104 protein-coding genes (1 of these 104 only partly in view) are annotated in these 112777 nt (G+C 71.3%); 60 read left to right on the top strand and 44 right to left on the bottom strand.

Annotation, left to right across the window (positions count from 1 at the left end):
• Positions 1-733, top strand: partial view of a RelA/SpoT family protein gene (locus AC3IF1_RS21880; RefSeq protein ID WP_243970519.1) — the 3' end only. 1526 nt of this gene lie to the left of the window's left edge; 733 of the gene's 2259 nt are visible here — the last part of the coding sequence; its start codon lies off the left edge, out of view; it ends in the stop codon at positions 731-733.
• 351 nt (positions 734-1084) lie between these two features.
• The gene (locus AC3IF1_RS21875) at positions 1085-1726 is read left to right on the top strand and encodes a LabA-like NYN domain-containing protein (protein WP_243970385.1); all 642 of its coding nucleotides are present in this window, start codon (positions 1085-1087) and stop codon (positions 1724-1726) included.
• 4 nt (positions 1727-1730) lie between these two features.
• On the opposite strand, the gene AC3IF1_RS21870 is transcribed toward AC3IF1_RS21875, so the two are convergent.
• Positions 1731-2300, bottom strand: a complete 570-nt coding sequence (locus AC3IF1_RS21870) for a peroxiredoxin (protein WP_489219324.1) — start codon at positions 2298-2300, stop codon at positions 1731-1733.
• 172 nt (positions 2301-2472) lie between these two features.
• On the opposite strand from AC3IF1_RS21870, the gene AC3IF1_RS21865 reads away from it, so the two are divergent.
• Positions 2473-2811 carry a type II toxin-antitoxin system PrlF family antitoxin gene (locus AC3IF1_RS21865; RefSeq protein ID WP_243970389.1) on the top strand — a complete coding sequence of 113 codons (339 nt, stop codon included), beginning with the start codon at positions 2473-2475 and terminating at the stop codon, positions 2809-2811.
• The gene (locus AC3IF1_RS21860) at positions 2808-3317 is read left to right on the top strand and encodes a type II toxin-antitoxin system YhaV family toxin (RefSeq protein WP_489219321.1); all 510 of its coding nucleotides are present in this window, start codon (positions 2808-2810) and stop codon (positions 3315-3317) included. The genes AC3IF1_RS21865 and AC3IF1_RS21860 overlap by 4 nt, the downstream gene beginning before the upstream one ends.
• A gap of 16 nt (positions 3318-3333) precedes the next feature.
• On the opposite strand, the gene smpB is transcribed toward AC3IF1_RS21860, so the two are convergent.
• Positions 3334-3807, bottom strand: a complete 474-nt coding sequence (gene smpB, locus AC3IF1_RS21855; protein WP_489219319.1) for an SsrA-binding protein SmpB — start codon at positions 3805-3807, stop codon at positions 3334-3336.
• Between the two features lie 15 nt (positions 3808-3822).
• Positions 3823-4722, bottom strand: coding sequence for a 4-hydroxy-tetrahydrodipicolinate synthase (dapA, locus tag AC3IF1_RS21850; protein WP_243970395.1), 900 nt, complete (start codon positions 4720-4722; stop codon positions 3823-3825).
• A gap of 200 nt (positions 4723-4922) precedes the next feature.
• On the opposite strand from dapA, the gene AC3IF1_RS21845 reads away from it, so the two are divergent.
• Both AC3IF1_RS21845 and AC3IF1_RS21840 read left to right on the top strand, forming a co-directional pair.
• Positions 4923-7274, top strand: a complete 2352-nt coding sequence (locus AC3IF1_RS21845; protein WP_489219317.1) for a lytic transglycosylase domain-containing protein — start codon at positions 4923-4925, stop codon at positions 7272-7274.
• Positions 7275-7432: 158 nt separating this feature from the next.
• The gene (locus AC3IF1_RS21840) at positions 7433-8419 is read left to right on the top strand and encodes a catalase family peroxidase (protein ID WP_489219315.1); all 987 of its coding nucleotides are present in this window, start codon (positions 7433-7435) and stop codon (positions 8417-8419) included.
• 95 nt (positions 8420-8514) lie between these two features.
• On the opposite strand, the gene AC3IF1_RS21835 is transcribed toward AC3IF1_RS21840, so the two are convergent.
• Together AC3IF1_RS21835 and AC3IF1_RS21830 are read right to left on the bottom strand one after the other, a co-directional pair.
• Entirely contained in the window at positions 8515-8763 is a 249-nt protein-coding gene (locus AC3IF1_RS21835) for a hypothetical protein (RefSeq protein WP_489219314.1), read from the bottom strand.
• A 91-nt stretch (positions 8764-8854) separates the two neighbouring features.
• Complete coding sequence (locus AC3IF1_RS21830; RefSeq protein WP_489219312.1) at positions 8855-9448, bottom strand: thermonuclease family protein; 594 nt, start codon at positions 9446-9448, stop codon at positions 8855-8857.
• Between the two features lie 111 nt (positions 9449-9559).
• Between AC3IF1_RS21830 and AC3IF1_RS21825 the strand changes: the two genes are divergently transcribed.
• From AC3IF1_RS21825 to AC3IF1_RS21780, 10 genes are all read left to right on the top strand, one after another.
• Complete coding sequence (locus tag AC3IF1_RS21825) at positions 9560-9877, top strand: PepSY domain-containing protein (protein ID WP_243970404.1); 318 nt, start codon at positions 9560-9562, stop codon at positions 9875-9877.
• A gap of 15 nt (positions 9878-9892) precedes the next feature.
• Positions 9893-10555, top strand: a complete 663-nt coding sequence (locus AC3IF1_RS21820) for a response regulator transcription factor (protein WP_489219310.1) — start codon at positions 9893-9895, stop codon at positions 10553-10555.
• Entirely contained in the window at positions 10552-11895 is a 1344-nt protein-coding gene (locus tag AC3IF1_RS21815; protein ID WP_489219309.1) for an ATP-binding protein, read from the top strand. Before AC3IF1_RS21820 ends, AC3IF1_RS21815 begins: the two co-directional genes overlap by 4 nt.
• A gap of 77 nt (positions 11896-11972) precedes the next feature.
• A complete protein-coding gene (locus tag AC3IF1_RS21810; RefSeq protein WP_489219307.1) occupies positions 11973-12269 on the top strand; it encodes a hypothetical protein in 297 nt (98 codons plus the stop codon).
• Between the two features lie 142 nt (positions 12270-12411).
• The gene (locus AC3IF1_RS21805) at positions 12412-12579 is read left to right on the top strand and encodes a hypothetical protein (protein ID WP_243970412.1); all 168 of its coding nucleotides are present in this window, start codon (positions 12412-12414) and stop codon (positions 12577-12579) included.
• Between the two features lie 83 nt (positions 12580-12662).
• Positions 12663-12842 carry a hypothetical protein gene (locus tag AC3IF1_RS21800; RefSeq protein ID WP_243970415.1) on the top strand — a complete coding sequence of 60 codons (180 nt, stop codon included), beginning with the start codon at positions 12663-12665 and terminating at the stop codon, positions 12840-12842.
• Positions 12843-13008: 166 nt separating this feature from the next.
• On the top strand, positions 13009-14214 hold the full coding sequence (metX, locus tag AC3IF1_RS21795; protein WP_243970417.1) for a homoserine O-acetyltransferase MetX: 1206 nt from the start codon (positions 13009-13011) through the stop codon (positions 14212-14214).
• Positions 14215-14219: 5 nt separating this feature from the next.
• On the top strand, positions 14220-14942 hold the full coding sequence (gene metW, locus AC3IF1_RS21790; protein WP_243970419.1) for a methionine biosynthesis protein MetW: 723 nt from the start codon (positions 14220-14222) through the stop codon (positions 14940-14942).
• Positions 14943-15255: 313 nt separating this feature from the next.
• Complete coding sequence (locus AC3IF1_RS21785; RefSeq protein WP_489219304.1) at positions 15256-16371, top strand: pyridoxal phosphate-dependent aminotransferase; 1116 nt, start codon at positions 15256-15258, stop codon at positions 16369-16371.
• Entirely contained in the window at positions 16364-17305 is a 942-nt protein-coding gene (locus tag AC3IF1_RS21780; protein WP_489219302.1) for a prephenate/arogenate dehydrogenase family protein, read from the top strand. The genes AC3IF1_RS21785 and AC3IF1_RS21780 overlap by 8 nt, the downstream gene beginning before the upstream one ends.
• 7 nt (positions 17306-17312) lie before the next feature.
• Here the strand turns inward: AC3IF1_RS21780 and msrA are convergent, their stop codons facing one another.
• A complete protein-coding gene (gene msrA / locus AC3IF1_RS21775; RefSeq protein ID WP_489219300.1) occupies positions 17313-18029 on the bottom strand; it encodes a peptide-methionine (S)-S-oxide reductase MsrA in 717 nt (238 codons plus the stop codon).
• 162 nt (positions 18030-18191) lie between these two features.
• Here msrA and trpB point away from each other — a divergent pair, with 162 nt between their 5' ends.
• Entirely contained in the window at positions 18192-19433 is a 1242-nt protein-coding gene (gene trpB / locus AC3IF1_RS21770; RefSeq protein ID WP_489219299.1) for a tryptophan synthase subunit beta, read from the top strand.
• Positions 19434-19628: 195 nt separating this feature from the next.
• Here the strand turns inward: trpB and AC3IF1_RS21765 are convergent, their stop codons facing one another.
• A complete protein-coding gene (locus AC3IF1_RS21765) occupies positions 19629-20153 on the bottom strand; it encodes a ComEA family DNA-binding protein (RefSeq protein ID WP_489219298.1) in 525 nt (174 codons plus the stop codon).
• 134 nt (positions 20154-20287) lie between these two features.
• Here AC3IF1_RS21765 and AC3IF1_RS21760 point away from each other — a divergent pair, with 134 nt between their 5' ends.
• Positions 20288-22144: an ABC transporter ATP-binding protein gene (locus tag AC3IF1_RS21760; RefSeq protein WP_489219297.1), complete on the top strand. Its 1857-nt coding sequence runs from the start codon at positions 20288-20290 to the stop codon at positions 22142-22144.
• A gap of 61 nt (positions 22145-22205) precedes the next feature.
• Entirely contained in the window at positions 22206-23117 is a 912-nt protein-coding gene (locus AC3IF1_RS21755; protein ID WP_243970429.1) for a cell envelope integrity EipB family protein, read from the top strand.
• Positions 23118-23274: 157 nt separating this feature from the next.
• On the opposite strand, the gene AC3IF1_RS21750 is transcribed toward AC3IF1_RS21755, so the two are convergent.
• On the bottom strand, positions 23275-23571 hold the full coding sequence (locus AC3IF1_RS21750) for a DUF3572 domain-containing protein (protein ID WP_243970431.1): 297 nt from the start codon (positions 23569-23571) through the stop codon (positions 23275-23277).
• An 80-nt stretch (positions 23572-23651) separates the two neighbouring features.
• On the opposite strand from AC3IF1_RS21750, the gene AC3IF1_RS21745 reads away from it, so the two are divergent.
• The 4 genes from AC3IF1_RS21745 (at position 23652) to AC3IF1_RS21730 (ending at position 27500) form a co-directional block, all read left to right on the top strand.
• A complete protein-coding gene (locus tag AC3IF1_RS21745; RefSeq protein ID WP_012318846.1) occupies positions 23652-24023 on the top strand; it encodes a response regulator in 372 nt (123 codons plus the stop codon).
• A gap of 137 nt (positions 24024-24160) precedes the next feature.
• A complete protein-coding gene (locus AC3IF1_RS21740; protein WP_489219296.1) occupies positions 24161-25534 on the top strand; it encodes a PleD family two-component system response regulator in 1374 nt (457 codons plus the stop codon).
• A 275-nt stretch (positions 25535-25809) separates the two neighbouring features.
• Positions 25810-26772 carry an acetyl-CoA carboxylase carboxyltransferase subunit alpha gene (locus AC3IF1_RS21735; RefSeq protein ID WP_243970435.1) on the top strand — a complete coding sequence of 321 codons (963 nt, stop codon included), beginning with the start codon at positions 25810-25812 and terminating at the stop codon, positions 26770-26772.
• Complete coding sequence (locus AC3IF1_RS21730) at positions 26769-27500, top strand: DUF1796 family putative cysteine peptidase (protein ID WP_489219295.1); 732 nt, start codon at positions 26769-26771, stop codon at positions 27498-27500. The genes AC3IF1_RS21735 and AC3IF1_RS21730 overlap by 4 nt, the downstream gene beginning before the upstream one ends.
• 16 nt (positions 27501-27516) lie before the next feature.
• Here AC3IF1_RS21730 and AC3IF1_RS21725 read toward each other — a convergent pair whose 3' ends face one another.
• Positions 27517-28419 (bottom strand): LysR family transcriptional regulator, encoded by a 903-nt coding sequence (locus AC3IF1_RS21725; protein ID WP_489219293.1) that lies wholly within the window; start codon positions 28417-28419, stop codon positions 27517-27519.
• A gap of 96 nt (positions 28420-28515) precedes the next feature.
• On the opposite strand from AC3IF1_RS21725, the gene AC3IF1_RS21720 reads away from it, so the two are divergent.
• Complete coding sequence (locus AC3IF1_RS21720; protein WP_489219292.1) at positions 28516-29691, top strand: MFS transporter; 1176 nt, start codon at positions 28516-28518, stop codon at positions 29689-29691.
• A 353-nt stretch (positions 29692-30044) separates the two neighbouring features.
• Here the strand turns inward: AC3IF1_RS21720 and AC3IF1_RS21715 are convergent, their stop codons facing one another.
• Positions 30045-30296 carry a CCDC90 family protein gene (locus tag AC3IF1_RS21715; protein WP_243943726.1) on the bottom strand — a complete coding sequence of 84 codons (252 nt, stop codon included), beginning with the start codon at positions 30294-30296 and terminating at the stop codon, positions 30045-30047.
• A 434-nt stretch (positions 30297-30730) separates the two neighbouring features.
• Here AC3IF1_RS21715 and AC3IF1_RS21710 point away from each other — a divergent pair, with 434 nt between their 5' ends.
• On the top strand, positions 30731-32224 hold the full coding sequence (locus AC3IF1_RS21710) for a L,D-transpeptidase family protein (protein WP_489219291.1): 1494 nt from the start codon (positions 30731-30733) through the stop codon (positions 32222-32224).
• A 68-nt stretch (positions 32225-32292) separates the two neighbouring features.
• On the opposite strand, the gene AC3IF1_RS21705 is transcribed toward AC3IF1_RS21710, so the two are convergent.
• From AC3IF1_RS21705 to AC3IF1_RS21660, 10 genes are all read right to left on the bottom strand, one after another.
• Positions 32293-32466, bottom strand: a complete 174-nt coding sequence (locus AC3IF1_RS21705; RefSeq protein WP_243970443.1) for a YqaE/Pmp3 family membrane protein — start codon at positions 32464-32466, stop codon at positions 32293-32295.
• A gap of 130 nt (positions 32467-32596) precedes the next feature.
• Complete coding sequence (locus tag AC3IF1_RS21700) at positions 32597-32866, bottom strand: hypothetical protein (RefSeq protein ID WP_489219290.1); 270 nt, start codon at positions 32864-32866, stop codon at positions 32597-32599.
• 681 nt (positions 32867-33547) lie between these two features.
• Entirely contained in the window at positions 33548-35137 is a 1590-nt protein-coding gene (locus AC3IF1_RS21695; RefSeq protein ID WP_489219289.1) for a c-type cytochrome, read from the bottom strand.
• A gap of 61 nt (positions 35138-35198) precedes the next feature.
• Entirely contained in the window at positions 35199-35504 is a 306-nt protein-coding gene (locus tag AC3IF1_RS21690; RefSeq protein WP_489219288.1) for a hypothetical protein, read from the bottom strand.
• Entirely contained in the window at positions 35504-35998 is a 495-nt protein-coding gene (locus tag AC3IF1_RS21685) for a TspO/MBR family protein (protein ID WP_489219287.1), read from the bottom strand. Before AC3IF1_RS21685 ends, AC3IF1_RS21690 begins: the two co-directional genes overlap by 1 nt.
• Positions 35995-37170: a geranylgeranyl diphosphate reductase gene (locus AC3IF1_RS21680; protein ID WP_489219286.1), complete on the bottom strand. Its 1176-nt coding sequence runs from the start codon at positions 37168-37170 to the stop codon at positions 35995-35997. Before AC3IF1_RS21680 ends, AC3IF1_RS21685 begins: the two co-directional genes overlap by 4 nt.
• Positions 37171-37414: 244 nt before the next feature.
• Positions 37415-38755 carry a BCD family MFS transporter gene (locus tag AC3IF1_RS21675; protein WP_489219285.1) on the bottom strand — a complete coding sequence of 447 codons (1341 nt, stop codon included), beginning with the start codon at positions 38753-38755 and terminating at the stop codon, positions 37415-37417.
• Positions 38755-39639, bottom strand: coding sequence for a chlorophyll synthase ChlG (gene chlG, locus AC3IF1_RS21670; RefSeq protein WP_243970455.1), 885 nt, complete (start codon positions 39637-39639; stop codon positions 38755-38757). Before chlG ends, AC3IF1_RS21675 begins: the two co-directional genes overlap by 1 nt.
• 322 nt (positions 39640-39961) lie before the next feature.
• Positions 39962-41407 (bottom strand): transcriptional regulator PpsR, encoded by a 1446-nt coding sequence (gene ppsR / locus AC3IF1_RS21665; RefSeq protein ID WP_489219284.1) that lies wholly within the window; start codon positions 41405-41407, stop codon positions 39962-39964.
• Between the two features lie 30 nt (positions 41408-41437).
• Positions 41438-42340, bottom strand: a complete 903-nt coding sequence (locus tag AC3IF1_RS21660; RefSeq protein ID WP_489219282.1) for a cobalamin B12-binding domain-containing protein — start codon at positions 42338-42340, stop codon at positions 41438-41440.
• A gap of 315 nt (positions 42341-42655) precedes the next feature.
• On the opposite strand from AC3IF1_RS21660, the gene bchF reads away from it, so the two are divergent.
• The 16 genes from bchF (at position 42656) to AC3IF1_RS21580 (ending at position 61459) form a co-directional block, all read left to right on the top strand.
• The gene (gene bchF / locus AC3IF1_RS21655) at positions 42656-43162 is read left to right on the top strand and encodes a 2-vinyl bacteriochlorophyllide hydratase (protein WP_489219281.1); all 507 of its coding nucleotides are present in this window, start codon (positions 42656-42658) and stop codon (positions 43160-43162) included.
• Positions 43159-44448 (top strand): ferredoxin:protochlorophyllide reductase (ATP-dependent) subunit N, encoded by a 1290-nt coding sequence (locus AC3IF1_RS21650; protein WP_243970463.1) that lies wholly within the window; start codon positions 43159-43161, stop codon positions 44446-44448. Before bchF ends, AC3IF1_RS21650 begins: the two co-directional genes overlap by 4 nt.
• A 4-nt stretch (positions 44449-44452) precedes the next feature.
• On the top strand, positions 44453-46045 hold the full coding sequence (gene bchB / locus AC3IF1_RS21645; RefSeq protein ID WP_489219280.1) for a ferredoxin:protochlorophyllide reductase (ATP-dependent) subunit B: 1593 nt from the start codon (positions 44453-44455) through the stop codon (positions 46043-46045).
• A complete protein-coding gene (locus tag AC3IF1_RS21640; protein ID WP_489219279.1) occupies positions 46035-49763 on the top strand; it encodes a magnesium chelatase subunit H in 3729 nt (1242 codons plus the stop codon). The genes bchB and AC3IF1_RS21640 overlap by 11 nt, the downstream gene beginning before the upstream one ends.
• A complete protein-coding gene (gene bchL, locus AC3IF1_RS21635; protein WP_243970468.1) occupies positions 49760-50653 on the top strand; it encodes a ferredoxin:protochlorophyllide reductase (ATP-dependent) iron-sulfur ATP-binding protein in 894 nt (297 codons plus the stop codon). The genes AC3IF1_RS21640 and bchL overlap by 4 nt, the downstream gene beginning before the upstream one ends.
• 16 nt (positions 50654-50669) lie before the next feature.
• Positions 50670-51563, top strand: a complete 894-nt coding sequence (gene bchM, locus AC3IF1_RS21630) for a magnesium protoporphyrin IX methyltransferase (protein WP_489219278.1) — start codon at positions 50670-50672, stop codon at positions 51561-51563.
• Entirely contained in the window at positions 51560-52990 is a 1431-nt protein-coding gene (locus AC3IF1_RS21625; protein ID WP_489219277.1) for a BCD family MFS transporter, read from the top strand. The genes bchM and AC3IF1_RS21625 overlap by 4 nt, the downstream gene beginning before the upstream one ends.
• Positions 52991-53008: 18 nt before the next feature.
• Complete coding sequence (gene puhA, locus AC3IF1_RS21620) at positions 53009-53788, top strand: photosynthetic reaction center subunit H (RefSeq protein ID WP_243970473.1); 780 nt, start codon at positions 53009-53011, stop codon at positions 53786-53788.
• The gene (gene puhB, locus AC3IF1_RS21615; protein WP_489219276.1) at positions 53785-54435 is read left to right on the top strand and encodes a photosynthetic complex putative assembly protein PuhB; all 651 of its coding nucleotides are present in this window, start codon (positions 53785-53787) and stop codon (positions 54433-54435) included. The genes puhA and puhB overlap by 4 nt, the downstream gene beginning before the upstream one ends.
• Positions 54436-54445: 10 nt before the next feature.
• On the top strand, positions 54446-54961 hold the full coding sequence (gene puhC / locus AC3IF1_RS21610) for a photosynthetic complex assembly protein PuhC (RefSeq protein WP_489219275.1): 516 nt from the start codon (positions 54446-54448) through the stop codon (positions 54959-54961).
• Positions 54961-55257, top strand: a complete 297-nt coding sequence (locus tag AC3IF1_RS21605; protein ID WP_243970479.1) for a hypothetical protein — start codon at positions 54961-54963, stop codon at positions 55255-55257. The genes puhC and AC3IF1_RS21605 overlap by 1 nt, the downstream gene beginning before the upstream one ends.
• Positions 55254-56342 (top strand): magnesium-protoporphyrin IX monomethyl ester (oxidative) cyclase, encoded by a 1089-nt coding sequence (gene acsF, locus AC3IF1_RS21600; RefSeq protein WP_489219273.1) that lies wholly within the window; start codon positions 55254-55256, stop codon positions 56340-56342. The genes AC3IF1_RS21605 and acsF overlap by 4 nt, the downstream gene beginning before the upstream one ends.
• A 1-nt stretch (position 56343) precedes the next feature.
• Positions 56344-57138: a putative photosynthetic complex assembly protein PuhE gene (gene puhE, locus AC3IF1_RS21595; RefSeq protein ID WP_243970483.1), complete on the top strand. Its 795-nt coding sequence runs from the start codon at positions 56344-56346 to the stop codon at positions 57136-57138.
• A gap of 112 nt (positions 57139-57250) precedes the next feature.
• Positions 57251-58468 carry a 5-aminolevulinate synthase gene (hemA, locus tag AC3IF1_RS21590; RefSeq protein ID WP_489219272.1) on the top strand — a complete coding sequence of 406 codons (1218 nt, stop codon included), beginning with the start codon at positions 57251-57253 and terminating at the stop codon, positions 58466-58468.
• Between the two features lie 139 nt (positions 58469-58607).
• Positions 58608-59624, top strand: a complete 1017-nt coding sequence (gene bchI, locus AC3IF1_RS21585; protein WP_489219270.1) for a magnesium chelatase ATPase subunit I — start codon at positions 58608-58610, stop codon at positions 59622-59624.
• 134 nt (positions 59625-59758) lie between these two features.
• Positions 59759-61459, top strand: a complete 1701-nt coding sequence (locus AC3IF1_RS21580) for a magnesium chelatase subunit D (protein ID WP_489219268.1) — start codon at positions 59759-59761, stop codon at positions 61457-61459.
• 42 nt (positions 61460-61501) lie between these two features.
• Here AC3IF1_RS21580 and AC3IF1_RS21575 read toward each other — a convergent pair whose 3' ends face one another.
• Complete coding sequence (locus AC3IF1_RS21575) at positions 61502-61648, bottom strand: hypothetical protein (RefSeq protein WP_243970491.1); 147 nt, start codon at positions 61646-61648, stop codon at positions 61502-61504.
• 207 nt (positions 61649-61855) lie between these two features.
• Between AC3IF1_RS21575 and bchO the strand changes: the two genes are divergently transcribed.
• The 6 genes from bchO (at position 61856) to AC3IF1_RS21545 (ending at position 67888) form a co-directional block, all read left to right on the top strand.
• On the top strand, positions 61856-62755 hold the full coding sequence (gene bchO, locus AC3IF1_RS21570; RefSeq protein ID WP_489219267.1) for an alpha/beta fold hydrolase BchO: 900 nt from the start codon (positions 61856-61858) through the stop codon (positions 62753-62755).
• Between the two features lie 91 nt (positions 62756-62846).
• Positions 62847-63632, top strand: a complete 786-nt coding sequence (locus tag AC3IF1_RS21565) for a gamma-glutamyl-gamma-aminobutyrate hydrolase family protein (protein ID WP_489219265.1) — start codon at positions 62847-62849, stop codon at positions 63630-63632.
• Between the two features lie 296 nt (positions 63633-63928).
• Complete coding sequence (gntA, locus tag AC3IF1_RS21560; RefSeq protein WP_489219264.1) at positions 63929-64687, top strand: guanitoxin biosynthesis heme-dependent pre-guanitoxin N-hydroxylase GntA; 759 nt, start codon at positions 63929-63931, stop codon at positions 64685-64687.
• 63 nt (positions 64688-64750) lie between these two features.
• Positions 64751-65347 (top strand): DUF1989 domain-containing protein, encoded by a 597-nt coding sequence (locus AC3IF1_RS21555; RefSeq protein WP_243970500.1) that lies wholly within the window; start codon positions 64751-64753, stop codon positions 65345-65347.
• 278 nt (positions 65348-65625) lie between these two features.
• On the top strand, positions 65626-67365 hold the full coding sequence (locus tag AC3IF1_RS21550; protein ID WP_489219263.1) for a methyl-accepting chemotaxis protein: 1740 nt from the start codon (positions 65626-65628) through the stop codon (positions 67363-67365).
• Positions 67366-67504: 139 nt separating this feature from the next.
• Positions 67505-67888 carry a VOC family protein gene (locus AC3IF1_RS21545; protein ID WP_489219262.1) on the top strand — a complete coding sequence of 128 codons (384 nt, stop codon included), beginning with the start codon at positions 67505-67507 and terminating at the stop codon, positions 67886-67888.
• Positions 67889-68006: 118 nt separating this feature from the next.
• Here AC3IF1_RS21545 and AC3IF1_RS21540 read toward each other — a convergent pair whose 3' ends face one another.
• From AC3IF1_RS21540 to AC3IF1_RS21530, 3 genes are read right to left on the bottom strand one after another with little or no spacing between them, the layout of a single operon-like run.
• On the bottom strand, positions 68007-69260 hold the full coding sequence (locus tag AC3IF1_RS21540) for a cytochrome P450 (protein WP_489219260.1): 1254 nt from the start codon (positions 69258-69260) through the stop codon (positions 68007-68009).
• Between the two features lie 8 nt (positions 69261-69268).
• Positions 69269-70540 carry an NAD(P)/FAD-dependent oxidoreductase gene (locus AC3IF1_RS21535; RefSeq protein WP_489219259.1) on the bottom strand — a complete coding sequence of 424 codons (1272 nt, stop codon included), beginning with the start codon at positions 70538-70540 and terminating at the stop codon, positions 69269-69271.
• Entirely contained in the window at positions 70540-70785 is a 246-nt protein-coding gene (locus AC3IF1_RS21530) for a ferredoxin (RefSeq protein ID WP_243970509.1), read from the bottom strand. Before AC3IF1_RS21530 ends, AC3IF1_RS21535 begins: the two co-directional genes overlap by 1 nt.
• Before the next feature lie 229 nt (positions 70786-71014).
• On the opposite strand from AC3IF1_RS21530, the gene AC3IF1_RS21525 reads away from it, so the two are divergent.
• Positions 71015-71611: a hypothetical protein gene (locus AC3IF1_RS21525; RefSeq protein ID WP_489219258.1), complete on the top strand. Its 597-nt coding sequence runs from the start codon at positions 71015-71017 to the stop codon at positions 71609-71611.
• On the opposite strand, the gene AC3IF1_RS21520 is transcribed toward AC3IF1_RS21525, so the two are convergent.
• From AC3IF1_RS21520 to AC3IF1_RS21480, 9 genes are all read right to left on the bottom strand, one after another.
• Entirely contained in the window at positions 71578-73350 is a 1773-nt protein-coding gene (locus AC3IF1_RS21520) for a class I adenylate-forming enzyme family protein (RefSeq protein ID WP_489219256.1), read from the bottom strand. The genes AC3IF1_RS21525 and AC3IF1_RS21520 overlap by 34 nt on opposite strands.
• Entirely contained in the window at positions 73347-74117 is a 771-nt protein-coding gene (locus AC3IF1_RS21515) for an SDR family NAD(P)-dependent oxidoreductase (RefSeq protein WP_489219254.1), read from the bottom strand. Before AC3IF1_RS21515 ends, AC3IF1_RS21520 begins: the two co-directional genes overlap by 4 nt.
• Positions 74118-74595: 478 nt before the next feature.
• Complete coding sequence (locus tag AC3IF1_RS21510; protein WP_489219253.1) at positions 74596-75384, bottom strand: SDR family NAD(P)-dependent oxidoreductase; 789 nt, start codon at positions 75382-75384, stop codon at positions 74596-74598.
• Between the two features lie 2 nt (positions 75385-75386).
• On the bottom strand, positions 75387-76445 hold the full coding sequence (locus tag AC3IF1_RS21505; protein WP_489219251.1) for a phosphotransferase family protein: 1059 nt from the start codon (positions 76443-76445) through the stop codon (positions 75387-75389).
• Positions 76442-77683 carry an acyl-CoA dehydrogenase family protein gene (locus tag AC3IF1_RS21500; protein ID WP_489219250.1) on the bottom strand — a complete coding sequence of 414 codons (1242 nt, stop codon included), beginning with the start codon at positions 77681-77683 and terminating at the stop codon, positions 76442-76444. The genes AC3IF1_RS21505 and AC3IF1_RS21500 overlap by 4 nt, the downstream gene beginning before the upstream one ends.
• Before the next feature lie 257 nt (positions 77684-77940).
• Positions 77941-79458 carry an ATP-binding cassette domain-containing protein gene (locus AC3IF1_RS21495; protein ID WP_489219249.1) on the bottom strand — a complete coding sequence of 506 codons (1518 nt, stop codon included), beginning with the start codon at positions 79456-79458 and terminating at the stop codon, positions 77941-77943.
• Positions 79455-80375, bottom strand: coding sequence for a branched-chain amino acid ABC transporter permease (locus AC3IF1_RS21490; protein WP_243970304.1), 921 nt, complete (start codon positions 80373-80375; stop codon positions 79455-79457). The genes AC3IF1_RS21495 and AC3IF1_RS21490 overlap by 4 nt, the downstream gene beginning before the upstream one ends.
• 250 nt (positions 80376-80625) lie before the next feature.
• Complete coding sequence (locus tag AC3IF1_RS21485; protein WP_243970303.1) at positions 80626-81501, bottom strand: branched-chain amino acid ABC transporter permease; 876 nt, start codon at positions 81499-81501, stop codon at positions 80626-80628.
• Positions 81502-81520: 19 nt separating this feature from the next.
• Positions 81521-82780 (bottom strand): ABC transporter substrate-binding protein, encoded by a 1260-nt coding sequence (locus AC3IF1_RS21480; RefSeq protein ID WP_489219248.1) that lies wholly within the window; start codon positions 82778-82780, stop codon positions 81521-81523.
• 359 nt (positions 82781-83139) lie between these two features.
• Here AC3IF1_RS21480 and AC3IF1_RS21475 point away from each other — a divergent pair, with 359 nt between their 5' ends.
• The 7 genes from AC3IF1_RS21475 (at position 83140) to AC3IF1_RS21445 (ending at position 90090) form a co-directional block, all read left to right on the top strand.
• Positions 83140-84165, top strand: a complete 1026-nt coding sequence (locus AC3IF1_RS21475) for a cyclase family protein (protein ID WP_489219247.1) — start codon at positions 83140-83142, stop codon at positions 84163-84165.
• A gap of 364 nt (positions 84166-84529) precedes the next feature.
• Positions 84530-85480, top strand: a complete 951-nt coding sequence (locus AC3IF1_RS21470; RefSeq protein ID WP_489219246.1) for a 3-hydroxyacyl-CoA dehydrogenase family protein — start codon at positions 84530-84532, stop codon at positions 85478-85480.
• The gene (locus AC3IF1_RS21465) at positions 85477-86235 is read left to right on the top strand and encodes an SDR family NAD(P)-dependent oxidoreductase (RefSeq protein ID WP_489219245.1); all 759 of its coding nucleotides are present in this window, start codon (positions 85477-85479) and stop codon (positions 86233-86235) included. Before AC3IF1_RS21470 ends, AC3IF1_RS21465 begins: the two co-directional genes overlap by 4 nt.
• Before the next feature lie 17 nt (positions 86236-86252).
• Positions 86253-87137, top strand: coding sequence for a beta-keto acid cleavage family enzyme (locus AC3IF1_RS21460; RefSeq protein ID WP_489219244.1), 885 nt, complete (start codon positions 86253-86255; stop codon positions 87135-87137).
• A 367-nt stretch (positions 87138-87504) separates the two neighbouring features.
• Positions 87505-87822 carry a hypothetical protein gene (locus tag AC3IF1_RS21455; RefSeq protein WP_489219243.1) on the top strand — a complete coding sequence of 106 codons (318 nt, stop codon included), beginning with the start codon at positions 87505-87507 and terminating at the stop codon, positions 87820-87822.
• Between the two features lie 363 nt (positions 87823-88185).
• Positions 88186-88548 (top strand): hypothetical protein, encoded by a 363-nt coding sequence (locus AC3IF1_RS21450; RefSeq protein ID WP_489219242.1) that lies wholly within the window; start codon positions 88186-88188, stop codon positions 88546-88548.
• Positions 88549-88860: 312 nt separating this feature from the next.
• Positions 88861-90090 carry an ABC transporter substrate-binding protein gene (locus tag AC3IF1_RS21445; RefSeq protein ID WP_243964811.1) on the top strand — a complete coding sequence of 410 codons (1230 nt, stop codon included), beginning with the start codon at positions 88861-88863 and terminating at the stop codon, positions 90088-90090.
• Between the two features lie 290 nt (positions 90091-90380).
• On the opposite strand, the gene AC3IF1_RS21440 is transcribed toward AC3IF1_RS21445, so the two are convergent.
• The gene (locus AC3IF1_RS21440) at positions 90381-91253 is read right to left on the bottom strand and encodes an aldo/keto reductase family oxidoreductase (protein WP_243964812.1); all 873 of its coding nucleotides are present in this window, start codon (positions 91251-91253) and stop codon (positions 90381-90383) included.
• Positions 91254-91345: 92 nt separating this feature from the next.
• On the opposite strand from AC3IF1_RS21440, the gene AC3IF1_RS21435 reads away from it, so the two are divergent.
• Positions 91346-92275 carry a LysR family transcriptional regulator gene (locus AC3IF1_RS21435; protein ID WP_489219240.1) on the top strand — a complete coding sequence of 310 codons (930 nt, stop codon included), beginning with the start codon at positions 91346-91348 and terminating at the stop codon, positions 92273-92275.
• On the opposite strand, the gene AC3IF1_RS21430 is transcribed toward AC3IF1_RS21435, so the two are convergent.
• Together AC3IF1_RS21430 and AC3IF1_RS21425 are read right to left on the bottom strand one after the other, a co-directional pair.
• Positions 92229-94016, bottom strand: coding sequence for a methanol/ethanol family PQQ-dependent dehydrogenase (locus AC3IF1_RS21430; protein ID WP_489219239.1), 1788 nt, complete (start codon positions 94014-94016; stop codon positions 92229-92231). The two genes, AC3IF1_RS21435 and AC3IF1_RS21430, sit on opposite strands and share 47 nt — an antisense overlap.
• Positions 94017-94048: 32 nt before the next feature.
• Positions 94049-94645 carry an LOG family protein gene (locus tag AC3IF1_RS21425; RefSeq protein WP_489219238.1) on the bottom strand — a complete coding sequence of 199 codons (597 nt, stop codon included), beginning with the start codon at positions 94643-94645 and terminating at the stop codon, positions 94049-94051.
• Positions 94646-94855: 210 nt separating this feature from the next.
• Here AC3IF1_RS21425 and AC3IF1_RS21420 point away from each other — a divergent pair, with 210 nt between their 5' ends.
• Positions 94856-96193 carry a LysM peptidoglycan-binding domain-containing protein gene (locus AC3IF1_RS21420; protein ID WP_489219237.1) on the top strand — a complete coding sequence of 446 codons (1338 nt, stop codon included), beginning with the start codon at positions 94856-94858 and terminating at the stop codon, positions 96191-96193.
• 6 nt (positions 96194-96199) lie between these two features.
• On the opposite strand, the gene AC3IF1_RS21415 is transcribed toward AC3IF1_RS21420, so the two are convergent.
• Positions 96200-97534: an aminotransferase-like domain-containing protein gene (locus AC3IF1_RS21415; RefSeq protein WP_489219236.1), complete on the bottom strand. Its 1335-nt coding sequence runs from the start codon at positions 97532-97534 to the stop codon at positions 96200-96202.
• 387 nt (positions 97535-97921) lie between these two features.
• Between AC3IF1_RS21415 and AC3IF1_RS21410 the strand changes: the two genes are divergently transcribed.
• Positions 97922-99856, top strand: a complete 1935-nt coding sequence (locus AC3IF1_RS21410) for an ABCB family ABC transporter ATP-binding protein/permease (RefSeq protein WP_489219235.1) — start codon at positions 97922-97924, stop codon at positions 99854-99856.
• A gap of 710 nt (positions 99857-100566) precedes the next feature.
• A complete protein-coding gene (locus AC3IF1_RS21405) occupies positions 100567-101160 on the top strand; it encodes a helix-turn-helix transcriptional regulator (RefSeq protein ID WP_489219234.1) in 594 nt (197 codons plus the stop codon).
• 34 nt (positions 101161-101194) lie between these two features.
• Here AC3IF1_RS21405 and AC3IF1_RS21400 read toward each other — a convergent pair whose 3' ends face one another.
• Positions 101195-102046 (bottom strand): hypothetical protein, encoded by an 852-nt coding sequence (locus AC3IF1_RS21400; RefSeq protein ID WP_489219233.1) that lies wholly within the window; start codon positions 102044-102046, stop codon positions 101195-101197.
• A gap of 1012 nt (positions 102047-103058) precedes the next feature.
• On the opposite strand from AC3IF1_RS21400, the gene AC3IF1_RS21395 reads away from it, so the two are divergent.
• Positions 103059-103433, top strand: a complete 375-nt coding sequence (locus AC3IF1_RS21395; protein WP_243964824.1) for a hypothetical protein — start codon at positions 103059-103061, stop codon at positions 103431-103433.
• Between the two features lie 47 nt (positions 103434-103480).
• Here AC3IF1_RS21395 and AC3IF1_RS21390 read toward each other — a convergent pair whose 3' ends face one another.
• From AC3IF1_RS21390 to AC3IF1_RS21365, 6 genes are all read right to left on the bottom strand, one after another.
• Positions 103481-103765: a hypothetical protein gene (locus AC3IF1_RS21390; protein ID WP_243964825.1), complete on the bottom strand. Its 285-nt coding sequence runs from the start codon at positions 103763-103765 to the stop codon at positions 103481-103483.
• Between the two features lie 194 nt (positions 103766-103959).
• On the bottom strand, positions 103960-104361 hold the full coding sequence (locus AC3IF1_RS21385) for a hypothetical protein (RefSeq protein ID WP_243964826.1): 402 nt from the start codon (positions 104359-104361) through the stop codon (positions 103960-103962).
• Positions 104362-104427: 66 nt separating this feature from the next.
• A complete protein-coding gene (locus AC3IF1_RS21380; protein ID WP_489219232.1) occupies positions 104428-104790 on the bottom strand; it encodes a hypothetical protein in 363 nt (120 codons plus the stop codon).
• Positions 104791-104996: 206 nt separating this feature from the next.
• Positions 104997-106484 carry an HlyD family type I secretion periplasmic adaptor subunit gene (locus AC3IF1_RS21375; RefSeq protein ID WP_489219231.1) on the bottom strand — a complete coding sequence of 496 codons (1488 nt, stop codon included), beginning with the start codon at positions 106482-106484 and terminating at the stop codon, positions 104997-104999.
• The gene (locus tag AC3IF1_RS21370; RefSeq protein ID WP_489220435.1) at positions 106484-108199 is read right to left on the bottom strand and encodes a type I secretion system permease/ATPase; all 1716 of its coding nucleotides are present in this window, start codon (positions 108197-108199) and stop codon (positions 106484-106486) included. Before AC3IF1_RS21370 ends, AC3IF1_RS21375 begins: the two co-directional genes overlap by 1 nt.
• A gap of 350 nt (positions 108200-108549) precedes the next feature.
• On the bottom strand, positions 108550-111942 hold the full coding sequence (locus tag AC3IF1_RS21365) for a carbohydrate-binding domain-containing protein (RefSeq protein WP_489219230.1): 3393 nt from the start codon (positions 111940-111942) through the stop codon (positions 108550-108552).
• Positions 111943-112777 lie beyond the last annotated feature (835 nt).

Below are 112777 nucleotides of genomic sequence, written 5' to 3'. Positions count from 1 at the left end.
GCGCGCCGCCAAGACCTTCTCGGAGGACAAGCTGCGCGGCGCCCTGCCGCGCCTGGCCCGGGCGAGCACCGAGGACGTGTTCGCCGCGGTCGGACGGGGCGAGATGTTCTCGGGCGACGTGGTCCGCGCCGTTTATCCCGATCACCGCGACGAGCGCCGGCCGCCCACGCCGCAGGGTGCCGTCAACGGCGCCGGCCGGCTCGTGCGCTCGGCCGATCAGACGATGCGGCTGACCTTCCCGGGCGCCGAGGGCAGGGAGGGCGAGGCCGAGGACCGGACCGACGCGATCCCGATCCGCGGCCTCGCGGGCGACCTGCCGGTGACCTTCGCGCCGAACGGCGGCGCGGTCCCGGGGGATCGGATCGTCGGAATCCTGACCCCCGGAATCGGCGTCACCGTCTATCCGATCCAGTCCGCGGCGCTCGCGGCCTTCGACAACGAACCGGAGCGCTGGCTCGACGTCCGGTGGGACACCGAGGCCCTCGGCGGCGAGCGCTTCCCCGCCCGGCTGGCACTCAAGTCGATCAACGAGCCGGGGGTGTTCGCGCAGATCGCCCAGGTCATCGCCGATCACGACGGCAACATCGACAACATCTCGATGAAACGGCGGACGCAGGACTTCACCGACATCACCATCGACCTCTCGGTCTGGGACCTCCAGCACCTCAACGCGATCATCGCTGAGTTGCGCGGCAAGCGTCCGGTCAACAGTGTCGAGCGCGTGAACGGCTGAGCCGGCCGGGTCGGGCGGATCTCAGGTTTATGGGATCAACTTCGGCAAATCGTCCCAAAACTTTCGGAAGATCCGTAACGATGGCCTGTTCCGGCCATTCTGCCCCCAACCGGCCATCTTCCCAGCGAAGATCTTTTCGCTCTGCTTGACAAGGACGCGCTTGCGACGGAATGGTCGTTGGCCTGGGCGACGGTCACCGGACAAGGGCCGCGCTTTTCGCCCCGGATTGCAGACTATCTCGACGATCGATCGCGCCGTCCCGACCCCGGCCCCTGGCCGCGGGCGAAGTCTGGCCGTTTCATCAGGCGATTTTCTATCCTCCCGTATTTTTCCTCAGGACTCGACCTGTTCATGACAGCATCCCAACGCAGCGCGATCTTCATTGATGGCGCCAATCTCTACGCGACCACTAAGGCCCTCGGCTTTGATATCGATTACAAGAAGCTGCTCAAGGAATTTCAGTCCCGGGACAACCTTCTCCGGGCATTCTACTATACTGCGATGATCGAGGATCAGGAGTATTCCTCTATCCGGCCGCTGATCGATTGGCTCGACTACAACGGCTACCGCGTGGTGACCAAGCCGGTGAAGGAATTCACGGATTCCATGGGGCGGCGGAAGTATAAGGGTAACATGGATATCGAGCTGGCGATCGACGCCCTCGAACTCAGCGCGCATATCGATCACATGATCCTGTTCTCCGGGGACGGCGATTTCCGCTCGCTGGTCGAGGCGATGCAGCGGCGCGGCGTCAAGGTGACGGTGATCTCCACCATCCAGACCCAGCCGTCGATGATCTCGGACGAGCTGCGCCGCCAGGCGGACGAATTCGTCGATCTGGCGAGCCTCGCCGGTCGGATCGGACGCGAACCGGGCGAGCGCCCGGCCCGGGCCGCCGGCGACGCGCCGAGCCGCTACCGCGGCGAGGGCCGTCCGAGCCCGAGCCTCGAGAACCGCTACGGCATCCGCCAGCCCGAGGCCGAGGAGGAGTGACGCTTCAGGCGCCCGCGCCGTCGAGCCAGTCGATCACCTGCCGGGCGCTTCGGTCCGGCGGGAAGACCGGGTAGAACAGCTGGCTGACCACGCCGTCGTCGATCACCAGGGTGAGACGGCGCAGCAGCACCTGCCCTCCGGCCTCGAAGACCGGCAGGCGCGCCGCCATCGCGAAGGCGCGGTGGGGATCGGCGAGCATCGGGAACGGCAGGTGCAGCCGTTCGGCCGCCTCCCTTTGATAGGCACTCGTCTGGGTCGAGAGGCCGTAGACCTGGGCGACGCCGCGGGCCTTCAGGTCGGCGTGATGGTCGCGGAAGTCGCAGGCCTGCGGCGTGCAGCCCCGGGCGCCCGGGATCGCGTCCCAGTCGGGCGTGAGACCCGGCTTCCCCGGCTCGCCGGTGCGCGGATAGGCGTAGGCCACGGTGCGGCCCGGCAGCCGCGCCAGCGAGACCGTGCGCCCGTCCGTGGCGGTGAGCGCCACGTCGGGCAAACGCATCCCGCGCAGGTGATCGGCCGCGCCATCATCGACGGGCGCGGGGAGGTCGGTCGGCAGGATGTCGTGCATGGCTGACATGGGGCGCTCCTCGCGTTCGCAGGCCCAGAACGCCGCACGGGCGAGACCACCAATGTGGGACATCGCGGGACCACAGCCAAGGCGACACACCCGGCGGCCTCCGGCGGAGGCCCGCTGGCTTGATCGGCAATGCAGATGCATTACCATTTCGGGCGTCAGATCGGAGCGTGCAATGGGCAAGGCGGCTGAGGTTCTGGAGATCCCCGCCACGGTCACGGCGCGCGGTCAGACCACCGTGCCGGTGGCAGTGAGACGGATGCTTGGACTGGGCAAATCCGGGCATATCGTGTTCCGCCGCCTGGCAGACGGCACGATCACCGTCGCGAAGGCGGATCCGCCGGCCGAGGAGGATCCTGCCCTCGGGCCATTCCTGACCTTGATTGCGCGGGATCTCGAAACACGTCCGCACGCCATCCAGCCGGTCTCCGAGGAGATCTACCGGCGCGCCGCCGCCCTAGTCGAAGGCATCGCGGTCGACTTGGATGAGGCCCTTCCAAGCGACGCGGGTTGAGCGACCGGCCCTTGCAGCTCAACGGGTGGGACATCTATGCCCACCCGTTGTTTCTCGACCAGCTCGAAAGTCTCGTCTCCGAAGTGGTGGCATCCCGGGAGCGGGATCCACTGGGCTATGCCAGCAGGCGACCCGCGAAGCTGCTCGCCGCCGTCTTGAAGGTCGCGTTCGAGGTCGTACCCGAGGACCCGACCCGGGCCGAATACCGCCAGGGCGACACCCTCGGGAGCCAGTATCGTCACTGGTTCCGCGCGAAGTTCCTCCAGCAATACCGGCTGTTCTTCCGCTACCGGGAGGATGCCGGACGTCGCGTGATCGTGCTGGCCTGGGTGAACGATGACCGATCACTCCGCGCCTATGGCAGCCGATCCGACGCTTACGCGGTGTTTCGCAAGATGCTGCACCGGGGCAATCCGCCGGACGATTGGGACACGCTCCTGAAGGCTGCGCAAGGGGAAACCGCCCGCCTCAAGCGATCCCGACCTGCGAGCCGACCTCGGCCGTGAGGCGGATCGCCTGAGCTCACCCCCGGTCCCGCAGCAGCCGCGCCCGATCGCGCTGCCAGTCGCGCTCCTTGGCGGCCTCGCGCTTGTCATGGGCCTGCTTGCCCCTGCCCAGCCCCAGCTCGATCTTCGCCCGGCCCTTGTCGTTGAAGTAGATCTTGAGCGGCACCACCGTGTAGCCCTGACGCTGGGTCGCGCCGATCAGCTTGTTGATCTGGCGGCGGTGCAGCAGCAGCCGGCGCGGGCGCTTGGGTTCGTGGTTGAAGCGGTTCGCCTCCAGATATTCCGGGATATAGGCGTTGAACAGCATCAAGTCGCCGCCGGAGGGGCCGGCATAGGCCTCGCCGATCGTCGCCTTGCCGCCGCGCAGGGACTTCACCTCGGTGCCGGTCAACGCGATGCCGGCCTCGAGGGTGTCCTCGATCGTGTAATGGTAACGCGCCGCGCGGTTGTCGGCGACGACGCGCCGACTGGGCTCCGGTTTCGGGGCCATTGTTCGTGACTCTCCTCAGCCTTCGAGAAGGCCGGCATGCCGCAGGGCGTGGTCCACGATGCGGCGCGTCGCCTCGGAGACCGGCACCATGGGCAGGCGCAACTCCTCGGCGATGTGGCCGAGGCGGGCGAGGGCGTACTTCACCGGCGCCGGGTTGGCCTCGGCGAACAGGCCGGCCTGGAGCGGGAACAGGCGGTCCTGGATCGTGAGCGCCCGGGCGTAGTCGCCCGACAGCGTCGCCTCCTGGAGATCGGCGCACAGCCGGGGCGCGACGTTCGCCACCACCGAGATGCAGCCGTGGCCGCCCTGGGCATTGTAGCCGAGCGCCGTCGCATCTTCGCCCGAAAGCTGGATGAAGCTCTCCCCCATGGCCTGACGCTGCTGGCTGACGCGGTCGATCTTGGCGGTCGCGTCCTTCACGCCGGCGATGTTCTTCAGTTCGAACAGGCGGGCCATCGTCTCGACGCTCATGTCGACGACGGAGCGCGGCGGGATGTTGTAGATGATGATCGGAATGCCGACCGCATCGTTGACGGCCTTGAAGTGGGCGTAGAGACCCTCTTGCGTCGGCTTGTTGTAGTAGGGCGTCACCACCAGGACGGCGTCGGCCCCGGCGCGCTCGGCGTGTTGCGCCCGCTCGACCGCCTCCGCGGTGGAATTGGAGCCTGCGCCCGCCACCACGGGCACGCGCCCGCCCGCCTCGTCGATGCAGGCCTCGACCACCCGGTCATGCTCGGCATGGGTCAGGGTCGGGCTCTCGCCGGTGGTGCCGGTGGGCACCAGGCCGTGGCTGCCCTGCGCGATCTGCCAGCGCACGAACGTGCGGAAGGCGGCCTCGTCGAAGGCCCCGTCGCGGAACGGCGTCACAAGCGCGGTGAGCGAGCCCCGCAGGCGTCTCCCGGTCATCTCGGTCATCTCAGGCGTCCCAACGGGTCTGGACGGGGATTTCGGCGGTCTCGGCGCCGCACGGGGTCCGCACCTTACGGTCACGGGCCGGCAGACATAGGCAATCGCGCCACGGGGCGCAAACAGATCGTGGCGACGGTTAACGCGATCTTAATGGTCTCGGCGCCATCCTCGGCCTTTCCCGCTCCGGTGATCAGCAGGGGGGACCCGTGATCCGATCCGCGGCCTCGAATCCGGTCTCGAAGCGCACGTCCCTCGGCGCCGCCGCGCTCGTCGCCACGGCGCTCACCGTCGGCGTCGCGCTGGCGGGCCAGATCGACGCGGAGGCGCCGGCGACGCAGCCCGCACCGCCCGCGAGCGACGCCGCCCTCTCGAGCGCCCAGGTCCGCGGCGCGGAGGCCGCGAAGGCCGCCGATCCGGTGGCCGCCGACGCCCTCAAGCTCGATCCGATCCCGGCTGTCCGGGCCGACGAGACCAGCGACACGAAATTGGGCGACCGGGGCGAGGAGCCCGCCCGGACGCTGCCCGCGGCGGCCTCGGCCTACGCCTCCGCCGACCCGGAGGCGCCGGTGGCCTTCCCGCTGCCCGACGCCGCCGTGACCCCGGCCGCGCCGGTGCCGGAGGTGCCGGACCCGGCGCGGCCGAAGATTTCGGGCGAGACCGACCCGACGCTGCTGCGCGGAGCGATCGACCTCTATCGCAAGGGCCGGGTCGCCGATGGCGACCGAATCCGCGACGGCTTCACCGACCCCGCCGCCCGGGCGCTGCTCGAATGGGTGGCGATCCGCGCCGGCGCCGGGATCGGCTTCGCCCGCACCGTCGCCTTCGCCCGGGCCAACCCGGACTGGCCGGCCGGTCCGCTGCTGCGCCGCCGGGCCGAGGAGGCGCTGCTCTCCGAGAAGAAGCCCCCGGCCACGGTGCGCGCCTACTTCGCCACGGCGAAGCCGGTGAGCGCGCCGGGCAAGTTCGCCCTGGCGCTGGCTTTGCGCGCCGAGGGCTACGAGGCCGACGCCGCCGACATGGTCCGCGACCTCTGGCGCGGCGAGAGCTTCGGGCGGTCCCTGGAGGGCAAGGTGCTCGACGCCTTCCCGGACGTGCTCACCCGGGTCGATCACCGCTACCGGATGGAGCGGGCGCTCCTGAAGGACGATTGGGACAGCGCCGGTCGGGCGGCCGGCTACGCGGGGGGCGCCTATGCCAGCCTCGTGCGCGCCCGCCGGGCCGTGGAGGACAAGTCGTCCGGGGCCCCTTCGGCGCTCGCCGCGGTGCCGCCGTCGCTCCGGGGCGACGCCTCCTACACCTTCTCCAAGGCGCAGTATTTCCGCCGGGCCGACAAGCCCGAGGCAGCCGCCGCCGTGCTCGCCGGAGCGCCGAGCAACCCGGACGTGCTGGTCGATGGCGACGAGTGGTGGGTCGAGCGCCGGATCGTGGCGCGCAAGCTCCTCGACCTCGGTGATGCCAAGACCGCCTACACGGTCGCCAGCGCCCAGGCGGCGCGCACGCCGGAGAAGCGGATCGAGGCCGAGTTCCACGCCGGCTGGATCGCCCTGCGCTTCGCCGGCGATCCGGCGCGCGCCGCCGAGCACTTCGCGCGGGTGACGGCCATCGCGGAGAGCCCGGTCTCGGTGGCGCGGGCCGCCTACTGGCAGGGCCGGGCGGCCGAGGCGCTCGGCCGGACGGACGCGGCGAAGCGCTTCTACGAGAAGGCGGCCCTCCAGCCGATCGCCTATTACGGACAGGTGGCCCGCGCACGGCTCGGCCAGACCAGCCTGCCCCTGCGGGCGCCCGCGGATCTGGAGGGGGCCGAGCGCCAGGCCTTCGAGGGCCGGCTCTACATCCGGGCCCTGCGCCTGCTCGGCGAGGCCGGGATCCGGGAGCTGGCCCTGCCGCTCTACATCGACGCCGCCCGGGAACTCACCGACCCGCGCGAGCTCCAGGCGCTGGGTGACCTCGCCACCGACATGAAGGACGCCCGCGCCCTGGTGGCGATCGGCAAGCTGGCCGTCCAGCGCGGCCTGCCCCTCGACGCCCACGCCTACCCGACCATCGGCATCCCCGACTACGAGACCTTCACGGCGGTCCCGCAGGTGGAGCGGGCCATGGTCTACGCCATCGCCCGGCAGGAGAGCCAGTTCGATCCCCGCGCCCAGTCGGGCGTCGGCGCCCGGGGCCTGATGCAGATGATGCCGGCCACCGCCCAGCGCACCGCCCGCCGGGTCGCCGCCGCGTTCGACGTCGACCGCCTGACCAGCGACCCCGCCTACTGCGCCAAGCTCGGCCAGGCCCATCTCGGCGAGCTCCTGGAGGATTGGCGCGGCTCCTACGTGCTGGCCTTCGCCTCGTACAATGCCGGCGGCGGCAACGTGAAGAAGTGGATCGACGCCTACGGCGACCCGCGCAGGGGCGACGTCGACGTGATCGACTGGGTCGAGCGCATCCCCTTCACGGAGACGCGCAACTACGTGCAGCGGGTGATGGAGAATCTCCAGGTCTACCGTTCGCGGCTCGACAGCCGCAGCGCCCTGCTGATCGACGGCGACCTCCATCGCGGGGCGCGGTAGCAGGCTCCGGCGCCGCACGAGCGGACGTAGCCGGCCGAAACGTAACCCGCGCGGCTCAACGGCGAAGCGTCCGGTTGTGCCTTCGGCCATTCTCTCCCTAGAAGATGGTCCGGTCCGTTGGCCGGCCCGGGCGGGCCGTGGCTGTCGAGAGGATCCTCATGCTGCGTTCGAGATTGGGTTACGCCGTCCTCTTGAGCACCGCGCTCGCGGCGGCCGCGCCGGCCCTGGCCCAGGACGCCTCCACCGCCGAGCAGACGGTCGACGCGATGAACACGCTGTTCGGCACGCATCCGGGCGCGCGCGCCAACCACGCCAAGGGTGTGGTCGCCGAAGGCAGCTTCACCCCGTCGGCCGGGGCGGCCGGGCTCAGCAAGGCGTCCCTGTTCGCGGGCCCGCCGGTGCCGGTGACGATCCGCTTCTCGGACGCCACCGGCGTCCCGACCATCCCGGACGGCGCGGCCAACGCCAACCCGCACGGGATGGCGTTGAAGTTCAAGCTGAGCGACGGCGCCGAGATGGATGTCGTCACCAACGCGCTGAAATACTTCCCGGTCGCCACCGGCGAGGAGTTCCGCGACCTCCTGAGGGCCGCGGCCGAGAGCGGCCCGAAGGCGGAGCATCCGACCGCTCTGGAGCGCTTCGCCGCCGCCCACCCGGCCGCCGCGACGGCGGGGGCGACCGCCAAGACCCCGTCGAGCCTCGCCCGGGAGACCTACAACGGCGTCAACGCCTTCATCTTCGTCGACAAGGACGGCAAGCGTCGGCCGTTCCGGTTCCGGATCGAGCCGGTTCAGGGCGAGGAGATCCTGCCCCCCGAGGAGGCGGCCAAGCGCGACCCGAATTTTTTGATGGGGGAGATCGGGCCCCGCATCGCCAAGGGGCCGGCGACGTTCCGCGTCCTGGCCCAGCTCGCTGAGCCGGGCGACCCGACCAACGATGCGACCAAGCCATGGCCCGACGATCGCAAGACCGTCGACCTCGGCACGCTGACCGTGTCGAAGGCAGTGCCCGACAGCGCCGAAGCCGAGAAGGCGCTGCTGTTCATGCCGAACAACCTCACCGACGGCATCGAGGTCTCGGACGATCCGCTGATCGACGCCCGGGTCCAGGCCTATGCCGTCTCGTTCGGGCGCCGCTCGCAGTAGCGGGCACGCGAAAGGCTCCGGGACCGCCAGACCCGCGCCCCCTCCGGAGCGCAGCCGACGATCGCTTCGTCACCCCCGGCGCCCCGAGCGGCCGATCAGCGGGTCGTGCCGGGTACCGGGGCGGATGGGGCCTTCGGGCCGCCGGTCTGCCCCTTGCCGGTGCCGGTGCGGGCACCGTCCTTCGTGGCCCCGGTACCGGTCAAACCGCCGGCGCCCATGCTGGTCGTGGCGGCGGCGCCGTCGCCCCGTCCGCCGGACGCGGGTTCCGCATCCTTGCCCTCCGCGGCCGCCGCGGCAGTGACGAGGATTCCAGCGAGCAGGACGGTGCGAGACACGCGGTTCACGGGACCTCCGAGATTCAGGCGACCCGGTCGGGCGGGCTCTCCCGACCAACCGGACCTGCCCGGGAGCGTTCCCGCTGGCTCGCGGGAACCGTCACCCGGCCTGGCCGAGCCCCGCCGCGGCGGCGTGCCGGCCGCGACGCTCGGACGGGTCCTGGAACACCCCCGACCACAGGCCGAGGCGGCGGCCCCAGGCCCGGTCGGCAGCCTCCGCATAGTCCGGCGCGGCGCGGTCGGGCACGGCGAGCCCCCGCGCCACCATCCAGGCTCCGAGATCCTCGCCGCCGACCCGGCAGAGGGCCACGACCGCGCCGTCCTGCGCCCCCGCGCCCCGCGTCTCGCAGGTGAGGGCGGCCCCGCCGATATGATCGGCCAGCGCCCGGGCCGCGTCGTGGCCGCAGGCGTAGGTCTGATCCTGGGCGTCCGAGCAGGTCTGGTCGGCATCCGGGGCGACCACGCCGAACAGGCTGACCGGGCGCGCGCCCACCCGGAGGGTCCCGCCGTCGATCACCTGGGCGGCGCCGTGCAGCGTCTCGCCGGCCTGTACGGGGCCGTGCCAGGCGAGGCCGCCCGCCAGGAGGGCGGCGAGGAGGGGCAGGCGCGTGCGCCCGGCCTTGTCGTCCGGGCAGAGGAGGGTGCCGGCGAGGCCGGCCGCGCAGGCGAGGAGGGCACCGAGGATCAACGACATGGTCTCACGTCTCCGGGAGGGGTATGGCCCCCTTGTGCCGAAGTCCCGCCCCGCCAGCCTGACGGCGCCTGTCAGCCTCCCGTCAGGCGCCGCGCCCTATCGCGTCCCCGCATGAACGCCTTGCACCCGCGCCGCGCCGCCCTGGTCTGCCTGCTCGCTGGCCTCGCCTGCGCCGGGTTGCCGGCCCGCGCCTCCGAGGATGCCGACCGCGCCCGCCGTGCCCTGGAGAAGGGCGAGATCCGCCCCCTCGACGAGGTGCTGCGCGCCGCCCGGGCGGCCGTGCCGGGCGACGTGGTGTCGGTCGATCTGAAGCACGACGACGGCCATTGGCTGTACAAGCTGCGCATCCTCGGCGCCGACGGGAAGCGCCGGACCGTGAAGGTCGATGCCGGTTCCCTGAAGATCCTGGACACGGACGACGATGATTGAGGGGAGGGGCCGGCCATGCGCGTCCTGATCGTCGAGGACGAGCCGCGCATCGCCGCCGACATCCGCCAGGGGCTGGAGCGTGCCGGCTACGTCGCCGACGTGGTGGGCGACGGCGAGGCGGCGTGGTTCCGCGCCGAGACCGAGCCCTACGACGCCGTGGTGCTCGATCTCGGCCTGCCGCGCCTCGACGGGCTGGGGGTGCTCCGCCGGCTGCGCGCCGCCGATGTGGCCCTGCCGGTGCTGATCCTCACCGCCCGGGATGGCTGGCGCGAGCGCGTCGAGGGCATCGACGCCGGCGCCGACGATTACCTCGCCAAGCCGTTCCGCATGGAGGAGCTGGTCGCGCGCCTGCGGGCGATCCTGCGGCGCACCGCCGGCCACGCCTCGCCGGTGCTCCGGACCGGGGCGGTGGAGCTCGACACCCGCACCCGCGCGGTCAGCGTCGACGGCCGCCCCGCCGAATTGACCGCCCTCGAATACCGGCTCCTGGCCTTCCTGCTGCACCGGCAGGGGCAGGTCGTGCCGGCGGGCGAAGTGCTGGACCATCTCCACGGGGTCGGCACGGAACGCGAGGCGAACGCCCTGGAGGCGCTCCTGACGCGCCTGCGCCGCAAGCTCGGACCGGGGGTGATCGAGACCCGCCGCGGCCAGGGCTACCGCGTCCCGGACGCGCCGTGAGGCGCAACGCGCTCCGCCTCCGGCTCGGCCTCGCGGCGGCGGGGCTGATCGCGCTGGCGCTGCTGCTCGCCGGGATCGGGCTCACCTTCATCCTCGACCGGGTGCTCGACGCGCGCACCGCCGACGAGCTGGACCGGACTGCCAAGCTCATCGCCGGGCGGGTCGGCCTCGCGGCGGACGGGCGCCCGACGCTCTCGCGCGAGCCGCCGGACCCACGCTTCGCCACGCCCTATGGCGGCCTGTATTGGCAGGTGGAGGCGGGCGCACAGGTCCTGCGGTCGCGCTCCCTATGGGACCGGAGCCTCGACCTCGGCCGGATCGAGGCGCGGGCTTCCGCCGCCACCGTCGACGCCACCGGGCCGGACGGGGGCCGGCTCATCGCGGTGGTGCGGCCCCTGGAGATCGGGCCGCCGGGCGCCGAGACCGGGCTGCGAGTCGTGGTGGCGGAGGACCGGCGCAGCCTCGCGGCCAGCCGGACGACCTTCCTGCGCTTGCTCGTCCCGGCGCTGGCGGCGCTGTTCGTGGTGCTGACGCTGGCGATGTGGCTGTTCGTGCACCGGGCGCTCGCCCCGTTCCGGGTGCTGCAGACGGATCTCCTGGCGATCCATACCGGGGCGCGGACGCGGCTGCCGGAGCACTTCCCCGACGAGGTCCGGCCGCTGGTCGCCGACCTCAACCGGCTGCTCGACGCGCAGGAGCGCGCCCTGGTCCGCGCCCGGGACGCGGCCGCCGACATGGCCCACGGCCTGAAGACGCCGCTCGCGGTGCTCGACGCCCTGGCGCGCCGGACCGGGCCGGCCGAGCCGGGGCTCTCGGCCGAGATCGCCGAGCAGGCCCGGGCGATGGGCGGTCAGGTGGAGCGGGCGCTGGCCCGGGCGCGGATCGCCGCGAGCGGGGACCTGCGGCGGCGGACCTGCCGGGTCGCCCCGGTGACCGAGCGCCTCGTGGCCACCATGCGCCGGCTGCCGGAGGGCGGTTCCCTCGACTGGGCGGTGGCCGTGCCGGAGGCGCTCGCCTATCCGGGGGAGGAGGGGGAACTGATGGAGCTGCTGGGCAACCTCCTCGACAACGCCCGCAAATGGGCACACCGGCGGGTCCGGATCACCGGCGAGGCCGGCCCCGGATGGCGGCGCCTCGCCGTGGCGGATGACGGCCCCGGCATGAGCGCGGCGGCGATCGCCGGGATCGGCCGCGGCCAGCGCTGGGACGAGAGCCGGCCGGGCACCGGCTTCGGCATCGCTATCGCCCGGGATGTGGCCGAGGCCGCGGGGGCGCAGCTCGATTTCGGGCGCTCGGAGCTTGGCGGCCTACGGGCGGAGCTGCGCTGGCCGGAGGGTTAGGGCCGTCGAGACTACGCGCCCGCCCGCCTCGCCCTACCTGTTGACGGTCACGCATCGTCGCACTCGAAAGCCAGCCCATGCCCCTCGAACGCTACCTGGATGGCGGCGCCCATATCCTGCCCGCCGATGACACGCTGATCCGCTTCGCCATGACCAACGGCGAGCGGGTGATCGGCATCGACGTGCCGATCCCCGTGCTCCGCCAACACTTCGGGGGCGGGGCCGAACGCGCGCCCCTCGACCTGTTCGCCGGAAACCAGGCGGCGATCGAGGCCGCCGCCAGCCGGGCCTACGACCGGACCGAGACGCCGAACGACCTCCTGGATATGGGGCCGGAGGATTTCGACCAGCCGCCAGCCCCGGCCAAGCTCTGACGGCGACGATCCATCCGCGGCCGCCGCGGCAAAACGGCGACGCGCAAATGCCGCGGGGCACTCGCCACGTTTCGGCCTGTTGAACCCGCAGATAGGACGCGTCGGGCGTGCCGCGCCCCGCGTATTCCTGGATGGATCGACAATGCCCGGTGACCTGATCCCCTGCAGCCTGTTCTTGATCGGGATCCTCACCTCCGTCGCCGCGGATTGCCGCCTCCGCCGCGTGGAGGCCGCGCCCTGGGCCAATGGCTGCATCACCGCGGCCGGCGCAGCCCTGGTCTTCGTCGCCTGCGCGGCGGCGATCCGCTGAGGAACCGTCCGGCCTCGGATGGGATTGCCCAGCGGGAATCAGGTCGCCGGGCGTTGCCCGACAGCAGGTCGGGTGAGAATGTCATGGTGTCGATACAGGCCCTTGTCGGCTGCACCCTCGTGTTGGCCGGGATCGTGATCGAGAGCGCGGCGAGCCGGCACTGGTGGGCCGGGGTCGGCGCCGACCAGCTGGACGTCCGTGCCCTCCTGGCACTCGGCCTGCCGGCGCTCGGGCTGGCGCTGATGGCGGCGCCGCTGGCGTGAACCGTCGTCTCACGCGCTGACACGGCGGCCCGCCGCGCGTTGACGCTCGGCGCCGGGCGCATTACCTCCCGGCATCGCTGGCCGCATCGGGCGAGTGCGGCGCGTCAGGCGGCCCCGCGCTCACCCGGTTCGGATCGGCCCGGATACACGGTCGTCAAGACCCGCCATGGACACCCAGCCGGACACGGCCCTGCGGCCGGACCCGATCGACGAGCCGTCGCGGCGCGCATCCGAGCGCTCGCAGGCGCTCGACCCGAAGAGCCCGGTGGCGTGCTTCGCCGCCGACAGGCCGCTGCTGACCGATGCCGGCGTCGAGCTCGCGCCGTTCCGGATCGCCTACCAGACCGCCGGCACCCTCAACGCCGCGCGCTCGAACGCGGTGCTGATCTGCCACGCGCTCACCGGCGACCAGTATTTCGCCCACACCCATCCGGTCACCGGGAAGGGGGGCTGGTGGGAGACGCTGGTCGGCCCCGGCAAGCCGATCGACACGGACCGCTACTTCGTCGTCTGCTCGAACGTCATCGGCTCCTGCATGGGCTCCACCGGGCCGGCCTCGACCGATCCCGCGACGGGACGGCCCTACGGGCTGAACTTCCCGCTGGTGACGATCCGCGACATGGTCCGCGCCCAGGCCATGCTGCTGGAGCATCTGGGCGTCCAGGATCTGTTCCTGTGCATCGGCGGCTCGATGGGTGGGATGCAGGTGCTGCAATGGGCGGCGCTCTATCCCGAGCGCGTCTTCGCCGCGATGCCGATCGCCACCGGCGCCCGCCACTCCGCGCAGAACATCGCCTTCCACGAGGTCGGGCGGCAGGCGATCATGGCCGATCCCGCCTGGGCGGACGGGCGCTACCTGGAGGCGGGGACCCGGCCGGCCAAGGGCCTGGGCGTCGCCCGGATGGGCGCGCACATCACCTATCTCTCCGAGCCGGCGCTGCACCGGAAGTTCGGCCGCCGCTTCCAGGGCGGCTCGGCGCCGACCTTCTCGTTCAACGCCGACTTCCAGATCGAGAGCTACCTGCGCCACCAGGGCCTGAGCTTCGTCGAGCGGTTCGACGCCAACGCCTATCTCTATCTCACCCGGGCGATGGATTATTTCGACCTCGCCGAGGACCATGGCGGCGTGCTCGCCAACGCCTTCCGGGGCACGAAGACCCGGTTCTGCGTGATCTCGTTCACCTCCGACTGGCTGTTCCCGACCCGCGATTCCCGGGCGATCGTGCACGCGCTCAACGCCGCCGCGGCGCCGGTGGCCTTCGTGGAGGTCGAGAGCGACAAGGGTCACGACGCCTTCCTGCTCGACGAGCCGGCGATGTTCTCCGCCGCCCGCGGCTTCATCGACGCCGCCGCCCGGGCGCGCGGCCTGTGAGCGGCGTGCCCGGCAGGACGGCGTCGGGGCAGGCGGCCCTGGGCAAGATCGTCCCCGGTACCCCGTGGGAGAGTGCCGACATCCTCCCACATACCGGCGAGGGCAACGGCGCCCGGGTCGATCACCTCGTGGTGCTCGGCCTCGTCCCGGCGGGGGCCCGGGTCCTCGACATCGGCTGCGGCGACGGTTCGCTGCTGGCGCTCCTGCGCGACCGCCGCGGCATCGACGGGCGCGGGATCGAATTGTCGCGGGAGGGGGTGAACGCCTGCCTCGCCCGGGGCCTGCCGGTGATCCAGGGCGATGCCGACACCGACCTCGCCAATTATCCGGACGACGCCTTCGACGTGGTGGTCCTGTCCCAGACCATCCAGGCGACCCGCAATCCCCGGGTGGTGCTGGAGCATCTGCTGCGGATCGGCCGGCAGGTGATCATCTCGTTCCCGAATTTCGGGCACTGGCGGGTCCGGTCCGAACTCGCCCTGCGCGGCCGCATGCCGGTCACCGAGATCATGCCGGATGCGTGGTGGGAGACGCCCAACATCCACCATTGCACGATCCGCGACTTCGTCGGGCTGTGCCGCCTGATCGGCACCCGGATCGAGCACGCCACGGCGCTCGACGCCCGCGGCCGGCCGATGCGGTTCTCGATGCCCTGGTGGGTCTGGAACCTGTTCGGCGCGCAGGGGGTGTTCCTGCTCCGGCGCGACGGCGCGGAGGCGGGGCGGTAGGGGCGTCAGCAGCGATCCGCGCGGCGGGGCGACCCGCGTCCAGCAACGGCTGCCCCCCGGGCACCCTCCCTCCACTACGGGGGAGGCCGCGTGGCGGCTTTGGACCGCCACACCCGTCGACCGGGCGATGATCCCAACATCGGACGTGCGCATCCGGCAACCCATCGAGGGGGGAGCCGGCCGGAGACCCGACGATCGCCACGGCGGGCCGGACCAGGCAGGGCCTGCGGGCGCGGAGCCGGGTTCACCGGCAAAGGAAATGCTGTAGACGGGCGCGAGACCCCGCACGCCCGCGCATCCGAGTCGCATCGCCATGTCCGCCCCCCGACCCGCCCGCCCGGAACCGCGCCCCGGAATCCTGGCGATCGACACCTACGTGCCCGGCAAGAGCGGGCGGCCCGGCGGCGGCACGGTCCACAAGCTCTCGTCCAACGAGACCCCGCTCGGACCGAGCCCCGCGGCGCTCGCCGCACTGCACGCCGCCACCGCCAAGCTGGAGACCTACCCGGACGGGCGCGCCACGGTGCTGCGCACCGCCATCGCCAGGCGCTACGGGCTCGACCCGGAGCGGATCGTCTGCGGCGCGGGCTCGGACGAGCTGCTGTCCCTCCTCGCCTACGCGTTCTGCGGGCCGGGGACCGAGGGAATCTACTCCGAGCACGGATTCCTGGTCTACCGGATCGCCATTCTGGCCTCGGGCGGCGAGCCCGTGGTGGCGCCCGAGCGGGACCTCACCGTCGACGTCGACGCGATCCTGGCCCGGGTCACGGACCGCACCCGGATCGTCTATGTCACCAACCCCAACAACCCGACCGGCACCTACCTGCCCTTCGACGAGATCCGCCGCCTGCATGCCGGCCTGCCGCCGCACGTCCTGCTGGTGATCGACGGCGCCTATGCCGAGTATGTGCGGGCGAACGACTACTCGGCCGGGCTCGAACTCGCGCTGGAATCCGAGAACGTGGTGATGACCCGGACCTTCTCGAAGATCCACGGGCTCGCCGCCGTCCGGATCGGCTGGATGGTGGCGCCGGCCCACGTGGCGGACGCGGTCAACCGCATCCGCGGCCCGTTCAACGTCTCCGGCCCGGCGATCGCCGCGGGCTCGGCCGCCATCGCCGACGAGGCGCATATGGCGGCGGCGGCCGCCCACAACGCCGAGTGGCTGCCGAAGCTCACCGAGGGCGCCCGGGCGCTCGGGCTGACCGTGACGCCGAGCGTCGCCAACTTCGTGCTGATCCACTTCCCCGACGCGCCCGGCCGCTCGGCGGCCGATGCCGACGCGTTCCTCACGGAGCGCGGGCTGATCACCCGGCGCGTGACCGCCTACGGCCTGCCCGACGCCCTGCGGGTGACGGTGGCGGGCGCCGAAGCCAACACGGCCTTCCTCGCGGCGCTCGGCGACTTCGTGCGGGGCGCCCGTGCCTGAGACATCCGTGGGCGAGCCCCCGGTCGACCGCCTCGCCATCGTCGGGCTCGGCCTGATCGGATCCTCGATCGCCCGGGCGGCGCGGCGCTACGGCCTCGCCCGCACGATCGTGGCCGTCGACCGCGACGCGGCCGTGCGCGCGCGGGTGGCCGAGCTCGGCATTGCCGACCTGGTGACGGGCGACCCGCAGGAGGGCGCGGCCGGCACCGATCTCGTGATCCTGTGCGTGCCGGTGGGCGCCATCGGGGCGGCGGCGGCCGAGATGGCGCCGTACCTGAAGCCCGGCGCGATCGTGTCGGATGTCGGCTCGGTCAAGGGCGCCGTGGTGGCGGCCATCCGGCCACACCTGCCCGAGGGCGTCGCCCTGGTCCCCGGCCACCCGATCGCCGGGACCGAGTTCTCGGGGCCGGATGCCGGCTTCGCGACCCTGTTCCAGAACCGCTGGTGCATCCTCACGCCCCCCGAGGGCACGGATCCGGCCGCGGTGGAGCGGGTCCGGGCCCTGTGGGCGGGCATGGGCGCCAATGTCGAGACCATGAGCGCCGAGCACCACGACCACGTGCTGGCGATCACCAGCCACTTGCCGCACCTGATCGCCTACAACATCGTCGGCACCGCCGCGGACCTGGAAGAGGCGACGCAATCCGAGGTGATCAAGTTCTCGGCGAGCGGATTCCGCGATTTCACCCGCATCGCCGCCTCGGACCCGACCATGTGGCGCGACATCTTCCTCAACAACCGCGAGGCGGTGCTGGAGATGCTCGGCCGGTTCAACGAGGACCTGTCGGCGCTCGCCAAGGCGGTGCGCTGGGGCGACGGCGACGCGCTGCACGCGATGTTCACCCGCACCCGGGCGATCCGGCGCAGCATCGTGGCCCAGGGCCAGGAAACGGCCGCCCCGGATTTCGGCCGGCCCCGGCCGCCGGAGGCGTAGGTCCGGATTACGCCGGCGGCCGGTTCACCAGCACCGGCTCCGGCGTCGTCCGCTCCGGAAACAGCTGCTTCAGCGCGTCGAGCTTCGGCGCGTCGTTGACGGCGATGTAGGGGTGGCCCGGATGCTGGGCCATGAAGTCCTGGTGGTAGCCTTCCGCCGGGTAGAAGGCCGCCCCCGGCTCGATCCGGGTGGCGATCGGCTTTGCATAGGCCTTGGCCGCGTCGAGCTGGGCGATATAGGCCCGCGCCACCCGCGCCTGCCCGGGATCCTGCGGGAACAGCGCCGAGCGATATTGCCGCCCGCTATCGGGGCCCTGGCGGTCGACCTGGGTCGGGTCGAGGGCCACCGAGAAGAAGATCCGCAACAGCTCGTCGTAGCGGATCAAAGCCGGATCGTAGGTGACCGCCACCGCCTCGGCATGGCCGGTGCCGCCGCCGCTCACCGTCCGGTAATCGGCGTCCGCGCGGGTGCCCCCGGCATAGCCCGAGACCGCCTGGTTGACCCCGCGCACGTGCTGGAACACCCCCTGCACGCCCCAGAAGCAGCCGCCCGCGAACACCGCGACCCGCTGGCCGGGCGCCTCGCTCGAAACGGTCGCGGCCTCGGGCAGGCGCCGCGGCGCCTCCTCGGCGAAGGCGGCCAGGCGCGGCAGCAGCAGCGCCCCGGCGAGGCCGAGCCCGAGGGCCGCCCCGACGAGCGGGCGGATCGTGTCGCGAAGAGCCATGACTGTCCTCGTGGGCTATCCTCAAGACCTGAACGCCCATTCGTCCTCCGGGGCGCGAGGTTACAGGTCGCAAGTGACGGGGCTTGGGGACGCATTGCGGCGACGCCCACATGGGTCTACGCACCCGGCAACAGATCGACCCTCGCGCGCAGGATCCGTCCCGTGACCATCGCCCCCGAGCCCAACTCCTTCCGCACCGGCCCCGACGAGCGCGGCCGCTTCGGCATCTTCGGCGGCCGGTTCGTTGCCGAGACGCTGATGCCGCTGATCCTCGAGCTGGAGGCGGCCTACGAGGCGGCGAAGATCGACCCGGCCTTCGCCGCCGACATGGCGAGCTACGGCACCCACTATATTGGCCGGCCGAGCCCGCTCTACTACGCCGAGCGCCTGACCGAGCACCTGCGCGCCAAGGCGCCGGCGGGGCAGGGCGCCAAGGTCTATTTCAAGCGCGAGGAGCTGAACCATACCGGCTCCCACAAGGTGAACAACGTGCTGGGCCAGATCCTGCTGGCCCGCCGCATGGGCAAGCCGCGGATCATCGCCGAGACCGGGGCCGGCCAGCACGGCGTCGCCACCGCGACGCTCTGCGCGCGCTTCGGCCTCAAGTGCGTGGTCTACATGGGCGCGGTCGACGTCGCCCGGCAGGCGCCCAACGTCTTCCGGATGAAGATGCTCGGCGCCGAGGTGATCCCGGTGGAATCCGGCACCAAGACCCTCAAGGACGCGATGAACGAGGCCCTGCGCGACTGGGTCACCAACGTCGCCGATACGTTCTACTGCATCGGCACGGTCGCCGGCCCGCACCCGTACCCGGCGATGGTCCGCGACTTCCAGTCGGTGATCGGTCGCGAGACCCGGGAGCAGATGCTCGCTCAGGAGGGCCGCCTCCCGGATTCGCTGATCGCCTGCATCGGCGGCGGCTCCAACGCCATGGGGCTGTTCCACCCGTTCCTGGACGATCGCGAGGTCGAGATCTTCGGGGTCGAGGCGGCCGGCCACGGGGTCGAGTCCGGCCTGCACGCCGCCTCGCTCACCGGCGGCAAGCCGGGGGTGCTGCACGGCAACCGCACCTACCTGCTGATGGACGCGGACGGGCAGATCTCCGACGCGCACTCGATCTCGGCCGGCCTCGACTATCCCGGCATCGGCCCCGAGCACGCTTGGCTGCACGAGATGGGCCGCGTCCAATACCTCTCGGCCACCGACACCGAGACCCTGGAGGCGTTCAAGCTCTGCTCGATGCTGGAGGGCATCATCCCGGCCCTGGAGCCGGCCCATGCCCTCGCCCGGGTGCTGGACATCGCGCCCCAGCGCCCGGCCGAGCACCTGATGGTGCTCAACATGTCGGGCCGGGGCGACAAGGACATCCCGCAGGTCGCGGAGATTTTCGGGACGAAGCTCTGAGGGCGGACCGGCTCGGCCCTCGGCTCGGATCGCGGCCGCCGAATCGGCGGCGTTCTGCCGGCTCGGCCGCGTCTCATCCGTCGAGGACCGTGCGGTCGATCTCGATCCCTTATCCCGCGGCCTTCGAAACGAAGCGCAGGTAATGGCCGCCCGACCCTCGGGCCTGCGCATTCGATGGCGCGGGCGGCCCCCGCCTCACCGCACCGTCACCTGATCCTTGATCCGGTCGTAGACCGCCCGGCTGAGCACCCGCTTCGACAGAAGCTGATCCACCGCCGTATAGGGGCGCTTGGCGGCGATCGCCCGGCCGATGGCCCCGCCGCCGCGCAAACGGTTCAGGTCCGCCACCGGGGCGGTGTTCAGGTCGACCACCGCCAGGGCCCGGGGGCCGGCGCTGTCCTCCGCCCGGTCGACCTCGGCCTGGCCCGCCGTCTCCTGCGCCTGCGCCTGGGCTTGCACGCCCGGCGGCGTGGCTGGATCCCCCGGGGGGAAGGCGAGGGCGTCGGACGGTAACCCGCTCGGACCGGCGGGGATCGGGACGGTCCGGGGCGCGGCGGGCGGCTCCCGGGCGGGCTCGGCCGCCGCGGGCGGGGCCGGGGGTGGCGTCGGCACGGCCGGCGACTCGGCCATCGGCGCGGGCGCGGTCATCGGAGCGGGCTCCGGGCTCGGCAGCAGGAACTGCACCACCGCCGCGAGCACACCGGCAATGATGAGTAACACCGAAATTCTGAGAATCGCAGGACCGCTGAGCACGCACCACTCGACAAGGATTAAAACTATATGACGCTATCATTTACGCTGTCCTTACCGGTCATCCAACCGGGCTCCGCTGTCCGGCGCGAAATCAGCCGGGGATGACGGAGCGGACTCCGCCCCCGGGTGAGCGCCTCGGCGAGCGCCTTGGTGCCCTGCGCTACCTGCCCACCCTGTTCCGGGAGATCGCCGCGGCGAGCCCGCGCCTGCTCGCGGCGAGCCTGTCCCTGCGCCTCGTGGCGGCCTGCCTGCCGGTGGTGAGCCTGTACCTCGCCAAGCTGATCCTCGACGGGATCGTGGCCGAACACGCGCGCCCGGCGCCGGAGGGCGGCCTCGCCGCATGGCTGGCCGATCCCGGACGGGTGCGGCTCGCCGGGCTGGTGGCGGCCGAGTTCGGCCTCGCCCTGGCCTCGGACCTCACCGGACGCCTCGCCAACCTCACCGAGACCCTGATCGGCGACCTCTACGCCAACGCGGCCTCCCTGCGGCTGATGACGCATGCCGCCGCCCTCGACCTCGCGCAGTTCGAGGACAGCGCCCAGCAGGACCGGCTGGAGCGGGCGCGCCGACAGGTCAGCGGCCGCACGGGCCTGGTCGGCACGCTGTTCGGCCAGTTGCAGGCGCTCGTCACCCTCGCCACCCTGGCGGCCGGGGTGGCGGCCTTCACGCCCTGGCTGGTGGTTCTGATCGCCGCCGCCCTGGTGCCGGCGGTCCTCAACGAGTGGCACTTCACCAAGGCCGGCTACCGCCTCGCCTGGATCCGCAGCCCGGAGCGGCGCCGGATCGACTACCTGCGCTACCTCGGTGCCAGCGTCGAGACCGCCAAGGAGATCAAGCTCTTCGGCCTCTCGGACTACATCACCGGCCTCTACGCGGTGCTGGCGCGCCGGCTGCTCGCCGACAACCGCGGCCTCGCCGCCGCCCGGGCCGGCTGGGGCTTCGCCTTCGCGAGCCTGGGGACGCTGGCCTACTACGCCGCCTACGCGGTGATCGTCTGGCGGACGGTGGCGGGCGCGTTCTCGGTGGGCGATCTCGCCTTCCTGGCCGGCGCCTTCCAGCGCCTGCGCGGCGGCCTGGAGGGACTGCTCCTCGGCTTCACCCAGATCACCGGACAGGCACAGTACCTCGACGATTTCTTCTCCTTCTTCGCGATCCGGCCGCAGATCCGCTCGCCCGCGCAGCCCGTGCCGGTGCCGAGCCCGATCCGGGAGGGACTGGTCTTCGAGGATGTCGGCTATCGCTATCCCGGCACCGAGACCTGGGCCCTGCGCGGCCTGTCCTTCGCGGTGCGGGCCGGCGAGACCGTGGCGCTGGTCGGCGGCAACGGCGCCGGCAAGACCACAATCGTCAAGCTGATGACTCGTCTCTACGATCCGCACGAGGGCCGCGTGCTCCTCGATGGGCTGCCCCTCGCCGCCTACGACCTCGACGCCCTGCGGGGGCGGATCGGGGCGATCTTCCAGGACTTCGTCCGCTTCGACCTCACCGCCGGCGAGAACGTCGCGGTCGGCCGGATCGAGGCCGCCGCAGAGGCGGACCGGATCGCCGCGGCGGCCGCGCGGGGGCTCGCGGCCCCGGTGATCGAGCGCCTGCCCGAGGGCTACGCCCAGCCGCTGGGCAAGCGCTTCGCCGGGGGCCTCGACCTCTCCGGGGGCGAGTGGCAGAAGATCGCCCTGTCCCGGGCCTACATGCGCGAGGCGGAGATCCTGATCCTCGACGAACCGACCGCCGCCCTCGACGCCCGGGCCGAGTACGATGTCTTCGCCCGGTTCCGCGACCTCTCGGCCGGCCGCACGACGGTGCTGATCTCGCACCGCTTCTCCACCGTGCGCATGGCCGACCGCATCCTGGTGCTGGAGGGCGGCCGGATGCTGGAGGAGGGCAGCCACGCGGCTTTGATGGCGCGGGGCGGCCGCTACGCCGAGTTGTTCACCCTGCAGGCGGAGGGCTACCGGTGATCGCGAGGATTGCCCGATCCCGCAAGCCTGCTATCTGCGGCGGACTGAACCGAGGTCATCCATGCGCCTGCGCCTCTCCCGTCTCCTGACGGCCGGCCTTCTCGTCTCCGCCTGGGGCGCGCAGGCGGCCCCGCCCGCCGCGCCGGATCCGGAGGCCAAGCCGGCGACCCCGTCACCCGCGCCCGGGATCGTGCTCGCCAACCACCGGGCGGTCTACGACCTGTCGCTCGCCGAGGGCGGCGGCAGCCGCGCGGTCGAGAGCGCCCGCGGCCGCATCGTCATCGACTTCCGCGGCGATGCCTGCCGCGGCTACACGATGCTGACCCGGCAGGTCACGGAACTGTCCTCCGGCGAGACCGGGGCGCGCCTGTCCGACATGCGCAGCACCACCTTCGAGGGCGGGCAGGGCCGCGAGTTCCGGTTCAAGACGACGACGCTCACCAACAACCAGCCCGCCGCCCCGGTGGACGGGACCGCCTCCGAGCAGGGCGATTCGGTCACGGTGAAGCTGAAGGGCGCCCCGAAGCCGTTCACCGTGGACGGGCCGGTGCTGTTCCCGAGCGAGCACATGCGCCGCCTGATCGAGGCCGCGCGGGCGGGCCAGGCGACCCTGTCGGTCAAGGTCTTCGACGGCTCCGACGACGGCAGGAAGATCTATGACACCTTCGCGGTGATCGGCCACACGGAGACGGGTCCGGCGCCGGCCGCCGGCACCGCCCGGGACAAGCCCCTGCGCGCGGGCGCCCTCGCGGCCATGCCGCACTGGCCGGTGCGCCTGAGCTACTACACCGAGGGCGCCGGGGAGCGCACGCCGATCTACACCCTCGGCTTCGACCTCTACGAGAACGGCGTCAGCGGCGCCCTCAAGCTCGATTACGGCGACTTCGCCATTCTGGGCGACATGACCGCCCTGGACATCGATGCCGCAGCGGGGCGGGGCGACAAGGAGACGGGGAAGGGCTGCACGCCCTGAGGGCCCACCCGCGCCAATGAGGCGCGCGCGATCCCGGACAGGTGCGGCGGAGCGGAACCTGATCCGGGACCGCGCGGCGACAGTAGCGCCGTCCGAGCGGACGCCGCGCGTCTCCCTGCGCCCGGGAGAGAGCGGCCTCCGGACGAGCAAACGCGCCTCACGCCCATTCGTCGTCGGGCCGCGGCGACAGCCGGTGCCAGGCCGCGGCGATCCGCTCCGGCTTGACGCCCAGCGCCCCCGCGCAGGCGAGGAGGACGTTCTCGTCGCCCATCACGTGGTCGAGGACGCCCACCAGGAAGCTCGGCTCCCGGACGCTTGCCCGCACGGTGTCGAGGTCGAGCCCGGTCGCCGCCAGGAACGGCAGGAGGCGGTCTTCCTCCCCCGTGATCCACAGCAGAACGTCGAGGGCGAGCCGCTCGGCGGCCTCATCCCCTTGAAGAGGTTTGCCATTCATCAACATGTGAACGCTACAAAGGTGATGGAGGGGCTTCACCGCCCGCTAATCATGATCGGCGCGCACCGGGACAACGGATCATGAAGAAGACGGTGCTGATCGTCGAGGACAACGAGTTGAACATGAAGCTGTTCAACGACCTCCTTGAGGCGAACGGCTACGCGACCCTGAAGACCGCCCACGGCATCGAGGCGATCGAGCTGGCGCGCGCCCACCATCCCGATCTGATCCTGATGGACATCCAGCTCCCGGAGGTCTCGGGACTCGAAGTGACCAAGTGGCTCAAGGAGGACGACGACCTCAAGGGGATCCCGGTCATCGCCATCACGGCCTTCGCCATGAAGGGCGACGAGGAGCGGATCCGCGAGGGCGGCTGCGAAGCCTACCTGTCGAAGCCGATCTCGGTCGCGAAGTTTTTGGCAACGGTTCGCGCGTATCTTGAGCCCCGGTGACCCCGGAGGGGCGCGCCGTTGAGGTCGTCACCCGGCCGCGCCGAGCCGGATGACGGCTTCGCCCGTCTGTCTCGATGCGCGGCCTCGCGCCGATCCGCCCGGCTCCGGGCCGCACCGCCGCGTGTCAGCGAGGAACCATGTCGGCCCGCGTCCTGATCGTCGACGACCTGTTCCCCAACGTGAAGCTTCTGGAGACGAAGCTCGGGCTGGAATATTTCGACACGCTCGCCGCCATGAACGGCCGCGACGCCATCGCGATCTGCGAGAAGGGCCTGTGCGACCTCGTCCTGCTCGACGCGATGATGCCGGGCCTGGACGGGTTCGAGGTCTGCCGCCACCTCAAGAGCAACCCGGTCACCGCCCATATCCCGGTGGTGATGGTGACGGCCCTCGACCAGCCCTCGGACCGCCTGCGCGGCCTCGACGCGGGCGCCGACGATTTCCTGACCAAGCCGGTGGACGACACCGCCCTGTTCACCCGGGTGCGCAGCCTGATCCGGCTGAAGGCGGTCACCGACGAGTTGCGCCAGCGGGCCCTGGCCTCCCGCGAGTTCGGGATCGGCGATCCCCTGGCGCTGGCCGCCGCCGAGACCGGCCTCGACGCCCGCATCCTGCTGATCGAGGACCGCCCCGGCTCGGCCGAGCGCCTGGCCGGGGCCCTGCGCCAGCACCACGCCGTCACGGTCGAGCCCGATCCGCAGGCGGCCCTGTGGATCGCGGCCGAGGGGCAGTTCGACCTCGCCCTGGTGAGCCTCGACCTCGACGGGTTCGATGGCCTGCGCCTGTGCAGCCAGCTCCGGTCGCTGGACCGGACCCGGGCCATGCCGCTGATCATGCTGGCGGAGGCGCATGACCGCGCCCGGGTGGTGCGCGGGCTCGATTTCGGCGTGCACGATTTCCTGATGCGCCCGGTCGACCGCAACGAGCTGATGGCCCGGGCCCGCACCCAGGTGAAGCGCAAGCGCTTCACGGACGCGCTCCGGGGGGCCATGCAGGCCTCCCTGCAGATGGCCGTGACCGATGCGCTCACGGGCCTGCACAACCGGCGCTATCTCGACAACCACCTCGGCGCCCTGTTCGCCGACGCGTCCGCCCGGCGGCCGGCGCTGGCGGCGCTGATCCTCGACATCGACCATTTCAAGGTCATCAACGACAGCTACGGCCACGAGGCCGGGGACGAGGTGCTGCGCGGCTTCGCCGAGCGGGTCCGCCAGCACACGCGGCCCGTCGACGTCGTGGCCCGCTACGGCGGCGAGGAGGTGGTGGTGATCCTGCCGGAGGCGGGCCTCGCCGAGGCGCAGATCATCGCCGAGCGCATCCGCGAGCGGGTCGAGGCCGTGCCGTTCCCGGTGCAGCGGGCGACCCGGTCGATCGCCGTGACGGTCTCGATCGGCGTCGCCGTGCGGCACGCCGAGGACACGGATCCCGGCGATATGCTGCGGCGCGCCGACCTCGCCCTCTACCGGGCCAAGGCGGCGGGACGGAACCGGGTGGAGCCGCAGGCGGCCTGAGCGGACTCACCGGCGTAAGGTGAGGTTGCCCCGCGCAGGTCCGGGCGAAGACCCTTAGGTCGCCCGCGCGATTCGGCTGATCAGGCGCAGGTCGGCCGGGAAGATGAGCCGCACCGTCGGCCTGCGCCACAGGACGCCGTGCCGAGCCATCCAGGGGCGGCGGAGGACCGGCGGTCCGGACGCGGCCAACACGCCGGTTGACACCACCCCCGCCATCGCCAACACCTCGCGCCCGCCGCCCCCTGCGCGGCGGACCCGGGAAGACCTGTGACACGATGGCGGTGACGCGCACCTACCTGGACTTCGAGAAGCCGGTGGCCGAGCTGGAGGCCAAGCTCGAGGAATTGCGGGCGGTCGGCGCGCGCGACGGCGCGGTCGCGATCTCCGAGGAGGTCGGACGGCTGGAGGCCAAGGCCGGCCACGCGCTCGCCGAGATCTACGCGAACCTCACGCCCTGGCAGAAGACCCAGGTGGCCCGCCACCCGCAGCGGCCGCACTTCGTGGATTACTGCGCCGGGCTGATCACCGACTTCACCCCGCTGGCCGGCGACCGCAGCTTCGGCGAGGACGCGGCGATCCTGGGCGGTTTCGGCCGCTTCCGCGGGCGTCCGGTCCTGGTGCTCGGCCAGGAGAAGGGCGCCACCACGGAGGCGCGGCTGCGCCACAATTTCGGGATGGCCCGGCCCGAGGGCTACCGCAAGGCGGTCCGGCTGATGGAGACCGCCGACCGGTTCGGCCTGCCGGTGATCGCCTTTGTCGACACCGCCGGCGCCTATCCGGGGATCGAGGCGGAGGAGCGCGGCCAGGCCGAGGCCATCGCCCGGTCCACCGAGGCGTGCCTGGCGCTCGGCGTACCCAACGTCGCCGTGGTGATCGGGGAGGGCGGCTCGGGCGGCGCCATCGCGCTCGCCACCGCCAACCGGGTGCTGATGCTGGAGCACGCCATCTACGGGGTGATCTCCCCGGAGGGCGCCGCCTCGATCCTGTGGCGCGACCAGGGCCGGGCCGCCGACGCCGCCACCGCCATGAAGATCACCGCCCAGGACCTGCTGCGGCTCGGTGTCATCGACGGGATCATCCCGGAGGCCACCGGCGGGGCCCATCGCGACCGCGAGGCGGCGATCGGCGCCGCGGGCGACGCCGTCGCCGACGCGCTCGCCCCGTTCGACGGCCTGAGCCCGGCCGAGATCCGCGACAAGCGCGCGGAGAAATTCCTCGCCATCGGCCGGAGCCTGTGAGCACCCCGGGCGCGACGGGGGGCCTGCTCGGCGCCCTCGGGCGGCTGCTCGGCCGGCGCGACGCCCGGGAGCCGGGGCGCTACAACCACGTGTCGCTCGGCTGCAATTGCCAGATGGCGCACGTGCTCAAGACGCTCGACCTGCGCCTCTGGTCGGGGCCCCTCGACTGGGTGTTCTCGATGCCCGGCATGGCCCTCGATTGCCTCGCGGACGATTTCGCCGCGCTCACCGACCGGAGCCAGCTGGAGAGCATCCCGGAACCGGAGCGGCGCGGACCGGGCATCTGGCGCGGCCGGCACCGGCTCTACCGGGAGCGCCACGGCCTCGAATGCGTGTTCAACCACCACGACCCAGCGGCGAGCGAGGCGGATTACGCCTTCCTGACCGAGGGGGTGCGCCGGCTGCGCACGGCGCTCGACACCCCCGGAACCGACAACCGCCTGTGGATGATGACCCACCTGCACACGCCCCGGGCGACGGTTGAGGCGATCGACGATCTGCTCGCGCGGCGCGCGAGCCGCAACCACCTCACCTTCCTGCAACTCGAGCCGGGACATCCGGAGGTGGCGGTGGTCGAGGCCGCGGACCTGCGGCCCTCCTTGCGCTGGCTCACGGTCCAGACCGCCTCGGAGCCGGTCGGCCTGCGGCTCGCCGACCCGGCCGAGGACGCCCGGCTCGTGGAGATCATCCGCACCGAGGCGGCAAGGCGGCCGGTGGTGTTCGGCTGAGCAGTCGCCGCACCGCTCAACCCCCGCGCATCCGCTCCGCCAGAAAATCCACCAGCACCCGCACCCGGGCCGGCAGGCCTGCGCCTCCCACGAACACCGCGTGGATCGCCTCGCGGTCCTGCGGGTTGAACGGCTCCAGCAGGGGCACCAGCCGGCCGGCGGCGAGGTCGTCGGCGATGTGGAAATTTCCGACCCGGGTGATGCCGACGCCGCCGAGCGCGAGCTGCACCAGGGTCTCGCCGTTATTGGCCGCGAGGGTGCCGCGCACCGGCAGGATGACGTCGCGTCCGTCATCGCGGAACGGCCAGCCGGGCTCGCTCCGGCGGAAGGTGAAGTCAAGGCAATTGTGCTCGGCGAGGTCGGCGGGCCGGTGCGGAATCCCGGCCCGGTCGAGATAGGCCGGCGCGGCGACCACGGTCCGGCCGGTCTCGCCCAGCCGCCGGGCGGTGAGCGGGCTGTCGGCCAGGGGCCCGAACCGGATGCCGATATCGGCCCGGCCGCCGAGCACGTCGACGATTTCGTCGCTGAGGTCGATCTCGACCACGATCCCGGGATGGCGCACCACGAAGTCCCCGAGCAGCGGCACGATCACCAGGCGCCCATGGGCGGTGGCGGCGCTGACCCGGACCCGACCGCGCGGGCAGCCCTGATCGGAGAGCGCGGTCTCGGTCTCGTCGAGATCGGCCAGGATGCGCCTCGCCGCGCGCGCGTAGGTCTCGCCCTCGGCGGTGAGGCGCAGCGTCCGAGTCGTCCGGACCAGGAGCTGCACGCCGAGCCGAGCCTCGATCCGGGCGACGACCCGGCTCACCGCCGAGGGCGTCAGCCCGAGCCGGCGCGCCGCCGCCGACAGGCTGCCGGCCTGCGCCACCGCCACGAATACAGCCATGTCCCCGGCGCGGTCGGCCTTGTCGCGCTGCATTCGTGCCTCCACCACACAGATCTTGGTCCCGCCAACGGACTACTCCCCGCACGCCGAATCCGCCACCTGCGGTCCCGGAACACCCGGAGACCCCCCATGGCGATCAATCCTCCCCTGCTGGCCCTGGCGGTCGGCGCCTTCGGCATCGGCGTTACGGAATTCACCCCGATGGGCATGCTGCCGCTCATCGCCGGGGATCTCGGCATCTCGATCCCCGCCGCCGGCCTCGTGGTCAGCGCCTACGCGCTGGGGGTGCTGGTCGGCGCGCCGCTGATGACCCTGGCCTCGGCGCGCATACCCCGCCGCCGGCTGCTGGTCGGGCTGATGGCGATCTTCACCCTCGGCAACCTTCTGGCTGCCGTCTCGGACAGCTACGCCATGCTTGTCGTGGCCCGCCTCGTCACGGCGCTGAACCACGGGGCGTTCTTCGGGATCGGCTCGGTGGTGGCCGCCGGGATCGTGCCGCCGGAGCGCCGGGCCGCCGCGGTGGCGTCGATGTTCTCCGGGCTCGCGATCGCGACGATCGGCGGCGTGCCGCTCGCCGCCTGGATCGGCGAGGTTCTGGGCTGGCGCACGGCGTTCTGGGGCATCGCAGGCGTCGGCGCGGTCGCCATGGTAGCGCTGCGCCTCGCGTTGCCCGAGTTGAAGGTCGAGGCCCGGGACGACCTGCGGGCGGAGTTGCACGCGCTCGTCCGCGGCCCGGTGCTCGCCGCGCTGGCGCTCACCATGGTTGGCTTCAGCGCGATGTTCACGCTGTTCACCTACATCGTGCCGATCCTGCGGATCGAGACCGGCGCGACGAGCCTGTTCGTCACAGCGATGCTGGTGCTCTTCGGGATCGGCCTCACGGCCGGCAATTGGCTGGGCGGTCGCCTCGCCGACCGCTCGGTTGACGGCACCATCCTCGGATCCCTGGCGGCCCAGATCGTCATCCTCGCGCTGTTCGCCTGGGGCATGCACGGGGAAGCGTCGGCGTCGCTGCTGATTGCCCTCTGGGGCACCGCGAGCTTCGCCATCGTGCCCCCGCTCCAGATGCGGGTCATGGATGAGGCCAGCGCGGCGCCGAACCTGGCCTCGGCGATGAATATCGGCGCGTTCAACCTCGGCAACGCCATCGGGGCGGCGGTCGGCGGCGGCGTGATCGATGCCGGGCTCGGCTACGAGGCCGTGCCGCTCGCGGGCGCCGCCATGGCGGCGTTGGGGCTCGCTTTCCTGCTGTGGCTGCGCCGGGACGGACGGGCGCGGGCCGCCGCAGTGGCGAGCTGCGGATAATATCGCCCGCTCAAGGACTTAGAACCATCTGCGAAGGTCTTGGATTCAAAAGGTCCGGGACCTAGCCCTTTCAAGGTGTTTGGATGGGGCCGCGTTCGGGACGTTTCGCCGACGGGTTCACACGTCTCCACTTGACGGCAACGCTCTGGAAAAGTGGCGCTTTCCCCGCCCCCTTGCGGGGCAGAGAGCGCGTCGCGTCTCGCTTGAATGGCTGCGCCAAACACCTTGAAAGGGCTGGGTCCGGGACCTTTTGAGGGCCCAGGGCAAAGCCCTGGGTCGAGCGAAGCTCGATGCATCTGGTCTCCGCCCCGATACCCCGCCAAAGGGCTGGGCCCTCTGGAAACCCGGTTCCGTCAGTGCGTGGCGCGCGACAAGGCGACAATGGCGCCGACGATGACGATCGTCTGGAAGCCGATCGAGCCGATCACCCACTTCATGATGTCGAACTTGGCCTCGGCCAGATCGGTCTTGGTGACCAGGTTCGCGAGATCGGCATCGCGACTCTCGCGGATCGCACTAGTGATCGCCTCGGCCTGATCCTCGGACAGACCGGATGCCTTGAGCCGACGGACCAGGGCATAGGTGTCGAGTGAGAGCGCCGTCATGGGCCACGCCTCCCTCTTCGCGAGCCGGTTCCGGCCGCTGTGATGCCTGGATCGATCCGGATACCGATGCCCATCGCTCGCTGATTCCGGCAGAAGCTCGCGCGTCAGGGAAAGCTGGCGATTTTGCCGAATGGGCGCAAGCTGGTCCTTGCAGCGTGCGTCTCCTCACCAACACAGCGGCTGGATGCCTCGGGGTCGCGGCAAGCCCGAAGCCGTTCAGAACAGGAATGATTCGTCGCTGGTGGCCCGACCCGGATCGCCTTCCCTGCAGGCTCGGCGGCGCCGCCATTCACCGAAGAGTCCCGTGCCCTGTTGCAGACAGGATCTTGCGGTAACAAAGGCGCAAGCTTAACGAGCCTATTGGGTTGGGGAGTGGCGCCCGATGTCGGCTATGAAAAGGCCGCCGGGCGCAGGCTAGGACGACGAGGTTCCCCATGACGGCGCGTCTCGCGACTGCGCGACTGCTGGCGGCCGCTTCCCTGCTGGCCCTCGCGCTGGCCGGCTGCCAGGACGGTTCCGGGATCAACGGCCCGAGCGCGCGCAGCCTCGCGCCGATCGACCCTCAGACGCTCGCCCTGATGCAGACCAAGGGCCTGCAGCCATCCGACCCGATCCTGATCCGCACCTACAAGAAGGAGGCGGAGATGGAGGTCTGGAAGCGGGGCGGCGACGGCCGCTACGCCCTGCTCAAGACCTACCCGATCTGCCGCTGGTCCGGCCAGCTCGGACCGAAGGTCCGCGAGGGCGACCGGCAGGCGCCGGAGGGCTTTTACACGATCACCCCGGGCCTGATGAACCCGAATTCCGCGTATTACCTCTCGTTCGATACCGGCTTCCCGAATGCGGTCGACCGGGCCAACGGCCGCTCCGGCCGGTATCTGATGGTGCACGGCACCTGCTCGTCGGCGGGCTGCTTCGCCATGACCGACGCCACCATCGCGGAGATCTACGCCATCGCCCGCGACGCGTTCATCGGCGGCCAGCGCAGCTTCCAGTTCCAGTCCTACCCGTTCCGGATGACGGCCGAGAACATGGCCAAGTTCCGCAACGACCCGAATATCGGGTTCTGGCGCAACCTCAAGGAGGGGTCGGATTATTTCGAGGCCCTGCGCGAGGAGCCGAAGATCGGCCAGTGCGGGACCAAATACGTGTTCGGCGGCGCGGATGCCGTGGCCGGTTCGTGCAAGCCGAAGGTCGAACCCCAGGTTGCCGAGAAGAGCGAGCGCGACGAGCGCACGGTCGCCGAATTGGTCGCCAAGGGCACGCCGGCGGTGCGGGTGGTCTACCAGGACGGTGGACAGAACCCGGTCTTCCGCCCGCCGGCCAACACCAGCGCCTTCGCGAGTCTCGGCGGCACCGAGACGGTGCTGCCCTACGACGCCAAGGAATACGGCCGGCACAATCTCGGCGATGTCAGCCGCCCGGAGACCCTGGCGGCGGGCCCCCAGGAGATCGAGTTCGAACCCAAGGGGCAGCCGACCCTGGTGGCGGCCGCCGAACCGGCCAAGGCGGCCAAAGCAGGCCGGGCGGTCGGCAGGGGGCCGGCGAAGCCGGTTGCCGCGACCCTTATGGCGAACCGAGCCGAGCCTGAGATCAAGGTCGACACCACCGCGGCCCTGCCCGAGAAGCCCGCGCGGATCGCCGTGGCGGACGCGGACGGCGATGCGAGCAGCTACCAGAAACTGTTCGGCACGCTCTTCGCCAAGAACAGCGCGGCCCCGACCACCCCGCCGACCCCGGCGGTCGACGCCACGCTCGTCCCCGAGCCGGTCAGGCTGGCGAAGGTGGCCGACGCGGTGTCGCCCAAGCACGTCGTGAAGGCGCACGCGACGCCCGCCAAGGGTCAGGGGAAGATCGCCCTCGCCAAGACTCAGCCGGAGGGCAAGCCGAAGGACGACAAGGCGAAGGTGGAGAAGACCAAGCCCTGATCCGCGCGAACCGGCGCGATGGCCGCCCCGCTGCGGGCGGCCAGGTCGGGCCGGGCTCCGCTGGCAATTCAGAGCAGCGGCCGGTCGCGGTTCATCAGCCAGAGGGCGTGGACGGTGCCGGGCAGCCAGCCGAGGATCCAGAGCAGGATGTTCAGCAGGAACTGGATGCCGAAGCCGGTGGTGACGAGGACCGCGATCGGCGGAATGAAGATCGCGAGCAGGATGCGGACGAGGCTGGACACGGGCGCTCCGGATCGGACGTCTCGGGGGATCCACGCTCAAACGACGCGCGGCGATGTCCGTTCCCGCGGGACCCGCAGACCGCGCGGCCGGCCTCGAACTGCGCATCGAGCGTCACGCCGGGGCGCATGATCATGGACCCGTGTCGCCGCCCCTTCGCTGCGCGCGTGCCGCCATCGCCTCGATCATCCGGAGTGCCCGCAGCCGGTTCTCTATGCCGGGCAGGGCGAAATAGGCCCTGAACAAGCGCGGCAGCATCGCAGCGCGCCGATATCCCCGCCGCAACGGAGAACCGCCCGCCGATTCGGTCATGTGCGGCGGCAACACGAAGAAATCGATGTCGGTCCCACTCGCCTCGGCGATCGTTCGCAGAAGCGCAAGGGTAATCTTGCGTTCAGGCACAACCAATCTCCGTATCTCAAATCGCATCCTGATATAAATACGTCATTACAGGTCTTAGATAAGTAACCTGTACAGTTGTAAATCTTTTTCTTATAAATTATCCGAATCTTGAACCACAGAGGCATGATTAAGTGCGCAGATATCCTTCCGTCGTCAAGCGGCTCCCACCCTTGTCGTCACCGTCAGGGACCTGAATTCAGATCGTAGTCTTGCAATAAGACAATCGATCTGGACAGATTTCTGGCTGCACTCTGCTGTTTCGACGCGGCGTGCATCACACAAGACAATGCACCCTAAATCATCCCAGAAATATCTCAGGTTGGGATGGACCAGGGTTGCGTCGGGGGGCACATCCGTGCCTGTCATGCACTGGGCAGAGCACGCGCTTCCCTGAGGGCCGCCGGAACCCGGACCGGCCATGATCGAGCATCGTTGCGGTCCCAACAGATGCGCTGGACTGCCCCCCGGAGAATCTCCGAGGTTCGACGCAGGCGCTGTTCCAACGGGCGGCGGTCCGAGAGGAAAACGGCCAGGGCTCCGTCCCGGTCGCACCACGCCGATCACAACAAGCGGCCCGTTGATCCGGGCCTCCGCATCGGCCTCGCGCTTGGAGCGCCGCACCGAGGCCCCCCGCCCTTTGCCGACAAGTGCCGCCGGGCAGGCCGGGCGTGAGCCCCGGCCTCAATCCTTCCGGGTCGGCGGCGTCGTCGCGGACGGGACGTTCACCGCCTGCTTCTCCGGGTGCTTCACCTGGCTGTAGGCGACGTTGGAGAAGGTACCGATCACGGCCGGCCAGCTGGGCTTGCCGTATTGCGGGTCGTCGTGGGCGACCTTGCAGAAGGCCGTGGTCAGCGCGTTGACCACGTCGTCGTCCGTGGCACCGGCGGCGGCCGCCTTGATCTGCGGCACCAGCCGGACCAGGGTCGGCACGAAGTCCTGCTGCTTCACGCCCATGAGGGTGTCCTGGACGCCCACTTGATTGAAGGCGGTCTTGAGCGTGTCCTGCTCGATCTCCGCGCAGGGGGCGGTGCCGGCCAGCATGGTCTTGGTGGCGGCCCGCGCTTCGGAGGCCTTGTCCCCGGTCACCGGCGGTGCCTTGTTGCCCCAGGAATTGCGGATGTAGTCGGTGACGTTTTTCACCTCGACATCGGTCATCTGCTGGCCAATCGCCACCATCGGCGCGAGCCCGCTCTGGGCGGCGAGGCCGCCATAGATCACCCGCAGGACCGTCTCGGGCCCCTCGGACATCACCGAGGTATTGCCGGCGAGCGCCGGAACCGCGCCCTCGATGCCCTTGCCGTCCGGCTGGTGGCAGGAGGAGCAGTAGGTCAGGTAGGTCGAAGCGCCCGGAGCGCCGGCGGTATCGAACGCCGCGAGATCCTTCGGCTTGTAGGTCTGCTTGGCGGGAACCGTGCGCAGGTAGGCCACCATGGCCTTCAGGTCCTCCTCCTTCACCTTGGAGAGGGATTCCATGATGGTCTGGCGCATCGGACCGGCGGCGACCCCGGGCCGGTCGCCCGGGGCGGTGCCGGTCTTCAGGTAGGTCACGACCTGCTCGTCGGTCCAAGCGCCGATGCCCTGATGGCCGTCCGGGGTGATGTTGGGGGCGTACCACCCATCGATGACGCCGCCGCCGAAGCGGCCCGCGAAGCTTGTATTGCCCACGAGCTTGTTCTCGTTGTGGCACATGGCGCAGTGGCCGAGGCCCTCGACCAGGTAGGCGCCGCGGTTCACCTCGGCGCTGGCATTGGGATCGGGCTTGAAGCGCTCCTCGGTGAAGAAGGCGGTCCGCCACGTCACCAGCGCGGTGCGCACGCTGAACGGGAACGGGATCTGGCTCTCCTGCCGCTTCTCGTTCACCGCCGGGACCGATTGCAGATAGGCCCAGATCGCCTTGGTATCCTCGTCGGTGACCTTGGTGAACCAGCCGAACGGGAAGGCCGGGTACAGGTAGCCGACGTTCTTGCTGTAGCCGTGCCGGAACGCCTTATCGAAATCCTCGTAGCTCCAGTTGCCGAGACCGGTCTCCTTATCGGGGGTGAGGTTGGGGGTCATGATCACGCCGAAGGGCATGTTCAGGGCGTAATTGCCGGCGAGGAACTTGCCGCCCGGCGCCGTGTGGCAGGCGGCGCAATCGCCCATGGTGACGAGGTATTTTCCCAGCTCGACCGGGTCGGACCCGTCCTGCGCCAGGGCCGGAGCAGCCAGGAGCAGGCTCGCCAGGATCGGGGCCGAGACCCGGCCGGAGGAGAGGGCTTTCGTGCGCTGCATGCCGCGTCTCCGTCCCTAGCGTGGAAGAATTTCAAAGTGTGCCGCGCGTGAACGCGGCCCTTCAAGCGGGAGTTCCGGACGACGGAGCCCTGCGGCGTTGTGCCGTGGCCGCCCGGAACCGCAGACCGAGGTCGGCAAGATGCGCGACGAGCCCGGCGAGCAGCCAGCCGGCGACGCTGATCCAGCCCGCCGCCACCAGGGCGGACCGCAGGGCCAGCATCAGCGCGGCCCCGGAGGCGAGGTTGGCGAGCAGCGCCGGCAGCGGCGGCCCGCCCCGGCGGCGCAGCCACGCGAGGAGGATCGCCTCCCCGGCGACGAGCAGCAGGATCCCGTCGATTATTCGGCCGGAGGCGAACAGGGCCTCCATCAGGCCCCCCGGAACGGCGCATTCAGGCGCACGATCCGCAGGTTCAGGCAGGCGGCGACGCTGACCCAGGCGAGGTAGGGCAGGTTCATGAGGCCCGCTGCGACGCTCACGTGGCCGGTGACCAGCACCAGCACGGCGATCGACAGCCACAGGGCCGCGACCTCGGCGAGCGCCCAGTCCGGGCGGCGGAACCGGAAGAACAGCACGCTCCAGGCGATGTTGAGCGCCCCGTTCACCGCGTAGGCGGCGAGCAGCAGGAGCCGGTCCGTCGGGTCGGGATCGCCGTTCCAGGCGATCACCCCGGCCGTGGCGGTGAGCAGAAAGATCACGGTCCAGACCGGCCCGAACGCCCAGTCCGGCGGCTTCCAGGCCGGGAACCGCAGGTGCCGGTACCAGCCGTCCGTGGTGGTCGCGAGGGCACCGGCCAGCGCCACCAGCACAGCCGCGAGCGCCGCCACGACGGGCGGGCCCCAACCGGTCCCGATGAGGCTCACGGGGAGACCCAACGGAACAGGTGGGCGAGGTCCTTGAAGAAGATCCGCGCATGCGCGGCGGGTTTCGCCCGGACCAGCTCCTTGTTCATGTAGCTGTCCCAGGTGAGCTGCTGCACGTCCTTGTCCCGGCAGATCGAGACGAAGCGCTCGCGCAGGCCGTCGCTACGGTACCAGACCCACTGCATCATCCCGAGGATCCAGAACACGCGCCCGTGCAGCTTCATGAAGCTTTTCCGCGCCCGCGCGAGGGCCTTGACGTCACCGGTCTTCAGGAAGACGGCGGCGGCCTCGGCGGAGAGGCGGCCGCCCAGCATCGCGTAGTAGATGCCCTCGCCGGAGGCCGGCGCCACGACGCCGGCGGCATCGCCCGCCAGCAGCACGTCGCGGCCGTTGTCCCAGCGCTTCAGGGGCTTGAGGGGCAGCGGCGCACCCTCGCGGCGCAGGGTTTCGGCATGCTCGAGTCCGGTCGCGGCGCGCAGGGCCCGGATCGAGGAGCGCAGCGAGAAGCCCTTCTTCGCGCTGCCGGTGCCGATGCTCAGCGTCTCCCCGTGCGGAAAGATCCAGCTGTAGAAGTCGGGCGAGTGCCGGCCCTGGTAATAGACGTCGCAGCGGGTCGCCTCGACCGATTCGGCCCCGGGGGCGCCGGCCTCCGGCACCCGCAGGATCTCGTGATAGGCGAAGACCTGCCGCATCTTGGCGTGGCCCGGCACCTCGGCCCGGCCGACGGGGGAACAGGCGCCGTCAGCGCCGATGACCAGGCGCGCCCGGACGGCGTGGCGGACGAGGGCTTCTCCGGCGCCGGTGCTGAAATGGACCAGCGCCGGTCCGTCATCCGGCCGGCTGATCTTTTCGTAGGCGGCCGCACGCAGGTCGGCGCCGGCCTCCTCGGCGCGGGTGCGCAACCAGGGGTCGAATTGCTCGCGGTCGACCATGCCGACAAAACCCTCGCCCACCGGCATGTCGACGGCCTTGCCGCTCGGCGCCACCATCCGGGCGGACCGGATCTTCGCCACGAGGAGCGAATCGGGGATCGCGAAGTCGCGGATCAGCCGGGGCGGGATCGCGCCGCCGCAGGGCTTGATCCGGCCGGGCTTGTCGAGGAGCAGGACCGCGTGGCCGGCCCGGGCGAGGTCGGTGGCCGCGGTGGCGCCTGCGGGACCGCCGCCGACCACGACGACGTCGTAGGACGCATCGGCACGACGCGCTTTCCCTCCCCCCTCTGCGGGGGAGGGTGGGCCGGCCGTCAGGCCGGATCGGGGGAGGGGAGCGACGGTGCCGGAAACGGCGAGCCGGGAACCGAAACCCGCTCCGTCGTGCTCCCCTTCTCCCCCCCTGCTTCGCAGGGTACCCTCGCCCGCAGGGGGGGGAGGGAGGGCGTCGCGGCCTTCACCGCCATCATCCAACCGTGCCATCGCGTCACCTCACGCCGAGGAGGGGATTGAGTGGAATCGTGCGCCGGCCCGGGGTCCGGGCGGGCGCGAGCCGCAGGGCCAGCAGCACCGCGACGAGGAACAGCGCCCCCTCCGCGGCGAAGACGGTGGCGTAGGCCTGGACCGGCTCGGCCGTGACCAGCCGCACCAGATCCACCGCGGCCGCCCCCAGAAAACCGCCGGCCCCGAAGGCGACGCCCTGCGCCGCGCCCCAGACACCCATTCGGGTCCCGCGCTCGCGCTCGCCGCCGCGCCCGGCCAGAGCCATCATCGAGCCGATGGCGGCGACCGCGTAGGCGCCGTTGGCGACCCCCAACGCGAACACCGAAGGCCGCAGCGGCAGCACATCGCCACCCGCCGCCAGCGCGAACAGGGCGGCGGCCGAGCCGGCGCAGCCGAGGGCGATCCAGAGCCGCAGGGAGGCGAGGGGGGTGCCCCGGGCCGCGAGGGTCACGCCGGCCACCAGCAGCATCCCGGCCAGCACCCCGCCGTGCTGGAGCCCGGCGAGCTTGGTGGTGGCGCCGGGGCTCATGGCGAAGACGAGGCCGGCATAGGGCTCCAGGATCAGTTCCTGGCCGCTGTAGGCCAGCATCGAGACGAAGACGAAGATCGTGAAGGTCCGGGCCAGGGGATCGGCGAGCACCTGGGCCAGGACCGCGCGAAACGGCGGCCGCGCCGTCTCGGACTCGGCCGCCCGGGTGGGCAAGCGACGCTCGATGCCCGCCACCGCCAGGAGGGCGACCGTGAAGGCGATGAGCGAGACCGCGCCGGAGACCGCGACCAGGCGCAGGCCGGAGAACGGATCCAGGAAATGGCCCGCCAGCGGGGCCGTGACGGCGAAGCCGACGATCATCATCACCCAGACGATGGTGGCGGCCGCGCCGCGCCGCGCCGGCGCGACGCCACCCGCGAGCAGCACGAGCAGCGAGGTCCCCGCCGCCCCGACCCCGATCCCGACCGCCAGGAAGGACAGGGCGGCGAGCGCCAGCCCGAGGGCGAGGTTTTCAGCGGCGAGGGCGGTACCGCAGGCCGCGCCGAACCCGCCGAGGCAGAGCGCCGCCATGCCGCCGACGATCCACGGGGTGCGCCGGCCGCTCCGGTCGGAGCCATAGCCCCAGCGCGGGCGCAGCACCTGCACGGCGTAGTGCAGGGCGACCAGCAGGCCCGGGACGAAGGCGGGCAGCGCGAGTTCCACCACCATCACCCGGTTGAGGGTGGCGGTCATCAGCACGACGACGCTGCCCAGAGCAGTCTGGACGAGACCGAGGCGGACGATCTGGGGCCAGCCCAGCGTCCGCTGGCCCGCGCTCGAACCGGGCTCACCCATCACGCCCCTCCCACCAGCGGCCGCAGCGCGAAGGCCGCGACCAGCATGCCGAGGACGTAGAGGGTCGTGCCGGTGCCGTTGTACCAGGCCGCCCGCTCCCGGGGGGCCTTCAGGAACCGGACCATCAGGGCGAGCTGGCCGACGAGCAGCGCCGCCACGAGCCCGGCATGCCCATACCGCGCCCAGCCGACGAGCAGCGCGATCACCACGACCTGCGGCACGGCCATCACCAGGCAGGCGAAGCGCGCGGCGCGCTCCGAACCCATCTGAACCGGCAGCGAGAGCAGGCCCATGCGCCGGTCGCCCTCCACCGACTTGAAGTCGTTGAGCGTCATGATGCCGTGGGCGCCTGCCGAATAGAGCAGGGCGATGACGAGCACCCGCCGGTCAGGCAGGGCGGCGGCCATCACGGCGGCGCCGGTGAACCAGGGCAGCCCCTCGTAGCAGAGCCCGACCGCGGCGTTGCCCCACCAGCCGTTCTTCTTCAGGCGCAGGGGCGGCGCGGAGTAGATCCAGGCGAGGACCAGCCCGAACAGGGCCGCCCCGAGGATCCAGGGGCCCAGGGCGGCCGCCACCGCCATGGACAGCAGCGTCCAACCGAGGGCGAGGTAGAGACCCCAGCGCCCCGGGATCCGCCCGGAGGGAATCGGCCGCCCGGGCTCGTTGATCGCGTCGACGTGCCGGTCGAACCAGTCGTTAGCGGCCTGGCTGGTGGCGCAGACCAGCGGCCCGGCGAGCAGGACCCCGGCGGCGATCACCGGCCATTGCCCATGGGTGGATTGCCCCGACGAGATAACCCCGCAGGCGAACGCCCACATCGGCGCGAACCACGTGATCGGCTTCAGCAGCTCGATGACTGCGCTCGGGGCGGGCGTAGCGGCCATGGCGTCAGGCTAGCGACCCTCCACCATGTGTCAAGTTGGATTTACACAGACCGCGGGATCGCCGGATTGGTTTGTCTGTCGAATACATCGCCGGGCTAAAATACAATATGCAGAGCCCGCGCGGTTCCGGTGTACCGAGCACCCGCGACGCGCCGAGATCCCCGCCCGTGGGGGGCCGCTGCCGGCGCGTCCGGATCGATCCCGGGGCCACGGCCGAATGCGGTCCGCGTGGTGTCACGGGCGGCGAATCGGGACAATCCGTCCCCGCACGACCGGATGCCCGTCTTCGGGATCGGCCGATCGAGAGGGCCTTATCCGGCGATCAGTCCGCTTCGACCGGACCATCGAGATCGCCGACGCCGTAGCGGCGCATCTTGGCGTAGAGACCCTGCCGGCTCAGCCCGAGCATCTCCGCCGCCGAGGCCCGGTTGTCCCGGGTGATGCGCAGAGCCGCCTCGATGCACAGCTTCTCGATCAGGTCGGTGGTCTCGCGGACCAGGGTCTTCATCGAGACCCGGCCGACCAGTTCGGTCATCTGCTCCACCGAGCGCGGCACGTCCCGCCCGCCGGAGAATCGCCCCTCGGGGATCCGGCGGGGGGTCGTCCGAATCGCGAAGCCCATGCAGGGGCGGGCGCCCGCCACGGAGACGGCCGCGACCTCCACGTCCTCGACGCCGCCGTAGGCGCCGCGGATCACGGTCGCGAAGCGCCGCACGGAGCCGTGATCGACCAGGGTCGCGAACAGGGCCTGTGCCTCCGTCTCCTCGCGGCCGAGCCATTGGTCGAGGGTGCGCCCACGAACCTGCCCCTCGCTGGCGAGCTGGATCAGCTCCAGGAAGGCGGCGTTCGCGGTGAGGATCCGGCGGGCCGAGTCGGTGACCACGAAGCCCTCGGGCATCGCCTCGATCACCGCCCGGGTGGGCGCCTCCTGGCCGGGGCCGGCCTCGACGGTGGCCGGATCGGCCACGAGCCGCATCAGGGCGCTGGCGCCGCCCTCACCCCGGAACAGCGAGACCGAGACCGAGACCTCGCCGCGCCCGTGCGGCAGGGCGGCCCGGACCTCCCCGGCCTGCCCGGTCGCCCGCAGGGCGGCGAACTGCGCCTCCAGCGCCCGCGTGCTGACGGCGTCGAACAGGTCGATCACGTCCTGGCCGGCGACGCGCTTGGCGGGTCGACCCAGCAGGCGCGCGGCCGCCGGGTTGGCCTCCGCCACCCGTCGGTTGCCGGCATCGACCACCAGCACCGGCTCGCCGGAGATCTGGAACAGGAGCCGGTAGCGGGTCTCGACGGACCGCAGGCGCTCGTAATCCCGCTCCAGAGCCTGCTGGCTCTCCATCAGGCGGCGCTGGAGCGCGGCCACCGCCCGCATGTCGCGCCCGAGCACCAGGATCGGGCCGCCCTCCGACGCGCGGATCGAGGCGTAGCGGATCGGCAGATCGATGCCGCTGGGGGAGGGGTGGTTGATCTGGCGCCAGCGGGTGATGCCCTCGGGCCGGGCATCGCGCAGCAGGGCGTCGACCTTCGGCCGGCTCTCGGCGGTCACGATATCGACCCAGCGCCGGCCCAGCCAGCCGGGGATGTTCTCCGCTTCGAGATCGGCGCCGATCGAGGCATCGCGGATCACGCCCTCGGCGTCGATCACAAGCGACAGATCTGAAGACGCCGCGACGATGCGCCCGACCGCCTCGCCGCCGAGGTGGCCGGCCACCTGGTCCAGTGCCGCGAGCGGCCCTGGGGGGGTGGGGTGGGGCTGGAGCGTCACGATCACCGTGATGTGATGAGGTGGATTGGGGCCCTTTCAGCAGGCCAGGGCCTGTCTGTCCAGCAAAGCTTCCGCCGCGGCGGGTGCGAGGCACGCGTCCAGTGCGCAGGCATCGGCGCCGACAATACTCGCATCGCCGCCGTGGCGCACGAAATAGGGACCGCCGACCAGCACGCGAACCGCCGGGTTGCGGGAGGCGCGTCGCACATCCGCCACCGTCGCGACCAGGACCGGCAGGAGCACGTCGCTCGAGAGCGACAGGCCGACCACGTCGAACCAATCGGTGGCGAGCAGGTCGAGGGGATCGAGTCCGGGCTCCGGCACCGCCGTGGTCACGTCCCAGCCGGCCTCCCGGAAGAAGCTCGCGACGATCGAGAGGCCGAACCGATGGGTCTCGCTGGGACAGGGCAGCAGCAGCACGCTGCGCCCGCAGACGGAGACCGCCTCGTCCTCCAGTTCCAAACAGAGATGCCGGCACATCGCCTGGAGCCGGCCGAGCGCCTCGGTTACGGCCAGGAAATCGCAGGCATCCTCCTCCCACAGGGCCCCGAGATGCCGGGCCGCCGGGGCGAGCAGATCGAGGAGCAGCCGCGCCAGCGGCAGGCCGGCATCCAGCAGGGCGTCGACTTCGGCGTCGAGATCCACCGGTCCGGGGGCCAGGAGGAGGGCGCTGAACGCGGCGATCTCCTGCGGTGTCAGCGTCCGCTCGACCGGGGACCGGCGCCCGGCGCCCGGGCGGTGGGCCAGCATCAGCCGCGGCAGGATCTCGGCTTCCACGACCCGGGCGAGGGAGTCCGGCAGGGGGCTGAGGGTTCGCTTGGGGGCGGACCAGGCGCGGGAAACGCCGCGGAATGCCGGGACGACATCGCCAACGGACCCGCACCCCGGCCCGGATGTCGCGTGTTCTAGGCGCGCTCCGAAATGCCTCCAGTCCCCCATCGGCATCCCTCCTTGAAACGGCCGCGGCTCGAAAAACCGGCAGCTGCGCTCACACATCGGATGCGGGACTGCGAGCCCGTCTAGTCTTCGACTTCCTCAGTCCCGGATCTGATGTGCCAAGTCACCGGACTGTCTGCTCTCGAGCCAGACGATACGCTTCCTGGCGATCTTGGCAATCATCTTAGACCAAGAAAAATTTTCGCCCCACTGTCATACATCCCGAGCGTCAAGCGCACTTGACACTTCCGGACCCGACGCCCTAGCCTCTGCCAGGGACGGGGCCTCAGGCACCGCCGAGAAACAGGGGGCGGATGCATGGGTCCCGAGGACCGGCCGGCACGACCGCTCTACACGCCTGCCGAACGGCGCCGGCGCGACGCCACGCCCTGGACCCTGGTTCAGGGCGTGCTGGCCCCGCTGCAATTCGCGGTCTTCCTGGTGAGCCTCGTCCTGGTGCTGCGCACCCTGGCCACCGGCGAGAGCCCGCTCGCCGCCGAGATCTCCGTCGTGGTCAAGACCCTGGCGCTCTACGCGATCATGATCACCGGCTCGATCTGGGAGAAGGCGGTGTTCGACCGCTGGCTGTTCGCACCGGCCTTCTTCTGGGAGGACGTGGTCAGCATGCTGGTGCTGGCGCTCCACACGGCCTACCTCGCGGCGCTGGCCACCGGCGCCCTCGGTGAGCGGGCCCTGCTCATGCTCGCGCTCACGGCCTACGCCACCTACGTGGTGAATGCCGGCCAGTTCGTGCTGAAGCTGCGGGCCGCCCGCCTGCAGGGCACGGGCATCGGGGCGCCGCGCCTCGCGGAGGCGCTGTCATGAACGCGCCCCTGCCGCGCCAGACCGCCCGGGACGCCGAGGCCTGCGGTGGCATCGACCTGCACCAGGAGCACGGGCAGCGCGCGGTGTTCTGCGGGCTCACCGGCATCGTCTGGCTGCACCGGAAGATCCAGGACGCGTTCTTCCTGGTGGTCGGCTCACGGACCTGCGCGCACCTGATCCAGTCGGCCGCCGGCGTGATGATCTTCGCCGAGCCGCGATTCGCCACCGCGATCATCGACGAGCGCGACCTCGCGGGAATCGCCGACGCCAACGAGGAGCTCGACCGGGTCGTGACCCGTCTGATCGAGCGCCGGCCGGACATCAAGCTCCTGTTCCTGGTGGGCTCCTGCCCGTCCGAGGTGATCAAGCTCGACCTGTCCCGGGCGGCGCAGCGGCTCTCGGGGCGACTCGCGCCGGTGCGGGTGCTGAACTACTCGGGCTCCGGCATCGAGACGACGTTCACGCAGGGCGAGGATGCCTGCCTCGCCGCCCTGGTGCCGGAACTGCCCCGGGCGCCGGCCGAGGCCGCGCCGTCGCTGCTGATCGTGGGCGCGCTCGCCGACGTGGTCGAGGACCAGTTCCTCCGCATCTTCTCCGCGATGGGGATCGCGGATGTCCGCTTCCTCCCGGCCCGTCGTGCCGGTGCGATGCCGGCGGTGGGGCGCGGCACCCGCTACCTGCTGGCCCAGCCGTTCCTCGCCGACACCGCCCGTGCCCTCGACGAGCGCGGCGCGCACCGGCTGGCCGCCCCGTTCCCGCTCGGCGCCGAGGGCACCACCGGCTGGCTGCGGGCGGCAGCCGACGCGTTCGGAGTCGCCGACGAGACATTCGCGGCGGCGACCGCCGCCGGCCGTGCCCGGGCCGAGACCGCGCTCGCGCCCCATCGCGAAAAACTCGCCGGCAAGCGGGTGTTCTTCTTCCCCGATTCGCAGCTCGAAGTGCCGCTCGCCCGGTTCCTCGCCCGGGAACTCGGCGCCGCGCTCGTGGAGGTCGGGACCCCCTACCTGCACCAAGGCCATCTCGCCGCCGAGATCGCGTGGCTCCCCGCCGGCACCCGGGTGACCGAGGGCCAGAGCCTCGACGACCAGATGGACCGCTGCCGGGCGGCCCGTCCCGACCTCACGGTCTGCGGCCTCGGCCTCGCCAACCCGCTGGAGGCCGAGGGCCTCTCGACGAAGTGGTCGATCGAGCTGCTGTTCACGCCCGTGCAGGGCTACGAGCAGGCCGGCGACCTCGCCGAATTGTTCGCGCGCCCGCTCCGGCGCCGCGCGCTGCTGGAGGTGTAGGGCCATGCAGCTCACCCTCTGGACCTACGAGGGTCCGCCCCATATCGGCGCCATGCGGGTCGCCACCGCGATGACCGGGCTGCACTACGTGCTGCATGCGCCGCAGGGCGACACCTACGCGGACCTGCTGTTCACGATGATCGAGCGGCGCGATGCCCGCCCGCCCGTCACCTACACGACCTTCCGCGCCCAGGATCTCGGCCGCGACACGGCCGAGCTGTTCAAGACCTCGGTGGCGGCCGCCTACGCGCGCTTCCGGCCCCAGGCGATGATCGTCGGCGCTTCCTGCACCGCCGAATTGATCCAGGACGATCCGGGCGGCCTGGCCAAGGCCCTCGACCTGCCGATCCCGGTGATCCCGCTGGAGCTGCCCGCCTACCAGAAGAAGGAGAACTGGGGCGCCTCCGAGACCTTCTACCGCCTGGTGCGGGCGCTCGCCGGGGCACCCGCCCCGCGCCAGCCGCGGGAGCCGGGCCGGCGCCCGCTCTGCAACCTCCTCGGGCCGACAGCCCTCGGCTTCCGCCACCGGGACGACCTGATCGAGATCCGCCGGCTGCTCGACGCGCTGGGCATCGACGTCAACGTCGTGGCCCCGCTCGGCGCATCCCCCGCCGATCTCGGACGGCTCAAGGACGCCGACTTCAACGTCGTGCTCTACCCGGAGACCGCCCGGGCCGCCGCCGAATACCTCAAGAAGGCCTTCGGGCAGCCGTTCACGCAGGCGATCCCGCTGGGCGTCGGCGGAACGCGCTGCTTCGTCACCGAGGTGGCGGGCCTCGCCGGCGTCGATCCGGCGCCTGTCCTCGACGGCCCCGGCTCACGCCTGCCCTGGTACAGCCGCTCGGTCGACTCGACCTACCTCACGGCCAAGCGCGTCTTCGTGTTCGGGGATGCGACCCACGCCCTCGGCATCGCCCGGGTGGCGGCCCAGGAACTCGGCTTCACGGTGGTCGGCCTCGGCACCTACAGCCGCGAATTCGCCCGGGAGATCCGCGCCGAGGCGGCCGAGCACGGGATCGAGGCGCTGATCACCGACGACTACCTCGACGTCGAGGCCGCGATCCGCGCGGCCGCCCCGGAACTCGTCCTCGGCACCCAGATGGAGCGCCACGTCGCCAAGCGGCTGGGCATCCCCTGCGCGGTGATCTCCGCACCGGTCCACGTCCAGGATTTCCCGGCCCGCTACGCCCCGCAAATGGGTTTCGAGGGCGCCAACGTCCTGTTCGACACCCTGGTCCATCCGCTGATGATGGGCCTGGAGGAGCACCTGCTCGGCATGTTCCGGGAGGACCCGGAATTCCACGACGGCGTCGGGCCCTCGCATCTCGGCGGAACCGCGCGGGCGGCCTCCACCGAGGCGGCCGCCGAGGTCGCGGAACCGGCCGCTCCGTCGGCACCCGCCCCGATCCTCCTGGACGAGCCTGTCGTGATCACGACCGCTCCCTGGGCGCCCGAGGCCGAGAAAGAGCTGAGGAAAATCCCGTTCTTCGTGCGCGGCAAAGCGCGCAGCAACACGGAGAAGTTCGCCCGTGAGCGGCGGCTGCCGCTCATCACCCTCGAAACCCTCTACGACGCCAAGGCGCATTATGGCCGCTAGAGCGCTCCCCCCCGGACGCGAGGCCGGCGCGACGCGTCGACCGCCGATCCGCGTCGTCATCGTCACCCTCGACAACCACCTGGCCAGCGCGGTCGAGCGGGCGCGCCTGCGCCTGCGCGCCGAGATGCCGGGGCTGGTGCTCGATTTCCACGCCGCGGCCGAGTGGGACACCGATCCCGCGTCCCTCGACGCCTGCCGCAGCGACATCGCGCAGGCCGACATCGTGCTCTCGGCCATGCTGTTCATGGACGAGCATGTCCGGGCGATCCTGCCGGCGCTCGCCGCCCGGCGCGACGCCTGCGACGCGATGGTCGGCTGCATGTCGGCGAGCGAGGTGGTGAAGACGACCAAGCTCGGCCGCTTCGACATGAGCGGCACCAAGCGCAGCGCCCTCGACTTCCTCAAGAAGCTGCGCGGCAAGCCCGGCCAGCAGGGCAATGCCGGCCGCCAGATGGCGCTCGTGCGCAAGCTGCCGAAAATCCTGCGCTTCATCCCGGGCTCGGCCCAGGACGTGCGCGCCTATTTCCTGACCCTGCAATACTGGCTGGCCGGCTCCGACGAGAACGTCGCCGCCCTGGTGTGCTTCCTGGTGCACCGCTACGCGGCCGGCGAGCGGGCCGCCTGGCGCGAGGGGCCGGCCGCGCCAGCACCCCTCGACTACCCCGAGACCGGCCTCTACCACCCGCGCCTGCCCGGCCGGATCGGCCAGAATCCGTCCCGCCTGCCGCGCTCGGCGGCCGCGCGGGGCCGCGTCGGGCTGCTGGTGATGCGCAGCTACGTGCTCGCCGGCAACACCGCCCATTACGACGGCGTCATCGCGGCCCTGGAGGCGCAGGGCCTCGACGTGGTGCCGGCCTTCGCCAGCGGCCTCGACAACCGCCCGGCGGTGGAGTCCTTCTTCATGAAGGACGAGCGCGCCTGCATCGACGCCCTGGTGTCGCTCACCGGGTTCTCGCTGGTCGGCGGCCCCGCCTACAACGATGCCGCCGCCGCCGAGGCGATGCTGGCCCGGCTCGACGTACCCTACATCGCCGCCCAGGCGCTGGAGTTCCAGACCCTCGAACAGTGGGAGACGGGCGAGCGCGGCCTGTCGCCGGTCGAGGCGACCATGATGGTGGCGATCCCCGAACTCGACGGCGCCACCGCGCCGATGGTGTTCGGCGGCCGCTCCTCCGCCTCCGGCAGCGACAATGCCCGGGACATGCGGGTCCACCCGGAGCGGGCCGCGCGGCTGGCCGAGCGCGTGGAGCGGCTGGTGTCCCTGCGCCGGACCCCGAAGGCCGAACGCCGGGTCGCCGTGGTGCTGTTCAACTTCCCGCCCAATGCCGGCGCGACCGGCACGGCGGCATTCCTCTCGGTCTACGCCTCGCTGCTCAACACCCTGAAGGGCCTGGCGGCGGACGGCTACGCCGTGGATGTCCCGGAGAGCGTCGACGCCCTGCGCGAAGCGATCCTGGAGGGCAACGCCAAGCGCTACGGGACCCAGGCCAACGTCCACGCCCGCATCCGGGCCGAGGACCATGTCCGCCGCGAGACATATCTCGCCGAGATCGAGGCCCAGTGGGGCCCCGCCCCGGGCCGCCACCAGACCAACGGCGCCGACCTGTTCGTGCTCGGCGCCCAGTTCGGCAACGTCTTCGTCGGAGTGCAGCCGGCCTTCGGCTACGAGGGCGACCCGATGCGGCTGCTGTTCGAGCGCGGCTTCGCGCCGACCCACGCGTTCTCGGTCTTCTACCGCTACCTGCGCGAGGATTTCTCCGCGGACGCCGTGCTGCATTTCGGCACCCACGGGGCGCTCGAATTCATGCCCGGCAAGCAGACCGGCCTGTCCGAGGCCTGCTGGCCGGAGCGGATGATCGGGGCCCTGCCCAACGTCTATCTCTACGCCGCCAACAACCCGTCCGAGGGGACGCTGGCTAAGCGCCGCTCAGCCGCGACGCTGGTGAGCTACCTGACCCCGAGCCTGGCCACCGCCGGACTCTATCGCGGGCTCCTCGACCTGAAGAGCTCCATGGAGCGCTGGCGCGGGCTCGACCTCGAGGCAGCCGTCGAGCGCGAGGGCCTCGCCCGGCTGATCCAGGAGCAGGGCGCGGCCGTCGATCTCGTAGCGGCAGAGCCGGCCTGGACCGGCGATCTCGGCGCCCGGGTCGCGGATCTCTGGTCCGCCGTGCAGGAGCTGGAGCAGACCCTGATCCCGCACGGCCTGCACGTGGTCGGGCAAGGCGTACCGGCGGAGGAGCGGGGCGACCTGCTGCTCGCCCTCGCCGAGGCCTCGCACGGGCTGAAGCCGGACCCGGCCGGCATCGCCGCGCTGGTCGCGGGCGAGGGCGTCGAGGCGGCCTTCGCGGCCTCCGGGCTGCCCGGCGACCCCGAGACCCGCGCGGCCTTCACGGCGCTGGCCGAGACCGACCGCCGCCTCGCGCAGGACCACGAACTTCCGGCGCTGATCCGGGCGCTCGACGGCCGCTTCATCCCACCCGTGGCCGGCGGCGACCTGCTGCGCAACCCCGCGATCCTGCCGACCGGGCGCAACATCCACGGTTTCGATCCCTACCGCCTGCCCTCCGCCTATGCAGTGGCGGACGGCGCCCGGCAGGTGGCCCGCATCCTCGAACGCTTCGCGGCGGACGGGAAACCCTGCCCGGAGAGCGTCGCCCTGGTCCTGTGGGGCACCGACAACCTCAAGAGCGAGGGTGGCCCGATCGCCCAGGCCCTCGCGCTGATCGGCGCCGCCCCGCGCTTCGACGGCTACGGCCGGCTCAGCGGCGCCGAGCTGATCCCGCTCGAAATCCTCGGTCGCCCGCGAATCGACGCCGTGGTCACCCTCTCGGGCATTTTTCGCGATCTGCTGCCGCTCCAGACGAAGCTTCTCGCGGAGGCATCCTTCCTCGCGGCGAGCGCGGATGAGCCCCTCGAGAAAAACTTCGTCCGGAAGCACGCCCTGGCGATCCAGGCCGAGCAGGGCTGCGACCTGGAGACGGCGGCCCTGCGGGTCTTCTCCAACGCCGAGGGCGCCTACGGGGCCAACGTCAACCACCTGGTCGATTCGGGCAGCTGGGACGACGATGCCGAGCTGTGCGAGACCTTCTCGCGCCGCAAGAGCTTCGCCTATGGCCGCTCGGGCAAGCCGGCGCCGCAGCGGGCCCTGATGCAGGCGGTGCTGGCCTCCGTCGACATGGCCTACCAGAACCTCGATTCGGTCGAGGTCGGCGTCACCTCGGTCGACCATTACTTCGACGGGCTCGGCGGCATGGGCCGGGCGGTGGCGAAGGCCCGCGGCGAAGCGGTGCCGATCTACATCAGCGACCAGACCCGCGGGGAGGGGCGCGTCCGCTCCCTGGAGGAGCAGGTGGCGCTGGAGACGCGCACCCGCATGCTCAACCCGAAATGGTACGAGGGCCTGCTCGGCCACGGCTACGAGGGCGTGCGCCAGATCGAGACCCACCTGACCAACACGGTCGGCTGGTCGGCCACCGCCAACGCGGTCCAGCCCTGGATCTACGAGCGGATCACCGAGACCTACGTGCTCGACCCCGCCATGCGCGAACGCATGGCGGCCCTCAACCCCACCGCCTCCGCCAAGGTCGCCCAACGGCTGATCGAGGCACACAAGCGCGGCTTCTGGACTCCCGACGCGGCGACGCGTGACGCCCTCGACCGGGCCGAAGAGGAGCTGGAAGACCGTCTCGAAGGCGTCACCATAGGAGTCGCCGCATGAACATCGCCATTCGCAATCCGGTCATCGCCCGGAAGGAAGAAGGCAGCCTCCAGGTCGCCCTCGATCCGGACCTGAAGATCGAGACCGCCAAGGTCTTCGCGGTCTACGGCAAGGGCGGCATCGGCAAGTCGACCACCTCGTCGAACCTGTCGGTGGCGTTCTCCAAGCTCGGCAAGCGGGTGCTGCAGATCGGCTGCGACCCCAAGCACGATTCGACCTTCACGCTGACCAAGCGCCTCGCCCCGACCGTGATCGATGCCCTGGAGGCCGTGAACTTCCATTCGGAGGAGCTGCGCGTCGAGGATTTCGTGGTCGAGGGCTATAACGGCGTCATGTGCGTCGAGGCCGGCGGGCCGCCCGCCGGGACCGGCTGCGGCGGCTACGTGGTCGGCCAGACCGTCAAGCTCCTCAAGGAGCACCACCTCCTGGAGGATACCGACGTCGTGGTGTTCGACGTGCTTGGCGACGTCGTCTGCGGCGGCTTCGCGTCGCCGCTCCAGCACGCCGATCGGGCGCTGATCGTCACCGCCAACGACTTCGACTCGATCTTCGCGATGAACCGGATCGTGGCGGCGATCCACGCCAAATCGAAGAACTACCCGGTGCGGCTCGGCGGCGTCATCGCCAACCGCTCGGCCAAGACCGACGAGATCGACCGGTTCAACGACGCGGTCGGCCTGAAGCGCCTCGCCCACTTCCCCGATCTCGACGTGGTCCGCCGCTCGCGGCTCAAGAAATCGACCCTGTTCGAGATGGATTCCTCCCCGGAACTCGATGCCGTGACCGCCGAGTACATGCGGCTCGCCGAGACGCTCTGGGCCGGGGGCGAGCCCTGCGAGGCGATCCCCATGAAGGACCGCGACCTGTTCGAGTTCCTCGGGTTCGATTGAGGTTGGGATCCGACCGATGGCCAGCGCCAGCTACGAATCCCGCCGGGGTGAACTGACCACCTACTTCGACCGCACCGCGGTCGAGGCGTGGTCGCGCCTGACCTCCGACGCGCCGGTGAGCCGGATCCGCGCCACGGTGCGGGCCGGGCGCGACGCCATGCGGGCGACGCTGCTCTCCTGGCTGCCCGCCGACATGACCGGCCTGCGCCTGCTCGATGCCGGCTGCGGCACCGGGGCGCTGAGCGTCGAGGCGGCGCGGCGCGGGGCCGAGGTGGTGGCCATCGACGTCTCGCCGACCCTGGTCGACCTCGCCCGGGAGCGCCTGCCGGCGATCCCCGGCCCCGGCGGCATCGACTTCCGCGTCGGCGACATGCTCGACCCGGGCCTCGGCCGCTTCGACCACGTCGTGGCGATGGATTCACTGATCCATTACCGCGCCGCCGACATCGCCCGGGCGCTGGCGGTGCTGGGCGCGCGCACGGACGGTTCGGTGCTGTTCACCGTGGCGCCGCGCACCGCCCTGCTGACCGTGATGCACGCCGCCGGCAAGTTCTTTCCCCGCGGCGACCGCTCGCCGGCGATCGTTCCCGTGACCGAGGGCGGATTGCGGCGGCGGATGTCGTCCGAACGGGCGCTCGACGGCTTCGCCTGGGCGGGGAGTCACCGGATCAACAGCGGCTTCTACCTGTCGAACGCCATCGCGCTGACGCGCTCTTCCCCTCCCCCCTCTGCGGAGGAGGGTACCCTGCGCAGCAGGGGGGGAGAGGGGCAGCGCGACGTTGCGGGTTTCGGCCCCGAGCGTGATCTTTTCGGAACCGTCGCTCCCCTCTCCCGACCCCTGCTGACGCAGGGGCCCCCCTCCCCCGCTGAGGGGGGAGGGGGTGCGGCGGCGACCGGGGTGCGATCATGACCACCCCCACGCAAAAACTCACCCGCGCCCTGATGCGCCTCGGCCCGGCGATCCTGCCCTTCGCGGATGCCGCCACCGTCGAGCTGCCGCTGGGGCGCCTGCTCCGGCTCGCCCTGTTCCAGGTCACCGTCGGCATGGCGGCGGTGCTGCTGATCGGAACGCTCAACCGGGTGATGATCGTCGAGCTCGGCGTGCCGGCCTGGATCGTCGCCATGATGCTGGCGCTGCCGCTGATCTTCGCCCCGTTGCGGGCGCTCGTCGGCTTCCGGTCGGACACGCACCGCTCGGTGCTGGGCTGGCGGCGGGTGCCCTACATCTGGTTCGGCACGCTGCTCCAGTTCGGCGGGCTGGCGATCATGCCCTTCGCCCTGCTCATCCTGTCGGGCGACACCACCGGGCCGCTCTGGGTCGGGGACGTGGCGGCGGCTCTGGCCTTCCTGCTGGTCGGCGCCGGGCTGCACACCACCCAGACCGTGGGCCTCGCGCTCGCCACCGACCTCGCCCCGGCGCATGCACGGCCGAAGGTGGTGGCTCTGCTCTGCGCGGCGCTCCTGTTCGGCATGATGGCGAGCGCCGTGCTGTTCGGTCTGTTCCTCGCCCACTTCTCGCCGGTGCGGCTGATCCAGGTGATCCAGGGCGCGGCCCTGGTCACCATCATCCTCAACGGGATCGCCCTGTGGAAGCAGGAGCCCCGCGATCCTCACCGCACCCGGGAGGCGCCGCAGCGCGACTTCCGCGCCTCCTGGCAGGCCTATGCCGGGCAGGGCACCGCCCGGCGGCGCCTCGTGGCGATCGGGCTCGGCACGGCAGGCTTCTCCATGCAGGACATCCTGCTGGAGCCCTATGGCGGCCAGATCCTGCATCTGTCGGTGGGCGCCACCACGGCGCTGACCGCGCTGCTCGCCGCCGGCGGCGGCCTCGGTCTGCTGGTCGCGGCCCGCTGGCTCGGGCGCGGCGGCGATCCGTTCCGGGTCTCGGCGGTGGGCGTCGGGATCGGCATCCTGGCCTTCTCGGCGGTGGTCTTCGCCGCGCCGCTGGCCTCGGCCGACCTGTTCGCGGCCGGCGTCAGCCTGATCGGGCTCGGGGGCGGCCTGTTCGCCCACGGCACGCTCACCGCCTCGATGAACCGCGCCGGCCCGGAGGATACCGGGCTCGCGCTCGGCGCCTGGGGCGCCGTCCAGGCGACCGCCGCCGGGCTCTCGATCGCGGCGAGCGGCCTCGTGCGCGACGTCGGTGGCGCCATCGCCCAGTCGGGGGTGCTCGGCGAGGGCATGAACGAGCCGGCCATCGGCTACCTGATCGTCTACCACATCGAGATCGCCCTGCTGTTCGCCGCGCTCCTCGCGCTCGGGCCGCTGGTGCGTGAGGACGCGCGTGCAGAGGTTCGAGACCGCATCGCCGGCGAGCTTGCCGGCCGAGCGGCCTGAGAGACGGGGAGGTCAGCCATGCCAACCGGCGCACTTACGGGTTACGTCGACGTCGCCCAGGTCGTGCTCTACGCCTTTTTCCTGTTCTTCGCGGGGCTGGTCTTCTGGTTGCGCCGCGAGGACCGCCGGGAGGGTTACCCGCTGGAGAACGAGGCGGTCGGGCTGCGCAAGACCACGGACCCGTTCCTGATCCCGCGCTCCAAGGCCTTCCACCTGCCGGGCGGGGAGACCACCTACGCGCCCCAGGCGGTGCATGGCCGCGACGACATCGAGACCGGCATCCCCGCCCGCAAGGTCGAGCCCTGGCCGGGCGCCCCCTACGAGCGGACGGAGTCCTCCCTCCAGGCGGGCGTCGGCCCCGGTTCCTGGGTGCTGCGGCACGATGTGCATGACAGGACCTGGGACAACGAGATCCGGATCGTACCCCTGCGGGTGGCGACGAACTTCGTCGTGCACGAGGACGGCCCGAACCCGATCGGCATGACCGTGTTCGGCACTGACAACGGCGTGGCGGGCGTCGTCAGCGACGTCTGGGTGGACCGCGGCGAATCGCTGATCCGCTACTACGAGGTGGAACTCACGACCGGCGGCCGCCGGCTGATGCCGACCACCTTCTGCCGGGCGGGCGGCTTCACCAAGACGGTGAAGACCGAGGCGCTGCTGGCCAGCCAGTTCGCCGACATCCCCGCGACCCGCGATCCCGACAGCGTCACCTTCCTGGAGGAGGAGCGGATCGTCTCGTATTTCGGCGCCGGCACGCTCTACGCCACCCCGGCCCGCGCGGAGCCCCTGATATGAGCGGCGATTTCCTCCCAGAGGGCACCCTGCGGGGGCTGCCCGGCCCGCTCCCGGCGGGCGAGCGCATCCTGTGGCAGGGGGCGCCCACCACCACGGGTCTGCTGGTGCGGGTGTTCCACGCCCGCCTGGTGATCGCGTGGTTCACCGCCTGCGCCCTGGCCTTCGGCCTCGCCGCCGGCTCGCCCGGGGCCGCGCTGAGGGTGCTGGGACCGACCCTCCTGACCGGCGGCGCCGCCGTCGTGCTGCTCTGGGTGCTCGCGTGGCTCACCCACCGGGCGACGCTCTACACGGTGACCAACCGCCGCATCGTGCTGCAGACCGGCATCGCCCTGCCGGTGACCCACAACCTGCCCTTCGCCCAGGTCGACGGCGCGGCCCTGCGCGCCTTCACGGATGGCAGCGGCGATCTGCCTCTACGGTTGCGGCCGGGTACGCGTATAGCCTACTTTCAGCTCTGGCCGCATGCCCGGCCCTGGCATCTCACCCGAACGGAGCCCATGCTGCGCTCCGTCCCGGGTGCGGAGGCGGTGGCGGCGTTGCTGGCGCGGGCGCTCGAAGCCCATGCCGACGGCACCGCGCCTCCGGTTCGGGTCGCCCGTATGGGCCGAGTGGACGAGAATCCCGGCCGCCTCGTCGCGGCCGAGTAGGGAGGGGGCAATGGGCGAGCAGGCGAAGAACGCCGGCCGAGCCACGGCACGGGCCGTCACCGGACGACCCGTGGCGGGTCCGGCGCCGGCCCTGCTGATGATCGGTGCCGGGGCGCTGATGGGCTTCAGCATGCTCGCGGTCCTGATCGGCCGGAGCGAGGGGGTCGGCCTGGTCGCCCTGCCGCCCGCCAAGCCGGTGGCGCGGCTCGAATTCCGTGCCGAGGATCAGGTCGATGGCTCCATCGCCCTGCGCAACATCGCCGACCGGCAGATCGTCGCCTGGATCCGCCCGGGCGAGGACGGCTTTTTGCGCGGGACGCTGCGCGGCCTCGCCCAGGCCCGCCAGCGCGGCGGCCTCGGCCCGGACCAGCCCTTCAGCCTGACCCGCTACGATGACGGCCGCCTGTCGCTGGCCGACGAGGCCACCGGCCGCCAAGTTCCGCTGGAGGCCTTCGGGCCGACCAATGCCGGGGCCTTCGCGCGGCTGCTGCCCGGGCAGGCCGGCCCCGTCACGGAGCTGCGCTGATGGCCCTGTTCGGCAGTCGCACCGTCACCGTGCCCTGCACCGTGGAGATCGAGCAGACTCCCGAGAGCCTGCACGCCCACGTCACCCTGGATGCCGGATTCGAGATCGAGCCCGGCGACGAAGTCCAGGTCCACGACGCGCCGACCGCGGTGCCCTACGGCGAGCGGCTGACCGTGCGCCGCACCGCCACCGTCACCCGGGCCGGCCCGCTGGAGCGGGCCTGGACCAAGCTCATCGCCCATCTCGAACTGACCGAACTCTACGAGGTCAGCTTTTCCGAGCGGAGGAAGCTGTGAACGCACCCGTCGCACCGCTCTCAGGTCAGCCCATCCCGAAGGCCCCGGTCAACGAGTCGACCAAGGCCGCGCAGGAGACGACGTTCCTCAGCCCGCGCTTCTACACCACGGATTTCGTCGAGCTCGACCGGACGAACGTCGAGCCGGTGCGGCGCGACTGGGATTTGCTCATCGCCGAGCTACGCGCCGACCCGAACAAGCGCCACTTCACCCGCAACGCCGACTTCGACTGCGACCTGTCGCAGATGGAGCCCGAGCTGCGGAAGGAGTTTTTGGATTTCCTGGTGTCTTCGATCACCGCGGAATTTTCGGGCTGCGTGCTCTATGCCGAGATGAGAAAACGCGCCAAGAACAAAGACATCAAAGAATTGTTCGGCTTCATGAGCCGGGACGAGGCGCGCCACGCCGGCTTCATCAACGATACGCTCAAGGATTTCGGCATCGGCGTGGACCTGGGATTCCTGACCAAGTCCAAAAAATACACGTTCTTCCGGCCGAAATTCATCTTCTACGCGACCTACCTGTCGGAGAAGATCGGCTACGCCCGCTACATCACCATCTTCCGCGAGCTGGAGCGGCATCCGGAGCGGCGCATCCACCCGATCTTCAAGTGGTTCGAGCTGTGGTGCAACGACGAGTTCCGCCACGGCGAGGCCTTCGCCCTGCTGATGCGGGCGAACCCGAAGCTCACGAGCGGCGTGAATCGCTACTGGATCCGGTTCTTCCTGCTCGCGGTCTTCGCCACGATGTACGTGCGCGACCATCACCGCCCGGCCTTCCACAAGGCGCTGGGGGTCGATCCCAGCGACTACGATTTCAAGGTGTTCCGGATCACCTCGGAGATCTCGAAGCAGACGTTCCCGCTGGAACTCGACCTCGACAACCCGAAGTTCAAGTCGGGGCTCGACCGGCTGCTCGCCTGCTCCCGGGCGATCGCCGAGGCGAAGGCCCGGGGCGGTCCCGTGGGCAAGGTCCTGCACGGCATCCAGATCCTCCGGGCGGCCGCGACCTTCGTCCGGCTCTACCTGCTGCCGGTCAAGGCCAACGCCCTGCCGGCCGACATCCGCCTCCAGCCGGTCTGGTAGGATGGCGACCTTCGCAACCCCGATGCTCTACGCGGTGCTGCTCTGGTGGTTCTCCACCGGGCTGATCCTGCTGCTCGATCACGCCCCGCGGCGGACGCATCCGTGGAGCATGGCTGGGGCGACCCTGCTGCTCGCCGCCGCCCTGGTGGCGATCCGCGCCAGCGCCGGGGACACGAGCGGGACGGGGGCCTACACGGCCTTCACGGCGGCCCTGGTCGTCTGGGGCTGGCAGGAGATGAGCTACTACATGGGCTTCCTGTCGGGCCCGCGACCCGCCGCCTGCGCGCCGGGTCTGCGGGGGTTCGACCGGTTCCTGGCGGCGCTGGCCACCAGCCTGTGGCACGAATTCGCCATCGTGATCGGGGGCGTGGCGATCCTGGCGCTGGTCTGGGGCAGCCCCAACCGCTTCGCCCTGTGGACTTACGGCGCCCTGGTGGTGATGAACCTCTCGGCGCGGCTCAACCTGTTCCTGGGCGTGCGCAACCTCCACGCCGAGTTCCTGCCGGACCATCTCGGCTACCTGGCCTGCTATCTGTCCCGGAAGCCGATGAACCTGCTGTTCCCGGTCTCGGTCAGCCTCGGGACCCTCGCGGCGGCGCTGCTGGGCCGCGCGGCCCTGGGCGCCGACCTGCTGGAGCACGAATTGATCGGCTTCACGGTCCTGGCGACGCTGACGGCGCTCGCCACCCTGGAGCACTGGTTCCTGATGCTGCCGCTGCCCTCGGCGGAGCTGTGGCGCTGGAGCCTGCCGGCCCGGGCGTCCGGGGAAGCGGCGAGACCGCCGGATCACGTTTAGGTCGAGGGATCGCAGCCGGACGACGCATGTCCACCAATCTGGAATTGGTCTCGTGCGAAATCCGGTGTCACAGGCGGGATCAACCCGCAGGGTTTATTCGGGGAGAGGCGACATGGATTACGAGACCTTCTTCGAAGGCGAGATCGCCGGTCTCCACCGGGAGGGGCGCTACCGGGTCTTCACCGACCTCGAGCGTCACGCCGGCAACTTTCCCCACGCCACCCACCACCATGGCGGCGGCACGCGGCCCGTGACGGTCTGGTGCTCCAACGATTATCTCGGCATGGGCCAGCACCCAACCGTCACCGGGGCGATGCACGAGGCGATCGACCGCTGCGGCGCCGGCGCCGGCGGCACCCGCAACATCTCGGGGACCAACCACTACCACGTGCTCCTGGAGCAGGAGCTCGCCGACCTCCACGGCAAGGAGGCGGCGCTCCTGTTCACCTCCGGCTACGTGTCGAACTGGGCGGCACTCGGGACCCTGGCCTCGCGGCTGCCGAACTGCGCGGTCTTCTCCGATTCTGAGAACCACGCCTCGATGATCGAGGGCATCCGCTTCTCCCGGGCCGAGCGCCACATCTTCCGGCACAACGACCCGGAGGACCTGAACCGGAAGCTCGGGCTCATCGACCCGGCACGGCCGAAGCTGGTGGCGTTCGAGTCGGTCTACTCGATGGACGGCGACATCGCCCCCATCGCCGAGATTTGCGACGTGGCCGAGGCCCACGGGGCGCTGACCTACCTGGACGAGGTCCACGCGGTCGGCCTGTACGGGGCCCGGGGCGGCGGCATCTCGGAGCGCGACGGCGTCGCCCATCGGCTTGACGTGATCGAGGGCACCCTGGGCAAGGCGTTCGCGGTGCATGGCGGCTACATCACGGCCTCGGAGAAGCTCTGCGATTTCGTGCGCAGCTTCGCCTCGGGCTTCATCTTCACGACATCCCTGCCGCCCGCGGTGGCGGCGGGCGCGGCGGCCTCGATCCGCCACCTGAAGGCGAGCGGCGCCGAGCGCGCCCGGCATCAGGAGCGCGTGGCGAAGGTCCGGCAGGCGCTCGAGGCCGCCGACATCCCGACCATGCCCAACGACAGCCACATCGTGCCGGTGATGGTCTGCGATCCCGTGCTCTGCAAGGGGATCTCCGACACCCTGCTCGACGAGTTCGGCATCTACGTGCAGCCGATCAACTACCCCACCGTCGCCCGGGGCACCGAGCGCCTGCGGATCACCCCGTCGCCGCTGCACACGGATGCCGATATCGGGCATCTCGTCGAGGCGCTCGCCACGATCTGGGGGCGGATCGGGCTCCGGCAGAAGGCGGCGGAGTAGGGCGCTCTTCCCTCCCCCTTGCGGGGAGGGGTAGGGGTGGGGGTGGTGCAGATGGCACCGCTTCGACCTATCCTGCGCCACCCCCACCTCCGGCTCCTCCCCGCAAGGGGGAGGAGAGGGGGCACAGTGTGAGTTCTGCGTGCCCACCTTCCCCTTCTCGGCCATCGTCGCCCAGGACGAGATGCGCCAGGCGCTGCTGATCGCCGCGGTGGACCCGGCGGTCGGCGGCGTGCTGGTCTTCGGCGACCGCGGCACCGGCAAGTCCACGGCGATCCGGGCGCTCGCCGCCCTGCTGCCGCCGATGCGGGCGGTGGTCGGCTGCCCGTACAATTGCGATCCCGACAGCCCAGCGGAGAGCTGCCCCCACTGCGCGAGCCTGCCGGGCGCGCGGAAAAAGTCCGAAAAGAAACCGGTGCCGGTGGTGGATCTACCGCTGGGGGCCACCGAGGACCGGGTGGTCGGCACCCTCGATCTGGAACGGGCGCTCGGCGCCGGGGTGAAGGCGTTCGAGCCGGGGCTGCTCGCCCGGGCCAACCGCGGTTTTTTGTATATTGATGAAGTGAATCTCCTGGAGGACCACCTCGTGGACCTGCTGCTCGACGTGGCAGCCTCCGGGGTCAACACCGTCGAGCGCGAGGGATTATCGCTGCGCCACCCGGCGCGGTTCGTGCTGGTGGGCTCCGGCAACCCGGAGGAGGGGGAGTTGCGCCCGCAGCTCCTCGACAGGTTCGGGCTGGCCTGCGAGGTCGCGACCCCGAAGGACATCGCCACCCGGATCGCCGTGGTGCGTGCCCGCGACGCCTACGAGCGCGACCCCGAGGGGTTCTGCGCCGCACGATCCGGCGACGAGCGGAAAATCCAAAAACAGATCCTGCTGGCGCGGGAGCGGCTGCCGTCCCTGAGCGTCCCGGATGCCGCCCTGGAGCGCGCGGCGCGGCTCTGCCTGGCGCTGGGCACCGACGGGTTGCGCGGCGAGCTGACCCTGATGCGCACCGCCCGGGCGCTCGCCGCCCTCGACGGCGCCGAGACGGTCACCGACGACCACCTCCGCCGCATCGCCCCGGCCGCCCTGCGCCACCGCCTGCGCCGCAACCCGCTCGACGAGTCCGGCTCCACCGCCCGGGTGGAGCGGGCGCTGGCGGAGGTGTTTGCGTGAGGCACGCGCCGCCTCTGGCTCCCCCCTCTGCGGGGGAGGGTGGCCCTCGCGTCAGCGAGGGTCGGGAGAGGGGAGCAGCGGTGCAGAAGTGGGCTGCGGCCTCCTTGAAGGCCGCGCCCCCTTCGGATGCCGGGTTGCCCTCTCCCGACCCCCTTCGGGGGCCACCCTCCCCCGCGGAGGGGGGAGGGAGCGCGCCGGGCGTTTGGACCGACGCTCATTGTGCCGCCTTGCTGCTCGCCGCCGATCCGGCCGCCTTCGGCGGTGCGGTCGTCCGAGCGCCGCCCGGTCCGGTCCGCGAGCGCTGGCTCGAAACCCTGCGCGCCGCGCTCCCGCCCGGGACACCCTGGCGGCGCCTGCCGCCCGCGATCGGCGATGACAGCCTGCTCGGCGGCCTCGACCTCGCCGCGACTCTGGCGGCCGGCCGTGCGATCACCCGGGCCGGCCTGCTGGCGCAGGCCGATGGCGGGATCGTCGTCGTGCCCATGGCCGAGCGCCTGCCGCCCGGCACCGCCTCGCGGCTCGCCGCCGCCCTCGACACCGGCACCGCGTCGGACCGGCCGGCACGGTTCGGCCTGATCCTCCTCGACGAGGGCGAGGCGGACGAGACCGTCGCCGAGGCCCTGGCCGACCGTCTCGCCTTCCGGATCGACCTCGGCGGCGTCGGGATCGGCGATTGCGACGCCGCCCCCGCCGACGCCGAGCCCGACGCGGCCGCGGAGCCCGACCCGCTCGGCACCCTGTGCCGGCTGGCGGAGGCGCTCGGTGTCGACTCCCTGCGCGGACCGATCCTGGCAGCCCGCGTGGCGCGATGGCTCGCGGCGGATCGCCCGGTCGGCACGGCGGAGATCACCGCGGCGGCCCGCCTGGTCCTGGCCCCGCGCGCCACGCGCCTGCCCATGCCCGAGGAGCCGCGGACGGAGGAGGCGGAGGCGCCGCCCCCGCCCCCCTCGGAGGACCGGGACGCGCCGGACGCGGCCGAGCCGGCCGACGCGCGCGTGCTCGAGGCGGTGCGCGCCGCGATCCCGGCGGGGCTGCTCGATCAGCTGATGGCGGGGGGGGCGCGTCTCTCGGCCGCGAAGGCCGGGCGGGCGGGTCAATTCGCGGCGGCGCGGACCGGCCGCCCGATCGGCAGCCGCCGGGGCGACCCGCGGCGCGGGCGCCTCGATCTGCTCGCGACCCTGCGGGCGGCTGCGCCCTGGCAGGCCCTGCGGCGCGGGGGCGAGGAGACGCGCCGCCTCGTTGTTCGGCGGGACGACCTGCGGATCCGGATCCTGCGGCAGCGGACCGAGACCACGACGGTGTTCTGCGTCGACGCCTCCGGCTCGGCCGCCCTGGAGCGGCTGGCCGAGGCCAAGGGTGCGGTCGAGCTACTGCTGGCCGAGGCCTATGTCCGGCGCGACCGGGTGGCTTTGGTGGCCTTCCGCGGGACCGGCGCGGAGCTGGTCCTGCCGCCGACCCGCTCCCTGACCCGGGCGAAGCGCGGGCTCTCGGGGCTGCCGGGCGGGGGCGGGACGCCGCTCGCGGCGGGGATCGACGCGGCGCTCGGCGTGGCACTGGGGGTGCGCCGGAGCGGCAGCCGGCCGGTGATCGTGCTGCTGACGGACGGGCGCGCCAACGTCGCCCGGTCGGGGGAGGGCGGACGGGCCCGCGCCGGGGCCGAGGCCCTGCAGGCGGCCCGCGCGCTCCGTGCGGCCGGGCTGCCGGCCCTGGTGATCGATACCGGCGCCCGTGGCGAAGGCGCGCGCGCGGTCGCAGAGGCCATGGCCGCCCGCTATCTGATTCTGCCGCGCGCCGATGCCGGGCGGCTCAGCGCGGCCGTGCGGGCCGCGCTCTAAGCATCGCGATGGCCCGGTTCAACGAACGCCGTTGAACTCTGATCAGAGATGGATGCCGGCGCCGATATCGGCCACGCGCTGGTTGTGGGACATCCATGCGTTCAGCATCTCGCGGAACAGGCCGCGGAACGTCCAGCGGCCCGGGGTCGAGGCGGCGAAGTGCTCGGTGGAGGAGGTGAAGACGATCATGGCCGGTTCCAGTGGTGCGCGCTGTGCAGGGTCAGCTCTCGCATCCGTGATGCCGTTTTTGCTGCGACGCAGCAATCCGGTTTCCGGCAGCGGTGGCATGCGGTTTCTGCATGCTTTTACAGTATGTTACGAAATACTTCCAACCCAGCACGATAGCGCAGGCCTCCGAACCTTGGCTGGCTTTGGTGCAATGCAGGATGGCGGCCGGTGCTGAATCTCCGCGATGCGGACCGTCCGGACTGGGCGGTGGATGGCCGGGACTGGCCGCACCGGGCGGCGAGCCGCTTCGTCGAGGCGGCGGGCCTGCGCTGGCACGTTCAGGAATTCGGCCGACCCGAGGCGCCGGCCCTGCTGCTGCTGCATGGAACCGGGGCGGCGACCCATTCCTGGCGCGGGCTCGCGCCGCTCCTGGCCGAGGATTTCTTCGTGACCGCCCCGGACCTGCCGGGCCACGGATTCACCGATCCGCTGCCGGATGCCGACCTGTCGCTGCCCGGCATGGCCCGGGCGGTGGCGGGCCTCGTGGCGGCGCTCGGGCGACCGCCGGTGGTGGCGGCGGGCCACTCGGCCGGTGCGGCGGTGCTGGCGCGGATGTGCCTCGACGGCGCCATCGCGCCCCGGCTGCTGGCCGCGTTCAACGGTGCCCTGGCGCCGCTGCCCGGGGCGGCCAGCCTGCTATTCCCCAGCATGGCGCGGCTCCTGTTCCTCAACCCGTTCACCCCGAAAATCTTCGCCTGGACGGCGGACCGGTCGGCGGCCAAGCGGCTGATCGAGGGGACCGGCTCGCGCCTCGACCCGCAGGGCGTCGATCTGTACCGGCGGCTCTTCGCCCGGGCCGGCCATGTCCGGGGGGCGCTGGGCATGATGGCGAACTGGGACCTCGCGGGCCTGCACCGGGCGCTGCCGGGGCTCGCGACCCGCACCCTGCTGATCGTCGGCGGCGACGACCGGGCGATCCTGCCGGACACCGCCTTCGCGGTGCGCGACCGCCTGCCCGACGCCCGCGTGGCGCTGATCCGGGGCCTGGGTCACCTGGCGCACGAGGAGGCACCCACGCAGGTCGCCGAGGCGCTGCGGGCGGAGGCGAAGGCCATCGGCCTGCTCTGAACGCGGGGACTGGCGCCGGCCTTGCCAGGGTCGTAGAGCCAGCCGCACGGGACAGGACCCGCGGCCAGGCCGGGAAGGAGCAGCCGGAACGATGGCGAGACCCGTGATCGGCGTCATCGGAAACGCGCGCCTGCTCGACAACCGGTTCCCGGCGCAGATCGTCGGTGAGAACAACATGCGGGCGCTGGCCACGGTGGCCGGCGTCCTGCCGCTGATGTTCGCCGCCGCCCCGGCGATCACCAATCTCGGCGACCTCCTCGACACGGTGGACGGTGTCCTGCTGACCGGCGGCCGCGCCAATGTCCACCCGACCCGGTTCGGGGCCGAGCCCTGCGCGGCGCACGAACCCTACGACGAGGCCCGCGACGCCGTGGCGCTGCCGCTGATCGAGGCCTGCGTGGCCCGCGGCGTGCCGCTGTTCGGCATCTGCCGCGGCTTCCAGGAGATGAACGTCGCCTTCGGCGGCAGCCTGCACCCGGAGATCCGCGAGCTTCCCGGCCGGCTCAACCACCGGATGCCGCGCCTGGAGAATGGCGAGATCCACCCGGATCTGGAGTTGATCTTCGCCGACCGCCACGCGGTCCGCCTGACGCCCGGCGGCACCTTCGCGCGGCTGATCGGGCGGGAGACCATCCGGGTGAATTCCCTGCACGGCCAGGGCATCCTGGAGCCGGGCGCGCGGGTGGTGATCGAGGGCGTCGCCGAGGACGAGACCGTGGAGGCGATCCGGATCCGCGACGCGGCGGGATTCGCCCTCGGGGTGCAGTGGCATGCCGAGCACGATCCGGCGACGAACCCGATCAACCGGGCACTGTTCGAGGCGTTCGGCGACGCGGCGGCGGCGCATCGCGGGGCGCGCGCGGCGGGACGGCGCTGACCCCGAATCCGTCTCGGGGGATCCCGATCTCGACCCGGCACGCGGCAGCAAAACGCTGCCTCGCGGCCGGATGTCCGAGTCTTCCACAACTTGATCTATGTTTATCGCGCGGCGCAGATCTATCGGTGATCTTATCTCGCCCGGGAAAATCCTTTCCGCCCCGCCGATCGATTCACCGTATCCACGGACGACCTGTCGCAGGCCGGAACGACTGCACGGGTGTCGGGTTGCCGGAGTCCCGCACATGGGCTGCCTTCTCCCGCGGCAGCCTTGCGCAGAACATGAGCACCGACCGCATGCAGTTTCCCCGCGACGACCGAGAGCACCCCCGTGCCGAGGCCTTCCGCGAGTTCATCCGCAACCCGCCCTTTCCCTGCGTCGGCGCCAAGTCGGCGCTGTCGCGCGGCCGGATGACGATCGTGGTAGCCCGGGACATCACCTCCGGTTGGGACGATATGCGGATCTACCCGGCGCTGCTCGCCTTCGTGGCGCGCTACCGCCTGCAGCCGGACCTGTTCCAGAGCTTCGCCGTCGTCTTCGAGGGCCCGGGCGACCTCTCGGAGGAGGGCTTCGAGCGCAACCTCTGGGCGCGCGCGCAATCCCTCACCGACAAGGATGCCTGGCTCGGCCAGCCGCACGATTCCCGGGTGGCGGAAGATCCGGATAACTCGCATTTCTCCCTGAGCTTCGGCGGCGAGGCGTTCTTCGTGGTCGGCCTTCACCCCAACGCGAGCCGCCCGGCGCGGTGCTTCTCCTCCCCCGTGCTGGTCTTCAATCTGCACGCGCAATTCGAGCGGTTGCGCGCCGAGGGCCGCTACGAGAAGCTGCGTGCCTCGATCCTGGAGCGCGACGAGGCCCTGGCCGGCAGCCTCAACCCGATGCTGGCGCGCCACGGCGAAACCTCGGAGGCCCGCCAGTATAGCGGCCGCGTGGTCGGGGCCGATTGGCGCTGCCCGATGCAGGGCCGCCCCGCGGCGCCCGACGCTCCGGCCACGGACGCGTGGCATCCCCCGTCCCTGTCGCTCGACGGCCTCTTCCCGGCAAATGGCGGCTGAGGGATCGGATCGCGGCAGCGCCAGCGGCGTTGCCGGCAGACGCGTGGCGGGAGCGGAGACATCATGGACCGGGCGGACGTTCAGCAGATCGAGCCGCGCTCCGGCGTTGCCTTCACCCTCGACCGGGGGCAGCGCCTGACGGTGATCGACCCCCGCGGCGAGCAGGTGGCCGATCTCGTCGCCTACAACCGCCACGACACGGGCGAGGTGATCTCCTCCGGGCGGACCCTCGATTACGCCAGCCGGATCTACCTCACCACCGGCGACCCGCTCTATTCCAACCGCTCGAACGTGCTCCTGCGCATCGTCGAGGACACGGTCGGGCGCCACGATTTCCTGCTGACCCCGTGCTCGGCCGACACGTTCCGGATCATCTACGGCGACACCGACCCCCATCGCGGCTGCTTCGGCAATCTGGCGGCGGCGCTCGCCCCCTACGGCATCGCGCCGGACGCGATCCCGGTCGCGTTCAACTGCTTCATGAACGTGCCGATCGACGGGGCGACCGGAGCGCTCACCGTCGCGCCGCCCTTGAGTCGGGCCGGAGACAGGATCGTGTTCGTCGCCGAGACCGACCTGATCATCGGCTTGACCGCCTGCTCGGCCCTGCAATCGAACAACGGCAGCTTCAAGCCGATCCATTACCGGGTCGAGGTCTGAAACCGGTCGATAGCCGTGTCCCGCGGGGCGGTCGCCGCGCCGGGATAGGGGCTCAATATTCAAACGCTGCCATGCGCGCGGATCTTCGAAAAGCTTCCGTACGATCTGTGCGATAGGCCAATAGGACGATCTTCAGGCAACAATCGCTGAGGTTGCCCGGCGTTGTTTGCCATTTACTAACTTTATCGGACGACCCTACGATGGTGCAGTGCGTCGTCCCCCGGGATCGGCGTGCGACAGGCGTTCCGGCGGCCCTTGCCGTCCCGTTCGGTGCTCGGATGACCTCCACGCAGACAGACAGCCCCCCCGCCGACCGCGTCGCGCCACGGCGGAGCCTCGCGACGCTCAAGCTGCGCCACAAGCTGGCGGCGGTGATGGCCCTCATGGTCCTGGCCATGGGCGCCCTGAGCGCCCTGAGCTTCGTCGACACGCGGACATCGGCGCTGGAGGATCGGGCGCTCATGACGCGCCGCCTCACCGATGTGGCGCAGAGCCTGCTCGCCCATTACGAGGGGTTGGCCACCTCGGGCCGGATGCCCCTCGACGCCGCGCAGCAGGCGGCCCTGGCGGCGATCAGCGCCCTGCGATTCGGCAACGACGACTATTTCTTCGTCCTCGCCTCCGACGGACGGCTGATCGCCAACGCCTTCAACGCCAAGAATGTCGGCAAGCAGGTCCTGGATCAGACCGACATCCCCGGCGGCAAGCGCTACTTCGCCGAGATGGTCGAGACCGCCCGGCGCGACGGGTCGGGCTTCGTGGACTACCTGAAGCCGCGGGCGGGCGGGACCGTGCCGGTCGAGAAGGTCGCGAGCGTGCAGATGTTCAAGCCCTGGGGCTGGATCGTCGCCACCGGTCTTTATCGCGACGACGTGCAGGAGGCCGTCCGCGGCCGCGCGATCACGATCGCGCTCTGGTCGGCGGGCCTGGCGATCCCGGTCCTGGCGCTGCTCCTGCTCATCGGCAACAGCCTGTCGCGCCCGATCGGGCGGCTGACCGCGGCGATGCGCGGCCTCGCGGACGGGGATCTCGCGGTCGCGGTCGGGGATCAGCAGCGCGGCGACGAGGTCGGCGCGATGGCCCGGGCCGTGCAGGTGTTCAAGGACGCGATGATCGCCAAGCGCGCCGCCGACGCGGCGACCGTGGTGGAGAACGCCGCGAAGATGCGCCGGGCGCAGGTGCTGGACGAGGTCACCGTCCGGTTCGACGCGCAGGTGAGCGCCCTGACGCAGGGGCTGGCCACGGCCGCCGTGGAGATGGAGGCCACCGCCCGGGAGATGACCCGCACCGCCGCGCGCACCACCGAGCAATCCGTGCGCGTGAGCGCGGCCTCCGAGCAGACCTCGAGCAACGTCCAGACGGTGGCGGCCGCCAGCGAGGAGATGTCCGCCTCGATCCAGGAGATCGCCGCCCGCGTCGCCCAATCCTCCACGATGGCCGACCGCGCCAGCACGGATGTGGCTCGCACGAACGCGCTGATGCAGGTCCTGTCCCGGGGGACGGAACAGATCAACGAGGTGATGGGGCTGATCGCCGGGATCGCCGGGCAGACCAACCTTCTGGCCCTCAACGCGACCATCGAGGCCGCCCGGGCCGGGGAGGCCGGCAAGGGCTTCGCCGTGGTAGCGGGCGAGGTGAAGGCGCTGGCCGCGCAGACCGCCAAGGCCACCGAGACCATCGCCGGCCAGATCGCGGCGATCCAGGGGGAGACCCGGCACGCGGTCGAGTCCATGCGGACGATCGGCGGCACGATCGACGCGATGCGCACGGTGGCGCTCGGCGTGGCCGCCGCCATGGAGGAGCAGGGGGCGGCGACCAGCGAGATCGTCCGGAACGTCTCGCAGGCGGCCCAGGGCACGCAGGCGGTGAGCGCAGATATCGACGACGTGCGGAAGGCGGCGGGCGAGACGGGGAGGGCCTCGGGCCAAGTCCTGAGCGCCGCGCAGGAGCTGGCGCGTTACTCCGCGCGGCTCGGGCAGGAGGTGTCGACCTTCCTCGACGCGGTCAAGGCTGCCTGACTGCGTTTCCGCGAACTGGCGGCTCGGCACCGCAACCCTGGAGTGGTGGACAGCGTCGATCCGAACGGACACGGTTCGAATCCAGCAACCCGGCCGCGGAGCCGGCCGGTTCGGCACCGTCTCATCCAGGAACCGATCGATGCGCTTCGCCCACGTGGCCCTGTGGACGCAGGACCTCGACGCGGCCGCCGCGTTCTGGAGGGCGTATTTCGGCGCCGAGGTCGGCGCGCCGTACCACAGCCGGCGCCGGCCGGGATTCGTGTCGCGGTTCGTGACGCTCCCCGGGCCGGGCGCGCATATCGAGCTGATGACCGGACCCTGGATCGAGGACGGGCCGGGCCCGGATCACGTCGGCTGGGCGCACGTGGCCATCTCGCTGGGCTGCATCGCGGCGGTGGACGCCTTGGCCGAACGGTGTGCGGAAGGGGGATGCCTCGTGTCGCCACCCCGCCGGACCGGGGACGGCTTCTACGAGGCGATCGTCGCCATGCCGGACGGGACGCCGGTGGAGATCACGGTCTGAGGGCGGCGATCCACAGGCGCGTCCCCCCGCTCTTCCGATGCGGACGGCGTGATGATGGCCCCGCAAGCGGGACGCCTGAGCAGGCGGAGACGCGGTCTCGGCGCCGGCGCGACGCCGCTCACGCGATCCCGTCGATCGCCACCCGCAGATGCTCCGGCCCGCGCAGGGCGGCGCCCGGCCGGTAGGGCGGCGGGTCCTCGATGAGGCGCGGCGCCTTCAGCCGGGCGGCGAGGGCGGTGAGCGCCGCCTCGGCCTCGAACCGGGCGAGCGGCGCGCCGACGCAGTAATGCAGGCTGCCGCCGAAGCCGAGATGGCGGGTACCGGTGCGGTCCGGATCGAACCGGTCGGGGTCCGGGAACACGGCCGCGTCGCGGTTGCCGGAGGCGAGCAGCAGCACGAGGTCGGCGCCCTCGGGGATCGTGACCCCCGCGATGTCGATGGCCGACAGCGTCCGGCGGGTCCGGAACTGCACCGGCGGCTCGTAGCGCATCAGCTCCTCGATCACCCGCGGGGCGCGCAGCGGATCCTGCCGCAGGCGCTCCAGCTCGTCCGGATGCCGCAGCAGGGTGAGCAGGCCGTTGGTGATGAGGTTCACGGTGGTCTCGTGGCCGGCCACCAGCATCAGGATCGAGGTGGCGACCAGATCGTAATCGCCCATCTTCGCGCCCTCGGGGGTGGCGTGGTTGGCCAGGCCCGAGAGCATGTCGTCCCGCGGGTGCTTGCGCTTGTCCTTGATCAGGTCAGCCATGTAGCCGCCGATGGCGTCGAAGGTCCGGCTGTTCTTGGCACGGATCTCGGTATCGGACAGGCTGTCGGGCTCCAGCGCGGTGGCGAGCTGCGTCGCCCATCCGTGGAACTTCGGCTCGTCCTCCCGGGGCACGCCGAACAATTCGCAGATCACCGTGACCGGCAGCGGGTAGGCGAGGTCGTCGACGGCGTCGATCTCCCGGGCGCCGCACTTCGCGTCGAGCAGGTCGGCCACCAGCCGGTCGGAGCGGGCGCGCATGGCCTGGACGCGCTCCCGGGAGAACTGGTGCATCACCGCCGCGCGCAGGGCATCGTGGTCCGGCGGATCGCGGAAGATGAAGACCCGGTGCCGGTCCATCATCCAGTCTTTAAGCGGCTTGACGATCAGGTCGGTGAGCGGGTTGCCGGTGCGCGGCCGGTCGGCCGGGGGCAGGGTGTCGGAGCTGACCCGCGGGTCCTGGAGCAGGCGCGCGATGGTGTCGTGGGTCGCTGCCACCCAGGTCCCGTCCCCGGTGCCGTCGTCCTGGCGCGAGACGGGAGTCTCCCGCAGCTTCGCGTAGACGGGGTAGGGGTTCGCCCGATTGGCGAAATCCTTGACCTGACCGAGGAGGCTGGCGTCGGGCATGCGGTCTCTCAGGAAAAGCCCGGCTCGAGGATCTTGATCGCCTTCGGTCGGTCGGCCGCAGCGCCGCGGGGCGGGAACGGCGCACCGGCCGCCACCATCTCGGCATGGGCCGGCAGCCACCGGGCCGAATCCACCGACAGGGCCGCGATGCAGCGCCCGGCGCGACCGTAAAGGGCGATGAATCGGCCCGCGGCGGGGTCGCCCTGGGTGATCGCCACCGCGTCGGCGCCCTCGGTCAGGCCGGCGGACTTGACCACGAGGTCCCCTTGCGTCGACCAGAAGGTCGGCAGGGCGCCGTAGGGCTCCCCGGGGGGCGTGCCCGCGAGCAGACGGCCGGCATGGACGGCCTGCGCGGCCGCGTGGCTCCAATGCTCCAGGGCGACGCGCCGCCCCTCGTAGAGCGGGTGGGAGAAGCGCGCCACGTCGCCGGCGGCGGCGATGCGCGGGTCGGTCTGCCCGTCCGTGTCGTGGACGTGCCCGGAGGCGTCGCAATCGACCCCGCCGGGATCGGCCGACAGCCCGGACCCGTCGAGCCACTCGGTGTTGCGGACGGCACCCAGCGCGATGACGGCGACATCCGCGTCGATGCGACTGCCGTCGACGAGATGGGCGCGCACCAGGCGTCCCTCGGCATCCTCCAGCCACTCGACCTCGGCGCCGCACCGGATCTCGACGCCGTGACCCGCGTGGATCGCCCCGATGAACGCCCCGACCGTGCTGCCGAGAACGCGGGCGAGCGGCGTCGGGCCGGGCTCGACCAGGGTCACCGGCAGGCCGAGCTTCCGGCACAGGCTGGCGACCTCGCAGCCGATGAAGCCGCCGCCGATCACCAGCACCCGGCGCGGCCCCGCCGCCAGGGCCCGGCGCAGGGCCGCGGCATCGTCGCGGCCGCGGAGGGTGAAGACCCCCGCCAGGCGCCCCTCGTGGGGGTTCGGCCACGGGCGGGCGCGGGTGCCGGTGGCGATCAGCAGGCGGTCGTAGGGGAGGTCGCGCCCGTCAGCGAGCAGCACGGCCCTGCGCCCGCGGTCGAGGCCGATTGCGGGGTTGCCGAGATGCCAGTCGGCGTCCAGGCCGTGGATGCCCGGCAGGGTCGTGGCGTCCGCCGGGATCGCGCCGGCGAGGACGTGCTTGGACAGCGGCGGCCGGTCGTAGGGATAATGCGGCTCGGCGCCGATCACCGCCAGCGGACCCAAAAACCCGGCTGCCCGCATCGCCTCGGCGCCGCGCAGGGCAGCGAGGCCGGCGCCGACGATCACCGCCCGCTCGGAGGTGCGTGCCATCAGCCGCGCCGCTCCGGATCTTCGACCCGGATGGCCTGGACCGGGCAGGCGACGCGCGCCCGCTCGATATCGTCCCGGTCCTGCGCAGCGGGGGCGGGATCGTAGTAGAGGGCCTCGTGCCCCTCGATGCGGAAATGCCGCGGCGCCGCGTAGCAGCACTGGGCATAGGCCTGGCAGAGGTTGAGATCGACGCTCACCCGCAGGCCGGGTGGGGAGCCGGGTGGCGCATCGGCGGAGGCGGACATGGCGGGGCAACCGCGCGCGGAGCCCGGGGTTCCGCCCCCCGGCGCGACCGCGCGGCCGCAGGCCTCACGCGTGCGGGCCTGTCCCCGGAGACCACCGGTTACCGATAGAGACAGAGTCTCGCCGATCCCCGCAGAAATGGATCGGCGTGATTTCCCCGGATCGCGGTTCGATCTATTGTCGCGCCGCCCCGCGGGCCTGTCCGGCGCGCCGCGATCCCAGGAGGGCACCATGCCGCACGGTGCGCGAACCAGCCTCGTCGCCCTGTTCCTGCTCGCCGGCCTCGGAGGCGCGTCCGCCGAACCCGCCGCGGGCTCGACCTGGACCGACCCGCCGGCCCACAAGTCGGGCACCGAGACGCCGCCGGCCACGGATCGGAAGGCCGCGGCGCCGGTTACCGCGGCCCCAACCGCCGCGACCCCGGCTGCCTCGCAGGAGGCCCGATCGGCTCCGGCCGCGCGGAGGGCGGTCGCGGCCCGCCGGGCGCCGGAGCGCAAGGTCGCGCACGCCGCGGCCCCATCGCCCGGGCGGGTCGCCGCCGCGCCGCGCCGCGTCCGGATTGCCGCGCCCCACGTCCGGACGGCCCGCGATCCGCGCTTCGTCGCCGTGGCGCCGCCCCCGCCGCCCGCGGAGGGCTACGCCCGCTACCGGTCCTACGGATATGCGCCGGGCTCCCCTTACGGCCCGGGCTACGCGGACGATCGCCTGGAGCGCCTGCGGAGCGCGGAGGCCGCCGGCTACCTCGTGGTGCGCCGCCGGACCGTGCAGTTCCCGGACGGGCGGTCGCTGCGCGTCTACCACCCCGACGACGAGGGCGAGCCGTTCTGATCCGACGGCGCGACGAAGACCTTCCGCAGCGGCGCCCGCAGCACCTTCCCGGCGGGGTTGCGGGGGAGGAGCCCGTCCCAGACCACCACCCGCACCGGCACCTTGAAGGCCGCGAGCCGGGTGGCCGCGAAGGCGCGGATCTCCTCCGGGCCGGCGCTCGCCCCCTCCGCCAGCGCCACGATGGCGCCGGGCTCCTCGCCCAGCGTCGGGTGGGGCACGGGCAGCACCACGGCGTCGACCACGTCCGGGTGTTCGTAGAGGACGTTCTCGACCTCGCAGCAGTAGATGTTCTCGCCGCCGCGGATCAGCATGTCCTTGATCCGGTCGACGATCGTCAGAAAACCCTCGGCGTCGGCGCGGACGAGGTCGCCCGTGCGCAGCCAGCCTTCGGAGAACGTCTCGGCGGTGGCCTTCGGATCGTCCCAGTAGCCGCGGACGACGTTCGGCCCCTGCACGCAGAGCTCGCCGACGCTCCCCGGCGACAGGTCCCGCCCGAGGGGGTCGAGGATCCGCACCGCGCAGACCGGCAAGGGCGGGCCGCAGGAATCGGGGTGTGCCCGATAATCCTCGGCCTGATGGTGGGTGAAGGTCGCCGAGGTCTCGGTCATGCCCCAGCCGGTGCCGGGGACGGCCTGCGGCAGGGCCTCGCCCAGGGTCCGCACGAGGTCGCCGGCCGCGGGGGCGCCGCCATAGGTCACGGCGTCGAGGCTCGGCAGCGTCCGGCCCGCCTCCCGGGCCGCCGTGGCGAGCTGCCACGCGATGGTCGGGACCCCGCCCGCGCTGGTGCAGCCCTCCGCCTCGATCAGGTCGAGGGCCTCGTTGGCGTCCCAGCGATGCATCATCACGAGGCGGTGCCCGCCGTAGAGGGCCGCCCCGAGGCTCGCGTGGCAGCCGGTAACGTGGAACAGCGGGATCACCAGCAGCGCCACCCGCTGCGGCGCGGCCGGGTCGGGCTTGGGCGGCGTTTCGCCCCGGCGCAGGCAGCTGCGCGCCGCCGAGTAGGGATAGGCCATCACCGTGGTGGCGGCCGCCCGGTGGGTGCCGACCGCCCCCTTCGGCTTGCCGGTGGTGCCCGACGTGTAGAACAGGGTCGCATCGTCCTCCGGGTCGAGGGCGATGTCGGGCACGGCGACGTCGGGGAGGGCGGCCCAGCCCGCCACCGGGCCAATCACGTCGGTCAGCGGCGTCGCCCGGGGGTCGGGCTCCATCCGGGTGGTGTAGACGCGCTCCAGGGCCGGGCATTCGGCCAGATGCGGGGCGATCCGGGCGAAGCGCTCGCCGTCGGCGATGAGCACCCGCGCCCCGGAATGCCGGAGCCCGTAGGCGAGCTCGGGCCCGGTCCACCACGCGTTGAGCGGCGTGGCGATGGCGCCGGCCAGCAGGGCGGCGTAGTAGCAGACCGGCCATTCGGGCAGGTTGCGCAGGGCGAGGGCGACCCGGTCGCCCTTGCGCACGCCGGCCTCCGCGAGGGCCCGCGCCAGATTGGTCGCGGCGCGGGAAAAGCCCGTGAAGGTCACGCGCTCGTCGCGGTAGACCACGAAGGTCTTCTCCCCGTGCCCTTGTGCGATCCGGAACAGGTCGCGGAGGGTCGGCGGGGCCTTCGCCCAGATCCGGGTCGGCACGCCGCGGATGTCGATCGTCGCGATCGCGAAGGGCGCGCCCGGGGCGGTGAGCCGCGCCTCGGCCTCCCGGAAGGGCAGGGCCGGCCAGCCGGCGGGGAGGCGGGGATCGGCGCTCATCGGGCGATCGTCACCCCGCCGTCGATCACCAGCGCCTGACCGGTGACGAACCGGCCGGCCGGGGAGGCCAGGAACACCGCCGCGCCCGCGATCTCGTCGGGCTCGCCGATCCGGCGCAGCGGCGCGGCGGAGGTCGTGGACGCCAGCATTTCGGGATCCTCCCACAGGGCCCGGGCGAAATCGGTGCGGATCAGGCCCGGGCAGAGGCAGTTCACCCGGACGTTGGCCGGGCCGTATTCCACCGCATAGTTGCGGGCGAGCTGGAGATCGGCGGCCTTCGAGACGTTGTAGGCGCCGATCACGGGCGAACCTTTGAGCGCCCCGATCGAGGAGACGAGGATGATCGCCCCGTCCCGCCGTGCGACCATGCCGGGGGCGACCTTCTGGATCAGCCAGTGGTTCGACAGGACGTTGTTGTCCAGGATCTTGCGGAACTGCGCGTCGGAGATGCCGGCGAGCGGCCCGTAATAGGGGTTGCTGGCGGCATTGCAGACCAGCACGTCGACCGGCCCGAGCCGGTTCCCGGTCTCCTCGACCAGGGCTTCCAGCTCGTCCTTCACCGAGATGCTGGCCGGGATCGCCACCGCCCGGCCGGGCCCGTGGGCGGCCTCGATCTCGGCGACCACCGCGTCGCAGGCCTCCCGCTTGCGCGAGGAGATCACCACCCGGGCGCCGTGCTCGGCCATCCGCAGGGCGATCGCCCGCCCGATGCCCCGGGACGAGCCGGTGACGAGGGCGACCTTACCGGTCAGATCGAACAGGGACATGGCGGTGATTTGCCCAGGTTGAGACGGCACGCGCCTTCCCTCCCCCCCGATGCCGGGGCTACCGGATGCACACATCTCGATTGGGAACAGAAGAATGAACAGGAAGCGCGCCTCTCCCTCCCCCCTCTGCGGGGGAGGGTGGCCCCCGGAGGGGGTCGGGAGAGGGGAGCGACGGTGCAGAAGGAAGCGTAAGCTTTCATGAAGGCCACGCCCGATCCTGAACCCGGGTTCCCCTCTCCCGACCCCTGCTGACGCAGGGGCCACCCTCCCCCGCAGAGGGGGGAGGGCAAAACCCGTGGCCGTTCGCCCCTGTCGTCAGACTGAGAAGCGTGAATCCGGTAGCCCGCCCGGGAGAGGGGGTGCGTCGCGCTCTGCCGCCGGCGTCGGACCCAGATGAATGAGTATCGAAGCCCGCAGAGGGGGGAGGGGGACGCGCGGGTCCCGCCGGCGTTGCGATCTGCGTGGCCCCCGCCCATCCTCACACCTCCGCCAGCATCGCCCGGCGCAGGCGCGCCATACCGGCGAGCCAGCGCTCGGGATCCTCGGCCCGGCGGCGGGCGTACGCCGCCACCTGGGGATGCGGCAGGATCAGGAAGCGCCCGGTCGCCAGCCCGTCGAAGGCGGCTTCGGCCACGGCCTCCGGCGTCAGCACGCCGTCGCGGGACGCCGCGCTGGCCGCCCCCAGCATGGCGGTGTCGACCCCCTGCGGGCACAGGGCGGCGACCCGGATCCCGTCCGCCGCGTGGGCGATGGCGAGGTGCTCCAGGAAGGCCAGCGCCGCGTGCTTGGTGGCGCCGTAGGGCGCGCTGCCGATCTGGCTCAAGAGCCCCGCCGCCGAGACGGTGCCCAGGAACGCGCCCCCGCCCCGGGCGCGCCAGAGCGGCACCAGCACCCGCGCCGCGTGAACGTGACCCATCACGTTCACCGACCAGGACCGCGCCCAGCTGTCGAGATCCGCCGAGGTGGCGAGATCCGGATCGGGGTCGCGCTCCAGGATGCCGGCATTGGAGCCGTAGAGCGCGATCGGGCCGATCTCGGCCTCGATGCGCGTCAGGATTGCGGCGACCGCCGCCGCGTCGCCCACGTCGAGGGCGAAGCCCCGTCCGCCGAGCGCGGCCGCCACGGCCTCCGCCCCGGGCCCGTCCCGGTCGAGGGCGACGACCCGTGCCCCCCTTGCCCCGGCCGCGACGGCGAGCGCCCGGCCGATGCCCCGGGCGGCCCCGGTGACGGCGACGACGCGGCCGGCCAAGTCGCTGCCGAGTTCCACGCTCAGGCCCCCGCCCGCGCGGCGAAGGCCCAGGCCGCGGCGGCGAGCTTCGGCACCCGCGCCGCCATGGCGGAGGCATGCTCGCTCGCGGCGTTGCCGGCCTTCGCCCGGGCGGCCACGCCCTGGAGGATGCCCACCAGCCGGAACAGGTTGTAGGCGAAGTACCAGTCGAGGTCGGGCAGGTTCTCGCGGTCCGCGGCCCGGCAGTAGAGGGCCACCGCCTCGTCGCGGCTGGGGATGCCGAGCGCCGCCAGATCGAGGCCGCCGAGGCCGCTCCGCCCGTCGGCGGGCAACTCCCACTGCATCAGCAGGTAGCTGAAATCGGCCAGCGGATCGCCGAGCGTCGACAGCTCCCAGTCGAGCACCGCGCTGACGCCGCCGTCCGCGGAAAAAATCAGGTTGTCGAGGCGGTAGTCGCCGTGGACCACGCAGGCGCCCTGCTGCTCCGGCACGGTCCGGGGCAGCCACGCGATCAGCCGCTCGACATCCGCCAGGCGCCCATCCTCGGCGGCGCGGTACTGGCGGGTCCAGCGGTCGACCTGCCGGGCGAAGTAGTTGCCGGGCCGACCGTAATCGGAAAGCCCCGCCGCCTCGGGGTCGATCGCGTGGAGGCGGGCGAGCGTCGCGATCATGCCGGCATAGTGCCGGTGGCGGGCATGGGGATCGAGGCCCGGGAGCGCCCCGTCCCAATGCACGGCGCCGTCCACCGCCTCCATCACGTAGAAGGCCGCGCCGATGATGTTTTCGTCCTCGCACAGCGCGAAGGGCCGCGGCACCGGAAAGCCCTCGCCGTAGAGGGCACCGATCACCCGGAACTCGCGCTCCACCGCGTGGGCCGAGGGCAGGAGCGGGCCGAACGGTTTTCGCCGCAGCACGTAGGCCTGGGCCGGCGTGTCGAGCCGGTAGGTCGGGTTCGACTGGCCGCCGCGGAACTGCTGCACGGTGAGCGGCCCGGAGAAGCCGCGGACATGCTCCGCCATCCAGGCGGCGAGCCGTGCTTCGTCGATCCGGTGGCGCGGCTCGACCGGCTTCACGCCGGAGAAGATCTCGGCGTCGCTCATGAACGCTCCGCCTCACGGGCATTGGTGTAGCGCCCGAATTCCAGCCGGGCGATCGAGCGGTTGTGGACCTCGTCCGGCCCGTCGGCGAGCCGCAGGGTGCGGATATGAGCGTACATCTTGGCCAGCCCGAAATCCTCCGAGACGCCGGCGCCGCCATGGGCCTGGATGGCGTCGTCGATCACCTTCAGCGCCACCCGGGGCGCCGCGACCTTGATCATGGCGATCTCGAGCTTGGCGCCCTTGGCGCCGACCGTGTCCATCATGTCGGCGGCCTTCAGGCAGAGCAGCCGAGTCATCTCGATGTCGATCCGCGCCTCCGCGACCCGCTGCTCCCAGACCGACTGCTCGGAGATCCGCTTGCCGAAAGCGACCCGGGAGACGAGGCGGCGCGCCATGGCCTCCAGCGCCACCTCGGCGGCCCCGATCGTGCGCATGCAATGGTGGATGCGGCCCGGACCCAGCCGCCCCTGCGCGATCTCGAAGCCGCGGCCTTCACCCAGGATCAGGTTTTCGGCCGGCACGCGGACATTCTCCAGCACGACCTCGCCGTGGCCCTTGGGGGCGTCCTCGTAGCCGAAGACCGGCAGCAGCCGCTCGACCCGCACGCCCGGCGTGTCCATGGGCACCAGGATCTGCGACTGCTGCCGGTGGCGGGGCGCCTCCGGGTCGGTCTTGCCCATCAGGATCGCGATCCGGCAGCGCGGATCGCCGACGCCGGTCGACCACCACTTGCGGCCATCGATGACGTAGTGATCGCCGTCCCGGCGGATCGACGTCGCGATGTTGGTGGCGTCCGAGGAGGCGACCTCCGGCTCGGTCATCAGGAAGGCGGAGCGGATCTCCCCCGCCATCAGGAGCCTGAGCCAGGCGTCCTTCTGGGCGGGGCTGCCGTAGCGGTGCAGCACCTCCATGTTGCCGGTGTCGGGGGCCGCGCAGTTGAAGCATTCCGACGCGATCCCGACCCGGCCCATCGCCTCGGCGCAGAGCGCGTAGTCGAGGTTGGTCAGGCCGGCGCCGCGGTAGTCCTCCGTGTCGTGCTCGGGGGAGGGCGGCAGGAACAGGTTCCACAGGCCCTCGACTTTGGCTCTGTCCTTCAGCCGCTCCATCGTGGGCGAGGGCGCGCGGCTCTGCGCACGCTCGGCCGCCACCGCGGCAGCGGCGGGCAGGACGGCGTCGGCGATGAAGGCGCGGACGCGGGTCAGCCAATGCGTCTGGGATTGGGAGAGGGTGAAGTCCACGGTGTCCGCTCCCTGGTGTCGTTCCGATGGGATCCGAGCGTCTCCCTCCCCCCTTTGCGGGGGAGGGTGGCCCCCGAAGGGGGTCGGGAGAGGGGAGCGACGGTGCCGAAGAAGGCTGCGGCCTTCATCACCGCTCCGCCCCTTTCTGAAGCCGGGTTCCCCTCTTGCGGGACTTCGTCCCGGCCCGACCCCTGCTGACGCAGGGGCCACCCTCCCCCGCAAAGGGGGGAGGGGGAGCCGCGCGTCCGTATGCTCCCTCACAGATACGCCGACCCCATCTCGCTGGCGAAGCGCTGCGGCGGGCCCTCCCAGACGATCCGGGCCTGCTCCAGCACGTAGACCCGGTCGGCGTGGGGCAGCGCGAAGGTGACGTTCTGCTCGCCGAGCAGCACCGTGATCGGCGTGGTCTGGCGCAGGCGCTCCAGGGCCTTTGACAGCAATTCCAGGATCACCGGGGCGAGGCCGAGCGTCGGCTCGTCGAGGATCAGCAGGCGGGGCCGCATCATCAGCGCCCGGGCGATGGTCAGCATCTGCTGCTCGCCCCCCGACAGGGTGCGGGCGCTCTGGCCCTCGCGGGCCTTGAGGATCGGGAACAGTTCGTAGAGCCACTCGCGCTGCTTGGCGCTCTCGGCCTTCGGGAAATGCTGGCCGCCGAGGTCGAGATTCTCGCGCACGTTGAGGTCGCCGAACAGCTCGCGGGTCTCCGGCACCTGGACGATGCCGGCCCGGGCGATGGCGGCCGGCTTCATCCGGGTCAGATCCCGGCCGTCGAACCGGATTGTGCCGGTATGCGGCACCAGGCCCGAGATCGCGTTGAACAGGGTGGTCTTGCCCGCCCCGTTCAGGCCTACCACCGAGACGAACTCGCCCTCGTGGACGTGGATCGAGGCGGCGCGCAACGCCTGCGCCTTGCCGTAGAGCACGTCGACGCCCGCGACGGTCAGCAGCGAATCCGGCTTGAACGCCGCCTCGGGCCGGGCCGCGGTCTCGATGCTGCCGCCGAGATAGACCCGGCGCACGGTCGGGTCGGCCATCACGGATTCGGCCGAGCCCTCGGCGATGCGCTCGCCGAGATACATGGCGAACACCCGGTCCACGAGGGCCGAGACGCTCTTCACGTTGTGGTCGACGAGGAGCACGGCCTTGCCCTCGTCGCGGAACCCCCGGATCAGCTCCGAGAAGGCCGCGACCTCGCCACCGGTCAGGCCCGCGAAGGGCTCGTCGACCAGCACCACCCGCGGGTCGCGGGCGATGGCCTTGGCGAGCTCCAGCCGGCGCAGATCCGCGAAGGGCAGGGTACCGGGGCGCCGATCGATAACCGCGCCGAGGCCGACGCGCTCGGCGATCTCTTTGGCACGCCGCGCCACGTGCGGGTCGGCGGCGAGCCGGATCAGGCTGTCGGGCAGGAGCGCGAGGCTGATGTTCTCCAGCACCGTCTGGCGCTGGAGCGGGCGCGCGTGCTGGAACACGAGGCCGATGCCGGAGCGCGCCACCCGGTGGGCCGGCAGCCCGCCGATCTCGGCGCCGTCGAGGCGGATCGAGCCGGCGCTCGGGCGCTCCAAGCCCATGATCAGCTTCATCACGGTGGATTTGCCCGAGCCGTTCGGGCCGATCAGGCCCAGGATCTCGCCGGGCCGCAGGTCGAGATCGATGTCCTTGACGGCGACGAGGCCGCCGAAGCGCTTGGTCAGGCCGCGCACCGTCAGGCACGGCTCGGCCGCCACGGGGACGGGGGCGACGGCCTGCGGCGGCGCGGGCCTCACGGCGACGGTCATCGCGCTCTCCGGAAGGATGCGAGGCCCAGAAGCCCCGACGGCACGAACAGGATCACGAGGAGCGCCACCGCCGAGACCACGAAGGTCGACAGCGCCCCGAGCGGGCGCAGCAACTCGCCCGCCGCGATCAGGAACACCGCGCCCAAAGCCGCGCCCACGATGGTGCGCCGGCCGCCGAGCACCGCCGCGATGATCACCTGCACGCCCACCGCCGTGTCGATCAGCGTGCCGACCGAGGCGGTGCCCATGTAGAAGACCACCAGCCCGCCCGCGAGGCCCGAGAAGGCGGCGCTGACCGCGAAGGCCGCGAGCTTGTGCTTGGCGACGTTGAAGCCGAGCGCCCCGGTCACCACCGGGTCCTGCCCGGCGGCCTGGAGGATCAGCCCCGCGGGGGAGCGGGCGATGGCGGTGAGGATCAGGCCGGAGACCGCCATGAAGCCCAGAGCCAGCCAGTAGTTGGTGTCGGCGTCGATCGAGATGACGTCAGGTACGGTCAGGCCGATCTCGCCGCCGGTCAGCCCGGAGAACACCACGATCATGTTCTGCAGGAGCAGCACCGCCACCAGGGTGATCAGCCCGAAATAGGGGCCCCGCACCTTCAGCGCCGGCAGCGCCAAGGCGAGGCCGCCGACCACGGCGAGCGCGGTGCCGGCAGCCAAGCAGTAGGGGATCGGCAGCTCGTAGCGGTTGTTGAGGATGCCGGCGCCGTAGGCCCCGAGCCCGATCAGGAAGGTCGGACCGAAATTCACCTCCCCGGCAAAGCCGAAGAGCAGGTCCCAGGCCATGGCGAACACGCCGAAGTAGTAGGCGATGGTCAGCAGGCCGAGGATGTAGCCGGAGACGTACCACGGGAGGGTGGCGGCCGCCGCGACGGCGAGGATCGCGATCCAGAAGCCGGGGGTGGTGAGGAGCTTCATGATCGCTCGCTGCGGGCGGGACTTTCACTCCCCCCACTGCGGGGGAGGGTGGCCCCCGAAGGGGGGCGGGTCGGGACGAAGTCCCGCAAGAGGGGAGCGATGGTGCAGAAGAAGGCTGTGCCCGTTCTGAGGGTCGCATCCCTTCCGGAAGCCGGGTTCCCCTCACCCGACCCCTGCTCACGCAGGGGCCACCCTCCCCCGCAGTGGGGGGAGGGAGAGAAGCGGCCCTGGACAGCCTCGAAAAAAACCATCACCGCCGCCCCAGCAGGCCCTGCGGGCGCAGGTACATCACGGCCACGAGCAACAGCAGCGCCGGGATCACCCGATAGGCCGGCGAGATCAGGTAGGCGGTGGCGGTCTCGAGATAGCCCACCACGTAGGCGGCGATCAGCGAGCCGGTGACCGACCCTAAGCCCCCCAGCACCACGATCGAGAAGGCGCTCGCGGTGAGCGGCCCCACGGAATACGAGGACACCCCCAGAAACATCCCGAGCAGCACCCCGGCGATGCCGGCGAGCAGCCCGTAGATCGCCCAGACGGCCACGTAGATCTTCGCCATGTCGTGGCCGAGCAGCGTCACGCCGCGCGGGTTCATGGAGGCGGCGAGCAGGACCTTGCCGGCCCGGGCCCGGTTCACGAACAGCCAGAGCAGGGCGATCACCACCCAGCAGATCACCGCGGTGAAGATCTCGTTCTTCGGCGTGCGCACCCCGGCGATCTCGATCACCCCCTCGACGATCGGCAAGACCGTCTTGGGATTGTCGGTGAAGAAGTAGGCCACCAGCTCCTGGATCATGATCCCCCAGAGCAGGGTGCCGGTGAGGACGAAAATCTCCTTCTCCTCCCGGGGGATCGCCCTGCTGCGCTCGATCGGCGCGACGATGGCGAAGTAGGTGACCAGCGCGCCGGCGAGCCCGCACAGGACGCCGATCAGCGCCCCCGCGTAGGAGCCGAGGCCGAACAAAGCCGAGGCCGCCCAGGCCGCCACGGCGGCCATCACCATGATGGCCCCGTGGGAGAGGTTGAGGACGCCCGAGACCCCGAAGATCAGGGTGAAGCCCATCGCGCCGAGTGCGTAGAGGGCCGAGATCGCGAAGCCGTCGACGAGGATCTGGAGGCCGATCACAGCGCGCTCCCCGTCCGCACTACTGCACCGCCGGCTTGACCGCGGGGGGCAGGATCAGGGTCCCGTTGGCGGCCGCCGTCGGCCAGATCGCGACCTGCTTGCCGTTCTGCCACTGGCCGAGCACGCCGGTCATCAGGCCGGGCCCGTACTTGATCGAGTGCGTGAAGGACTCGTCCCTGCCGTAGAAGGCGATGTGGCCGACGGTGCCGACCCAGTCGGTCTTCTCCAGGGCCTCGATCAGCGTGTCGGCCTCGGTGGACCCGGCCCGCCGGACCGCGTCCGCCACATAGTAGGTCGCGTCGTAGGCCATGTAGCCCGCGTAGGAAGGCGCGCCGCCGAAGCGCTTGGTGAAAGCCTCGGTGAACGGGATGGTTTTGTCGGTGAGCGCCATCCCGGGGAGCGCGACGCTGCCGAACAGCACGCTCTGGCTGGCCCCGTTGGTGTTGGCCCAGAAGGTCGAGGCGGTGGCCTGCCCGCTGATGCCGGTCATGGCGATCGGCACCTGCTGGTTCTGCCACTGCACGGTCGGCTGCACCCCGACATGGGCGATGCCGGTGACGATCAGGTCCGGCTTGGCCGCCTCGATCTTGTTGTAGATCGGCGTGAAGTCGCCCGTGTCCGGCGAGAAGCGGACGTGCTCCACCACCTTCAATCCGCTCTGCGGCAGGCATTCCTCGAAACCGGCGTCGAGCGGGCGGGTCCAGGCCGCGTCCTCGCTCATGATGGCCACCGTCTTGGCCTTGAGCTTCTCGACCAGCACCTCCTTGGCCGAATCGCAGATCCCCTGCGCCAGGGCGTGCGAGGTCAGGTAGCCGTGGAAGGTGTACTTGTTGCGCGCATAGTCCTTGTGGACGTTGACGCTGATCTCGTTCGACGCGGCCCCGGGGGTGATCATCGGGGTCTTGAGCCGGGCGGCCCAGGGCATCAGCGCCAGCACCACCTCGGAGACGTAGCTGGCGATGACGAGGTTGACCTTGTCCTCGGAGACCGCCCGCTGGAAGGCGCGCACCGCGTCGGAGGCGGAACTCTTGTCGTCGTAGGTCACGACCTGGATCTGCCGGCCGGCGACCCCGCCCTTGGCGTTGATCTCGTCGGCGGCGAGTTGCACGGCCTGCGGGATCGAGGCCCCGGCGACCGATTGCGCCTCGGCGATCACGCCGATCCGGATCGGGTCGGCCGCCCGCGCCGGGCCGGCGAGCATCGAGCCCGCCGCCAGCAGCGCGGGTAGCATGCGCCGGATCTGGACGCGCCGGGCGACGGGGCGCGCGGTCTCGGACATCGGCATTTCCTCTCTGGGCGCCCGCATTTTTTATTCGCGGGCTTGGGTCGACTGTAGCCGGCGCCCGACGGATCACAAGGGCCGGCCGGCGCGGGACGGGTGACGTTTCCCGCGAGTCGTTCGCGCCGCGTCGGCGGCGCCGCTGCGGCGGGGGTTTCACGAGGGGGTTTCACGAGGGCCGCCCTGTCCGCCCGCGGGGCTTCCGAGTCCGGCCCTCCCGGCCTAGGTTCGTGCCCGGCCCGACGCGAAGCGGGACCGACGGCCTCGAAGAAGGGCGACGGACAGGTGAGGAACGCACGCTTGGCCGCGCCCGGGACCGTCCCGCGCCGCGGCGCCCGGCCCTGCCGGGGACGACGCCCATGAGTCTGCGCTGGACCCGCCGGCCCGAGGGCTCGACCTGGGGGGATTTCGGCCCCGACGACGAGCGCGGGCGCCTCAACCTCCTCACCCCCGAGAAGGTGCTGCAGGGCGTCGCCGAGGTGCGGGAGGGCCTGACCTTCTGCCTCAGCCTGCCGCTGGACCTGCCGGGCGGCAACGTCCTGAACCCGCGCCGGCACCCGCCGCAGATCACCCCGACCCGGCGCGCCAACGGCCGGCCCAACATGAACTTCCCGGTCTGCGAGGAGGTCGAGGGTGCCACCGACGTGATCTGCGACGACCGGGCGCTCATCCACCTGCAATACTCGACGCAGTGGGATTCGCTCGCCCATGTCGGGTCGCTGTTCGACGCGGACGGCACCGGCGCGGGCCCGACCTTCTACAACGGCTTCCGCGGCGGCCGCGACATCGTCGGGCCGGAGCGCGCCGAGGCGGCGGACCAGCCGTCGCGGGCGAAGCACCTCGGGATCGAGCGCCTCGCCGAGGCCGGCATGCAGGGCCGGGCGGTGATGATCGACCTGCGCGCCCATCTCGGCGACGCCAAGACCAAGGTCGGCTACGCCCAGCTCGCCCGGATCCTGGAGGCCGACGGCGTCGTGGTCGAGCCCGGCGACATGGTCTGCCTGCACACGGGCTTCGCCGAGCGGTTGATCGCCATGGGCGGCAATCCGGACCCGAAACTGGTCCACACCCTCTGCGCCGGGCTCGACGGGCGGGACCCGGCGCTCCTCGACTGGATCACCCGCACCGGCCTGTGCGCGCTGATCGCCGACAACTACGCGGTCGAGGCCTATCCGGCCGGGCCCGGACCCGCCTGCTGCGCGACGCTGCCGCTCCACGAGCACTGCCTGTTCAAGCTCGGGGTCAATCTCGGCGAGCTCTGGCACCTGACGCCGCTCGCCGCGTGGCTGCGCGCGCACGGCCGCAATCGGTTCCTGCTGACGGCCCCGCCCCTGCGCCTGCCCGGCGCGGTCGGCTCGCCGACGACGCCGATCGCCACGGTGTGAGGGTGGGTGAGATGGAAGCTCTTGCGTCGCAAGCCATGAACGCACGGTCGCAAACGCGTCTCCCTCCCCCCTCTGCGGGGGAGGGTGGCCCCTGCGTCAGCAGGGGTCGGGTCGGGACGAAGTCCCGCAAGGGGGGAACCCGGGTTCAGAAAAGGGCGCGACTGGCCGGACGGATACAGCCTTATTCTGCAGCGTCGCTCCCCTCTCCCGACCCCCTTCGGGGGCCACCCTCCCCCGCAGAGGGGGGAGGGAGGGTGCGTGCCGGGACAGGTCCGATAAGCTTTCGACGTAACCGATCACGCGAGCGCCGCGCTGTCAGTCGGCCCGCGACCCGGATCGACATTCCACAGAGAAGGCCCGCCGCATGACCGAGATCGCGATCGTCGGGGGCGGCCTGATGGGGCACGGCATCGCCCTGGTGCTGGCGCTCCACGGGCATGCCGTGCGGATCACCGACACGCAGCCCGAGACCCGCGCGCGGGTGCCCGCCCTCATGGAATCGGCGCTCGCGACCCTGCAGGAGGCGGGCGCCGCCCCGGAGGGCTGGGATGCCGACAGGCTGGCACGCACCGTCCGGGTCGAGGCGGAGCTGGAACCCGCGGTGGCGGGGGCCGGCCTCGTGATCGAGGCGATCACCGAGAACCCGCAGGCCAAGCGTGCGCTGTTCACCGAGCTCGACCGGCTCTGCCCGGCGGACACGATCCTCGCCAGCAACACCAGCTACCTCGACGTCTTCCCGCTGATCCCGGAAGGCCGGCAGGGGCGGGCGCTGATCCTGCACTGGTACACGCCGCCCTACATCGTCGACCTCGTCGACGTGGTGCCCGGCCCCGGCACTGACCCGGCGGTCGTCGCCGCGATGGCCGATCTGGTGCGCGGGCTGGGCCAGGTCCCGATCGTGCTGAAGCGCTTCATCCCCGGCTACGTCGCCAACCGGATCCAGCAGGCGATCAGCGCCGAGGTCTTCCGGCTCCTCGACGAGGGCGTCGCCGCGCCGAGGGACATCGACGACGCGATCATCCATGGCCTCAGCCTGCGCATCCCGATCCTCGGCCACCTCGCCAAGGCGGACTTCACCGGGCTGGAGCTGACTCAGCGGGCGCTCGCCAACGCCAGCTACGCGCCGCCGCCGCCGCGCACCCGCTCGGAGACCCTGGACGCCCTCTGCGCCGAAGGCCGGACCGGGGTGATGGCGGGGCGCGGCTATTTCGACTGGGGCGGGCGCCCCCCGGAGGAGCTGTTCCGCGAGCGCGACCGCAAGCTCCTGGCGCTCAAAGCCGCGATGGCCGGGATCGGCCGGATGGAGGGAACATGATCGGGGCGGATCTGACCGGACGGCACGTCCTCGTCACCGGAGCCTCGTCGGGCATCGGGCTCGCGACGGTGGCGCACTTCGCGCGCAACGGCGCGACGGTCGCGCTGAACCACCTGCCCGACGATCCCCGCGGCCCCGCCGAGGCCGCCCGGCTGGCCGGGGAGGGGCTTTCGGTGATCGCCCTGCCCGGGGACGTCTCGGCGCCGGGCGCGGCCGAGGCGATGGTGGCGGACGGCATCGACAGGCTCGGCGGCCTCGACGTGCTGGTCAACAACGCCGGCACGGCCGGCACCACCACGCCCATCGCCTTCGAGGACCTCGACGCGATGACCGAAGACTTCTGGCAGACCATCCTGGCGACCAACCTGCTCGGGCCGTATCGCTGTGCGCGGGCGGCGGCGGCGGCCCTCAGGAAGAATCGGGGCGCCATCGTCAACACCGCCTCGGTCGCCGGGCTCGGGCGGCGCGGCTCGTCGATCGCCTACTCGGCCAGCAAGGCCGGGCTGATCAACCTCACCCGCAGCCTTGCCCGGGCGCTGGCGCCGGAGGTGCGGGTCAACGCGGTCGCCCCGGGCCTCGTCGCCACCCCCTGGACCGACCCATGGCCGGAGGCCCGCAAGGCCGCGACGGTGCAGCACACGATGCTCCGCCGCATGGCCCGGCCGGAGGACATCGCCGAGACCATCTTCTTCCTCGCCGCGGGCGCCGCCTACATCACCGGCGAGACCCTCACGGTCGACGGCGGGGCGATGTGAGATCCGGGGAGGACAGCATGTCGAGCACCACCGTCATCACCTGCGCCCTCACGGGCTCCTTCGACACGCCGAGGAAGAACCCGGCCGTGCCGGTGAGCCCGGAGGCCATCGCCCGGTCCGCCCTGGAGGCCGCCGACGCGGGGGCCGCGGTGGTCCACATCCATGTCCGCGATCCCGAGACCGGCGCCCCCAGCATGGAGCTCGCCCATTACCGCGCGGTGGTGGAGCGGATCCGCGAGAAGAACGAGGCCGTGATCCTCAACCTGACCACGGGGGCGGGGGGCCGGTTCGTGCCGGGCGATCCGGATCCGGCCCTGGCCGGCCCGGGCACGACCTTCGTGGGCCCGGAGGCCCGCACCCGGCACGTGGCGGCTCTGCGGCCGGAGATCTGCACCCTCGACATCGCCACGATGAATTTCGGCGAGCACCTGTTCCTCAACACCCCGGCCCACCTGCGCGCCATGGCGGCCCAGATCCGGGAGGCGGGCGTGAAGCCGGAGATCGAGGTGTTCGACCTCGGCCAGATCGAGCTGGCCCGGCACCTGATCGCCGAGGGGCATCTGGCGCGCCCGCCCCTGTTCCAGATCTGCCTCGGCATCCCCTGGGGGGCACCGGCCACCCCCGAGGCGCTGGTGGCGATGCGGGCCCGCCTGCCGGAGGACGCGATCTGGTCGGCCTTCGGGATCGGCCGGCAGGAATACCCGATGCTCGCGGTCGCGGCCGGCATGGGCGGCAACGTCCGGGTCGGTCTGGAGGACAACCTGTACCTGTCCCGGGGCCGGCTCGCGCCGAGCAACGCGGCCCTGGTGGAGAAGGCGGTGAGCCTGCTCGCCCATATCGACCGCGAACCGGCCACACCCGATCAGGCCCGGGCGATCTTCGGTCTGGCGCCGCGGGCGTGACGGGTTCGGGCCCTGGATGCAAGGCCGGCTAACTCCGCGCCGGCCCGACCGCATACCGTCGGCGCGCCGGCAAACCTCTCCTGTGAAGCTCCGGGCGCGGGTGAGCGGCGGATTGCCTGCGGCGCACTCGAACGACGCGCGCGTCCCTCCGCCCCGTAAAGAAGGGTTCGCCCGCGTGTACGAGAGCCCGAGGGGCGGCGGCCATGGCAGCGGGAACGCGTCACGGGTGGGCTGCGGTGGGTAGGGACGGCCGCTCAACTGCCCGTCTCTCGATCACGAGACCGCTAGCTGTCGCGACCGTGAGGCACACGGGTCAGCGCATGATGTAAGAACAGTTCTAAAGTTGCTGCGGGCGAACCTCCCTGCCATGACCGATTCGTTCTGCGATCCGAAGGACGTGGCGCTGGCCGCGCTCACCAACATGATCCGGCTGATGGGCGCCGAGTTGGTCGCCGGGCGCCACCGCGACGACCTCGGCCTCTTCATGCGGGCCGTGCAGGACAGACTCGCCGCCAGTCCAACACCAGCCTGCTCCCCCGACGTCGCCGAAGCCGGCCTCCAAGTGGCAGCGCGCTGCATCGAGCAGGCGCTCGTTCAGGTCCGGGCTCAGGCGCAGGCTGCACGGGCGGGCGATCCTGGGGCGGGCGATCCTGAGCAGGATGGCGCGGCGCCGATCCTGCACTGATCTCACCCACCCGGTAACCGATCACCCGCAGGGGTGAGGGGACGCAATCGTAGGGTGTGGCACCGCTACCCTAGGCAAGCGGCACAGTCTCTGCGTAGTCTGACCCTCGGACGCGGAGAGATGCCGTGCGACCCCATGCTGTCTGCGCGATCATCGTAGCTCTGGCGCTCGGCGGCTGCCTCGGCCCGCAATCGAACCCCGTCGTTACAGGCAGCTTGCGGTCAACCGCGGGGGCGGGCGGGATCGTGAGCCGATCGGACGAACCGGTGCGCGCCTTGGCCGACGCGGTCACCACGTGCCTGGACCGTGGAATACCGGCGCGGAGCCCGGCCTTCCGGCGTTGCGTGACCGAGGCGCAGCGGAATGCGGTTCCGCGCGCAGACGCGACGGAACGGGTCACAGCGCTTCGGTGAGGCGAGCCGGGCGCTCGTGGATGCGGCCCGGTATGCGGTTCATCGGTATTGCCGCCACGCGCGCTCGTCCCATGTCCAAGCCATGGACAGTGCCTTTCAGATCGTCGCGATCACGGATCGACCGGGCGCCAACGGTGAGCCGGAGGCGCAGGTCTTCGCGGCGCGAGCCCGGACGGCGGACGAGGCGCTCGCGCTGGCGCGAGAACAGCTGAGTCCCGCGTGGACGATCAGCGTCACGCCCGGCTTCCTGTACGCGCCCGTGGTGGTCGAAGGGCATGGCATCGGCGAGAACGAGATCACCCGGATGTGGTGAGAACCGCCGCGCCGGCCCTCCGGTGGCCGAACACCCCCGCACCCTGCCGCGGGGCGCAGGCGCCGGTCACGCGTCAACGCGCACGTCGAATCGCCCTGTCGACCGAGCGGATCACCGGTTCCAGTCCGATCGGCTGGGACCAAACGCGCGCGATTCCGGGGGTGGAGCGGCGGTCATCAGACCGGCCACTGACGGATCGACCGCATCCTCACCCGCTGCAGTATCCGGTCCGAGCGCTCACGGATAAGCTGCCTACGGGCGAGTCCCGAGCGGCGAACAACGCCGCGGGGTGTGACATCCAGGGAGAGAGACATGACGGTCCGCCACCGCGTCGCGGGACTGCTGGGACTCGTGTGCGCGCTCGGCGCCGGCGCAGCGCCGGCGGCCGACCTCGTGCCGGTGAAGATCGGCGTGCTGAACGACCGCTCGGGCGTCTATTTCGACTCCACCGGCGAGGGCTCGGTGGTGGCCGCCCGCATGGCGGTCGAGGACTTCAAGCCGGAGACCCAGGGCCTGAAGGTCGAGGTCGTGGCCGCCGACCACCAGAACAAGCCCGATGTCGGCGCCTCGATCACCCGGCAATGGTACGACCGCGACGGCGTCGACGCGGTGTTCGACGTGCCGACCTCCTCGGTGGCGCTCGCCATCGCGCAGATCACCAAGGAGAAGAACAAGGCCTTCATCAACTCGGGCGGCGGCACCGCCGATCTCACCGGCCCGGCCTGCACGCCGAACACCGTGCACTGGACCTACGACACCGCGGCGCTGGCCAACGGCACCGGCAAGGCGATGCTCAAGCGCGGCGGCAAGACCTGGTACTTCATCACCGCCGATTACGCCTTCGGCCTCGCCCTGGAGCGCGACACCAAGGCGGTGGTGCAGGCGAACGGCGGCACGGTCGTGGGCGGCGTGCGCACGCCCTTCCCGAACCCGGACTTCTCCTCGTTCCTGCTCCAGGCTCAAGGATCCGGCGCCCAGGTGATCGGGCTGGCCGATGCCGGGCTCGACGCCGCCAACGCCATCAAGCAGGCGCACGAGTTCGGCGTTCGCCAGGGCGGCCAGAAACTCGCCGCCCTGCTGATCGCCATCACCGACATCCATTCGCTCGGCCTGGAGGTCGCCCAGGGGCTCGACTTCACCGCCTCGTTCTACTGGGACCTCAACGACGGCACCCGCGCCTTCGCGGAGCGGTTCGAGAAACGGATGCCCGGCAAGAAGCCGACCTCCTATCAAGCCGGCGTCTACGCCAGCACGCTGCACTATCTGAAGGCGGTGGCGGCCCTGCACTCGGCCAAGGACGGCGCCGCCGTGGTCGCCAAGATGAAGGCGATCCCCACCGACGATCCGCTGTTCGGCCAGGGCACGATCCGGCCGGACGGGCGCAAGATCCACCCGATGTACCTGTTCGAGGCCAAGACACCCGCCGAGTCGAAGGGCGAGTGGGACCTCTACAAGGTGCTGGAGACGATCCCGGCCGAGCAGGCGTTCCGGCCGATGAGCGAGGGCGGGTGCCCGATGCTGGCCACCATGACGGCGAAGTAGGGCTTTCTCAAAGCGCGTGCCGCGTGCTCTCCCTCCCCCCTCTGTGGGGGAGGGTGGCCCTCGCGTCAGCGAGGGTCGGGAGAGGGGAACCCGGGTTCAAGAAAGAACACGGCCCTCACACAGCACAGAGCTACGTTCTGCACCGTCGCTCCCCTCTCCCGACCCGCTTCGCGGGCCACCCTCCCCCGCAGAGGGGGGAGGGAGAGCAGCGGAGCCGTTCGTTTCTGTTCCGAAGGAGATGTGCGGACACCGTAGCTCGCGAGGGGAGAAGGAAGGCGCCAGGTGAGGCCTCATTGGGCTCCCCCGATCCGATCCAGAGCCGCCAGCGCCTCCTCCGGCAGGCGAAGCTCCGCCGCCGCGAGGTTCTCGCGCAGGTGGCCGAGGGAGGACGTCCCCGGGATCAGCAGGATGTTGTGCGACCGGCGCAGCAGCCACGCCAGCGCCACCTGCATCGGCGTCGCCCCGAGCCCGGCCGCCACCGCCGACAGGGTGTCCGACTGGAGCGGGCTGAATCCGCCCAGCGGGAAGAACGGCACGTAGGCGATGCCGGACGCGGCGAGGTCGGCGATGAAGGCGTCGTCGCCCCGGTGGGCGAGGTTGTACTGGTTCTGCACGCAGGCGATCCCGGTGATCCGGCGCCCCTCGGCGACCTGCCGGGGCGTGGCGTTGCTCAAGCCGATCCGGCGGATCAGGCCCTGCCGTTGCAGATCCGCCAGCACTGTCAGCGGCGCCTCGATCGGACCCTCCGCGGGGCCGTGGGCGTCGAACATCAACCGCAGGTTGACCACGTCGAGGGCGTCCACGCCGAGGTTACGCAGGTTGTCGTGGATCGCCCGGGTCAGCTCCTCGGCCGAGAAGGCCGGGTTCCACGAGGCATCGGGCCCGCGCCGGGCGCCGACCTTGGTGACGATCACGAGCCCGTCCGGATAGGGGTGGAGCGCCTCGCGGATGATCTGGTTGGTGACGTGCGGCCCGTAGAAGTCGCTCGTGTCGATATGGTCGACGCCCCGCGCCACGGCCTCGCGCAGCACCGCGACCGCGGCTGCCCGGTCCTTCGGCGGTCCGAACACGCCGGGCCCGGCGAGCTGCATGGCCCCGTATCCGAGGCGCCTCACGGTGCGGTCGCCGATCTGGAACGTGCCGGCCTGCGCGATGTCGGTCATGGCGAATCTCCTGTTGGCGCCTTGGATGTAGCCGGCCTGGATCGATGGCATAACCGGGGACAATCGGGACGGGCTGTTCGGAATTTCGAACGATGACGACGGATCTGGCTGACCTGACCGCCTTCGTGCGCGTGGCGCGGGCGGGGGGCTTTCGCGAGGGCGCCCGCGCCGGGGGCGGCAGCGCGTCGGGGCTCAGCGAGGCGGTGCGCCGGCTCGAGGCGGGACTCGGCGTGCGCCTCCTGAACCGGACCACCCGCAGCGTCGCCCCCACGGAGGCCGGCGCGCGCCTGCTCGAACGGCTCGGCCCGGCGCTCGCGGAGGTGGACTCCGCCCTCGACGTGGTGAACGGGTTCCGCGACCGGCCGGCCGGGACGCTGCGGCTGAACGTGCCGCTGAGCGCGGCCCGGCTGGTCCTGCCGGCGCTCGTGCCGCCCTTCCTGGCGGCCTATCCCGAGATCCGCCTGGAGGTGGTCGCCGAGGACGGGTTCGTGGACGTGCTGGCGGCGGGCTGCGATGCCGGCATCCGCTACGATGAGCGGCTGGAGCAGGACATGATCGCGGTGCCGATCGGGCCGCGGCGGCAGCGTTTCGCCACGGCGGCGGCGCCGGCCTATCTCGACCGGCGCGGCCGGCCGGCGCATCCGCGCGATCTCCTCGCCCATGCCTGCCTGCTCGGCCGGTTCCCGAGCGGCGCCCTGACGGCACCCTGGGAGTTCGAGCGCGACGGCGCCGTCGTCCGCGTGGACCCGTCCGGGCCGCTGATCGTGCGGGTCGGCGCCAGCGACCTCGCCGTGGCGGCGGCCGTCGCGGGGACCGGGATCATCCACCTGTTCGAGGGCTGGCTCCGCCCGCAGCTCGACAGCGGCGCCCTGGAGCCGGTGCTGGAACCCTGGTGGCAGGAATTTTCCGGCCCGTTCCTCTACTATCCGGGGCGGCGGCACCTGCCGGCGCCGCTGCGCGCCTTCGTGGACTTCGTCACCGCGCGGCCGGCGGCCCCGGATCCGGCAATTCGAACACCGTGAGCTGCCCGCCCGGGGCCGTGTACTGCGACAGGGCCGCGTAGCCGCCCACCGCCCCCGATCCGTCTGCGGGATCGGTGAGCCCGGCCGCGAGCCCGATCCCGGCCCAGCCGCCGATACCGGAGAGCACCGCCACGTATTGCCGGCCGCCATGCAGGTAGGTGGTGACGTTGCCCACGATCCCGGACGGCGTCTTGAACCGGTAGAGTTCGCGCCCGTCCCGGGCGTCGACCGCCTTCAGGTAGCCTTCCAGCGTGCCGTAGAACACGAGGTTGCCCGCGGTGGCGAGGGCCCCCGACCAGACCGAGAAGGGCTCCGGGATCGACCACGCGATCGTCCCCCGGGCGCCGTCCCAGGCGATGAAGGCGCCGGTCCGGTCGGTGCCCTCCGGCGGATGCAGGGTCAGGGTCGCGCCGACATAGGGCTGGCCCGGCGTGTAGGTGACCCGGAACGCCTCGTAATCCATGCACATGTGGTTGGTCGGCACGTAGAACAGCCGCGTCAGCGGAGAGTAGGCCGCAGGCTGCTGGTTCTTGGCGCCGAGTGCCCCGGGGCAGATGTTCTTGGTGACCTCCTCCTCGTCGGCCTCGCCGGGGGCGTAGCGTTTGTCGACGACCGGCCGGCCATATGACGGGGCGGCGGGATCCATCTCGATCCGGCTGGCCCAGTTGACGCTCGGGTCGAATTTTTCCGCCACGAGGAGCTCGCCGGTGGCGCGGTCCAGGGTGTAGCCGAAGCCGTTCCGGTCGAAATGGGTCAGCACCCTGCGCGGACGCCCGCCGATCGCCTGCTCGGTGAGGATCATCTCGTTGACGCCGTCATAGTCCCATTGGTCGTGGGGCGTCATCTGGTAGACCCAGCGGGCCATTCCGGTATCGGCGTCGCGGGCGATGATCGCCATGGACCACCGGTTGTCGCCCGGGCGCTGGGCCGGGTTCCAGGTCGCGGGATTGCCGGTGCCGTAATAGACGAGGTTCAGATCCGGGTCGTAGGAGAACCAGCCCCAGCTGCAGGCGCCGCCGATCCGCCACTGGTCGCCCTCCCAGCTCTTCAGGGAAGAATCCCGGCCGATCGGTCGCCCGAGTTCCGTGGTTTTCTCCGGATCGACCAGCATGTCGGCATCCGGCCCGGTGGCGTAGGCGCGCCAGAGACGCTTGCCCGTCGCCTGGTCGTACGCGGTGACGTGGCAGCGGGCGCCGTACTCGCCTCCCGCCAGGCCGACGATGAGCTTGCCGTGGACCGGCAGGACCGTGGCTGTGTTGGTCTCGCCCCGGGCCGGATCGCCGTTCTTCACCGACCACAGCACCCGGCCGGTCTCCGGGTCGAGGGCCACCACGGTGGTGTCGGCCTGCTGCAGGAACAGGCGCCCGTCCGCGTAGGCGAGCCCGCGGGAGACCGTGTCGCAGCACATCACGGCGATCACGCCCGCATCCTGCCGGGGGGCGTAGCGCCACAGGATTTTTCCGCCCTGGTCGAGATCGAGGGCGTAGACCGTGTTGGGAAACGGCGTATGCACGACCATCACGTGCCCGATCACGATCGGCGCGCCCTCGTGCCCGCGCAGGACTCCGGTGGAGAAGGTCCAGGCGACCTTGAGGCGGCCGACATTGCCGGCGTCGATCCGGTCGAGGTCGGAATAGCGGGTGTTGGCGTAGTCGAGGGTCTGCAGGACGGGCGCGTCGGCGGCCGCCGCGGCGCCGGCGAGGCAGGCGAGCGGCAGGGCCGCGACGATGGAAGCGCGCATCCCGAACGTCCTCTCGTCTCGCGCGACCCGCCTCACATCCGCTGCTGCACGATGTCCTCGGCTTGCGGGTCGGGCTGATGCCCGGTCTTCCGGAGCATCGGCACCACCTCGGCCGCCTCGCGGGTGACGAGGTAGCTGAGATCGAGCCCCTCGCGGATGAAGCCGTGGCCGCGCATATGCTCGAACAGGGCGAGCAGCGGCGCCCAGAACTCGGCCACCGAGACCAGCACCACGGGCTTGCGGTGCCGTCCGAGCTGGGCCCAGGTCAGCTGCTCGACCAGCTCCTCCAGGGTGCCGATGCCACCCGGCAGGGTCACGAAGGCGTCGGAGCGCTCGAACATCAGGCGCTTGCGGGTGTGCATGTCGGGCACCACCACGGTCTCCTGCACCTCCGCCAGCATGTGCTCCCGCGCCTGCAGAAAGTCCGGGATGATGCCGGTGACGTGGCCGCCGGCGGCCAAAGCCGCCCGGGCCACCGTGCCCATCAGGCCGACATCGCCGCCGCCATAGACCAGGCGCATCCCGGCCCGCGCGAGGGCGGTCCCGAGCACCTCCGCGGCCGCGCGGAAGGCGGGGTCCCGGCCGAAGCCGGAGCCGCAATAGACACAGACTGTCCTCACCGGGGCCATCCGGCGCCCTCCTCGCGCGTCCGTTTGCGAGCCGTCAGAGAGAGCCCCGCGTCCGGCGCTCCACGCGCCAAACTGCTGAAGTCGCGCGGGATTCACCCGCCTGGGCGGCGGGACGGCTTGGTGTCGGCCCCATGTACGGTATTATGGGCGGCCCCGTCGACGGTTTTTCCGGCACGGTGGGTCAGGATCGAGGGGGGCTGAGGGTTGTCGATGTCGGGACAGGTGCGGCGCAGTCTCGTCCTGGCGCTCGCCGGCCTTATCGGCGGCCTCGCCCTCGTGCTGGCCCTGTTCGGCGGCGAGTCCCTGCGGTCGCTGACCGGGCGGCCGGCGGCGGAGCCCCCCGCCAAATCGGCACCGGAGAGCGGCGCGCGGAGCCTCGCCGATCCCGGCACCCTGGCGCGGCGAACGGACCCGCCGATCGATTTCCGCGATGACGCGCCGGGCCCCGCCGGGGCCGGGAATCCGGCGGCCGGGGCCGCCGAGACGCCGCGCTTCGACATCGTCCGGGTCGAGCCGAACGGCGATACCGTGGTGGCCGGGCGGGGTGCGCCGCACGCCGTCGTCGAGATGCTGGTCGACGGCAAAGCGGTGGCCACGGCGACCGCCGACGCGAGCGGGCAGTTCGCGATCGTGCCGCCGGCCCTGCCCGCCGGGCCCAGCGAGATCCGCCTGCGCATGACCGGCCGGGACGGGCGCGCGGCCAGTTCGGAGCAGAGCGTGGCCGTGCAGGTCGCCCCGGGCCGCGACCGCCAGCCGCTCGTCGCCCTGACCGCCCCGGACGCGGCGACCGTCGTCCTGTCGCAGCCCGGCGCGCCCGGCCCCGGCGCCCGGGTCGCCGACGCCGCACCGTCCGGCGGCCTCGCTCCGGGCGGCCCCGGGGCGGGGCCCGCGACCCGGATCGTGAGCGTCGACGTGCAGGGAAACGGCCGGCTGTTCGTCACGGCGACCGGCGCGCCCGGCGCGACCCTGCGGCTCTACCTCAACGACACGCTGATCGCGCCGGGCCGGATCGGTCCGGACGGCCGGGCGAGCTTCACCATCGGGCGCGGGGTCAAGCCGGGCCAGTACCAGGTGCGGATCGACCGGATCGACCCGGCCACCGGCAAGGTCGACACGCGCGCCGAGGTCCCGCTGACGGTACCGGAGCCGGCGCAGGTCGCCGCCCGCGGCACGGCCCGGGTGGACGGGCAGGGTGGCGGCAAGGGCGATGGAAAGGGCCGCGCGCAGGGTACGGCGCAGGCGAGGGGCAAAGCCGGGCCGGACCGGACCGGGTCGGCCGCTTCCGGCGCGGCGGCGCCCGCCCTGCCGGAGACGCGGACCCTGGCGGCGGAGGCGGGGGGTGAGGCCGCGTCCGGAGCGGTGTACGTGCCGGAGATCAGCACGGCCAAGATCACCCGGGGCGACAACCTCTGGCGGATCAGCCAGCGCACCTACGGCCGCGGCGAGCGCTACACGGTGATCTACGACGCCAACCAGACCCAGATCCGCGATCCCGACCTGATCTATCCGGGCCAGATCTTCGTGCTGCCGACGGACAAGCGCGGGTGAGGCCGCTCACTCGATGACCTGATCGTCGCCCGCGAAGGCGAGGCGGCGCAGGCGGCGCAGGGCCTGATCGAGGTCCTGGCGCGACGGCGCCGCCAGGGCGAGGCGGACGGCGTTCGGCGCGTGGCCGGGATGGACCGCGAAGGCCGAGGCCGGGAGGAGGGCGATCCCCTGGCGCAGGGCCGCCGCCGCGTAGGCCTCCGCCCGCCACGTCTCGGGGAGTTCGAGCCACAGGTGATAGGCGTCGGGCGCGCCGACCACCCGCAAATCCGCGAGCGCCGCCCGCGCGATGACCTGCCGGGCCGCGGCGTCCCGGCGCTTGGCGTCGGCCAGCGCGGCCGCCGAGCCGCCCGCCATCCAGTGCATGCCGGCGGCGAGCGACAGGCCGAGCGCGGTCCAGGCGCCCTGGCGGACGGAGGCCGCGAGCCGGTCGGTCAGGGGCGGGGGCGCGGCGATCAGGCCGACCGTCAGCGCCGGCATCACCCGCTTCGAGAGGCTGTCCACCAGGATCACCCGGTCCGGCGCGAGGCTGGCGAGGGGCCGCGCGTCGGCGAGGAAGCTGTAGACCGCGTCCTCGATGGCGGTGAGCCCGGTCCGTTCGAGGATGGCGGCGAGGTCGGCCCGCCGCGCCGGCCCCATCGTGGCGCCGAGGGGGTTCTGCAGCGTCGGCTGGATGTAGACTCCGCTCAGGGGCGCCGCCCGGTGCGCCTGGAGGAGGGCGTCCGGACACATCCCCTCCGCGTCCATGGCGACCGGCACCAGGGTGATCCCGAGCCGGGCCGCGATGCCCCGCACCGCCGGATAGGTCAGCGGCTCGCAGCCGATCCGCTCGCCCGGCCCCGCGAGGGCTGCGAGGGCCGCCGCCGCGGCCTGACGGCCATTGCCGGTGAACAGGATGTCGTCCGCCTCGGGGGCGTAGCCGTCGCGGGCGAGGAACTTGGCCGCGACCGATCGCGCCTGCGGCGTGCCCGCGGGCCCGTACTGGCCGAACCCGATCTCGGCGCCGCCGCGGGCGAGCGCCGCCAGGGTCTCGGCCAGCACGGCCTCCTGCTCGGGCAGCCGCGAATGGGTCCGCTGGAGATCGACGGCCGCCGGCGGCGGCTCCGGCTGGAGCGGCCCGATCCGGCCCGGCTCGGACCGGACATAGGTGCCCCGCCCGACTTCGCCGGTCACGAGGCCGCGGCGGGCCAGTTCCGCGTAGACCCGGCTCGCGGTCGAGACCGCGATGCCCCGCTCGTACGCGAAGTCGCGCTGCGGCGGCAGCCGCGCCCCGGGCCGCAGGCGGCCGGCGGCGATGTCGTCCGCGATGGCGTCGGCGACGGAGCGGAAGTCGATGGCCGGCATCATTGCTCCGAGGTCAATGTTTCGATTGATCCGAGAGATGTATCGGACCAATGCTGCGGCAGCAATCCCGGCCGGACTGCTCTCCCGCCACCGGATCGTCCGCGATGCTCACCTCCACGCTCTCCTCGTCACCCGTCCGCCTCCCCCGCGCGGACCCCGCCTCCCGGATACGGACCTGGCTGCGCCGAATCCACACCCGGCGGGCCCTCGCTTCCCTCCATCCCGACCAGGTCCGGGAGGCCGGCCTCGATCCGTGGCTCCTGCGCGCAGAGATCCGAAAGCCGTTCTGGCGGACGTGAGACGATGCCCTGCACGCCGTGCGGGTGATCCCGCGCGCCGCCGCGCCTATATGCGGGGCTCACGACATCCCGCCCCGCAGAACCTTTCATGACCGACGACACCGCGCCCCCGGCCGGGCCGAAGCTCCCGGCCGAGCGCCCCGGGCTGATCGCCACCTATCGCCGGCTCTGGCCGCATCTCTGGCCGCACGGCCGGCCCGATCTGCAGCGCCGGGTCTTCCTGGCGTTCGGTCTGCTGCTGGCGGCCAAACTCGTGACCATGGTGACGCCGTTCACCTTCAAGTGGATCACCGACGCCCTGGTCGCGGCGATCGGGGGCAAGGATGCGCCGGTGCCGACGGGCCTGCTCGCCGCGCCGATGCTGCTGATCGCCCTCTACGGGGTCTCGCGGATCGCCATGTCGGCGCTGACCCAGGTGCGGGACGGGTTGTTCGCCAAGGTGGCGATGCACGCGGTCCGGCGGCTGGCGCTCCAGACCTTCGAGCACATGCACCGCCTGTCCCTGCGCTTCCACCTGGAGCGCAAGACCGGCGGCCTCACCCGGGTGCTGGAGCGCGGCCGCTCGGGCATCGAGGAATTGTCGCGCCTGATGGTGCTGACGCTCGTGCCGACCATCGTCGAGTTCGTGCTGGTGCTGGGCGTGCTCGCCTACGAATTTAGCTGGACCTACGCGGCGACCGCCTTCGCGACGGTCGCGGCCTATCTGGCCTTCACCTACAAGGCGACCGAGTGGCGGATCGCCATCCGCCGCCGGATGAATTCCTCCGACACCGACGCCAACACCAAGGCGGTCGATTCGCTGCTCAATTATGAAACCGTCAAATATTTCGGCGCGGAGGCCCGCGAGGCGGCCCGTTACGACGTGTCGATGGCCAAGTACGAAAAGGCCTCGACGCAGACCTACGTGTCGCTGGCGGTGCTCAATGCCGGGCAGGCGGTGATCTTCACCCTCGGGATGACCGCGGTGATGTGGCTCGCGGCGCGCGACATCCTGGCGGGGCGCACCACGATCGGCGGCTTCGTGCTCGCCAACACCATGCTGGTGCAGCTCTCGATGCCCCTGAACTTCATGGGCATGATCTATCGGGAGATCAAACAGGCGCTGATCGACATCGACGACATGTTCCGCATCCTCGGGCAGAATCCCGAGATCGCCGACCGGCCGGGCGCCGTGCCCTTGCGGGTCGCGGGCGGGACGGTGCGGTTCGAGGATGTCCGCTTCGCCTACACCCCGGAGCGCCCGATCCTGCGCGGCGTCTCCTTCGCGATTCCCGCGGGCCAGACGGTGGCGGTGGTCGGCCCCTCGGGGGCCGGTAAATCGACGCTGTCGCGGCTGCTGTTCCGGTTTTACGAGCCTCAGGGCGGCCGGATCAGCATCGATGGGCAGGACATCGCCGCGGTGACGCAGGACTCCTTACGCGCCGCGATCGGCATGGTCCCGCAGGACACGGTGCTGTTCAACGACACGATCGGCTACAACATCCGCTACGGCCGGGCCGACGCCAGCGACGCGGACTTGCGCGAGGCGGCGCAGTTCGCCCAGATCGACCGCTTCGTCTCGGGTCTGCCGGAAGGCTACGACACCCCGGTGGGAGAACGCGGCCTGAAGCTGTCGGGTGGCGAGAAGCAGCGGGTCGCCATCGCCCGCACGATCCTGAAGGCGCCGCCGATCCTGGTCCTCGACGAGGCGACTTCGGCGCTCGACTCGTTCACCGAGGCCGAGATCCAGGCGGCCCTGGACCGGGTCAGCCGCGGCCGCACCACCCTGGTGATCGCCCACCGGCTGTCCACGGTGGTCAACGCCGACGCGATCCTGGTGCTCGACCACGGCCGTATCGTCGAGCGCGGCACCCATGCCGAGCTCTTGGAGGCGGGGGGCGTCTACGCGGCCCTCTGGGACCGCCAGCGGGAGGCCGACGCGGCGATCGAGGTGCTGCAACGGGCTGCGTCGCCGGTGGTCCCTGTCCGCACCGAGCGCGCTCCTGAGCGGCGCGTGGAGACGCAGGCCGAGCCGGCGGAGTAGGCGACCGGGCCGCGTCCGGGACATCGACCTTCGTCGCGCCCGCCCGCGAAAGGCGACGGCGATCGTCCCCGACGCAGCGCTCCGCGGAGGCTGAGACTTCGTGATGCTGCGTCGCAACATTCGATGGCACACTGATCCTCAGCGACACCCGACTTGCAGTTCCAGCTCATCTCGATATAATGCATCAACAACAAAGCTATGGATATCAGAAATTTTGAGACCGCACTGGGCTCAATAAATGGACCGACTGACTGACATTCATCGTCACGTCGATCGCCGAAAGTGCCGCTCCGCCGAAAGCGAATTCATCGGATTCGGGGTAAGGTGGGAGGAACCATTTTGAAGAGCGCGCCGAGCCCGTCCGGATCTAGACATCAGCGGTCTTCATCGACGATAATTTGGCAAAACATATTGTAGACCTGGAAGAGGCGACTATATAGGGCCTCCCATAATCGTTCTGGCATTCTGTACGCGTATGCCTGGTATGATCATGTAATGTGCCGAGTAATCCCGTCACCGAAGCTTGGAGCTGCGAAATATGCTCATGAAGGATGACGCTTTATTTCGCACCATTCATGGACAGACGAATAAATATCGGCGCAACTCTATCGAAGAGATTGACTACATTCCCCCGGGCGAGCCAACTATTTGGCCGCTATCAGGTCCCGATAGCCTGACGACGCCGCATCTTCCGTCTTGAAGACTGACTCATGAGCAGTCAGGAAACGATGCTGGTCGGTGCGCCATTGCTGCAGGTCTTCGGACGCCTCGGTTGCGGTGGCCTCATCCTGTCGACCCAGGGGCATGTTCTTGCCGCCAACGCCGAAGCGCAGCGCATCCTGCAGGATGTGATCGGATACGCGGACGCGGGACCGGATCTGCTCGACGGGAGCGGACGCGACACGATCAAGCAGCTTCTCGCCCGCTCCAAGGCGCGGGTCCAGCTCGACGGCGAGAACTGGATCTTGACCATGCGCGAGGGCAAGCGTCCGCTCATCATGAGCGCGATCCTCGTGCCGGTCCTCGGCGAAGAGATGTCCCACACCGTGCTGCTCCTGATCGACCTGGAGCAGGCGCCACGCCCGCACACGGCCGCGCTGGAACGCGTCTTCAGCTTGACCGCCGCGGAAGCGCGGCTGGCCGCGCTCCTGGCCAGCGGCGCCACGGTCAACGAGGCGGCCACGACGCACAACGTCAGCGTGGCGACCATCCGCACGCAATTGGCCGCGATCTTCGCCAAGACGCGCACGAATCGGCAGGCGGAGTTGGTGATGTTGATCTCGCGCCTCTCGGCGCTCGTCTGACGGACAGGCGACCCGACGAGCGCCGCCGCCGGCCTCAGGGCCGCGGGCCGGTCACGACGACCTCGACATCGTCGACGCCCATTCCGATGGGCGCATGCACGTGACGGCTGCCCGGCGGCCTCGGATCACGGTCGGGACGAAGATCGAACCCGATCCGAGCGGCCTTCAGCGCCTGCACCACCCGCTCCTGAAGCGCCGTGATCCCGCTTCTGTTGACCCGGAGCAGGATCCCCGAATCCGGAGGATTGGCGAGACCCAGGATGATCCCTGAGGACACATTCCATCCCGCACTCCGGAAGGCGTCCTGGAGTTTACCGCTCAGCGGTTGTGCCTCCCGGTTCCCACCCTCGTAATCGATCGAGATGTTGCCCCGTGCGGTCCCGAGCGCACCGATCAGCGCGGTCGCCTGTGCGGGGGTCAGGTCGGAATCGGGCGATCGAACCGGAGGCGCGCCCAAGCCCGCGTCCGTCTCCAGCACCGAGCGCTGTGCGCCTGCCTCTCTCACGAACCGCGGCACGTGCGGATTCTCGGCCCCGGGCTGCGCGCGGCCGGGCCCCTCGACGGTGGGCCCCGCGGCTCGATCCGCCGCGACAGCGTCCGCTCTCGCCTCGACACCGTGCTGGGCAGCGTCCTTATACCGCTTCAGATGCCCTTCTGCGGCGGCGGCGTCTCGCTTGTGGGTGATGATCGATCCAGCCGCTGACACTCCGACGAAGACCGTCGCGATGGCTGCGGCGATCAGGGAGTATATCAGAGCCCGGTCCCAGGCATCGCTGTCGAGCCCGAACATCAGCGTCGAAGCGGGCTGTCCTGTGCTCGCGATCACGGTGGCTTCCTGAGGTCCGGCTGCGTTCATGGTAGTCGTTTTGCCGATGATCACATACATCAATGCAGAAAGCGTGAAGAGCAGTCGAGACTCGAGGAAAGCAGCAATCGCGCCCCGGTCTGGACATTCCGCGATCGAACGTGCGCGACGTCTGCGGCGTCCGCATCGACGAGAGCCCCGGCCGCAGGACCGTGACGCGCGCGATCCGGTATCGGCGTGGGATCCGGATCGAGCATCGTCGCGAGACGCGATCCGACACCCGCTCCCGCGCGCACGACATAGCGCCCGTCGCATGCCGAGCGTCCACGCGGCCCTATCAGGTCGGTGCAGCGCGCGGTTGCGATCGATTCACACCGGCGTCCCGACGGGTCATTCGCCGCGCTGGAATGCAAATTCGCTCCTTGGTTGTTGAGCCCCGCGGCAGATGGTAGATCCGGAGCCGCGACATCCCACTGGGTTTGGCGGCCGGACGCCGTGGCGCTTCCGGCTCCCCGGCCCGCAGTGGAGCCCGCGTGGTCCTCCGAGGGAGCGTGATGCGCCCATATCGTGCTGCCGCAGGTCTCGGCTTTCTCATCCTGGCGAGCACCCCGTGTCTCGCGCAATCGGCACCGCCGGCGGCGCCCGCGCGTCGACCACAACCGTCCGCCGCAGTCCCGGCCCCGGCGACGGACGCGGGCCCGGTCGATCTCGAGGCGACCCGCAAGCGGTTCGATACCAATTCGGCCAAGACGGCCGCGTCCGACCGGAAACGGGACGCGAAGCTCAAACAGTCGATGGGATCGATCTGTGCGGGCTGCGAGGCGACGCCTCCGGCAAAACGCGGCCGGGCGGCGCGACCGGCGGCCACGGCTCCGGAGGATGAGCCATCGCCCGCCGACTGATCCGGCCCGAGGCCCCCGTCCGGCTCGAGGCCGACCGGCGTCCGAGCACGCGGTCATAGTCCGATGCGCGCGCACCTTGGGCGGGCCGAGACGGGAAGAAACGCTCGACCGTGTGGCCCGCATCGCGGCGACCGGCCCCTCCGGGACAGGCCCGCGTCGCGCCCGCAGGCCGCCGATCCCGAGAGGGCGAGATGATGCGCGTCACCGCTGCGGCCTTCGCCCTGATGCTCGCCGGATCGCCGGCGCACGCGGAGGCGGCCAATTCGCTGCACGCGCTCTGGGAGACCCTGGGCGCCTGCGCGCGCCGTGCTCAGGTCGCGCCCGAGGCGGCGGGGTCCGAAGTCACCGTCCTGTTCACGCTCAAGCGTGACGGGACGCTCCAGGGCAAGCCGCGGATCACCTATGCTCGGCTGGTCGGCGACCGCGACCAACAGCAGGCCTTCATCGCCGCCACCCTTTCGGCCATCGCCGGCTGCTTCCCGATAGCCATCACCGACGGCCTCGGAGGGGCCGTGGCCGGCCGGCCGATCCGGTTTCGGATGGGCAGCGGGTCCCGGGGGGCATGATGGATCTCGGTAAGCGCGGGGGCGGCATCACGCTCACACTCAGAGGCTCAGTCGCCGCCCTCGGGGCCGGTGAAGGCGCGGAACGCGGCCACGAGACGGGAGGCTTCCCGCACGTATTTCTTCCACGCGGGCTCTTCGATGCTTCTGAGGACCGCGATCCCGTCCTCCGTGACGAACGGCTCCGTCCGATCCGATGACGCGACGGAGTCGGGCTCCCTTCCGTCGAACTTGCACAGCGCACGGGCCACGCGTTCCACCGGGTCCGTCCGCCTGACGGTCTGCCAATCCAACCAAATCGGGTCGTCCTCGGCGCTCGTCTCGTCGTCCATCATCGCCGTGAGTCTCCGGATCGGGTCTGCTCTTGTGCCAGGACGATCAGCGCGATGACGGGCTGCGATAACGACGCACAACCGTTTTGGTGGAGACCGCTCAAAGCGATCGACACGCCCGATCAAAACCGCCCGCGCATCTCCGACCTGATCCGATCGGTCTCAGTACACAGCGACATCGCCGCGCCGAGATGCGCTCAATCACTTTTGCCGGCCGCACGAAAGACGCGGACGCGGCCGCGCTTCACCGGCTCGGCGTGTGCCTCGACCGCTTCCGGCGTGGCCGATCGCGATGTCGTGCCGGCCGTCATGTCGATCGTCAGGCCGCTGTTCGGCGTGTAGGGCTGCGGCTCCAGGGTGAGAAGTTCCGCCACGGCCGCATCGACGGCCTTCTGAACCGCGTTCACCGCGCCGATCTCGTCGCGCGCCGCCGCGGCGAGGGCCGCCGCGCCGACGAACTGGCCCCATTCATCGTAGACCATCACCTTCTCGGCGCCATCATGCACCCGTGACGAGGCCAGGAACAGGGCTTCACGCGCCGTGTTCCGCCGGGTGTAGGTGTTGACGGCCTGCCGCTCGGTCATGATCGTGAAGGGCATCGCGGTCTCCAGACTTCATCCGCAGCGGCGTCGCTCGGGCGCGCCGCACTCGAGGACGCCCAGCGCTCAGTACCGCTGCGTCGCCATCCGAAACACCCGCCCGTTCTTCGGCACGGGCCCCTTGGTGCCGACGGGCGCCTCGCCCGCCGCGGCCGCATCGTCGCCCGGGCGCGCCGGTTCAGGATCGCGGGCGAGAAGGTCGGTGGTGCCGCTCACGACGACAGCCTGCGTCCCGGCCGGCTCCTCGCGCTCCCGTGCCATCTGCTGCAGCGCCGAGGCGCTGACGAACACCCCGCGCGCATCGAAGACCCAGACCTTCTCGACGCCGCCCTGGACCAAGGTGGATGCGAGGAGGAGCGCCTCGTGCGGCGTCGTGCGCGTGTCCCGGCTGCTTACGCCCGCACGCTCCGATACGATGGTGAACAACATGGAACTCACCGGCAATGTTATCGATCGAGCTTAAAACAAGGGCGTAGACCGCGCAACGCAAGTCAACACCGTCTCGATCGGTCGGTCGTTCTGATCCTGCCGCGATCCAAGCTCGTCCCGAGCGGTGCGCGGGACGGCGGCGGCGGTGACGCGATCGGCGTCAGCCGCGTCACGGGGCGGACGATCCCGTCCCGATGCCCGATCCCCTACTTCTCACGCCACGCCTTGGCGATCTGATCGGACATCGGCTTGACGAGGTAGCTCAGCACCGTCCGCTCCCCGATCTGCAGGAACGCCTCCACCGGCATGCCCGGGACCAGCCGGACCCCGCCCAGGCGCGCCCGCTGGGGGTCCGCCACCGCGATCCGTGCCGTGTAGAAGCTCATCCCGGTCTTCGGATCGCTCGCCACATCCGCCGAGACCCGGCTCACGACCCCGTCGATCTCCGGCGTCGTGCGCATGTTGAAGGCCGAGAATCGCAGCACCGCCCTCTGGCCGACCCGGACGTTGTCGATGTCCTGCGGCTGGATGTGCACCTCCACCGCCAGCCGGTCAGCGTCCGGGACGACCAGCATCACCGGCTCGGACGGCGTCACCAGACCGCCGACCGTGTGCACGCTCATCTGGTGCACCACCCCGTCCTGCGGCGCCCGCAGATCGACGCGCTTGAGCTGGTCTTCGGCCGCCACCCGCTTTTCCGACAGCTCCGACCACTTCGCCCGGATCTCGGCGAGGTCCTTGCCCACCTCGGTGCGCATCTCCGCGTCCACCTGCAGGATCTGCAGCCGCGTCTCGGCGATCTTGCCCTTGGCCGAGGCGATCGACGCGGTCAGCTGCCCGCGCTCGCCCTCCAGCCGCGCCTCGTCCCGCTCCAGCGCCGTCACCCGCGAGAGCGCGACGAGATTCCGGGCGTAGAGGTCGTGGACACCCTTGAGCTCGTTGCCGATCAGCCGGATCTCCCGCGCCTTGGCGGCCACCTGCTCGCCCAGCCCGGCGATCTCCTCCTGCTGTTGCGAGGCCCGCTCGGACAGCTGCGCCCGCTGCCCGTCCCGGCTCGCCCGCCGCGCGGAAAACAGCCGGCTCTCACCCTCCACCAGCGCGGCGACTTCCGGATCGGCCCCCTGTCGCAACAGAAGCGAGGGCGAGAACGTGACCTCGCTCAGGCCGTCCCGCTCGGCCTCGGCGCGGGCGCGGCGCGCGGCCAGCTCGTCCAGGGCCTTGCGCGTCATGTCGAGGTTGGCCCGCGTCAGGGTCTCGTCGAGATGCACCAGCACGTCGCCGGCCCGGACGCGGTCGCCGTCCTTGACCCGGAGTTCGCCGACCACGCCGCCGGTGGGATGCTGGACCTTCTTCACCTCGGACTCGACCACGAGCTGACCCGGCGCGATCACCGCCCCGGCGAACGAGGTCAGCGCCGCCCAGCCGCCGATGCCCGGCACCAGCGCCACCGCGATCAGCCCGGCCGCCGCCAGCTGACGGCGGATCGAGGCCCGCGGATCGAAGGCGCCGGCCGCCGGCGCCAGGCTGGTGGCCGCGAATTGCGCGGCGGCGAAGCGTCCGGCGTCGGCCGCGAGGCGGCGGATTTCGGCGTGGGCGCCCGCGAACAGCGCCATCGCCCGCGGCGGGACGCGCCGGCGCACGCCCGCGCCGAGTCTGTGGAACGCGGCCTTCACGGCCTGGGACCCGCTCGCCATCACGCGCTCTCCCGCAGGGCGGGCGCAGGGGCCGGGCGCAGGACGCGCTTGAGCACCTCGTCCTTGGTCCCGAAGGCCTGCACCCGGCCCTCGTGCATCATCAGCACGTGATCGACCGCCACCAGCGCGCTCGGGCGGTGCGCCACCACCACGCAGATCCCGCCGCGTCCCCGCACCCGCAGGATCGCCTGCGTCAGGGCGTGCTCACCCTCCGCGTCGAGGTTGGCATTGGGCTCGTCCAGCACCACCAGGAACGGATCGCCATAGAGCGCCCGGGCCAGGCCGATGCGTTGGCGCTGGCCCGCCGACAGGCCCGCGCCCGCCTCGCCCAGCACCGTGTCGTAGCCCCGCGGCAGGTTCAGGATCAGGTCGTGCGCGCCCGCCGCCTGCGCGGCCGCCACGATCGCCTCGGCCGGGGCGTCCGGCAGGAACCGGCTGATGTTCTCCGCGATCGTGCCGGCGAACAGCTCCGTCTCCTGCGGCAGGTAGCCGATCTGCGCTCCGAGATGCTCGGGCGACCATTGCCCCAGATCCGCCCCGTCGAGCCGCACCCGGCCCCGCGCCGGCGTCCAGATCCGCACCAGCGCCCGGACCAGGCTCGACTTGCCCGCCGCCGAGGGGCCGATCACCCCCACCCCCTGGCCCGCCCGCAGCTGGAAGCTCGCCTCCTGCACCGTCGCCCGGTCCGCGCCGGGCGGCACCACGTGAACGCCCTCCACGCTCAGGCTGACCTTCGCCGCCGGCAGGGCGAGCGGGACGCGGGCCGGCGGATGGCGCTCCAGCGCCTCGGCCAGACGCTGCCAACTCTGCCGCGCGGCCACGAAGACGCGCCAGTTGGCGATCGCCAGTTCGGCCGGCGCGAGCGCGCGCGCCACCAGGATCGAGGCGGCGATGATGATCCCGCCGCTGGCCTGGTTGTTGATCACCAGCCACGCGCCCAGCGCCAGCACGCCCGATTGCAGCGCCATGCGGCAGGCCTTCGAGACCGCCCCCAGGCCGCCGGCGAGATCCGAGGCGCGCTGCTGCGCGTGGGCGTGATCCCGGTTGACCGCCCCCCAGCGCCGGCACAGCCTGTCCTCCAGGCCAAGCGCCGCCACGGTCTCGGCGTTGCGCCGCGCGGCCTCGGACAGCGCCAGCCGCCGCCCCGCATGGGCGGCGGCGCTGCGCGCGGGCGCCCGCGAGGCCATCTCGGCGGCCAGCGTCAGGCCGACCAGCAGCACGGCGCCCCCGATCGCCGCCGCCCCGATCAGCGGGTGGAACAGGAAGCACACGGCGACGTAGACGGGCAGCCACGGCAGGTCGAACAGGGCCGCGGGCCCGGACCCGGCCAGGAAGGCGCGCAGCTGCTCGAGATCGCGCAGCGGCTGACCGGCCTGATCCGGTTTCGCCCCGCGCAGCGGCGCCTGGACGCTGAGGCTGAAGACCCGCGGGCCGATCTCGGCGTCCAGCGCCGCCCCGATGCGGGCGAGGGTGCGGGCGCGCAAAGCCTCCAGCGCGCTCTGCGCGGCGTACAGGGCGAGGGCGAGCACGCACAGGCCGACGAGGGTGGGGATCGACCGGCTGGGGATGACCCGGTCGTAGACCTCCAGCATGAAGAACGAGCCGGTGAGCGTGAGGAGGTTCGCGAGCGCGCTCATGCCGGCCACGCCCATGAAGGCACCGGCGCTGTGCCAGAGCGCCGCCGACAGCTCGCCCGATTGTCCGACCTGGCGCATGCGTTCGGCCCCCCGACACAGGCCGGCCCCGGCGAGACGGGGGCCTGGCATGGTCCGTGCAGATCTCAATCAAGGCTCAACCGAGCCGGCGCAACGTTCAGACTCCAGTGAGACGCCAGGCCACGGATGTCAATAGAGCAGAATGTATTCTGACAATCGACGCCAAATCTTGAAATGATGACGGCGCCCGCAATGCCGAAAGCTTGCGGGCGCCGTCATAATGCCTTGCGATGCCACACGGCATCGCTCAATGTCTTGACATGTGACCGGCATTGCCGATCCGGATCTTATCCCCTGCGGCCGCTCGACCACCGCGGCGGAGAGCGCCGGGATCGCCCCGACAGCTGCCCTCACGCCATGTGGAACCCGCTGCCGGCATGATGCGTGTCGAGGGTGAAGATCAGGCTGGCGTCGGCCGACGCGAGACCGGCCGCATTGGTCTCGTAGACGGTGACCGTGTGCGGGCCGTCGGCACTGCCGTCGGTGGCCAGGACCGGGGCCGTCGTGGTGAACGTGCCGCTGTCGAGCTTGTAGTGCAGCGTGTCGCCGCTCACGGACGGCGCATAGGTGACCAGACCGTCGCTGGTGACGTGGGTGCCGCCTGTCCCGGTATCGTGCGTGAGCGCGACGGTCGGGGCAGCCGGCGCGGCAGCGGCCGTACCGGCGCCCGTGGCTGTCGCCGACGCGCCGGAGCCCGTGCTCGTTGCCGGGACGGTGAACTGCTGCGATCCGGTGTTGAGCAGGCTCAGGCTGCTGTTGGCGATGGCGGTGCCGTCGTGGCTGGCGCCGTCGACGTACAGGTTGCGGTCGTTGCCGGGGCCGCCATAGGTGTCGTTGAGGAAGGCGACACTGACGGTGTGCGGGCCCGCGCCGAAGTTGCCCTGTACGGTCACGGTGTCGTCCAGCGCGCTCGAACCGGCGACGTGGGCGGCGTGCGCGGTCAGGGTGCCGCCGACCTGCTGGCCGTCGACCGCGATCGTGTACTGCGCGTCGCCCTTGTAGGCGTCCTCGCTGATCTTCAGCACCAGCTGATCCGGGCCCGTGCCCACCGTGGTCGCCACCCCGCCGCCGCCGGTGCTCGGCGCGCTCGTGCTCGGCGCACTGGTGGTCGGCGCGCTGGTGGTCGGCGCGCTCGTGCTCGTGCTCGGCGCGCTCGTATCCGCACCGGAGCCCGGGACGGTGAACTGCTGGGGTCCGGCGCTGAGCAGGCTCAGGCTGCTGTTGGCGATGGCGGTGCCGTCGTGGCTGGCCCCGTCGACGTACAGGTTGCGGTCGCTGCCGGGGCCGTAATAGGCGTCGTTGAGGAAGTTGACGCTGACCGTGTGCGGCCCGGCGCCGAAGTTGCCCTGTACGGTCACGGTGTCGTCCAGCGCGCTCGAACCGGCGACGTGGGCGGCGTGCGCGGTCAACGTGCCGCCGACCTGCTGGCCATCCACCGAGATCGTGTACTGCGCGTCGCCCTTGTAGGCGTCCTCGCTGATCTTCAGCACCAGCTGATCCGGGCCCGTGCCCACCGTGGTCGCCACCCCGCCGCCGCCGGTGCTCGGCGCGCTCGTGCTCGGCGCACTGGTGGTCGGCGCGCTGGTGGTCGGCGCGCTCGTGCTCGTGCTCGGCGCGCTCGTATCCGCACCGGAGCCCGGGACGGTGAACTGCTGGGGTCCGGCGCTGAGCAGGCTCAGGCTGCTGTTGGCGATGGCGGTGCCGTCGTGGCTGGCCCCGTCGACGTACAGGTTGCGGTCGCTGCCGGGGCCGTAATAGGCGTCGTTGAGGAAGTTGACGCTGACCGTGTGCGGCCCGGCGCCGAAGTTGCCCTGTACGGTCACGGTGTCGTCCAGCGCGCTCGAACCGGCGACGTGGGCGGCGTGCGCGGTCAAGGTGCCGCCGACCTGCTGGCCATCCACCGAGATCGTGTACTGCGCGTCGCCCTTGTAGGCGTCCTCGCTGATCTTCAGCACCAGCTGATCCGGGCCCGTGCCCACCGTGGTCGCCACCCCGGCGCCGCCGGTGCTCGGCGCGCTCGTGCTCGGCGCACTGGTGGTCGGCGCGCTGGTGGTCGGCGCGCTCGTGCTCGTGCCCGGCGCGCTCGTATCCGCACCGGTGCCCGGGACGGTGAACTGCTGGGGTCCGGCGCTGAGCAGGCTCAGGCTGCTGTTGGCGATGGCGGTGCCGTCGTGGCTGGCCCCGTCGACGTACAGGTTGCGGTCGCTGCCGGGGCCGTAATAGGCGTCGTTGAGGAAGTTGACGCTGACCGTGTGCGGCCCGGCGCCGAAGTTGCCCTGTACGGTCACGGTGTCGTCCAGCGCGCTCGAACCGGCGACGTGGGCGGCGTGCGCGGTCAAGGTGCCGCCGACCTGCTGGCCGTCCACCGAGATCGTGTACTGCGCGTCGCCCTTGTAGGCGTCCTCGCTGATCTTCAGCACCAGCTGATCCGGGCCCGTACCCACCGTGGTCGCCACCCCGGCGCCGCCGGTGCTCGGCGCGCTGGTGGTCGGCGCGCTGGTGGTCGGCGTACCCGTGCTCGGCGTGCTGGTGCTCGGCGTGCTGGAAGCGGCCGGTCCCGATACCTGGATGATGAACGGATGATCCGCGAGGGCGAGGGCGACACTCGACACGTTGTTCAGGGTCTGCACCGGCGTCGAGCCGGCCAGCGGATCGAAGATCTGGACCGATGCGAAGACGTGACCCAACTGCACGGTGACCGCACTCGACGGGACGGAGATGGGTTGATGTGTCTGCTCGTTCCAGACGTCAGGCTCGTTCCAGAGCACGATCTGATAGGAGCTATCGGATTTTTGCGTCAGGAGACTGTAAGCCGAACTCGGCATTCCGCTCAGCGAGTAGTCGAGTCCCCCAGCGCTGAACCCTGCAGCGTTCGAGCCGGGATCGCTCAGAATCGTCGTCAGGTTATGAAGAGCCGTAGCCGCCTGCTTCGGTGTGTTGTCCAGATTAAATAGACCGAAGTGGTCCTGGATGTCCGAATTTGTCGGGTCTGAATAAGCATCGAGCAGCTGGTATATGTAAGTCGAGGCCGATCCGGACTGAACGGCATCCAAGACGGTGTTGAGGATCAGCTTTGCCTGTGTGTTCTCATCGACGCCTTCCCAGCCGATGGCGCTGCCGGCCGCGATCGATGTGTGATAACCGATCTCCGTGATCGCCACAGGTTTACCAGGATCGATCGCCGAGATAGCCGCCTCGGCACCCGTGATATCGCCACGAGGCTGGCCACCACTCATGTTATAGAGATGCACGTTATCCGAGTCTGACGCCGTTTTAGGCGCCGGAAAATCGGTAAAACTGAGTACCGGTATGTCTTTGAGGACCGGATCAGCGTTCACGGCCGCATAGAGATCCTGCTGATAGGCTTGAGCGGCCGCGATCCCGGTGAGACCATGATACGTGACCGGGAAGTTGTTCACCTCATTGGGCCCCTCGATTCCAGTCACCGAGCCCGGATGAGCGACCACGAAGGCATGGATCTGCGCAACCGCATCCACGGGATTGGTCGCACCGTTCACGATGAAGTCGAACTTCATCCCGGCCTGTGCAGCCGCGGCAAGATTGGCCTGGCCGGCCAAGCTCGGATCCGGCGCGGCATCACGCAGATTCGTCAAGCCGATATACTGAAGATCGTTCAAGTCCTGGGCGATATTCGCGTATTGACCATCAGTATAGTCGATATGCGTATTGACGCCGATACCATCTAAAACATCAGCAACGCGCAGCGCAGATTGAATGCTCATCGGTCTCTTCCAGATCCAACGATCGATTCACACCGATCCGGCGCGGGATGATGCAGATCAGTCCCTGACGGCACAGCTTCTCGAGCTCTTGCCTTGACTTGCCGTCGCTCTCTACATTCTCGATACGAGGAAGTACGATGACTCTGAACTCTGTACCCGCAGCGCTTCTTTGATCGAGCGCTGGGGCACCATCGCGTGTGTCCCCTTTGGCCGATCCTGCGATCGGATCGGCGATATCCGGTCGCGGCAAAGGGCTTAAGTAGTTACACCAAACTGATCGCCTCGGCCACCATGCTCATCCGTCAGCGCGCAAACCGAGCCCACGGATGCAGCTTACCATTCTGGGGACATTGCGTTTTCGTCGATGCGCCACGCGGCGCTCGAGCGATATCGACCCCGCAAGACGTAGACCAATTGTATCAGCGTCCTGAGTCCGAGATGTTGTCCGGTCCATCCCGGATGCCAATCCATGAGTTCGAGCCCGACCCCGTCGAAGCCATTGCGCTTCGGGGCTCAGCCGGGCTCGATCGATATCCGGATGGACTGGATGGTCGCGCCAGTCTGCTCCGGGTTTGGGCACTCCGAGCTTCGTGGCGAAATGGTTAATGATGTCTTAACGTGACCGCGGCAGAGACGAGTTCGGCCACGGGGTTGCGATGGACTGAAATGCCGAGCCTGGCGGCGGTTTTCATCGGATCGCGTTGAACGTCGTGCGCGGCCGGTCGCAGCGTTACCGGAGCTGGGGCGACGACAGGGATCGGAAGGCGGCGGATCGAGGCGCGTGTCGAGCCGTCTATGAGCTTTCACCGCGACCGATCCGCCTTTGAGGTTACCG

It is taken from the genome of Methylobacterium sp. E-012 (genome assembly GCF_057836545.1).
Note: the sequence above shows the minus strand (reverse complement) of the source record. Positions and strands in the feature narration are given on the sequence as shown.

Excerpts from the sequence above, each read along its gene's own strand:
- AC3IF1_RS21810 (WP_489219307.1), top strand. The coding sequence starts at position 11,973 with ATGCCCCTCGAACGCTACCTGGATGGCGGCGCCCATATCCTGCCCGCC.
- AC3IF1_RS21575 (WP_243970491.1), bottom strand. The coding sequence starts at position 61,648 with ATGATCGTCTTCACCTCCTCCACCGAGCACTTCGCCGCCTCGACCCCG.
- AC3IF1_RS21385 (WP_243964826.1), bottom strand. The coding sequence starts at position 104,361 with ATGCCCTTCACGATCATGACCGAGCGGCAGGCCGTCAACACCTACACC.
- AC3IF1_RS21555 (WP_243970500.1), top strand. The coding sequence starts at position 64,751 with ATGGACCGGGCGGACGTTCAGCAGATCGAGCCGCGCTCCGGCGTTGCC.
- AC3IF1_RS21460 (WP_489219244.1), top strand. The coding sequence starts at position 86,253 with ATGTCGAGCACCACCGTCATCACCTGCGCCCTCACGGGCTCCTTCGAC.
- puhB (WP_489219276.1), top strand. The coding sequence starts at position 53,785 with ATGAGCGGCGATTTCCTCCCAGAGGGCACCCTGCGGGGGCTGCCCGGC.
- AC3IF1_RS21415 (WP_489219236.1), bottom strand. The coding sequence starts at position 97,534 with ATGCCGGCCATCGACTTCCGCTCCGTCGCCGACGCCATCGCGGACGAC.
- bchB (WP_489219280.1), top strand. The coding sequence starts at position 44,453 with ATGCAGCTCACCCTCTGGACCTACGAGGGTCCGCCCCATATCGGCGCC.
- AC3IF1_RS21375 (WP_489219231.1), bottom strand. The coding sequence starts at position 106,484 with ATGGCGAGCGGGTCCCAGGCCGTGAAGGCCGCGTTCCACAGACTCGGC.
- AC3IF1_RS21470 (WP_489219246.1), top strand. The coding sequence starts at position 84,530 with ATGACCGAGATCGCGATCGTCGGGGGCGGCCTGATGGGGCACGGCATC.
- AC3IF1_RS21870 (WP_489219324.1), bottom strand. The coding sequence starts at position 2,300 with ATGTCAGCCATGCACGACATCCTGCCGACCGACCTCCCCGCGCCCGTC.
- AC3IF1_RS21420 (WP_489219237.1), top strand. The coding sequence starts at position 94,856 with ATGTCGGGACAGGTGCGGCGCAGTCTCGTCCTGGCGCTCGCCGGCCTT.
- AC3IF1_RS21395 (WP_243964824.1), top strand. The coding sequence starts at position 103,059 with ATGATGCGCGTCACCGCTGCGGCCTTCGCCCTGATGCTCGCCGGATCG.
- AC3IF1_RS21410 (WP_489219235.1), top strand. The coding sequence starts at position 97,922 with ATGACCGACGACACCGCGCCCCCGGCCGGGCCGAAGCTCCCGGCCGAG.
- AC3IF1_RS21450 (WP_489219242.1), top strand. The coding sequence starts at position 88,186 with ATGCGGTTCCGCGCGCAGACGCGACGGAACGGGTCACAGCGCTTCGGT.
- dapA (WP_243970395.1), bottom strand. The coding sequence starts at position 4,722 with ATGACCGAGATGACCGGGAGACGCCTGCGGGGCTCGCTCACCGCGCTT.
- AC3IF1_RS21735 (WP_243970435.1), top strand. The coding sequence starts at position 25,810 with ATGGCGGTGACGCGCACCTACCTGGACTTCGAGAAGCCGGTGGCCGAG.
- AC3IF1_RS21490 (WP_243970304.1), bottom strand. The coding sequence starts at position 80,375 with ATGAAGCTCCTCACCACCCCCGGCTTCTGGATCGCGATCCTCGCCGTC.
- AC3IF1_RS21625 (WP_489219277.1), top strand. The coding sequence starts at position 51,560 with ATGACCACCCCCACGCAAAAACTCACCCGCGCCCTGATGCGCCTCGGC.
- puhC (WP_489219275.1), top strand. The coding sequence starts at position 54,446 with ATGGGCGAGCAGGCGAAGAACGCCGGCCGAGCCACGGCACGGGCCGTC.
- puhA (WP_243970473.1), top strand. The coding sequence starts at position 53,009 with ATGCCAACCGGCGCACTTACGGGTTACGTCGACGTCGCCCAGGTCGTG.
- AC3IF1_RS21745 (WP_012318846.1), top strand. The coding sequence starts at position 23,652 with ATGAAGAAGACGGTGCTGATCGTCGAGGACAACGAGTTGAACATGAAG.
- AC3IF1_RS21390 (WP_243964825.1), bottom strand. The coding sequence starts at position 103,765 with ATGATGGACGACGAGACGAGCGCCGAGGACGACCCGATTTGGTTGGAT.
- AC3IF1_RS21530 (WP_243970509.1), bottom strand. The coding sequence starts at position 70,785 with ATGTCCGCCTCCGCCGATGCGCCACCCGGCTCCCCACCCGGCCTGCGG.
- hemA (WP_489219272.1), top strand. The coding sequence starts at position 57,251 with ATGGATTACGAGACCTTCTTCGAAGGCGAGATCGCCGGTCTCCACCGG.
- AC3IF1_RS21805 (WP_243970412.1), top strand. The coding sequence starts at position 12,412 with ATGCCCGGTGACCTGATCCCCTGCAGCCTGTTCTTGATCGGGATCCTC.
- AC3IF1_RS21465 (WP_489219245.1), top strand. The coding sequence starts at position 85,477 with ATGATCGGGGCGGATCTGACCGGACGGCACGTCCTCGTCACCGGAGCC.
- AC3IF1_RS21525 (WP_489219258.1), top strand. The coding sequence starts at position 71,015 with ATGCCGCACGGTGCGCGAACCAGCCTCGTCGCCCTGTTCCTGCTCGCC.
- AC3IF1_RS21760 (WP_489219297.1), top strand. The coding sequence starts at position 20,288 with ATGACGGAGCGGACTCCGCCCCCGGGTGAGCGCCTCGGCGAGCGCCTT.
- AC3IF1_RS21650 (WP_243970463.1), top strand. The coding sequence starts at position 43,159 with ATGAACGCGCCCCTGCCGCGCCAGACCGCCCGGGACGCCGAGGCCTGC.
- AC3IF1_RS21725 (WP_489219293.1), bottom strand. The coding sequence starts at position 28,419 with ATGCAGCGCGACAAGGCCGACCGCGCCGGGGACATGGCTGTATTCGTG.
- AC3IF1_RS21455 (WP_489219243.1), top strand. The coding sequence starts at position 87,505 with ATGACCGATTCGTTCTGCGATCCGAAGGACGTGGCGCTGGCCGCGCTC.
- AC3IF1_RS21535 (WP_489219259.1), bottom strand. The coding sequence starts at position 70,540 with ATGGCACGCACCTCCGAGCGGGCGGTGATCGTCGGCGCCGGCCTCGCT.
- AC3IF1_RS21825 (WP_243970404.1), top strand. The coding sequence starts at position 9,560 with ATGAACGCCTTGCACCCGCGCCGCGCCGCCCTGGTCTGCCTGCTCGCT.
- AC3IF1_RS21445 (WP_243964811.1), top strand. The coding sequence starts at position 88,861 with ATGACGGTCCGCCACCGCGTCGCGGGACTGCTGGGACTCGTGTGCGCG.
- AC3IF1_RS21425 (WP_489219238.1), bottom strand. The coding sequence starts at position 94,645 with ATGGCCCCGGTGAGGACAGTCTGTGTCTATTGCGGCTCCGGCTTCGGC.
- AC3IF1_RS21695 (WP_489219289.1), bottom strand. The coding sequence starts at position 35,137 with ATGCAGCGCACGAAAGCCCTCTCCTCCGGCCGGGTCTCGGCCCCGATC.
- AC3IF1_RS21495 (WP_489219249.1), bottom strand. The coding sequence starts at position 79,458 with ATGACCGTCGCCGTGAGGCCCGCGCCGCCGCAGGCCGTCGCCCCCGTC.
- AC3IF1_RS21840 (WP_489219315.1), top strand. The coding sequence starts at position 7,433 with ATGCTGCGTTCGAGATTGGGTTACGCCGTCCTCTTGAGCACCGCGCTC.
- AC3IF1_RS21405 (WP_489219234.1), top strand. The coding sequence starts at position 100,567 with ATGAGCAGTCAGGAAACGATGCTGGTCGGTGCGCCATTGCTGCAGGTC.
- AC3IF1_RS21785 (WP_489219304.1), top strand. The coding sequence starts at position 15,256 with ATGTCCGCCCCCCGACCCGCCCGCCCGGAACCGCGCCCCGGAATCCTG.
- AC3IF1_RS21830 (WP_489219312.1), bottom strand. The coding sequence starts at position 9,448 with ATGTCGTTGATCCTCGGTGCCCTCCTCGCCTGCGCGGCCGGCCTCGCC.
- AC3IF1_RS21690 (WP_489219288.1), bottom strand. The coding sequence starts at position 35,504 with ATGGAGGCCCTGTTCGCCTCCGGCCGAATAATCGACGGGATCCTGCTG.
- smpB (WP_489219319.1), bottom strand. The coding sequence starts at position 3,807 with ATGGCCCCGAAACCGGAGCCCAGTCGGCGCGTCGTCGCCGACAACCGC.
- AC3IF1_RS21515 (WP_489219254.1), bottom strand. The coding sequence starts at position 74,117 with ATGTCCCTGTTCGATCTGACCGGTAAGGTCGCCCTCGTCACCGGCTCG.
- AC3IF1_RS21430 (WP_489219239.1), bottom strand. The coding sequence starts at position 94,016 with ATGCGCGCTTCCATCGTCGCGGCCCTGCCGCTCGCCTGCCTCGCCGGC.
- AC3IF1_RS21720 (WP_489219292.1), top strand. The coding sequence starts at position 28,516 with ATGGCGATCAATCCTCCCCTGCTGGCCCTGGCGGTCGGCGCCTTCGGC.
- AC3IF1_RS21370 (WP_489220435.1), bottom strand. The coding sequence starts at position 108,199 with ATGCGCCAGGTCGGACAATCGGGCGAGCTGTCGGCGGCGCTCTGGCAC.
- metX (WP_243970417.1), top strand. The coding sequence starts at position 13,009 with ATGGACACCCAGCCGGACACGGCCCTGCGGCCGGACCCGATCGACGAG.
- AC3IF1_RS21505 (WP_489219251.1), bottom strand. The coding sequence starts at position 76,445 with ATGAGCGACGCCGAGATCTTCTCCGGCGTGAAGCCGGTCGAGCCGCGC.
- AC3IF1_RS21800 (WP_243970415.1), top strand. The coding sequence starts at position 12,663 with ATGGTGTCGATACAGGCCCTTGTCGGCTGCACCCTCGTGTTGGCCGGG.
- AC3IF1_RS21540 (WP_489219260.1), bottom strand. The coding sequence starts at position 69,260 with ATGCCCGACGCCAGCCTCCTCGGTCAGGTCAAGGATTTCGCCAATCGG.
- AC3IF1_RS21750 (WP_243970431.1), bottom strand. The coding sequence starts at position 23,571 with ATGAATGGCAAACCTCTTCAAGGGGATGAGGCCGCCGAGCGGCTCGCC.
- AC3IF1_RS21740 (WP_489219296.1), top strand. The coding sequence starts at position 24,161 with ATGTCGGCCCGCGTCCTGATCGTCGACGACCTGTTCCCCAACGTGAAG.
- AC3IF1_RS21550 (WP_489219263.1), top strand. The coding sequence starts at position 65,626 with ATGACCTCCACGCAGACAGACAGCCCCCCCGCCGACCGCGTCGCGCCA.
- AC3IF1_RS21675 (WP_489219285.1), bottom strand. The coding sequence starts at position 38,755 with ATGGGTGAGCCCGGTTCGAGCGCGGGCCAGCGGACGCTGGGCTGGCCC.
- AC3IF1_RS21440 (WP_243964812.1), bottom strand. The coding sequence starts at position 91,253 with ATGACCGACATCGCGCAGGCCGGCACGTTCCAGATCGGCGACCGCACC.
- AC3IF1_RS21365 (WP_489219230.1), bottom strand. The coding sequence starts at position 111,942 with ATGAGCATTCAATCTGCGCTGCGCGTTGCTGATGTTTTAGATGGTATC.
- AC3IF1_RS21865 (WP_243970389.1), top strand. The coding sequence starts at position 2,473 with ATGGGCAAGGCGGCTGAGGTTCTGGAGATCCCCGCCACGGTCACGGCG.
- AC3IF1_RS21380 (WP_489219232.1), bottom strand. The coding sequence starts at position 104,790 with ATGTTGTTCACCATCGTATCGGAGCGTGCGGGCGTAAGCAGCCGGGAC.
- AC3IF1_RS21715 (WP_243943726.1), bottom strand. The coding sequence starts at position 30,296 with ATGACGGCGCTCTCACTCGACACCTATGCCCTGGTCCGTCGGCTCAAG.
- AC3IF1_RS21475 (WP_489219247.1), top strand. The coding sequence starts at position 83,140 with ATGAGTCTGCGCTGGACCCGCCGGCCCGAGGGCTCGACCTGGGGGGAT.
- AC3IF1_RS21875 (WP_243970385.1), top strand. The coding sequence starts at position 1,085 with ATGACAGCATCCCAACGCAGCGCGATCTTCATTGATGGCGCCAATCTC.
- AC3IF1_RS21480 (WP_489219248.1), bottom strand. The coding sequence starts at position 82,780 with ATGTCCGAGACCGCGCGCCCCGTCGCCCGGCGCGTCCAGATCCGGCGC.
- puhE (WP_243970483.1), top strand. The coding sequence starts at position 56,344 with ATGGCGACCTTCGCAACCCCGATGCTCTACGCGGTGCTGCTCTGGTGG.
- AC3IF1_RS21640 (WP_489219279.1), top strand. The coding sequence starts at position 46,035 with ATGGCCGCTAGAGCGCTCCCCCCCGGACGCGAGGCCGGCGCGACGCGT.
- AC3IF1_RS21520 (WP_489219256.1), bottom strand. The coding sequence starts at position 73,350 with ATGAGCGCCGATCCCCGCCTCCCCGCCGGCTGGCCGGCCCTGCCCTTC.
- AC3IF1_RS21435 (WP_489219240.1), top strand. The coding sequence starts at position 91,346 with ATGACGACGGATCTGGCTGACCTGACCGCCTTCGTGCGCGTGGCGCGG.
- AC3IF1_RS21820 (WP_489219310.1), top strand. The coding sequence starts at position 9,893 with ATGCGCGTCCTGATCGTCGAGGACGAGCCGCGCATCGCCGCCGACATC.
- bchF (WP_489219281.1), top strand. The coding sequence starts at position 42,656 with ATGGGTCCCGAGGACCGGCCGGCACGACCGCTCTACACGCCTGCCGAA.
- AC3IF1_RS21755 (WP_243970429.1), top strand. The coding sequence starts at position 22,206 with ATGCGCCTGCGCCTCTCCCGTCTCCTGACGGCCGGCCTTCTCGTCTCC.
- AC3IF1_RS21605 (WP_243970479.1), top strand. The coding sequence starts at position 54,961 with ATGGCCCTGTTCGGCAGTCGCACCGTCACCGTGCCCTGCACCGTGGAG.
- bchM (WP_489219278.1), top strand. The coding sequence starts at position 50,670 with ATGGCCAGCGCCAGCTACGAATCCCGCCGGGGTGAACTGACCACCTAC.
- msrA (WP_489219300.1), bottom strand. The coding sequence starts at position 18,029 with ATGGCTCTTCGCGACACGATCCGCCCGCTCGTCGGGGCGGCCCTCGGG.
- AC3IF1_RS21660 (WP_489219282.1), bottom strand. The coding sequence starts at position 42,340 with ATGGGGGACTGGAGGCATTTCGGAGCGCGCCTAGAACACGCGACATCC.
- AC3IF1_RS21400 (WP_489219233.1), bottom strand. The coding sequence starts at position 102,046 with ATGTATGTGATCATCGGCAAAACGACTACCATGAACGCAGCCGGACCT.
- AC3IF1_RS21565 (WP_489219265.1), top strand. The coding sequence starts at position 62,847 with ATGGCGAGACCCGTGATCGGCGTCATCGGAAACGCGCGCCTGCTCGAC.
- bchL (WP_243970468.1), top strand. The coding sequence starts at position 49,760 with ATGAACATCGCCATTCGCAATCCGGTCATCGCCCGGAAGGAAGAAGGC.
- gntA (WP_489219264.1), top strand. The coding sequence starts at position 63,929 with ATGCAGTTTCCCCGCGACGACCGAGAGCACCCCCGTGCCGAGGCCTTC.
- AC3IF1_RS21545 (WP_489219262.1), top strand. The coding sequence starts at position 67,505 with ATGCGCTTCGCCCACGTGGCCCTGTGGACGCAGGACCTCGACGCGGCC.
- chlG (WP_243970455.1), bottom strand. The coding sequence starts at position 39,639 with ATGGCCGCTACGCCCGCCCCGAGCGCAGTCATCGAGCTGCTGAAGCCG.
- AC3IF1_RS21710 (WP_489219291.1), top strand. The coding sequence starts at position 30,731 with ATGACGGCGCGTCTCGCGACTGCGCGACTGCTGGCGGCCGCTTCCCTG.